At 65.5% G+C, this 114,497-nt stretch carries 97 protein-coding genes and 7 pseudogenes (1 of these 104 running past the window's edge); 55 read left to right on the top strand and 49 right to left on the bottom strand.

Going from position 1 to position 114,497, the window contains the following annotated elements; translation table 11 throughout:
* The 17 genes from MMB92_RS11800 to MMB92_RS11720 all read left to right on the top strand — a co-directional run.
* Window positions 1-598, top strand: partial view of a 2-hydroxymuconic semialdehyde dehydrogenase gene (locus MMB92_RS11800; RefSeq protein WP_062885759.1) — the end only. It extends 878 nt beyond the left edge of the window; 598 of the gene's 1,476 nt are visible here — the last part of the coding sequence; the start codon falls outside the window, past its left edge; it ends in the stop codon at window positions 596-598.
* On the top strand, window positions 591-1,376 hold the full coding sequence (locus MMB92_RS11795; protein ID WP_034184933.1) for a fumarylacetoacetate hydrolase family protein: 786 nt from the start codon (window positions 591-593) through the stop codon (window positions 1,374-1,376). Before MMB92_RS11800 ends, MMB92_RS11795 begins: the two co-directional genes overlap by 8 nt.
* A gap of 9 nt (window positions 1,377-1,385) precedes the next feature.
* A complete protein-coding gene (locus MMB92_RS11790) occupies window positions 1,386-2,156 on the top strand; it encodes a fumarylacetoacetate hydrolase family protein (protein ID WP_062885758.1) in 771 nt (256 codons plus the stop codon).
* 5 nt (window positions 2,157-2,161) lie between these two features.
* The gene (locus MMB92_RS11785; protein WP_034184931.1) at window positions 2,162-2,593 is read left to right on the top strand and encodes a RidA family protein; all 432 of its coding nucleotides are present in this window, start codon (window positions 2,162-2,164) and stop codon (window positions 2,591-2,593) included.
* An 85-nt stretch (window positions 2,594-2,678) separates the two neighbouring features.
* Window positions 2,679-3,620 carry an acetaldehyde dehydrogenase (acetylating) gene (locus MMB92_RS11780; protein WP_185733124.1) on the top strand — a complete coding sequence of 314 codons (942 nt, stop codon included), beginning with the start codon at window positions 2,679-2,681 and terminating at the stop codon, window positions 3,618-3,620.
* A gap of 10 nt (window positions 3,621-3,630) precedes the next feature.
* Window positions 3,631-4,668, top strand: a complete 1,038-nt coding sequence (gene dmpG / locus MMB92_RS11775; protein ID WP_062885757.1) for a 4-hydroxy-2-oxovalerate aldolase — start codon at window positions 3,631-3,633, stop codon at window positions 4,666-4,668.
* Between the two features lie 27 nt (window positions 4,669-4,695).
* The gene (locus tag MMB92_RS11770) at window positions 4,696-7,011 is read left to right on the top strand and encodes a molybdopterin-dependent oxidoreductase (RefSeq protein ID WP_062885756.1); all 2,316 of its coding nucleotides are present in this window, start codon (window positions 4,696-4,698) and stop codon (window positions 7,009-7,011) included.
* A 65-nt stretch (window positions 7,012-7,076) separates the two neighbouring features.
* The gene (locus MMB92_RS11765; protein WP_080465585.1) at window positions 7,077-7,292 is read left to right on the top strand and encodes a 2-hydroxymuconate tautomerase family protein; all 216 of its coding nucleotides are present in this window, start codon (window positions 7,077-7,079) and stop codon (window positions 7,290-7,292) included.
* 243 nt (window positions 7,293-7,535) lie between these two features.
* Window positions 7,536-8,612 carry an AraC family transcriptional regulator gene (locus tag MMB92_RS11760; protein ID WP_154817315.1) on the top strand — a complete coding sequence of 359 codons (1,077 nt, stop codon included), beginning with the start codon at window positions 7,536-7,538 and terminating at the stop codon, window positions 8,610-8,612.
* A gap of 58 nt (window positions 8,613-8,670) precedes the next feature.
* Complete coding sequence (locus MMB92_RS11755; protein WP_062886089.1) at window positions 8,671-9,537, top strand: arylamine N-acetyltransferase; 867 nt, start codon at window positions 8,671-8,673, stop codon at window positions 9,535-9,537.
* Between the two features lie 297 nt (window positions 9,538-9,834).
* Window positions 9,835-10,239 (top strand): heme-binding protein, encoded by a 405-nt coding sequence (locus tag MMB92_RS11750; protein ID WP_277562702.1) that lies wholly within the window; start codon window positions 9,835-9,837, stop codon window positions 10,237-10,239.
* A 118-nt stretch (window positions 10,240-10,357) separates the two neighbouring features.
* Window positions 10,358-10,972 (top strand): NAD(P)H-dependent oxidoreductase, encoded by a 615-nt coding sequence (locus MMB92_RS11745; RefSeq protein ID WP_062885753.1) that lies wholly within the window; start codon window positions 10,358-10,360, stop codon window positions 10,970-10,972.
* A 372-nt stretch (window positions 10,973-11,344) separates the two neighbouring features.
* Entirely contained in the window at window positions 11,345-12,781 is a 1,437-nt protein-coding gene (locus MMB92_RS11740; RefSeq protein WP_062885752.1) for a cytosine permease, read from the top strand.
* A gap of 192 nt (window positions 12,782-12,973) precedes the next feature.
* Window positions 12,974-13,753 (top strand): cyclase family protein, encoded by a 780-nt coding sequence (locus MMB92_RS11735; RefSeq protein WP_062885751.1) that lies wholly within the window; start codon window positions 12,974-12,976, stop codon window positions 13,751-13,753.
* 493 nt (window positions 13,754-14,246) lie between these two features.
* Window positions 14,247-15,350 carry a porin gene (locus tag MMB92_RS11730; protein ID WP_062885750.1) on the top strand — a complete coding sequence of 368 codons (1,104 nt, stop codon included), beginning with the start codon at window positions 14,247-14,249 and terminating at the stop codon, window positions 15,348-15,350.
* A gap of 99 nt (window positions 15,351-15,449) precedes the next feature.
* Window positions 15,450-16,601 carry a reverse transcriptase domain-containing protein gene (locus MMB92_RS11725; RefSeq protein WP_346828518.1) on the top strand — a complete coding sequence of 384 codons (1,152 nt, stop codon included), beginning with the start codon at window positions 15,450-15,452 and terminating at the stop codon, window positions 16,599-16,601.
* A gap of 412 nt (window positions 16,602-17,013) precedes the next feature.
* On the top strand, window positions 17,014-18,003 hold the full coding sequence (locus MMB92_RS11720) for an alpha/beta hydrolase (RefSeq protein ID WP_196217759.1): 990 nt from the start codon (window positions 17,014-17,016) through the stop codon (window positions 18,001-18,003).
* Window positions 18,004-18,269: 266 nt separating this feature from the next.
* On the opposite strand, the pseudogene MMB92_RS11715 reads toward MMB92_RS11720, so the two are convergent.
* Window positions 18,270-18,524, bottom strand: a pseudogene (locus MMB92_RS11715) (IS3 family transposase); the annotation flags it as partial.
* Between the two features lie 591 nt (window positions 18,525-19,115).
* Here MMB92_RS11715 and MMB92_RS11710 point away from each other — a divergent pair.
* Window positions 19,116-20,431, top strand: a pseudogene (locus MMB92_RS11710) (helix-turn-helix transcriptional regulator).
* Window positions 20,432-20,616: 185 nt separating this feature from the next.
* Here MMB92_RS11710 and MMB92_RS11705 read toward each other — a convergent pair.
* Both MMB92_RS11705 and MMB92_RS11700 read right to left on the bottom strand, forming a co-directional pair.
* On the bottom strand, window positions 20,617-21,318 hold the full coding sequence (locus MMB92_RS11705) for a hypothetical protein (protein ID WP_124524270.1): 702 nt from the start codon (window positions 21,316-21,318) through the stop codon (window positions 20,617-20,619).
* The gene (locus MMB92_RS11700; protein ID WP_062885747.1) at window positions 21,306-21,995 is read right to left on the bottom strand and encodes a hypothetical protein; all 690 of its coding nucleotides are present in this window, start codon (window positions 21,993-21,995) and stop codon (window positions 21,306-21,308) included. Before MMB92_RS11700 ends, MMB92_RS11705 begins: the two co-directional genes overlap by 13 nt.
* A gap of 264 nt (window positions 21,996-22,259) precedes the next feature.
* On the opposite strand from MMB92_RS11700, the gene MMB92_RS11695 reads away from it, so the two are divergent.
* Window positions 22,260-22,844, top strand: coding sequence for a fasciclin domain-containing protein (locus MMB92_RS11695; RefSeq protein ID WP_062885746.1), 585 nt, complete (start codon window positions 22,260-22,262; stop codon window positions 22,842-22,844).
* Window positions 22,845-23,008: 164 nt separating this feature from the next.
* On the opposite strand, the gene MMB92_RS11690 is transcribed toward MMB92_RS11695, so the two are convergent.
* A complete protein-coding gene (locus tag MMB92_RS11690; RefSeq protein ID WP_062885745.1) occupies window positions 23,009-24,529 on the bottom strand; it encodes a deoxyribodipyrimidine photo-lyase in 1,521 nt (506 codons plus the stop codon).
* Between the two features lie 74 nt (window positions 24,530-24,603).
* The gene (locus MMB92_RS11685) at window positions 24,604-25,164 is read right to left on the bottom strand and encodes a DUF2878 domain-containing protein (protein ID WP_063625718.1); all 561 of its coding nucleotides are present in this window, start codon (window positions 25,162-25,164) and stop codon (window positions 24,604-24,606) included.
* 412 nt (window positions 25,165-25,576) lie between these two features.
* Between MMB92_RS11685 and MMB92_RS11680 the strand changes: the two genes are divergently transcribed.
* Entirely contained in the window at window positions 25,577-26,536 is a 960-nt protein-coding gene (locus MMB92_RS11680) for an alpha/beta hydrolase (protein ID WP_042973677.1), read from the top strand.
* A gap of 85 nt (window positions 26,537-26,621) precedes the next feature.
* Here MMB92_RS11680 and MMB92_RS11675 read toward each other — a convergent pair whose 3' ends face one another.
* A complete protein-coding gene (locus MMB92_RS11675) occupies window positions 26,622-27,593 on the bottom strand; it encodes a MerR family transcriptional regulator (RefSeq protein WP_062885744.1) in 972 nt (323 codons plus the stop codon).
* A 273-nt stretch (window positions 27,594-27,866) separates the two neighbouring features.
* Here MMB92_RS11675 and MMB92_RS11670 point away from each other — a divergent pair, with 273 nt between their 5' ends.
* On the top strand, window positions 27,867-29,396 hold the full coding sequence (locus tag MMB92_RS11670; RefSeq protein WP_062885743.1) for a cryptochrome/photolyase family protein: 1,530 nt from the start codon (window positions 27,867-27,869) through the stop codon (window positions 29,394-29,396).
* A 125-nt stretch (window positions 29,397-29,521) separates the two neighbouring features.
* Here the strand turns inward: MMB92_RS11670 and MMB92_RS11665 are convergent, their stop codons facing one another.
* The 13 genes from MMB92_RS11665 to MMB92_RS11605 form a co-directional block, all read right to left on the bottom strand.
* Window positions 29,522-30,226 (bottom strand): sigma-70 family RNA polymerase sigma factor, encoded by a 705-nt coding sequence (locus MMB92_RS11665; protein WP_062886088.1) that lies wholly within the window; start codon window positions 30,224-30,226, stop codon window positions 29,522-29,524.
* Window positions 30,227-30,342: 116 nt separating this feature from the next.
* Window positions 30,343-31,074, bottom strand: a complete 732-nt coding sequence (locus MMB92_RS11660) for a GTP cyclohydrolase I (RefSeq protein ID WP_021157777.1) — start codon at window positions 31,072-31,074, stop codon at window positions 30,343-30,345.
* 99 nt (window positions 31,075-31,173) lie between these two features.
* Complete coding sequence (locus MMB92_RS11655; RefSeq protein ID WP_277562701.1) at window positions 31,174-32,274, bottom strand: hypothetical protein; 1,101 nt, start codon at window positions 32,272-32,274, stop codon at window positions 31,174-31,176.
* Window positions 32,275-32,584: 310 nt separating this feature from the next.
* Complete coding sequence (locus MMB92_RS11650) at window positions 32,585-32,755, bottom strand: DUF2256 domain-containing protein (RefSeq protein WP_080465583.1); 171 nt, start codon at window positions 32,753-32,755, stop codon at window positions 32,585-32,587.
* Window positions 32,756-32,857: 102 nt separating this feature from the next.
* Entirely contained in the window at window positions 32,858-33,391 is a 534-nt protein-coding gene (locus MMB92_RS11645) for a chalcone isomerase family protein (RefSeq protein ID WP_046546927.1), read from the bottom strand.
* Between the two features lies 1 nt (window position 33,392).
* Window positions 33,393-34,610, bottom strand: a complete 1,218-nt coding sequence (locus tag MMB92_RS11640; RefSeq protein ID WP_062885741.1) for a cyclopropane-fatty-acyl-phospholipid synthase family protein — start codon at window positions 34,608-34,610, stop codon at window positions 33,393-33,395.
* Window positions 34,607-35,461 carry a DUF1365 domain-containing protein gene (locus tag MMB92_RS11635; RefSeq protein WP_062885740.1) on the bottom strand — a complete coding sequence of 285 codons (855 nt, stop codon included), beginning with the start codon at window positions 35,459-35,461 and terminating at the stop codon, window positions 34,607-34,609. Before MMB92_RS11635 ends, MMB92_RS11640 begins: the two co-directional genes overlap by 4 nt.
* Complete coding sequence (locus tag MMB92_RS11630) at window positions 35,458-36,762, bottom strand: FAD-dependent oxidoreductase (RefSeq protein ID WP_062885739.1); 1,305 nt, start codon at window positions 36,760-36,762, stop codon at window positions 35,458-35,460. The genes MMB92_RS11635 and MMB92_RS11630 overlap by 4 nt, the downstream gene beginning before the upstream one ends.
* A 92-nt stretch (window positions 36,763-36,854) precedes the next feature.
* Entirely contained in the window at window positions 36,855-37,475 is a 621-nt protein-coding gene (locus MMB92_RS11625) for a lipocalin family protein (protein WP_154817314.1), read from the bottom strand.
* A complete protein-coding gene (locus MMB92_RS11620; protein ID WP_062885738.1) occupies window positions 37,472-38,572 on the bottom strand; it encodes a cyclopropane-fatty-acyl-phospholipid synthase family protein in 1,101 nt (366 codons plus the stop codon). Before MMB92_RS11620 ends, MMB92_RS11625 begins: the two co-directional genes overlap by 4 nt.
* Window positions 38,569-39,402: a DUF1295 domain-containing protein gene (locus MMB92_RS11615; RefSeq protein WP_062885737.1), complete on the bottom strand. Its 834-nt coding sequence runs from the start codon at window positions 39,400-39,402 to the stop codon at window positions 38,569-38,571. The genes MMB92_RS11620 and MMB92_RS11615 overlap by 4 nt, the downstream gene beginning before the upstream one ends.
* Window positions 39,403-39,556: 154 nt before the next feature.
* The gene (locus MMB92_RS11610) at window positions 39,557-40,291 is read right to left on the bottom strand and encodes an anti-sigma factor (RefSeq protein WP_062885736.1); all 735 of its coding nucleotides are present in this window, start codon (window positions 40,289-40,291) and stop codon (window positions 39,557-39,559) included.
* Window positions 40,288-40,899 (bottom strand): sigma-70 family RNA polymerase sigma factor, encoded by a 612-nt coding sequence (locus MMB92_RS11605; RefSeq protein WP_062885735.1) that lies wholly within the window; start codon window positions 40,897-40,899, stop codon window positions 40,288-40,290. The genes MMB92_RS11610 and MMB92_RS11605 overlap by 4 nt, the downstream gene beginning before the upstream one ends.
* Before the next feature lie 250 nt (window positions 40,900-41,149).
* Between MMB92_RS11605 and MMB92_RS11600 the strand changes: the two genes are divergently transcribed.
* On the top strand, window positions 41,150-41,719 hold the full coding sequence (locus tag MMB92_RS11600) for a lipocalin family protein (RefSeq protein WP_062885734.1): 570 nt from the start codon (window positions 41,150-41,152) through the stop codon (window positions 41,717-41,719).
* A gap of 290 nt (window positions 41,720-42,009) precedes the next feature.
* Here MMB92_RS11600 and MMB92_RS11595 read toward each other — a convergent pair whose 3' ends face one another.
* The 3 genes from MMB92_RS11595 to MMB92_RS11585 all read right to left on the bottom strand — a co-directional run bounded on the left by MMB92_RS11595 (window position 42,010) and on the right by MMB92_RS11585 (window position 43,859).
* Window positions 42,010-42,669: a carbonic anhydrase gene (locus MMB92_RS11595; RefSeq protein WP_062885733.1), complete on the bottom strand. Its 660-nt coding sequence runs from the start codon at window positions 42,667-42,669 to the stop codon at window positions 42,010-42,012.
* 207 nt (window positions 42,670-42,876) lie between these two features.
* Window positions 42,877-43,362 (bottom strand): hypothetical protein, encoded by a 486-nt coding sequence (locus MMB92_RS11590; protein WP_006482390.1) that lies wholly within the window; start codon window positions 43,360-43,362, stop codon window positions 42,877-42,879.
* A 122-nt stretch (window positions 43,363-43,484) separates the two neighbouring features.
* Window positions 43,485-43,859, bottom strand: a complete 375-nt coding sequence (locus MMB92_RS11585; RefSeq protein WP_125333444.1) for a hypothetical protein — start codon at window positions 43,857-43,859, stop codon at window positions 43,485-43,487.
* A 143-nt stretch (window positions 43,860-44,002) separates the two neighbouring features.
* Between MMB92_RS11585 and MMB92_RS11580 the strand changes: the two genes are divergently transcribed.
* Window positions 44,003-44,353: a helix-turn-helix transcriptional regulator gene (locus tag MMB92_RS11580; RefSeq protein ID WP_012493794.1), complete on the top strand. Its 351-nt coding sequence runs from the start codon at window positions 44,003-44,005 to the stop codon at window positions 44,351-44,353.
* Window positions 44,354-45,717: 1,364 nt separating this feature from the next.
* Here the strand turns inward: MMB92_RS11580 and MMB92_RS11575 are convergent.
* Window positions 45,718-46,572 carry a LysR family transcriptional regulator gene (locus tag MMB92_RS11575; RefSeq protein WP_230391314.1) on the bottom strand — a complete coding sequence of 285 codons (855 nt, stop codon included), beginning with the start codon at window positions 46,570-46,572 and terminating at the stop codon, window positions 45,718-45,720.
* Window positions 46,573-46,609: 37 nt separating this feature from the next.
* Window positions 46,610-47,010, bottom strand: a pseudogene (locus tag MMB92_RS11570) (3-hydroxybutyrate oligomer hydrolase family protein); the annotation flags it as partial.
* Window positions 47,011-47,317: 307 nt separating this feature from the next.
* Between MMB92_RS11570 and MMB92_RS11565 the strand changes: the two are divergent.
* A pseudogene (locus tag MMB92_RS11565) lies at window positions 47,318-49,280 on the top strand (phosphatase PAP2 family protein).
* Window positions 49,281-49,508: 228 nt separating this feature from the next.
* On the opposite strand, the gene MMB92_RS11560 reads toward MMB92_RS11565, so the two are convergent.
* Window positions 49,509-49,787, bottom strand: coding sequence for a hypothetical protein (locus MMB92_RS11560; RefSeq protein ID WP_062885731.1), 279 nt, complete (start codon window positions 49,785-49,787; stop codon window positions 49,509-49,511).
* Entirely contained in the window at window positions 49,781-50,269 is a 489-nt protein-coding gene (locus MMB92_RS11555; RefSeq protein WP_230391313.1) for a hypothetical protein, read from the bottom strand. Before MMB92_RS11555 ends, MMB92_RS11560 begins: the two co-directional genes overlap by 7 nt.
* 278 nt (window positions 50,270-50,547) lie before the next feature.
* Between MMB92_RS11555 and MMB92_RS11550 the strand changes: the two genes are divergently transcribed.
* The 3 genes from MMB92_RS11550 to MMB92_RS11540 all read left to right on the top strand — a co-directional run bounded on the left by MMB92_RS11550 (window position 50,548) and on the right by MMB92_RS11540 (window position 52,974).
* On the top strand, window positions 50,548-50,865 hold the full coding sequence (locus MMB92_RS11550) for a co-chaperone GroES (RefSeq protein WP_006482399.1): 318 nt from the start codon (window positions 50,548-50,550) through the stop codon (window positions 50,863-50,865).
* A gap of 80 nt (window positions 50,866-50,945) precedes the next feature.
* Window positions 50,946-52,568, top strand: coding sequence for a chaperonin GroEL (gene groL / locus MMB92_RS11545; RefSeq protein ID WP_006482400.1), 1,623 nt, complete (start codon window positions 50,946-50,948; stop codon window positions 52,566-52,568).
* A 118-nt stretch (window positions 52,569-52,686) separates the two neighbouring features.
* Window positions 52,687-52,974: a hypothetical protein gene (locus MMB92_RS11540; protein ID WP_043205962.1), complete on the top strand. Its 288-nt coding sequence runs from the start codon at window positions 52,687-52,689 to the stop codon at window positions 52,972-52,974.
* A gap of 94 nt (window positions 52,975-53,068) precedes the next feature.
* Here MMB92_RS11540 and MMB92_RS11535 read toward each other — a convergent pair whose 3' ends face one another.
* On the bottom strand, window positions 53,069-53,974 hold the full coding sequence (locus MMB92_RS11535) for a manganese catalase family protein (RefSeq protein WP_006491398.1): 906 nt from the start codon (window positions 53,972-53,974) through the stop codon (window positions 53,069-53,071).
* A 485-nt stretch (window positions 53,975-54,459) separates the two neighbouring features.
* Here MMB92_RS11535 and MMB92_RS11530 point away from each other — a divergent pair, with 485 nt between their 5' ends.
* The gene (locus MMB92_RS11530; RefSeq protein WP_059720908.1) at window positions 54,460-55,767 is read left to right on the top strand and encodes an Nramp family divalent metal transporter; all 1,308 of its coding nucleotides are present in this window, start codon (window positions 54,460-54,462) and stop codon (window positions 55,765-55,767) included.
* 95 nt (window positions 55,768-55,862) lie between these two features.
* Here MMB92_RS11530 and MMB92_RS35260 read toward each other — a convergent pair whose 3' ends face one another.
* Window positions 55,863-56,144, bottom strand: a complete 282-nt coding sequence (locus tag MMB92_RS35260) for a hypothetical protein (RefSeq protein ID WP_006498545.1) — start codon at window positions 56,142-56,144, stop codon at window positions 55,863-55,865.
* 629 nt (window positions 56,145-56,773) lie between these two features.
* Between MMB92_RS35260 and MMB92_RS11520 the strand changes: the two genes are divergently transcribed.
* The gene (locus MMB92_RS11520) at window positions 56,774-60,916 is read left to right on the top strand and encodes a CheR family methyltransferase (RefSeq protein WP_062885728.1); all 4,143 of its coding nucleotides are present in this window, start codon (window positions 56,774-56,776) and stop codon (window positions 60,914-60,916) included.
* A 181-nt stretch (window positions 60,917-61,097) separates the two neighbouring features.
* Window positions 61,098-62,102 (top strand): chemotaxis protein CheB, encoded by a 1,005-nt coding sequence (locus tag MMB92_RS11515; RefSeq protein WP_062885727.1) that lies wholly within the window; start codon window positions 61,098-61,100, stop codon window positions 62,100-62,102.
* Window positions 62,103-62,132: 30 nt separating this feature from the next.
* On the opposite strand, the gene MMB92_RS11510 is transcribed toward MMB92_RS11515, so the two are convergent.
* The 3 genes from MMB92_RS11510 to MMB92_RS11500 form a co-directional block, all read right to left on the bottom strand.
* Window positions 62,133-63,425: an Nramp family divalent metal transporter gene (locus MMB92_RS11510; RefSeq protein ID WP_059720910.1), complete on the bottom strand. Its 1,293-nt coding sequence runs from the start codon at window positions 63,423-63,425 to the stop codon at window positions 62,133-62,135.
* 82 nt (window positions 63,426-63,507) lie between these two features.
* Window positions 63,508-64,023 (bottom strand): hypothetical protein, encoded by a 516-nt coding sequence (locus MMB92_RS11505; RefSeq protein ID WP_062885726.1) that lies wholly within the window; start codon window positions 64,021-64,023, stop codon window positions 63,508-63,510.
* Window positions 64,024-64,084: 61 nt separating this feature from the next.
* Window positions 64,085-64,687 (bottom strand): TetR/AcrR family transcriptional regulator, encoded by a 603-nt coding sequence (locus MMB92_RS11500; RefSeq protein ID WP_006485824.1) that lies wholly within the window; start codon window positions 64,685-64,687, stop codon window positions 64,085-64,087.
* A 418-nt stretch (window positions 64,688-65,105) separates the two neighbouring features.
* Between MMB92_RS11500 and MMB92_RS11495 the strand changes: the two genes are divergently transcribed.
* The 4 genes from MMB92_RS11495 (at window position 65,106) to MMB92_RS11480 (ending at window position 68,564) form a co-directional block, all read left to right on the top strand.
* A complete protein-coding gene (locus MMB92_RS11495) occupies window positions 65,106-65,693 on the top strand; it encodes an SEL1-like repeat protein (RefSeq protein WP_062885725.1) in 588 nt (195 codons plus the stop codon).
* 122 nt (window positions 65,694-65,815) lie between these two features.
* Window positions 65,816-66,643 carry a hypothetical protein gene (locus MMB92_RS11490; protein WP_006498538.1) on the top strand — a complete coding sequence of 276 codons (828 nt, stop codon included), beginning with the start codon at window positions 65,816-65,818 and terminating at the stop codon, window positions 66,641-66,643.
* 131 nt (window positions 66,644-66,774) lie between these two features.
* Complete coding sequence (locus MMB92_RS11485) at window positions 66,775-67,578, top strand: hypothetical protein (RefSeq protein ID WP_012493790.1); 804 nt, start codon at window positions 66,775-66,777, stop codon at window positions 67,576-67,578.
* A 308-nt stretch (window positions 67,579-67,886) separates the two neighbouring features.
* Window positions 67,887-68,564: an avidin/streptavidin family protein gene (locus MMB92_RS11480; protein ID WP_230391149.1), complete on the top strand. Its 678-nt coding sequence runs from the start codon at window positions 67,887-67,889 to the stop codon at window positions 68,562-68,564.
* A 272-nt stretch (window positions 68,565-68,836) separates the two neighbouring features.
* Here the strand turns inward: MMB92_RS11480 and MMB92_RS11475 are convergent, their stop codons facing one another.
* Window positions 68,837-69,607, bottom strand: coding sequence for an NAD(P)H-dependent oxidoreductase (locus MMB92_RS11475; protein ID WP_062885724.1), 771 nt, complete (start codon window positions 69,605-69,607; stop codon window positions 68,837-68,839).
* 113 nt (window positions 69,608-69,720) lie between these two features.
* On the opposite strand from MMB92_RS11475, the gene MMB92_RS11470 reads away from it, so the two are divergent.
* From MMB92_RS11470 to MMB92_RS11455, 4 genes are all read left to right on the top strand, one after another.
* The gene (locus MMB92_RS11470) at window positions 69,721-70,608 is read left to right on the top strand and encodes a LysR family transcriptional regulator (protein WP_034203742.1); all 888 of its coding nucleotides are present in this window, start codon (window positions 69,721-69,723) and stop codon (window positions 70,606-70,608) included.
* A 286-nt stretch (window positions 70,609-70,894) separates the two neighbouring features.
* Entirely contained in the window at window positions 70,895-71,656 is a 762-nt protein-coding gene (locus tag MMB92_RS11465) for a hypothetical protein (RefSeq protein ID WP_230391151.1), read from the top strand.
* 175 nt (window positions 71,657-71,831) lie between these two features.
* Window positions 71,832-72,551 carry a response regulator transcription factor gene (locus MMB92_RS11460; RefSeq protein ID WP_006484292.1) on the top strand — a complete coding sequence of 240 codons (720 nt, stop codon included), beginning with the start codon at window positions 71,832-71,834 and terminating at the stop codon, window positions 72,549-72,551.
* Entirely contained in the window at window positions 72,551-74,062 is a 1,512-nt protein-coding gene (locus tag MMB92_RS11455; protein WP_062886086.1) for a HAMP domain-containing sensor histidine kinase, read from the top strand. Before MMB92_RS11460 ends, MMB92_RS11455 begins: the two co-directional genes overlap by 1 nt.
* Window positions 74,063-74,078: 16 nt before the next feature.
* On the opposite strand, the gene MMB92_RS11450 is transcribed toward MMB92_RS11455, so the two are convergent.
* Window positions 74,079-75,179 (bottom strand): AraC family transcriptional regulator, encoded by a 1,101-nt coding sequence (locus tag MMB92_RS11450; RefSeq protein WP_048987806.1) that lies wholly within the window; start codon window positions 75,177-75,179, stop codon window positions 74,079-74,081.
* Between the two features lie 118 nt (window positions 75,180-75,297).
* Window positions 75,298-76,085 (bottom strand): annotated as a pseudogene (locus MMB92_RS11445) (HAD-IIB family hydrolase).
* Between the two features lie 289 nt (window positions 76,086-76,374).
* On the opposite strand from MMB92_RS11445, the gene MMB92_RS11440 reads away from it, so the two are divergent.
* A complete protein-coding gene (locus MMB92_RS11440; protein ID WP_062885723.1) occupies window positions 76,375-78,009 on the top strand; it encodes an AMP-binding protein in 1,635 nt (544 codons plus the stop codon).
* An 84-nt stretch (window positions 78,010-78,093) separates the two neighbouring features.
* Window positions 78,094-79,155: an AraC family transcriptional regulator gene (locus tag MMB92_RS11435; RefSeq protein WP_059721046.1), complete on the top strand. Its 1,062-nt coding sequence runs from the start codon at window positions 78,094-78,096 to the stop codon at window positions 79,153-79,155.
* A 219-nt stretch (window positions 79,156-79,374) separates the two neighbouring features.
* On the opposite strand, the gene MMB92_RS11430 is transcribed toward MMB92_RS11435, so the two are convergent.
* A complete protein-coding gene (locus MMB92_RS11430) occupies window positions 79,375-80,616 on the bottom strand; it encodes an FAD-dependent monooxygenase (RefSeq protein ID WP_233633843.1) in 1,242 nt (413 codons plus the stop codon).
* A 69-nt stretch (window positions 80,617-80,685) separates the two neighbouring features.
* On the opposite strand from MMB92_RS11430, the gene MMB92_RS11425 reads away from it, so the two are divergent.
* From MMB92_RS11425 to MMB92_RS11405, 5 genes are all read left to right on the top strand, one after another.
* Entirely contained in the window at window positions 80,686-81,522 is an 837-nt protein-coding gene (locus MMB92_RS11425; protein ID WP_034203736.1) for a helix-turn-helix transcriptional regulator, read from the top strand.
* A gap of 205 nt (window positions 81,523-81,727) precedes the next feature.
* Window positions 81,728-83,518 carry an acyl-CoA dehydrogenase gene (locus MMB92_RS11420; RefSeq protein WP_006498525.1) on the top strand — a complete coding sequence of 597 codons (1,791 nt, stop codon included), beginning with the start codon at window positions 81,728-81,730 and terminating at the stop codon, window positions 83,516-83,518.
* A 36-nt stretch (window positions 83,519-83,554) separates the two neighbouring features.
* Window positions 83,555-85,228, top strand: a complete 1,674-nt coding sequence (locus MMB92_RS11415) for an electron transfer flavoprotein-ubiquinone oxidoreductase (protein WP_006498524.1) — start codon at window positions 83,555-83,557, stop codon at window positions 85,226-85,228.
* Between the two features lie 49 nt (window positions 85,229-85,277).
* Window positions 85,278-86,471, top strand: coding sequence for a beta-ketothiolase BktB (gene bktB, locus MMB92_RS11410; protein ID WP_034203733.1), 1,194 nt, complete (start codon window positions 85,278-85,280; stop codon window positions 86,469-86,471).
* 38 nt (window positions 86,472-86,509) lie between these two features.
* Window positions 86,510-87,364 carry a 3-hydroxybutyryl-CoA dehydrogenase gene (locus MMB92_RS11405; protein ID WP_006489742.1) on the top strand — a complete coding sequence of 285 codons (855 nt, stop codon included), beginning with the start codon at window positions 86,510-86,512 and terminating at the stop codon, window positions 87,362-87,364.
* A gap of 71 nt (window positions 87,365-87,435) precedes the next feature.
* Here the strand turns inward: MMB92_RS11405 and MMB92_RS11400 are convergent, their stop codons facing one another.
* Window positions 87,436-88,101 carry a TetR/AcrR family transcriptional regulator gene (locus MMB92_RS11400; RefSeq protein WP_006489724.1) on the bottom strand — a complete coding sequence of 222 codons (666 nt, stop codon included), beginning with the start codon at window positions 88,099-88,101 and terminating at the stop codon, window positions 87,436-87,438.
* A 94-nt stretch (window positions 88,102-88,195) separates the two neighbouring features.
* Here MMB92_RS11400 and MMB92_RS11395 point away from each other — a divergent pair, with 94 nt between their 5' ends.
* Both MMB92_RS11395 and MMB92_RS11390 read left to right on the top strand, forming a co-directional pair.
* Complete coding sequence (locus MMB92_RS11395; protein WP_062886085.1) at window positions 88,196-89,020, top strand: NmrA family transcriptional regulator; 825 nt, start codon at window positions 88,196-88,198, stop codon at window positions 89,018-89,020.
* A 2-nt stretch (window positions 89,021-89,022) separates the two neighbouring features.
* Complete coding sequence (locus tag MMB92_RS11390; protein WP_062886084.1) at window positions 89,023-89,508, top strand: anthrone oxygenase family protein; 486 nt, start codon at window positions 89,023-89,025, stop codon at window positions 89,506-89,508.
* A 14-nt stretch (window positions 89,509-89,522) separates the two neighbouring features.
* Here the strand turns inward: MMB92_RS11390 and MMB92_RS11385 are convergent, their stop codons facing one another.
* Entirely contained in the window at window positions 89,523-90,323 is an 801-nt protein-coding gene (locus MMB92_RS11385; RefSeq protein ID WP_059721730.1) for a helix-turn-helix transcriptional regulator, read from the bottom strand.
* Between the two features lie 90 nt (window positions 90,324-90,413).
* Between MMB92_RS11385 and MMB92_RS11380 the strand changes: the two genes are divergently transcribed.
* Window positions 90,414-91,322, top strand: a complete 909-nt coding sequence (locus MMB92_RS11380) for a DMT family transporter (RefSeq protein WP_006489731.1) — start codon at window positions 90,414-90,416, stop codon at window positions 91,320-91,322.
* Window positions 91,319-92,296, top strand: coding sequence for an ATP-binding protein (locus MMB92_RS11375; protein WP_080465582.1), 978 nt, complete (start codon window positions 91,319-91,321; stop codon window positions 92,294-92,296). Before MMB92_RS11380 ends, MMB92_RS11375 begins: the two co-directional genes overlap by 4 nt.
* 8 nt (window positions 92,297-92,304) lie before the next feature.
* Here MMB92_RS11375 and MMB92_RS11370 read toward each other — a convergent pair whose 3' ends face one another.
* The 3 genes from MMB92_RS11370 to deoC all read right to left on the bottom strand — a co-directional run bounded on the left by MMB92_RS11370 (window position 92,305) and on the right by deoC (window position 95,381).
* Window positions 92,305-93,162 (bottom strand): DUF2071 domain-containing protein, encoded by an 858-nt coding sequence (locus MMB92_RS11370; RefSeq protein WP_006489725.1) that lies wholly within the window; start codon window positions 93,160-93,162, stop codon window positions 92,305-92,307.
* 193 nt (window positions 93,163-93,355) lie between these two features.
* Window positions 93,356-94,267: a phytanoyl-CoA dioxygenase family protein gene (locus MMB92_RS11365; protein WP_034203727.1), complete on the bottom strand. Its 912-nt coding sequence runs from the start codon at window positions 94,265-94,267 to the stop codon at window positions 93,356-93,358.
* Between the two features lie 433 nt (window positions 94,268-94,700).
* Window positions 94,701-95,381, bottom strand: coding sequence for a deoxyribose-phosphate aldolase (gene deoC / locus MMB92_RS11360; RefSeq protein WP_034203726.1), 681 nt, complete (start codon window positions 95,379-95,381; stop codon window positions 94,701-94,703).
* Window positions 95,382-95,527: 146 nt separating this feature from the next.
* Here deoC and deoR point away from each other — a divergent pair, with 146 nt between their 5' ends.
* Window positions 95,528-96,298: a DNA-binding transcriptional repressor DeoR gene (gene deoR / locus MMB92_RS11355; protein ID WP_006491525.1), complete on the top strand. Its 771-nt coding sequence runs from the start codon at window positions 95,528-95,530 to the stop codon at window positions 96,296-96,298.
* A gap of 58 nt (window positions 96,299-96,356) precedes the next feature.
* Here the strand turns inward: deoR and MMB92_RS11350 are convergent, their stop codons facing one another.
* The 6 genes from MMB92_RS11350 to MMB92_RS11325 all read right to left on the bottom strand — a co-directional run bounded on the left by MMB92_RS11350 (window position 96,357) and on the right by MMB92_RS11325 (window position 105,990).
* Window positions 96,357-97,409 (bottom strand): aldose 1-epimerase family protein, encoded by a 1,053-nt coding sequence (locus tag MMB92_RS11350; RefSeq protein ID WP_277562700.1) that lies wholly within the window; start codon window positions 97,407-97,409, stop codon window positions 96,357-96,359.
* A 2-nt stretch (window positions 97,410-97,411) separates the two neighbouring features.
* A complete protein-coding gene (gene fucP / locus MMB92_RS11345; RefSeq protein WP_006498514.1) occupies window positions 97,412-98,785 on the bottom strand; it encodes an L-fucose:H+ symporter permease in 1,374 nt (457 codons plus the stop codon).
* A gap of 40 nt (window positions 98,786-98,825) precedes the next feature.
* Window positions 98,826-99,752 carry a ribokinase gene (gene rbsK / locus MMB92_RS11340; RefSeq protein ID WP_277562699.1) on the bottom strand — a complete coding sequence of 309 codons (927 nt, stop codon included), beginning with the start codon at window positions 99,750-99,752 and terminating at the stop codon, window positions 98,826-98,828.
* A 356-nt stretch (window positions 99,753-100,108) separates the two neighbouring features.
* Complete coding sequence (locus MMB92_RS11335; protein WP_060211421.1) at window positions 100,109-101,536, bottom strand: efflux transporter outer membrane subunit; 1,428 nt, start codon at window positions 101,534-101,536, stop codon at window positions 100,109-100,111.
* Entirely contained in the window at window positions 101,533-104,721 is a 3,189-nt protein-coding gene (locus MMB92_RS11330; protein ID WP_062885721.1) for an efflux RND transporter permease subunit, read from the bottom strand. The genes MMB92_RS11335 and MMB92_RS11330 overlap by 4 nt, the downstream gene beginning before the upstream one ends.
* 12 nt (window positions 104,722-104,733) lie before the next feature.
* The gene (locus MMB92_RS11325) at window positions 104,734-105,990 is read right to left on the bottom strand and encodes an efflux RND transporter periplasmic adaptor subunit (RefSeq protein WP_006489739.1); all 1,257 of its coding nucleotides are present in this window, start codon (window positions 105,988-105,990) and stop codon (window positions 104,734-104,736) included.
* 323 nt (window positions 105,991-106,313) lie between these two features.
* Here MMB92_RS11325 and MMB92_RS11320 point away from each other — a divergent pair, with 323 nt between their 5' ends.
* Together MMB92_RS11320 and MMB92_RS11315 are read left to right on the top strand one after the other, a co-directional pair.
* Window positions 106,314-107,063, top strand: coding sequence for a response regulator (locus MMB92_RS11320; RefSeq protein WP_102898717.1), 750 nt, complete (start codon window positions 106,314-106,316; stop codon window positions 107,061-107,063).
* Window positions 107,047-108,324 (top strand): ATP-binding protein, encoded by a 1,278-nt coding sequence (locus tag MMB92_RS11315; protein ID WP_062885720.1) that lies wholly within the window; start codon window positions 107,047-107,049, stop codon window positions 108,322-108,324. Before MMB92_RS11320 ends, MMB92_RS11315 begins: the two co-directional genes overlap by 17 nt.
* A gap of 30 nt (window positions 108,325-108,354) precedes the next feature.
* Here the strand turns inward: MMB92_RS11315 and MMB92_RS11310 are convergent.
* Window positions 108,355-108,632: pseudogene (locus MMB92_RS11310) on the bottom strand (LysE family translocator); the annotation flags it as partial.
* A 185-nt stretch (window positions 108,633-108,817) separates the two neighbouring features.
* Between MMB92_RS11310 and MMB92_RS11305 the strand changes: the two are divergent.
* The 3 genes and pseudogenes from MMB92_RS11305 to MMB92_RS11295 all read left to right on the top strand — a co-directional run.
* Window positions 108,818-109,234 (top strand): annotated as a pseudogene (locus MMB92_RS11305) (2Fe-2S ferredoxin); the annotation flags it as partial.
* Window positions 109,235-109,490: 256 nt separating this feature from the next.
* The gene (locus MMB92_RS11300; protein ID WP_006489720.1) at window positions 109,491-110,168 is read left to right on the top strand and encodes a heavy metal response regulator transcription factor; all 678 of its coding nucleotides are present in this window, start codon (window positions 109,491-109,493) and stop codon (window positions 110,166-110,168) included.
* The gene (locus tag MMB92_RS11295; RefSeq protein ID WP_062885719.1) at window positions 110,165-111,625 is read left to right on the top strand and encodes a heavy metal sensor histidine kinase; all 1,461 of its coding nucleotides are present in this window, start codon (window positions 110,165-110,167) and stop codon (window positions 111,623-111,625) included. The genes MMB92_RS11300 and MMB92_RS11295 overlap by 4 nt, the downstream gene beginning before the upstream one ends.
* Here MMB92_RS11295 and MMB92_RS11290 read toward each other — a convergent pair.
* Entirely contained in the window at window positions 111,603-113,144 is a 1,542-nt protein-coding gene (locus tag MMB92_RS11290; protein ID WP_062885718.1) for an efflux transporter outer membrane subunit, read from the bottom strand. The genes MMB92_RS11295 and MMB92_RS11290 overlap by 23 nt on opposite strands.
* 31 nt (window positions 113,145-113,175) lie before the next feature.
* Window positions 113,176-114,497 (bottom strand): efflux RND transporter periplasmic adaptor subunit (locus MMB92_RS11285; RefSeq protein WP_277562698.1); only part of this gene is annotated, 1,322 nt, incomplete at its 5' end.

The following is a 114,497-nucleotide window of genomic DNA, read 5'->3' as shown; positions in this document are numbered from 1 at the left end:
TGTCGAGCGGCCGCTCTTTGATCGATTCTGCACAGCGTTGGTCGAGCGGATCAAAGCGATGAAGATCGACTGGCCCAACGACCCGAATACGCACATGGGGCCGCTCATTTCGGCCAAGCATCGCGACAAGGTGATGAGCTACTTCGGCCTGGCGCGCGACGAAGGGGCAACCTTCCTGACCGGCGGCAAAGCGCTACGTTTCGGCGATGAGCGTGACGATGGCGCGTGGGTGGAGCCGACGGTGATCACCGGCCTGCCGGACGATGCGCGATCGGTGCGCGAGGAAATCTTCGGGCCGATCTGCCATGTTGCACCGTTCGACAGCGAGCGCGAAGTGATCGCCCGCGCCAACGATACGCGGTACGGCCTGGCCGCGACGATCTGGACGTCGAACCTGAGCCGTGCGCATCGTGTGAGCGAGTCGATGCGCGTGGGTATCAGCTGGGTCAATACCTGGTTCCTGCGCGACCTGCGCACACCGTTTGGCGGGGCGGGCCTGTCCGGTATCGGACGCGAGGGCGGGATGCATTCGCTCAATTTCTATTCGGAGTTGACCAACGTTTGCGTGCGCGTTGACGAGGAGATCGAGCATGTCTGAACGAGTCCAACACGTGGCCGACCTGCTCGACCGGGCGGCCAGAACGGGGCAGCCGATTGCGCCGGTGCGTGAGCACTTCACCGGCGGCGTCGCGGAGGCGTACGCGGCACAAGACCTGAATACGCAGCGTCAGGTACGCGAAGGGCGCCGGGTGACCGGCCGCAAGATCGGACTGACTTCGCTCGCCGTGCAGAAGCAACTGGGCGTCGATCAGCCCGACTTCGGAACGCTGTTCGACTCGATGGCGGTCAACGACAACGAGGAGATGGCCTGGTCCCGGCTGATGCAGCCGAAGTGCGAGGCCGAGGTGGCGCTGGTGCTCGAGCGCGATCTCGACGGCGAACACATCGTCATGACCGAGCTCCTGGCGGCGACCGCTTACGTGCTACCGGCCATCGAAGTGGTCGGAAGCCGCATCGCGAACTGGGACATCAATATTCTCGACACCATTGCGGACAATGCATCCGCGGGCCTCTACGTGCTGGGGCAGCGTCCGGTCAAGCTCGCCGAACTGGACCTGCGGCTGGCCGGCATGATCATGGAGCGCAAGGGGGACGCCGTGTCGCTCGGCGTGGGTGCCGCGTGTCTCGGTCATCCGCTGAACGCAGCGCTGTGGCTTGCGCGGACCCTCGTCGACATGGGGACGCCGCTACGCGCCGGCGACGTGGTGCTGACCGGCGCCCTCGGGCCGCTTGTCACGGTTTCCCCCGGTGACGTCATCGAGGCGCGCATCCAGGGTCTCGGTAGCGTACGTGCGCGCTTTGCCGAGGCCGGTTGAGGAGATTTCATGAAAATTCAACGTATTGCCAAGCGTCTCGACGATGCTGCAGTGAGCGGACAGGCCACGCCGCAATTGACCGGTGACGACGCCGTGACGCTTGAAGAAGCCTATGCCGTGCAGCGGGCGCTGACAGGCCATCGTCTGGCGCGTGGAGCGAACCAGATCGGCATGAAGATGGGGTTCACGAGCCGGGCCAAGATGGCGCAGATGGGCGTCTCCGATCTGATTTGGGGCCGGCTCACATCCGACATGTGGGTCGAGGAAGGCGGCAGCATCGCACTGTCGGACTACGTTCATCCGCGAGTCGAGCCGGAAGTGTGCTTTCTGCTGGGCAAGCGGCTCGAAGGCAAGGTTACGCCGCTGCAGGCTCTCGCCGCAGTAGAGGCGGTGGCGCCCGCGCTCGAAGTGATCGATTCGCGCTACCGCGACTTCAAGTTCTCGCTGCCCGATGTCGTGGCCGACAACGCTTCGTCGTCCGGCTTCGTGGTGGGTCAGTGGCACGCACGGGACACCGATGTGAGCAACCTGGGGCTGGTGATGTCCTTCGATGGTCGCCCCGTGGAAATGGGGACTACTGCTGCCATCCTCGGCGCGCCGATTCGTGGATTGGTCGCTGCCGCGCGCCTGGCGGCGCAGCAAGGCGAGGCGCTCGAAGCAGGAAGTCTCGTTCTGGCAGGGGCGGCAACTGCAGCTGTCGCGTTGCGCCCAGGCGTGGCGGTGAGCTGCGAGTTTCAGAACCTGGGCAAGGTGGTGTTCAACGTCCGGCGCGAGGAGTGAACCGTATGACAGAGACAGTACAAAAGCACGCGGCGGTCGTGGAGGGCAAAGCCCGGCCGCTCGGGGCGTATCCGCACATCAAGCGTGCAGGGGATTTCCTGTTCGTATCGGGCACGAGTTCCCGGCGCGCCGACAACACCATTGCCGGAGCGGAACTCGATGCGTCGGGCAGAGCACGACCGGATATCGAGGTACAGACGCGAGAGGTCATTCAGAACATTCGCGACATCCTCCACAGCGCCGGCGCCGACCTGAAGGATGTGGTCGAGGCGTGCAGCTATCTGGTCAACATGAACGACTTCCCGCTGTACAACCAGGTCTACTCGGAATTCTTCGATGTGGAAGGGCCGACGCGCACGACCGTGGCCGTGCATCAGCTGCCGCATCCTCATCTCGTCATCGAAATGAAGGTCGTGGCATACAAGCCAATCAGTTGAAGTGAAGGGGGGACTCCACGACGTGCGCGGCGGCCGGCATGGCGCCGCGTCCGTGGTACTTCCCACAAGCGAAAGGAAGAATATCGTGTCAGCGAATCGCGTTCTAGCGGCGATCATCGGGTCGGGCAACATCGGCACCGACTTGATGATCAAGATCCTGCGTCATGGCAAGTCCCTGAAAATGGGTGCCATGGTCGGCATCGATCCACAATCGGACGGCCTGGCGCGCGCGGCGCGTCTCGATGTACCGGTGACGGCCGGAGGCATCGACGGCCTCCTCGCGATGCCCAATTTCGGCGATATCCGCATCGTGTTCGACGCGACGTCGGCAGGTGCGCACAAGCGTCACAACGAACTGCTTCAGGCAAAGGGCGTTCAGGTGATCGACCTCACGCCGGCCGCGATCGGCCCGTACGTGATTCCGGCGATCAATATCGACGAGCATCTCGATTCGCCGAACATCAACATGGTGACGTGCGGCGGGCAGGCCACCATTCCGATGGTGAAGGCCGTTTCGCGCGTGGCGAAGGTGCATTACGGCGAAATCATTGCATCGATCTCGAGCAAGTCGGCCGGCCCCGGCACGCGGGCGAACATCGACGAGTTCACCGAGACCACGTCGAAGGCGATCGAGGTGATCGGCGGCGCCGCGCGCGGCAAGGCCATCATCATCCTCAACCCGGCCGAGCCGCCGCTCATCATGCGCGACACCGTGTTCACGCTGTCGGAAATGGCGGATACGAAGGCCATCGAGAAAAGCATCGCCGAGATGGTGGAATCCGTGCAGGGCTATGTGCCCGGATACCGGCTGAAGCAGCGTGTGCAGTTCGAGGAAATCTCCGCGGCGAACCCGTTGAACGTGCCGGGCCTCGGAAAGCTGTCGGGCTTGAAGACCACGGTCTTTCTGGAAGTCGAAGGCGCTGCACACTACCTTCCTGCTTATGCGGGCAATCTCGACATCATGACCTCCGCCGCGCTTGCGTGTGCCGAGCGTTTCGCGCAGACGCGCCTGGTAGAAGCCACCTGAGGACCGCATCATGAGCAAGAAGCTTTACATTTCCGACGTCACGCTGCGCGATGGCAGCCATGCCATTCGTCATCAGTACAGCATCAAGAACGTTCGAGAAATTGCGCAGGCGTTGGACGAGGCCCGCGTCGATAGTCTCGAAGTCGCCCACGGCGACGGCTTGTCCGGTTCCAGTTTCAACTACGGCTTTGGCGCACATACCGACGTCGAGTGGATCGAAGCCGTGGCCGATACGGTCAAGCACGCGAAGGTCGCGACGTTGCTGATTCCCGGTGTCGGCACCGTGCACGACTTGCGCAATGCCTATGACGCAGGCGCTCGCGTGGTACGCGTCGCCACGCACTGCACCGAAGCCGACGTCTCGAAGCAGCACATCGAATTTGCCCGCAATTTGGGGATGGACGCGGTGGGGTTCCTGATGATGAGCCACATGAACACACCGCAAAAGCTCGCGGAGCAGGCGAAGCTCATGGAGAGCTATGGCGCTTCGTGCGTGTATGTGGTCGATTCGGGCGGCGCCTTGAGCATGAACGATGTACGCGATCGCTTCCGCGCGTTCAAGGATGTGCTGAAACCGGAGACGCAAACCGGCATACACGCCCACCACAATCTCAGTCTGGGTGTAGCAAACTCCATCGTTGCCGTGGAGGAAGGGTGCGACCGTATCGATGCCAGCCTGGCGGGAATGGGCGCCGGTGCAGGTAATGCACCACTGGAGGTATTCATCGCCGCAGCGGAACGTATGGGCTGGAACCACGGTTGTGATCTGTACAAGCTCATGGACGCCGCGGACGATATCGTCCGTCCGTTGCAAGACCGGCCGGTGCGCGTCGATCGCGAAACGCTCGCGTTGGGCTATGCCGGCGTGTACTCGAGCTTTCTGCGCCACGCGGAAGCTGCCGCAGCCCGCTACGATCTGAAGACGGTGGACATTCTCGTCGAGCTCGGGCGCCGCAAGATGGTCGGCGGCCAGGAGGACATGATCGTCGACGTCGCGCTCGATCTTCAGAATGCACAATCCCATTCAGCGGCCGCAACCGATCGCTGACCCAGCCTTACTCTCGGAAGTCGGAAAATGAGCGATTCGAAGCGGATTCAGACTGCGTCGCACTGGGGCGTCTATGACGTTCACCTGAAGGACGGTGAAATCTCGGGCGTGACTGCGTTCAATGAGGATCCGGGCCCACCTGCTCTGATCCAGGCACTGCCGCAGATGGTGCGCAGCCCGCTGCGCATCGAGCAGCCATACGTCCGCGCCGGGTATTTGAAGAGCCGGGAGGCGTCTCGCGCGGGGCGTGGCGCGGAACCGTTCGTTCCGGTCACGTGGGACGTCGCGATGGATCTGGTCGAAGACGGGCTGCGCAGAGTCAAGTCCGAGTTCGGCAACGAAGCGATCTACGGCGGCTCCTACGGTTGGGCTAGCGCAGGGCGGTTGCACCATTCCCCCAGCGTTCTGAAGCGATTCCTGGGCCTGTTCGGCGGCTACGTCGACAAACGGGGCAACCACAGCTTTGGCGCGGCGATGCACATCGCGCCGTATGTGATCGGTTCGTCCGACGTCACGTCGATGGCTGTCCCGTGGGTGCATATTGCCGAACATACCGAACTCGTCGTCATGTTCGGTGGCGCCCATGTCAAGAACATGCAGATCGACGCAGGTGGTGCCGCGGTCCATGAGGCCGAGCAGTGGATCGCGCGCATCGCGCGCTCGAACGTCGGGTTCGTCAACATCAGCCCGGCCCGCGACAACGTGTCAGAACTGCTGAAGGCAGACTGGCTCCCGATCGTTCCGAACACCGATACGGCGATGATGCTGGGGCTTGCGCATGTGCTGGTGAGCGAGAATCTGCATGACAAGCGATTCCTCGATGTCTACTGCGAGGGGTTCGAACCGTTCACGCGTTATCTGCTGGGCGAAACGGACGGTGTGCCAAAGGATGCGACATGGGCATCGCGCATTTGCGGCGTGCCAGCGGACACCATTCGCGATCTTGCTCGCAGGATGGCGACGCATAAAACGCTGATTGCGACAGCTTGGTCGGTCCAGCGCGCCGATCATGGCGAGCAACCGGTATGGATGACGATCGCGCTGGCCAGTCTGCTGGGGCAGATCGGCGAGCCGGGTTGCGGATTCAGCTTCGGCATTGGCGCCGTTGCGGGGATTGCCGTGCGCCGGCCTCGGGACATTCCGCGTCCGACGTTTCCTCTTGGCCCCAATCCCGTGCGCGCTTACGTACCGGTTGGACGCGTGGCGGACATGCTGCTCGAGCCCGGCTCCGAGCTCGAATACGACGGGTCGACGATCCGGATGCCAGATATCAAGCTGATCTATTCGGTTGGCGGCAACCCGTTCCATCACAACACGAATCTCAACCGGTTCGTGCGGGCCTGGCGCCGGCCGGACTTCGTGGTCGTGCATGAACCGTGGTGGAACCCGCCGGCAAGATATGCCGATGTCGTCTTGCCGGCGACGACAACCATGGAGCGCAACGACATCCTTGCGACGGAATTGCAGCGTCACTGGATCGCGATGCATCAGGTGATTCCGCCCGTCGCACAGTCGCGGAACGATTTCGATGTATTTGCGGAGCTGTCGGAACGGATGGGCTTCGGGGACGCTTATACCGAAGGACGTAACGAGATGGAGTGGCTGCGCCACATGTATGCTCAAGCTCGCGAACGCGCGATCGGTTTGGGCTATGCGCCGCCGGATTTCGATTCGTTCTGGGAGCAAGGGTCGTATGAATTCCCATCCAGCGACGAGTATCTGGAGCCGGCGCTATTGGCCGATTTCCGCGCCGATCCCGCCGCACATCGCCTCAAGACGCCTTCCGGAAAGATCGAACTCTTTTCGCAGCGGATAGCGGAATACGGGTATGACGATTGTCCTCCGCACCCGACATGGCTGGAACCGGCCGAATGGCTCGGAGGCGAAAAGGCTGCAAGATTCCCGCTGCATCTGCTATCGAATCAGCCCGCCGGCAAGCTGCATAGCCAGCTCGATCCCAGCCCGGTCAGTGTTCAGTTCAAGCGCAATGGCAGAGAGGTGTTGAGCCTCTCGCCGCGAGACGCCGCCGAGCGGGGTATCGAAGACGGCGATATCGTCCGCGTCCATAACGATCGGGGGGCATTTCTCGCGTCGGCGCGGGTGACCGGGGATTTGATGAACGGCGTCGCTCAGATTGCGACAGGGGCATGGTTCGACCCTGAAGACCCCAGCGCCGATTGCTCTCTCGAGAAGCACGGAAATCCCAACGTAGTGACGCTCGACAAGGGTACATCCCGGTTGGGACAAGGATCGGTCGCGCAAACGGTGCTGATCGAGGTCGAGAAGTTCGCGCAGCCGCCGCGCGTCACTGCGTTCGACCTTCCCGTGTTTTCGTCGGAGTAAGCGTCGGAACGTCGTTCCTGCCGCCGCGAAGGCAAATCGAAAACCATCGAATCAAGGAGAGGGCTGTGCCTCTGATACAGGTCATGCTCATCGACGGCCGGACTACGGCAGAAAAAACAGCGTTGATCGCTGGTTTGACCGAAGCAGCTGTTACGGCGCTGGATGCGCCGAGAGAGTCGGTGCGGGTCATCCTGCAAGTGGTGCCGGCCGCACACTGGGGTGTGGGCGGTGTACCGAAGTCTTCGGTCGCCGCAACCTCGCAACCAGGGAAGGACGCATAGCGTCGACCTGGCTCCGAAAGCGTATGCGGAACGGCGCTTCAAGGGTTTCCGATAGGCTTGACACTCAAATTTTCGGTGATTAAATTCCAAGAAAAATACGACGTACACGTACTTAGTTGGGCGTACCTATGCATGCATTGATGTGGTTGTGACGGTCGGGAACTGCATTCTCTGAGCTACATCCGGGCCGGGCAGTCTCTGGAAGCGGTGCTCTCCGTCCGTCTCCGGGAAGCTGAGGATGTCATGAACACTTATCCGAGTTTGTACAACGGCACGCGGGACGCCTTCGAGCATTTTGGCGTTCATTTCGAAGGCAGGATGAATCGAGAAAGCGTGATCGATCTGGTAGGGCAAGCAATCAAGCCGCACGAGATGTCGGTTGCTGGAGGTCGCGGCGAGATCGACGCGGCGCTGCGCTCACTCAAAATCGGCAGTTTGCGCATCTTCTATCTGCAGTACGGAGCGGAAGTCCAGGTTGACTGTGACGAGCTGGAAAGCTTCACGCTGGTTCAGATGCCCGTGCGCGGCACCTCGCTCTACTCGATCGGACAGCAGCTGGTGTCGGGCGGTCCCGATGTTGCCGCCATCCTGTCGCCTCAAGAGTCGATACAGCTGCAGTGTTCGGCCGAGTTGGAACAAATCATCGTCCGTATAGAACAGAAGGCGCTGGAGCGCGCGTGCATGGAGCATATCGAATTGCTTCCCAGGCAAGGTTTGCGCTTTCAACCGAAATTGTGCCTTTTCGGGCCGGCCGGCCAGGCGTGGCTGGCTACGCTCTCTTACATTCTTCAGGTAAGTGCGGCGTGTCCCGACTTGCTCGCGCGCCCCGCCTATTGCGAACGGTGGGAACGTCTGCTGATCGATACGCTGTTGCTCGCGCAGCCGAGCAACTGGTCGGATAACCTGAATGACATGTGCGAACGGAGGACAGTCAGGCCGGCCTACGTCAAGCGCGCCGAGGACTATATGCGGGCGCATCTGGCTGAGGCGACCTCCGTGGAGCAGATTGCCCGTACCGTTGGAGTGAGTCCGAGGGCGCTTTTTTATGCGTTCCGCCAGACGCACGGTCAGTCGCCGATGTCGTTTTTGCGTGACCTGCGTCTGAAGGCCGTTCACGCCGAACTCACCGCAGGCGATCCGGCGACGACGCGTCTGACGGAAGTAGCGTTGCGTTGGGGCTTCGAGCATTACGGTCACTTTACGTCGCATTATCGCCGCCGATTCGGTGTACGCCCGCAGGATACGCTGAAGGACGCGGGTCGCTTTGAGCCTGCGGGGCACAATGCTCGGATCGAACAGATCGAGGCTTTCGCAGGCTAACGAGGGCATGCTTGTGACGCGTACGGGAACCGGTTTTTCAAGTGACATGGAGCAAGCAATGACCGAACCGCACGGGGCCCTCGATCTCGCCGGATACTTCAAGCGTATCGGCTATCAATCGGCCGAGCAGTCGGGGGGGAGCGACCTCGACGCGCTGCGTGTACTGCATCGATTGCATCCCCAGGCAATCCCTTTCGAAAATCTCGACGTATTGCTCGGCCGACCGGTGCGAATCGACCTTGCGTCGATCCAACGGAAGCTGGTGCAGGCCGGTCGGGGTGGTTACTGCTTCGAGCACAATCTGCTTTTTCGACACGTGCTCGAACTACTGGGTTATACAGTACGAAGCTACGCGGCGCGCGTGCTTTGGGGCCATGACGCGTCACTCGGCATGCCGCCGCGTACGCACATGTTCTTGCTTGTCGAGATACACGGGGAGCGCTATCTGACCGATGTCGGCTTCGGCGGGATGACGCTGTCCGCCCCGCTCTTGCTTCAGACGAATCTCGAACAGACGACACCGCACGGCGTATTCCGGATTCAGGATTCGCCCTTTGAGGCCGGAGCCGATCGTGTAGGCCTACCGGCCTTCGTGCTGCAGGTCCAGCTCGAGGATCAGTGGAAGCCGGTGTACCGCTTCGATCTCGACCCGCAGTACCCAGTCGACTACGAAATGTCGAATCACTTCGTGTCGACGTATCCGAACTCGCTGTTCGTGAGCAACCTGCTAGGCGCGCGCCTTGCACCGGGCAGGCGTATCGGGCTTTTCAACCGCACGCTGCATATACACGACCAGCAAACCGGAACGCACAAGCGGGATCTGTCGGATGTCCAGGAACTGCGCAGCGTCCTTCACGGTGAATTGGGCATCACTTTGCCCGAGGCGTCCGCCGGACTCGACGCGGCACTCGCACGCCTTCCGTGAAGGGGCGGTAACGCGACACACCATCTCGGCCAGTACGGCCGCGCCGCGAGTGCATCGTGCGCCCCGCTGGCGGGGTAAGGCCGTCAATACCCAACCAGTTGTTACTGGTAACGCGGGCTACTGAATCTCTCTTTCGCTCACGGGATTTATGTTGCCGAAACCGGATGGCGGCGCGATTTGTGTCGCCAGACGATAGGTTCAAGCGGGTCCCGTGTTCGACGCCATTTTCGCGCCTACCCACCCCATACCGTTCCACGGCGTGGTACCGCGCGCTGAAACATCTGGAGAGAAACGAAGGTGCAAAGAAAGTCTGTTTTGACCGTCGCAGAGGTTGAACGAATCATGGATGCGGCACGTGCAGAGGCCGAATCGAACCAATGGCCGGTAGCGATCGCCGTGGTCGATGACGGTGGTCATCTGCTTGGTTTGCTTCGGCTCGACGATTGCGCGCCGATCGCCGCCGAAATGGCGATTGGCAAAGCACGTACGTCGGCGCTCGGGCGCCGCGAGTCGCGGATGTACGAGGAAATGATCAACGCCGGCAGAACGGCATTTGTCACTGCGCCTCTCGTCGCGACGCTGGAGGGTGGCATTCCGGTCGTCGTCGACGGGCAGGTGGTGGGCGCCATTGGCGTCTCGGGTGTCAAGCCGGGTGAAGACGCCCGGATTGCGAAGGCGGGAGCGAATACGCTCGGCCATTGATGCAGGTTGTCGGTATCACCGTGGTACCGGCTGCCAGCGAACAGGCGAAGCTCGCCGCGTGTTTCGCCTTCAATCGCGGTGGGCCTGAAAGCCGATTTGATTCAGCATGGATTGACTGATGAACGCTACAAATTTGCTTCTGCTTGATTGCAGCCCGCGGAACGACAACTCGACAAGCCGGTACTTCACCGAGCATTTGTTGCCAACGTTGATGGCCCGCACCGGACGAAACATTCAGGTGACACGGCGCAAGATCGGCACTGAGCCGCTGCCGCCTCTTACAGCCGAATATGCCGAATCCCTGCTTTTACCTGCCGCGGGGGCAAGAGAGCGGTATGGCGCGGCGCTTGCTGTTTCCGATCAACTGATTCAGGAGCTCGACGCAGCGGACGTACTGTGGATCTCGACCCCCGTGCATAACTTCACGGTGCCAGCTGCACTCAAGACCTGGATCGACCTTGTCGTTCGCCGCGACGTAACGTTCGTGGCAACGGAAAAAGGCAAGGTGGGCTTGTTGCGCGATCGTCCTACGTATATTGCGGTTACATCCGGCGGCGCGATGTTTCACGAGCCGCCTCGCCAGCCGGATTTCTTTCGTCCTTACCTGACCACCGTGTTGGGCGTCATTGGTATCAAAGACATTACCTTCGTGCATGCCACCGGCCTTGCTTTTGTTGAAGAGCCGCTTGCTGTGCTCGAAGAAAAAGCAGCGCAATGGACTATCCGCGATTGAAGCAACCGTGATCGCATCGATGCGAGACGACGACCACGTCGACACCGCGGTTTGTGGGTCGGCACCGGGCGATGCTTTGCGATTGAAAGGCGGGACGTATTGCGTGCGGAACGCTGTTGTAATGGTTAGAAATACGAAGGATATAAGTATTAAACGGGGTCAATTTCTGCCTAGTTGAGCGACAGAGGCAGCCGATATGAGCATGATGGATTTGCCGTTTAACGTCGTTTGATCCGAATTGTGGTTTCCCCTATAGACAGCATTAAATCGGCCGACTACTTTCCATATAGTACGTACACGTACATATATGCTGGATGTGACGTTCGAGCCATCGGGCCAGCGAGTGACTAGCGGTATCAACAGGAGCGAGAAATGAAGGAAGAAAGTTTGAGCGTGAAGATGGAGGATCACGCACTGGAGCCCGTGCCGGACGATGCTCGGCAAGGATGGTTGTCTTTGACCTGGAGTACGGCGGGCATCGTCGTATCCCTGGTTCAACTATTTTTCGGTGCGTTGGTCACGTTCGTGGCCGGTATCAAGGTCGGCTTGCTTGCCGGGGTCGTTGTGACCATTGTCGGCGCGCTGCTTGGCTGGGCATGCGGCCATGTCGCGTATCGATCGGGTCTTTCCAGCACCGTCATGTCCCGTTACTTCGGGTTCGGTCGCAGAGGGTCGATCGTCTCTTCGCTGATTTTTGCGTTCATGATCATCGGGTTTCTGGCGCTCGAGAATGCGCTGTTGTACAAGGGCTTCATCTTTTATCTGGGGATCGCGGATACGCTCACTGCCCGAATCGTCATTTATGGCTTGATGACAATCCTCTGGGTGTTCCTCACGGCATATGGATTCAAGCTCGTTGCCCGGGTCTCGTCGATCGCTCTGATTCTGTCGCTGATCGTGCTGGCCTACATCATGGAAGTGGTCATTTCCAGTAGTCCGCACTCCGCAGCCGACCTGTTCTCGTTTGGATCGCAATTTCCGGTCGATACGCTCAAGGCGATGGGTGCAGGCAGCGACATGCACAAGTTCATCTTCGCGGTGAATGTCCTTATCGGGTCCGCAGGCGCGCTTGCGTTGTTCGATGCCGATCTCGGTCGATATGCTCGCCGCTCGCGAGACATCGGAATTGCTGCATTGCTGGGTAATCTGTCAATGGATGTGCTGATGCTCGTGCTCGGCGGTGTGATCATGTACGCGGGTATCCCTTCACTCGTGGATTTCTACATGCATACGGCCGGTATGACACGGGAGGCCGCGATGCACGCGTCGCTGCAAAGCCCGGACAGCATTACCGCCGCATTCGTGGTCTTCGGTGGTGTGATGGGGGCTTTGCTGATGGTCCTTGCTCAGGGCAAGACGCAGGTGCTGAACACGTACAGCGCGTCCTTGTCGCTCTCCAATCTTTTCGATGCGCTCAATTTCCGTCCCGGCCGACTGACGTTCGTGGTTCTTGCCAACATCGTTGGATTGCTGATGCTCTATGGGCAAATTCTTGCGCTGGTCAATTCCTGGATCACGATCCTCGGGGTGCTGACGACGGCGTTTGCGGGCATTGTCGTCGCTGACTTTTTCATCGTCAGGCGTGTCTCGAAGGAAGAGTTGGATTTGAAGGCGCCGGCGGAGAACGTCAATTGGGCAGGGGTCGTCACACTGATCGTCGCGGTGATCACCTCGCACTATCTGCTCGCACAGATCATTCCCGTGGAAGCAATCACGACCGTTGCGATTTGCATCGTGGTTTATCCCGCGTTGCGCCTGACGGTTCTCAAGCCGAACCGGGCGAGTCGACCAGCAGCAGCGATGCTCTGACGGGCATCGTTCACGAAGCGATATCCCGGCAAGCACATTGCCGTTGACGCGGTCACCGCGTTTCATGCTCGACGAGACCACGAGCCGACGCGCGGCATTGCGCTGCTCGATGAGGGGTTGGGTGCATCATCGGCGGCTACGTCGGAACTGATTTTCAAGCCGTAACAAAGAGAGAGTGAAGGAGTACTACGTATGAGCAAAATCCTGAAGCAGTTTTCAGAAGCGATCGCCAAGGGCACGATCGAGGTCATCGACTTGAGCCATACCTTGCAGGCGCGCACGCCGATCATCGGGCTGCCGCCTCAATACGGTCAGACGGCCCCGTTCCGCCTGGACGAGATCTCGAACTTCGACGAGCGCGGGCCGAACTGGTATTGGAACAACTTTTCGTGCGGCGAACACACCGGTACGCACTTCGATGCGCCCGTGCACTGGATCACGGGCAAGGACTATCCGGACGGTGCGACGGATACCATCTCGGTGCAGAAATTCATCGCCCCGGCGTGTGTGATCGATGTCTCGGATCGGGTCAAGGAAAACGAGGATTTTCTGTTGACCGTTGCCGACGTCGAGGCATGGGAGAAGGACTACGGGCGAATTCCTGCCGGCGCGTGGGTGTTGATGCGCACGGGCTGGTCGTCGCGCAATTTGACCGATGGCTTCTTGAATACGCGGGAGGACGGTGGTCATTCGCCGGGACCGGCGGAGGATCTGCCGGAATTTTTGGCCAAGGAGCGCGATGTGATCGGTTTTGGTACGGAACCCGTCGGCACCGACGCCGGGCAGGCCTACGCGTTCGCGAAGCCGTTCCCGTGTCACCATACGATGCACGGCAGCAACAAGTTCGGCCTGTCTAGCCTGGCCAATCTGGACCGCTTGCCGCCCACCGGATCGATGCTGATTACGCCGCCGCTGAAGATCAAGCGCGGTTCGGGTAGCCCGTGCCGGGTACTCGCGCTGGTGGAGCGTTAAGCACCAAGTTGGGTCGGGGGCACGGTTGGTTCAGTGCCCCCGAATTCTTTGCCGTGCATTTGCTCCTCGCTCCTGGGACATCTATCCCGGACTCGCCTTCCTCGGGCGCTATCGCTTCCTCGGCGTCGATTTCCGGCGCGAAGTGGAACCGCCACCGATAGCAGACATGCAGGCGCTCCATCTCGAATCCTCAGTTCGCGATCTCGAGTCAGACGACATTCCGACGTCAAGCATCTCCGATATCTCGCCATATTGCCGTCTCGCATACCGTGATCACGCTGCGTCGCACGGCGCCCCAATGCAGCGCAAAGAACATTGGGCTCGACGTCGATGATGTAGGTGTACTCATCTTCGTCATTCGGATTAATCGTGCACAAATTGGATGGCTGGACGACTTTTGGACTTTGATGATCGAGTCGTGCCCGGTCATGGATGACACCGCATCGGGTGCAGCTAGCGAAGTTCAATCTTGATCGGCGAGAGGAGAGCAGGGATGAAGGGGGAGGCAATCAAGCGCAGGACGGCCGCGTTGACCGTTGTCGTTGCAGCATCGTTTGGATGTGTGGCGGTCGCTGCACATGCGCAAAGCAGCGTCGAGATATACGGGGTACTGGATACAGGCCTCGATTACGTCAGCAACGTCGGAGGGAAGAGGCAGTTCTCTTTCGGTAGTGGTGTGATCGCGCCGAACTTGTTCGGATTTCGCGGCAAGGAGGACTTGGGGGGAGGGTTGTCGGCGACGTTCGTGATCGAAGGGCAATTTAACGAAGGGACGGGCGCATCGATCGGAAACACGTTCGGTCGACTGACGTATTTGGCGCTGGCCGACAAAAAATGGGGCCGCGTAACGTTGGGTAATCAGTATGACTTCATGTTCACGTCGCTGGCGATTCGGCGTTACGGCCCGGCGTTCCCGGTCATTACGCTTCAGAACCTCCGTCAAGGCCCCTTCAACGCGTTGAACGTTCCCAACCTGCCGGCTGGCGGATTCGATTTCGACCGCGTCTCCGGTCAACGTCTCGCCAACGCGGTCAAGTACGAGAGCCCGGATATCAAGGGATTCAGCTTTGGCGCCATGTACGGGTTCGGCGGCGTTGCAGGCGCATTCTCGCAAAATAGCTCGCAGAGCTTCGGTATCGACTATGGCAATAGTCTGTTCAATCTTGACGCTGCCTACACGTATGTCCGTTATCCGACCATGAACAACGGGAATTCTGGCATCCGGACCTTTGGCCTCGGTGGCGGTGTGTTTGTCGGGCCCGCCTATGTCGACCTTCTCTATACAAATACGAGAAATACGGCAACTAGCGGAGTCGTGAATGTGTACGAGGTCGGTGGCCTGTATCCCGTCAACCCGTTCCTGCGTATCGAAGTGGCTTATCAGTTCATGGACGGAAACGCGGTACTTAATGGAAACAAGGCGCAGCAAGTCAACACAACGTTCGACTATTCTCTTTCGAAGCGTACGGACATATACGCGACCGCCGCATTCCAACGCACGTCGGGCAACGGCGCGCAAGCGCAAATCACGCTGTTCGGTCCATCGTCCGGTCGAAACCAACTGGCGTTGCGGATCGGCATCCGGCACATCTTCTGAGTGCGCCGGGAGACCGGCAAGGAGTAGGCGGTGTAAGTCCGCCACGATGAAGGTGTAGCGAACCACATCGGCCCCGAGCCGTGCGCAGGCCACCGCGAGGTGATCGGCGAAGCGTCGGTAGGGGAACGTGTGGGCCAGCCATTGAGCCGCGATAGTTGTGTTATTCCGGGTGCCGACGCGGTTCAGAACGCGGAAGGCAAACAGCGCCCGCTGGGGATTGCTGCGCTGGAGGACAAGATCGTCCAGCGTGCAGTGGTCGAGGTGCTGAACGCGATCTACGAGGGGGACTTCCTCGGATTCTCGTACGGGTTCCGGCCCGGGCGCAGTCAGCACGATGCGTTGGATGCATTGGCGACAGCGATCACCAGTACCCCGGTGAACTGGATATTGGACGCGGATATTCGGAGCTTCTTCGACTCGGTCAGCCAGGAATGGCTGGTCCGTTTCATTGAGCACCGGATCGGCGACCAACGCATCATCCGTCTTGTGCGCAAGTGGCTCAAGGCGGGCGTGCTGGAAGACGGGGAGTTGAGCGTGAGTGAGACAGGTACCCCACAGGGATCAGTGGCTTCGCCATTGTTCGCGAACGTGTACCTGCACTACGTATTTGACCTCTGGGCCAATCGGTGGCGACGGCGCGAAGCCAAAGGCAACGTCATCATCCTGCGCTACGCGGATGATGTCGTGGTCGGCTTCGAGCACGAAGCTGACGCGCGGCGCTTCTGGGATGCGATGCGTTCGAGGCTGGAAGAGTTTGCGCTTGCGCTCCACCCGGACAAGACGAGGCTGCTGGAGTTTGGACGCTATGCGGCGGCCAACCGCCGAAGCCGCGGCCTTGGCCGGCCGGAGACCTTCGCCTTCCTGGGCTTCATCTTTATCTGCGGCAAATCGCGTCGCGGCGCCTTCCAGCTTCAGCGGAAGACCCGCAGTGATCGCATGCGGGCGAGGCTCAGGCAGATCAAGGAGGAACTACGGCGGCGCATGCACGAACCGATTCCCGTGCAGGGGAAATGGCTCGGGCAGGTGGTTCGCGGGTACTTTGCGTACCACGCGGTCCCGACGAACTCGCGAGCACTTGGCGCGTTCCGTTACCACGTCGTGGATCTCTGGCGGCGAGCGCTTCGGCGTCGCAGCCAGAAGGACCACATGACGTGGACGCGGGTCGAGCGGATCGCGGATGCGTGGCTCCCCCAACCTCGAATCCTTCATCCGTGGCCGGACCGGCGTTTCGCCGTCAAACACTCAAGGTAGGAGCCCGGTGCCCGAATTGGGCACGCCGGGATCTGTGCGGGGGGTGTCCAGTAATGGGCATTCCTACCGCGATCGATAAGCGAAGGGCGGCACGAGGCGCAGGGTGTTCAACTGGCGCTTTCCCGCGCCTTCGACGCTCGCGATCGTTACCGGCATCGCGCCCCGGACGGTTGCTAGTGCATCACGCGAGGCGCCGAACCGATGTCTTGACGCCGGAATATTCATCCACCTACACTCGCATATAGTACGTGTACGGTCAAAGCGCGAGTCTTTCACGAACGCGTGTGCCGGGAATCGTGATAGCACTCGAGTTCGTCTGCCGATTGGTGGGAACATCGACGATCGGGACCGCCGTAGGTTGAACCGAGAAGGAACGTAGTTGCCGTGCATGTTAGTCACCATGGGAAAGAAGATGAGAAAGATCATCGATGCGAGCCGCAGAAGGGTTTTATCGGGCGCGGTCGCCGCAACGGCCGCCGCACTCGCGAGTAAAGTCGGCGCCCAACAGAGCGCACAGCACGGCAAGCCCGTATGGCTGGACTTCGATCAGGAATCGTTGGACAGGGCTTATGATCAGGCGGCTTATGCACCCAACCTGGACACCGTGATCAAACGTTGGGAGACCAATAGCGAAGACGCGCGTGCCCGACTGGGCGGGCCGAGAAGACTTAAGTACGGGTCAACGTCTGTCGAAACGCTAGACTTGTATCCGACCAATGCGCAAAAGGCACCGATTCACATTTTTGTTCACGGTGGAGCTTGGCGCGCCGGTTCGGCAAGTCAGTTCGGTTTCATTGCCGAGATGTTCGTGAAGCGAGGCGTGCATTTTATTGCTCCGGATTTCATTAACGTGATCGAGGCCGGGGGAAACCTCATGCAGATGTCCGAGCAGGTCAATCGATGCCTAGAGTGGGTTTACAGGAATGCAGCATCGTTTGGCGGTGATCCTGACCGGATCTATCTATCCGGTCACTCTTCGGGGGCGCACCTGGCGGCTGTTGCGCTCACCACGAACTGGGAGAGGGACTTCCGGATGCCGGGGGATTTCATCAAGGCCGCAACGCTGGTCAGTGGGATATACGATCTGAAGCCCGTGCGCCTGTCGTCACGGAGCAAGTACGTGAAGTTCACCGACGAGGCGGAGGAGCGTCTGAGTCCTCAGCGCCATCTTGCTCAGTTGCGGGTACCGTTGGTGCTGGTGCACGGAACACTCGAGACTCCTGAGTTCGTGCGGCAAAGCGACGATTTTGCGGCGGCCGTTCGGAAAGCGGGTAAGCCTGCGAGTCTCGTCATTGGACGAGGCTATAACCACGTCGAGATACTGGAGACACTTGGCAACCCATACGGTATTGCCGGGCTCTGTGCGCTCGCCCAGGTTAACCGTGAAGCGCGCGAGCTCTGATGTAAGTAGAGGTTATCTGGAAGGAAAGGTCGAACTGTTAGCCGACGAGTCCAAATGAATCGGTGATGCGATAGCGAAAGCGTTGGCGGCGCGTGGCACTGCAGTGGTCGAGGCCGATGGATCCAATAAATCCGGCGCGGCTGCGGTGGTAGCCGAAATTACTGGACAGGACGGAAAAGCAGTAGCCGTCGCTTGGGAGGGATCCGGAGGGAGGTATCCGTAATTTCGTGTGTGAGGCCCTGGACCGGCCAGAGTTTCATAGACACTCACGAGCCGTTTAACGCGTAGCGCTGCTCAAACTCAATCGGTGAAAGATCGCCGGCGGAACCGTGCCGACGAACCGGGTTATAAAACATTTCGATGTAATCGAACAGGTCCGAGGTCGCCGTCGCCCGACTCGGATAGATGCGCCGCTTGATTCGCTCCTTTTTTAGGGCGCTGAAGAAGCTCTCGGCCACGGCATTGTCGTGGCAATTACCGCGCCGACTCATGCTTGGCACCATATGGTGCGCCTTCAGGAATGCCCCCCCCAGTAATGCCTCGCCTTGCGCCCCCAAATAAATACCTATATAAATCAAAGCGATACTGTCTACCCCTCGCTTGGAGGTCGCTGGCTGTTGTCAGCAGGTAGTGTCGGCTCGAAATTCCACTATTACCAGCTGTGCAAGCAGGCCCGAAAGGCCTGCTTGTTAGGCTCGGTGGCGAGTTGATGCGATGGCGTTGTCGGCCGCGACATTGGCAAAGTCCGCTCCGGATAGAGAGTCACTGGGAAATCGAAGATGCCGCGCACGTTGATACCACCCGTGTGAGTGGGAGGGATTCGCCGCAATCGGTCCGCTTCGACCGGTTGTCCACTACAAGCGTCGATATCGCGTTGCACGGGCGCGGTGTCCCACGCCATCAGGGGTGCCTTTGATTCCCGCGCGTTTTTCCAGTTGGACGCCTTTAAGCCTGACAAGACCTTGCCTTGCGGCCCCAAATAACTATTCATATAAAACAATGGGTTAGTATCTACCTTTCGTTGCCGAACAAAAGAGCGTCTTCTGACATGGCCACATCGAAGATGGTGGATCAAGCCATCAAGATGACGGGACGAAATAGACAAGGAACCGATGAACGAACTGGACAACGAACAGGCGCTGAAGTCGTATCCCGACCGCCGCCAGTTGCACCTGAACCGCCCTGGGAAATCCGATGGATCGCGTGATCGCGGGCGAGGAGTTCAGCGACGTGCCGGTCGAAATCGAATCGGCCTCCGACGAAAGCGTGAGCTAGGTCCACCGCATCCGCAGCCTCGTGCTGACGAACGCCGCCGGCGAACCGAACTGCCTCGCGCTCGTGGTGCACGACGCAACCGAATGGGCGAGCGCCGAGGAGCGCTTCGAGCGCATCTTCAACGCGAACCCGGCGCCGGCCGTGATCTGCCGGCTCGACGACCTGTGCTACGTGAAGGTCAACCAGGGCTTTCTCGACATGACCGGCCACATGCATGAAGACGTGCTCGGCCGCTCGGTATACGAGGTCGACGTGCTCGAACAGGCCGAGCGGCGCGAACTCGCGATCGAGCGGCTCGGCGAAGGCGCGACGATTCCGCAGATGGAGGCCGTGCTGAAGCTCGCGGACGGCAGCACGAAGGCCATGGTGGTCGCCGGGCAGCCGATCGACATGAACGACGAAGCGTGCATGCTGTTCACGTTCATGGATCTCGAGCCGCGCAAGCAGGCCGAGCGTGCACTGCGGCAGAGCGAGGAACGCTCCGCGACGGCGTTCCAGATGGCACCGGTCCCCACCGCGATCGTCACGGCCGTTGCTCGACGTGAACGGCGCGTTCGCCGCGATGACGGGCCATCCGCAGGACGACCTGCTCGGCAAATTCGCGGAGGAGATCGGGCTGTGGGCCGAACGCGCCGCGTGGCAGCGCATCGAAGACCGGCTGGCGCGCGACGGCAACGTGCGCAACGCCGATGTGCGGATCCGCACGCGTGAAGGCGACGTGCGCGATTGCGTCGTGTCGTCCGACCCCGTCGCGATTCACGGGCGCGACTGCCTGCTCGTCGCGCTGCTCGACATCAGCGACCGCAAGCGTACCGAGATGGAGCTCGTCTACGCGATCGAAACGGCGATGCAGGATGCGTTCTGGTTCAGCCGCACGCTGATCGAGAAGCTGGCGAACGTGCGGCGCGCGAATGCGCCGGATGCGGGCGCCCAGCCGTCGGACCTGACCGCGCGCGAGCGCGACGTGTTCGACCTGCTGTGCCATGGCCTGACCAACAAGGAAATCGCCGGCCGTCTCGGGCTCGCGCCGAACACCGTGCGCAATCACGTCGCGACGATCTACGCGAAGCTCGACGTGTACAGCCGCGGCGAGGCGATCGTCTGGGCGCGCGAGCGCGGGTTAGTCGGCCGAACAAGCAACCGCAGCAGTTGAGTCGTTTTGTCGTCGGGCCGCGTTTTACGCAGGCGACGTTATTGACGTTCCTAACGAGCGGATGCTGAACTAGGACGTCGTCGTAGCTGGAAAGCGGACTGATACTTTTGCCGACTCCTGGAGACCTTCATCAACGGTGCGGTTCGCGAGATGCCGGACCTCGGTCGAGCATCTCGTCCGAATGTTTACCCTTCTTGCTTGACCGCGGTAGACATATACTGTTCGCGGACTGCCAGTCCCCCGTATGGCAGGTGGGATGCGGTGACCGTCGCTACGTAATCCGAATAGGCGTAGCTCACCCGTGCAACCGCCACGGGTTTGCCTATAAGCGTTTCCAGCGTCGTATCTCCAGACACAGATGTTGGCGCTCCGAGCACATTGTGCAGATTCCGGACGGCGATCTGCCAGCTCCGTCGTGTTTCATCTGCGGACATGTCGCGACGGTACACATTGATGGCCATCAACGTGTGATCCGGCGCGAAACTGAACCATATTTCGCTCACGGGTGGTCCATTCGAGCCGAGCGTTTCTGCAGGCACGCCTCGACAGCGCAGGTAGCGCAAGCCTCGGGACAATTCGAGGCACTGCGCCTTGTATCGCGACATTCTTTCCAGCACTTCTGCTTCCGTACTGCGATCGAGCTGCAGGCCAAACGCAGGACGGTGGGCGGCCGCTGATACACCTCTCTCCTGCAAAATCGCTTTGTTGCGAATCGACAGCACCGTTCGGGAATCGACGGAATCAACTGGACACTTCACGCCAAGCTCGGTGAGGAGCCGTCGCCCTTGCGTCGTGTGCAACCAGCCGATCCCGGCAACACTCACGGAGAGTGCCGCAGCGACCCACGCGATCACGTGGGTCCTTCGCACCGCCGTCAGCCCGTACATGATGATGCAACCGTCGGGGGAAGATACACGGGGCCGCCGGGTGTGGCGCTGATGATGGTATTACGCAGGTTGAAGAGGGTGGGTACCGCACTGAACTGGAATTTTGTGCCGACCGGGATGCCGGCTGAGTTTTTCTCGGTAAGCGTGTACGTTCCATTCGTCGTCGACGTCAGTGCGGCAAAGTCCGCGGCCGAGAGCTTGCTTTGCAGCGTCGCGACGAGATCCACCATGAACTGGTCGAACACGCAGCCTGGAACGCCGACGTCGTTATGGGCAGTCGTCATGTCTTGGCACATCTCCGGTTGGGAGTCGATGTCTCCGGCGACCTTGACGGGGCCAGGGTAGGTGTACGGACCGCCGAGGAGCGATTCAAACTGCAACGTGAGACATGCTTCAAGCCGTGCGGGGGTGTCATGGGCTGCACTGCTGTGGCTCGCATTACCTGATACGGCCGCAAAATAGGGCGCTTCGACCGGGTCCGCCAAAAGGCCTGCGACAGCCGCATTGACCACGCCGGCCACTACGCCGGGGGCAGCCGAATCACCGCCGAGCGCGGTCCAGATGGCCAGATTCTCCGGATGTTGTGCTGCCACGGGAGCAATGTCATCTCCGCCTCCGCAAGCGCTGAGCGCGAACGGCGCCGCTGCGGCAACGACGATACCGATGAAAAGCTTCATGAGTTGTCTCCTCTGAATGCCATCGCGACGCCATTTCCCGAGGTGGGACACCGAGCACCTTGGCTGGATGACATACGCAGATACGGTGGCCGAGCGAGAACGGATGCAGTGGCGATTGAAGATGGGCAAGGTTTTCGACACCCTTGAGATGCCCTGGATCGCAGATCTGTCCGCGATGAAGTGTTCGACCTTGCATCCGCTGCGCGGCTCGACTCGTATCTCCGATTGCTTCCAACCACGGCGGCAATTTTGCGGAGTACTAAAATGAAATCTTTCAGCAAAGCAAAACTGGGTGGCGTGGCGCTCGCCCTTGCATTCGCAACGTGCATGTACGCGCCGGCCACCGAGGCAGGATCCATGTCGATGGAGCAGACGGTCGAGGTGGGTGGCGCCGCGATGTACCCGTCGAGGAACATCGTCGAAAACGCGATGAATTCTCATGACCACACGACGCTGGTCGCAGCGGTCAAGGCGGGCGGGCTGGTCGACACATTGTCGAGCAAGGGGCCCTTCACGGTATTTGCACCGACCAACGAAGCATTCGCCGCGTTGCCGGCCGGCACGGTGCAGACGTTATTGAAGCCGGAGAACAAGGCTGTGCTCGTCAAGGTGTTGACGTATCACGTCGTATCCGGACGACTCACGGCATTCGACCTTGCCAGGGCGGTCGAGCAAGGCGGCGGCAAGGCAACGCTGAAGACGGTCGAAGGCGATTCCCTGATCGTCAGCCATGGCCCGAACGGACTAGCCGTCACCGACGACAAGGGCAATGTCGCGCACGTCACGATCGGCGATGTCATGCAGTCCAATGGCGTGATTCACGTGGTCGACTCCGTGCTGATGCCCTGATACTTCAGCCTGTACCTGGAGGAAGGCGTGATGTGCGGAAGCAGGCCGGGCGCGCTCGCACGTCACGTCGTTCTCGGTATGTCGTCGGGGCGCCCCCGTCGCACGGTCGAGCCCGAACGTTTCAATCGGCGATTCGTGATTCGATTCCGGATGGCAATCGAGGGTCACTTCATTTGGTTCTGTGTATTCAGGATATCTACCGAACTGAGGGCTCGCGCGCGTGCATCCTGGTGATCCACGATCGGAAAGGGATAACTTGCGCCGAGCGCGATGGATGCTTCTTGCAGCGCTTCAGCGGAAGCGGTCCATGGGCTGTGGACCGTTTCGGCGGGGAGTGCAGATAGTTCGGGCACCCACCGCCGCGTGTATTCGCCTCTCGGGTCGAACTTTTTCCCCTGCAAAACAGGATTGAAGATTCGAAAATACGGGGCTGCGTCGGCGCCGCTTCCTGACACCCATTGCCACCCGGCGGGATTGCTTGCCTCGTCCGCATCAACCAGCGTATCCCAGAACCATGCTTCGCCCTCGCGCCAGTCGATCAGCAAGTGCTTGGTGAGAAATGACGCTGTCACCATGCGCACGCGGTTGTGCATCCAGCCCGTGTACCAAAGCTCGCGCATGCCGGCGTCTACCAGCGGATATCCTGTTTTCCCCGTTTGCCACGCGCGAAGCGCCTTGGCATCGGTGCGCCACGGCATGGCGTCAAACTGACGCCGAAAATTGAACTGATGAAGGGGTTTGCAGTGATAGAGCAGGTAATACGAGAATTCTCTCCATCCGAGTTCACTGAAGAACTTGCTCAACGACTCATTTTTGGCATCGTCAATGCGAACAACTCGCCTGCTTCGCAGGGTGTCTACCGCTGATAACGTTGCGTACCACACCTGCCGGGCCGAGATATTTCCAAAGCGAAGATAGGGAGAAAGCCGGCTCGTCGCTCGAGCGGCCGGAAAATCTCGAGCGCCGGCATAATCGGAAAACGAGTTTTCAATGAAGGCCTCGAGTTGATGCCCGGCCGCTTCCTCGCCGCATCGCCAGGTCGCACGCAGACCCTCCGCCCAGTCTGGCGTCGAGGGCTGCAGTGCAAGTTCAGGAAGCGTACGGACGTGTGCGCTGATGTTCTTGGAGACGGGAAAGAACGTGACCCGAGCGGGCGCCGACAGCGGGCACGGCGGGAAAAAATTGTCGCGGCGAGCGGCTTTCCAGTAAGCGCTGAATACCTGGAACGGCAAGCCTTCGCGCGTGGCCACTGTCCAGGGTTCCCGCAAAAGGTGGCCATTGAATGTCGACACGTCGATGCCGCGCGCGATCAGGTCTTTCTTGATCGATGCATCCATTTCCGTTTGCGCTTTCGAGTAGCGGCGATTCCAGCAAACCATCGCCGCCCGGGTTTCGACGGCGAGGTGCCTGATGGCTTCGTGTTCGTTACCGCGAAGCACGAGCAGCGAGCCGCCGAGAGCGGAAAGCGAGCCGTCGAGTTTTTTCAACGACTCGTGCAGCCACCACTTTTGCGCGCCTCCCATGGGACGCCCGAGCGTCGGGGCAGGGTCGTAGACGTAGACGCAAACAACAGGATGGCCGGTGCTGACCGCATGAGAGAGTGCGGGATTGTCGCTGAGTCGTTGGTCATCCCGAAACCATACGATAACGGGGCGGGATTCATAAGGCAGTTCGGAGCTTGTCATGTGTGGTGCCCGAGAAGGTACGTTGGCAATTTGAACGGGATCGGAGATAAAGCTGGCTTGCGACGCTTCCGGCTCTATCCGGCGCGGGCGTCATTCATGTCGCCTGCGCCGATTGGCGGAGGAGAAGGGGGCGTTACGCCATCCCAATGGCTTGCAATCGCAAGCGCGGCCGGCAAGATGAACGCCCAGCCGGTTGCGAGAACGGCGAGCGCTGCAGCCGGATCGGTGAAATGAACGGCCCCCAGCGCCGCACCTGCGCGAAAGGATGCGGGGCCTGCGAATGCACCGACGAGCGCCGAGATGAGCGGTCGCGCCCGAAGCCAGTGCAGCAAGGTATTGAGTTGAATCGCGAACAGCGCCCACAGCCCCGCGAGCCAGTACGGCGCTGTGCCTTTGAGAAGAACGCCGTTCGGGTACACGAGCAGGCCGGAATGTGCAACGGTGCTGTCCCATAACCATCCGGACACCGTGACCGTGATGACAATCCGCGCCTCGGATGCTGGCCGACGCGCGAAGAGAAGATGGCCGGCTGTCGCGATCAGCGCGTAGGTGACGCCCCACGCCGCGTGATGCGATGCGGCAGTCATCACGCATACCAGCCATCCTGTCTGGGTCGTCGCGAGATAGACGTACACGCGAGCGGTACCGGACTTTCGCGTGCTCGACGTCAGTTGATTCGGCGCGCTTCTCATGATCGCTCGCGCGGGATCGGTAACGGCATGCTCGCCGCGCCGCCATGTCGACGTTGCATCTCGGGGTAAGTGGCAGGTAGAACGTTCATGGCAGTCGGCTCTCACTATCGTCGACTAGCGGACTCGCCACCGGACGTTTGCTTGGCAGCGAGCGGTGGTCGGCATTCCGCGTTGTTCACAACTCCCTTCCACATACGACTCTCCGTTGCGGACGGATGCACGCGCGTACGGAAGACCTGGATGCCGTTAAGGGGGAGCGGCTGCCATGCGATGCATGCATCCGCTTGCGCGCAAGCGCCGTAAACCACATACCAGGCGGCGGATGCGGCCGGAATCGTCAGGTATGGGGATCTCCATGAACATGAAAGCCGGACTCGTCGTCCTGTCGGTGCTGCTCGCGGCCGGTCTCCTCTCCGCGTGCAGCCCGGTGCGGCTCCTGAATGCGCTGACGCCGAGCTACACGTTCAGTCTTTTCGCAGGTATCCCGTACGGATCCGGCGAACGCCAGGTGCTCGACGTCTACTTGCCCACGCGCGTCTTGCATCACTGGCCGGCCGATGCGAGCGCGGGCGCCCCTGTGGTCGTGTTCCTTTACGGCGGAAGCTGGCAGTCCGGCGAGCGCAAGGACTATCTGTTCGTGGGCGAGGCGCTCGCGTCGAGGGGTTTTGTTGCCGTCTTACCCGACTACAGGACGTATCCGGCGACTACCTTTCCCGGTTTCGTCGACGATGCGGCGCAGGCGGTCGCGTGGGCACGCGAGCACGCGGTTGCGTTCGGCGGCGATCCACGTCGCCTGTTTCTGATGGGGCATTCCGCGGGTGCGCAGATTGCCGCATTGCTTGCGACCGACGGCCGCTATCTGGCGGCACAGGCGATGCGGAAGAGCGATATCGCCGGCGTGATTGGCCTGGCCGGGGCTTATGATTTCCTGCCGCTGCGCGATACCACGCTTGAAAGGATATTCCCGCAGGAAGTGCGTGCCGTGAGCCAGCCAATTCGGTTCATTCAGGGTACGGAGCCGCCGATGTGGCTGGCCACCGCGGAGAACGACACCGTGGTCGAGCCCGGCAACACGACCCGCTTCGCGCGAGCATTGCAAGAGATGGGCGACACCGTCGTGGTCATGCGTTACGGGAACGTGAGCCATGCATCGATCGTCGGTGTTCTGGGCGCGCCGTTGCGAGGGATGGCGTCAGTGCTCGACGATCTCTCCGCGTTCGTGGATGGCGTCGCGAAGGCGTCCAATGGTGGAACCACGGGCAGGCCGCCGACGTCGCCTGCCGCAGCGCCTCGTTCTTCGGTTTCGGCTCAGTGATCGATGCAAGCCCTGCATTGCACGCGAAAGAGCATCGCCACCTGCCGTCGTGGGCAGGTCGGAACAGCCGGCGGCGTGTGCCGCGCTACAGCGCCTTCAGTTCCGGCGTCGACCCGCCCAATCCCTCTTCGCGAAGAATGACGGCAAGCGCCGTTTCGAGCAATTCGGCTGCCCGGTTCGCTGCGTCTCCAAGGTGGCGGTGCAGCAGCGCATCGGCCGGCGATCGCGACACGCATTCGTCGCTGTATCGCTCGAACGCACTGAGCTGCATGATCAATTCGGAGAGATGACGCGGACACTCGCATTTGACGGTGGTGGACAGGCCGCTGAGCGACGCGAGCGTCGCCTCGTCGAAGCGTCGCCGCGTGCGCAGCCAGAGCCCGCGATCCGCGTCATTCGATTGGCGCGACTTGACGACGGCTTGCGCCAGTTTCGAAATGATCGATATCGGGTTGGTCTGGCCTTCCGTCGACCGGAACAGCTCGAACCCCGACAGACGCGCCAGCTCGACCGCCTCTGCCGTGCCGAACCCGTATACGACGGCCACGGCGTGCGCGTTGAGCTGTTGCGCCACGGCAGCGAGCTGCGAAACGACATCCTCATGGAGCGACGTGGTCGTCGCGATGAGGGCATCGACTGACGTACCCGCATGCGCGCTCGTGTCGTCGAGCGAGTCGATTCGCGCGGCGATCCGGATTCCCATTCGCTCTATCGCGGATTCCGGAATCGAAAGCGCGCCGACGACCGCGAGGCTCACACTTGCCTCGTGAAACGCCGGGTCACGCGTATTCGTCAACGACAACGCCTCGAGTTCCTCGCGGCTCAGGCTGGCGATCGAGCCGATCGCGTGGCCCTGATTGACGAGCGTTTTCAGCAATCGAATTCGCTGGACGTCGTCGTCCGAGTACAGCCGTTGTCCGGACGGCGTTTTGGGCGGCGCAACCACGCCATAGCGCCTTTCCCAGATTCTCAGCGTGGCTGCCGGCATGCGCGCCAGGCGCGCGGCCTCGCCGCTGCGATAGCGATGGGGCGTATCGCGATACTTGCGAGGGGGCATCGTTGCTCTCCTGAAGTCGACGTACTGTTGTCTCAGGATTGTACGCAGTTTGCGTGAAATACGAAGCAGGAAAGTGATTCAACATGCGGATTTTCGTCAGGAAAGGTGGTTCGCGAAGCGCGAGCCGGCTAGAATGCTTCGAAGCGGTACCGCTCGGTGTCGCGAGGTTGGTCAGGCGTGCGCGGTGCCGCGCGTACGGAGGGGCAAGGTGTTTCGTTCGACGCGCAGGTGTCTCGACAACCCAGGCGGCGATCGTCAACCGCGAAGCGTTCCATGAAGACTTTAAGGCTTGTCCTCGGGGATCAGCTGGACCCGAATCATCATTGGTTTTCCGATGTCCGGGCCGAAACGATCTACGTGCTGATGGAAGTTCGGCAGGAAACCGACTACACGCTCCATCATGCTCAGAAGCTGATTGCGATCTTTGCGGCGATGCGTCGCTTCGCGACGCTGTTGCGCGATGCGGGCCATCGCGTGCACTACATCGAGATCGACGACCCGCTCAATCGTCAGGCCATTCCCGCCAACCTGGACAGCGTCGCCGAGCTTCACGGCGCAGCGTGCATCGAGTATCTGCTGCCGGACGAATGGCGTGTCGACCAGCAGCTGAACGCCTATGCGGCATCGGCGAGCGTGCCGGTTCGCGCGGTCGATACCGGTCATTTCCATACGACGCGAGACGAGGTCGGGCATGTGCTCGGAACGGGCCGATCATGGATCATGGATCGCTTCTACCGGAGCATGCGCGTGCGGCACCGCGTATTGCTCGACGGGGAAGGGCGGCCGGCGGGCGGGCAGTGGAACTACGATGCCGAAAACCGCCAGGCATGGTCCGGCTCGCCCGCGGAACCGGCCGACTGGCGTCCGCATCACGATCATCGCGTGCTGTGGCAACAGATCGTTGCGGCGGGCGTGCGCAGCTTCGGGGAGCCGTCGGCCGGCGACTTTCGCTGGCCCGTCGATCGAGCCGAAGCGCTCGCGTGCCTCGACGCCTTCATCCGGCACGCACTGCCGTTTTTCGGGCAGTTCCAGGACGCGATGCACGGGAGCGCGCGGCGCCTGTTCCACTCGATGCTGTCGTTCGCGCTCAATGTGAAAATGTTGAATCCGCGCGAGGTCGTCGCGCGGGCCGAGCACGCGTATCACAGCGGCGCGGCGCCGCTTGCCGCGGTCGAAGGATTCATCCGGCAGATACTGGGCTGGCGCGAGTTCGTGCGAGGCGTGTACTGGGCACGCATGCCGGGCTATGAAAACAGCAATGCGTTCGGTCATCGCCGCCCGTTGCCGCATTGGTTCTGGGATGGCCGCACGCGAATGGCCTGCATGTCGCATGCGCTGCGGCAGTCGCTCGAAGACGCGCATGCGCATCACATCCTGCGGCTGATGGTGATCGGCAACTTTGCGCTGCTGGCCGGGCTGGATCCGCACGACGTGCATGAGTGGTACCTCGGTGTCTATATCGATGCGTTCGAATGGGTCGAGATGCCGAACACGCTCGGCATGAGTCAATACGCCGACGGCGGGGCAATGGCGACCAAGCCCTACGTTTCCAGCGCCGCGTACATCCATCGGATGAGCAATTACTGCAAGGGCTGCGCGTACGACCGCAATGCTCGAACCGGCGCGCGCGCATGCCCGTTCAACGCGCTGTACTGGGACTTTTTCGACCGGCACCGCGGCGCGCTGCAGCACAACAATCGGATTGGAATGGTCTATCGGCAGCTCGCGCGCTTTGATGACGAGGCGCTCGAAGCGATTCGCATGCAGGCGGACAGCGTGGTGCGGAATATCGAATCGCTGTAGGCCGTTCCGTCATCTGCCGCCGCCGTCGAAAACGGAGCGTGCGAAGCATGCATGTGCGGTGTGGATGCACCCTTCGCTTCGGATCGCCAATGATCTCTGCTCGAACCGCGAAGCGATTCGCGTGCTCATTGCTCGAGATACATCCTGAGTCGCATCAGGCTGCGGCGAATCCAGCTCTTCATCGTGCCGAGCGGCACCTGCATGCGTTCGGCCAGCTCCGCATACGACGCGCCGCCATGAAACGCTTCCCGCAGCACATACGCCTGCCGTTCGCACAGATGCGCGAGCCCGCGCTCCAGACGCAGGCGCTCCTGGCTCGCCTGAGCGCCGAGGTCGGGTGTCGGGTTTTCGTCGGGGATCGACAGCGCCAGTTCGTCGTCGAGCGGAAGCTCGCGGTGTTGCCTGATCCGGTCGATGGTCCGATTGCGTGCGAGCGTCATCAGCCATGTCATTGCCGTGCCGCGTCCGGCGTCGAATGAATCGGCGCGACGCCACGCCGTCGTGAACACGTCCTGAAGCAGGTCTTCCGCTTCGTGGCCGTCGCGGATCATCCGGACGATCACGCCGTACAGCCGCGCCGCCGTCAATCGATACAGCTGCGCGAACGCGTGCTCGTCGCCGGCGGCGACGCGAGACAGCAATTGGTCGAGTTCCGCATGCGCGTCAGGTGCTTCGTCGGGCTGAACGACCGCATCTGCGGTGAATTCGGTTCTGCCGCCCGGGCGCGACCTCGCGCGAGACGCGTCCCGGCGTTGCTGCCTGCCTGAATGCGGCTTCGTCGATCGACCCTGGCCGGACGACGGGCGGAGCGAATCGTGCGAGCAGTTCATCGGGAACTCCGTATGGCTTTGCGCTTCCTGCTGTTGCGCGCCCGCGGTGACGAGCAGGCGCGGCTCATGGCCGGGCACGGTGCCGTCGCATTCGTCGCGAATGCCTGTCGCGCGCATTACGCATTCTTTCCGGACAACAAGGCGAGAAACTCTCGGCGAAGCGATGCGTCCGCGAGAAATTTCCCGCGCATCACGCTGTTGGTCATTCTTGCCTGGTCGTCCTTGGTGCCGCGCCAATGCATGCAGAAGTGCTCGGCCTCGAGTACGACGGCAAGCCCGTCGGGCGAGATGCGCGATTCGAGGAGATCGGCGATCTGCTTGACCGCTTCTTCCTGGATCTGCGGGCGCGTCATGACCCAGTTCACGAGCCTTCCGTACTTCGACAGGCCGATCAGATTCGACGCGGCGCTCGGCAGCACGCCGATCCAGATGCGGCCCATGATCGGGCAGAGATGATGCGAGCAGGCGCTGCGCACGCGCAGCGGCCCGACGATCAGCAGCTCGTCCAGCCGCTCGACGTTCGGAAATTCGGTGACCGACGGCGCCGCGTCGTAGCGGCCCGCGAACACCTCGCGGATGAACATCTTCGCGACGCGCCGCGAGGTTTCCCGGGTGTTGTGGTCGTTGTCGACGTCGATCACGAGCGAGCGAAGCACCGCTTCCATTCCCTGCGCAACTTCGTTCTGCAACGCCTCCAGTTCGCCGTCGCGCAGGTGCGCGGCGATGTTGTCGTTTGCATGGAAGCGCACGCCCGCGTTCTCGAGCCGACGACGGATGATGTGCGACAGAGGAATGCCCTCGTCGATCGCAGTCAAGGTGTGCTCGGGAGCGTCGATCAGATTGCCCATTTCGGTTCGTTTCTCGAGGTTAGGGGGTCATGCGATGGATCGCGACAGAGGTGATGATTTGCCTGTGTTTCCTGGATAAAAACCGGGCGAACGCCGTCGCTATTTCGATGACGCGCCGACGGGGTGGCGCTCACCTGGCGTGCGCGGGCGTGCATGGCGGCCCGGCAGCGTCACCGGAGATCCGGTCCTGATCGCGCACGACGGACCCATTGGCGTTGCCGGGGCCCAGCCGCCGACGTTCCGGCGGAACCGCAACATCGGGTCGTTCGCCGTCGGCTTCGCCGCGAGCATGACGGCGGCGGACTGTTGCAACCTGGCCAGGACGAACGCCTGGTCGACGCGGCCGCCGACCGAGTGAAACAGATGGAACCCTGCAAGGCGGATCAACGCGAGGGCCTGCACGCTGCCGTACTCATAGATGATCGCGGCCGCGCGGACACGGCGCGCCTGTGCCAGCAACACGAATTGAATCGCCAGAGCCATATGCAACGACGAGACCTCGGCGATCAGGGCGTCGACAGCCGGGCCCGGCTGTCGTAGCGCGCGCGGCACCGACTCGACGCGCTCGCTGACGTGCAGGCCGGCTTGCTCGATCGTTTCGTCGGATACAGTCAGCCAGCCCGTGACGAGTAGCGTGGGACACACGCGAGCCGCAACGGTGTTCGATCGCCGTTCGGGCAGTGCGCCGTGCAGGCTGGCGCTTGCACACCGGTCGGGCACCTGTGGTGAGCGGCGCCGGCAGCGTTGGCCGCGCTGCTGCGCGGCGACCCGCAAGCGCGATGCAATCGGCCGGTCGAGCGCCGTACCGGCGTGGTGTGACGGGCTGCGTGCCGGGGCGACGGACACGCGCGTCATCAATGAAGCCGGACACGCCGGAAACCGGCGCGGCTTGATGTCGTGATTGCGTGTTGGCACGGGGCCTCCCTCGGTCGATTCATGCGTCACAGCTGGATTGTATGCAAATTCTCCGGAAAGTGAAGCGGATAAGTGATTCATGAAATAAATTGTGCCTTGAGTTTTTGCGTCAAACATCGGGTGAGCGTCTGAAAATTGCAGTGTAAGCACGTGAATGCTCGTGTATGCAACGAAATTGCGCGTTTTCAACGCATATGAAACGATGTTTGAGGTCAATGGAATGGCAGCAAAACTGCGCCAAAATGGGCTGGAAAGTACGGTGAAAGGTTTGTGATTTCGATACATGAAGCGATCGTGTCGCACATTTGCGTGTCGATACGGCTGGCTTCGGTTCGCGACCGTTCGCGCGAACGCAAATGACCGGGCGTTCACGCAAGCGTCGTGCAGCTGAAACGAGGAGGAGTGAACCGCCTGAAGGCAGCCGCGCATGCTGCAACCCAGACGCCGGGAAGGAGGGGGGCCGCTCCGATGAGCACGCCTGCGCACACCGGTGCCGATCGATCACGATTGCCCGAAACAGGCGCGAGCACTCCGTCTCGGATCGAAGCGCTATCCGGGCACGCGCGCTGCTCGCGACCGGCTCGTCAACGCGAAGTCACCGACGTGCAGCGTTTGTTTTCATGCTGGAACGCGGCCGCCGATTCCGACGGCAACGCTCGGAGCAATATCGGACTTCGTCCCACGCGGCTTTCCATTTCTTTCTCCAGCTGAAAGGCAAGCCGCAGGTCTCGCATGTCTTCTCAGGCAAGTGCATCTTGTTGACCATGGCGAATCACGCGTCGAGAAGGATCCTGGCGAACTGTCCGGTCGAGCAGCGCTGCCGGCGTCGATACGTCGATACATCGGACCATCGCCGCTCACCGTCGAATCAGCGCGCATCGTCGCCCAGCAACTGACGGCGCAACGACTTTGCCCGCGTGCGTGGGTCGAGCCAGATCGAGAAGAATGCGCGCGCGAACGCCGGGTCGGTCACGTCGGCCGTGAGGCGGCCGTTGGTGTAGAAGCGTGCACCGCGCTCGGGCACATACACGCCGCACAGCACGTCGCCGCGTGATACGTCGGTGAAAGCCCGTTCGATATCGCGGCGCCAAGCATCGAGCGTCGTCGCCGGCAACGGCGCGGGTGCGAGTCTCTCGATTTCGTCCATGCCCGTCGAGACGAGCCGCTCGCCTTTCACGTCGTGACGGTAGGCCAGCGACAACGCAAACGGCGTGTCGAACGCGCCGGGGGGCCGGGGCGCCCACAGCTGGGCGTCGTACAGGCAGATGCCCAGTATGCAGAACCGGCCGGATCCGATTAGTCGCGCCGATGCGATGTCGTCGACACAGCTCGCGCCGGCGAACAAGGGGGCAGCCAGCGCCGCGGCCGCGACTGCGGCGAGCATCGCAAGCCGGCGCCGCATGTCAGCCGCCCGACGACACGATGAAATGCATCACGTCGGTCCGCCGCTCGGCAAATCCCGCTTCGCAATAGGCGAGATAGAGCCGCCAGGTGCGAATGAACGTCTCGTCGAACCGTTGCGCGCGCACCGAGTCGATGCGCGCCTCGAACGCGGCCCGCCAGGTGCGCAGCGTGCGCGCGTAGTCGTCGCCGAACCCGAGCACCGGTTCGGCGGCCAGGCCGGCCCGCCGCGCGGCATCGATGAAACGCTCCGGGCTCGGCAGCATCCCGCCGGGAAAGATGAACTCGCGAATGAAGTCGCTTGACGTGCGGTACGCGTCGAATAGCGACTCGATGATCGTGATCGATTGAATCAGCGCGCGAGCACCGGGCTTCAGGCGCTGCCTGAGCGTGTCGAAATACACCGGCCAGAACGTTTCGCCCACGGCCTCGAACATCTCGATCGACACGATCGCATCGTATTGGCCGTCGACGTCGCGATAGTCGCGCAATTCGAGCGTGACCCGATCGGACAGCCCGGCGCGCGCGATGCGCTCGCGGGCCAGTGTGTATTGCGCCTGCGAGATGGTGACGCCATGCACGCGTATGCCTTGCCGTGCGGCATGCACGGCGAAGCCGCCCCAGCCGCACCCGATCTCGAGCACGCGCATGCCCGCGCGCAGGCCGAGCGAATCGACGATGCGCTGATACTTCGCCGTTTGCGCGTCGGCGAGCGAACGCTGCGTGTCGCCGTCGAAGCATGCGCTCGAATACGTCCACGTGTCGTCGAGCCACAACCCGTAAAAGTCGTTGCCGAGATCGTAGTGCGCGTGGATGTTGCGGCGGCTGCCGGCCCGCGTATTCATCCTCAGCCGGTGACGCAGCGCGTACCAGACGCGTGCCAGGCGGCCGCCGGTCACCGTCTTCGCGATCACCGGCTGATTGCGGATCGCGAGGCGCAGCAGCGCGACGAGTTCGGGCGTGTCGATCCAGCCGGCGCGATACGCTTCCGCGAATCCGATGTCGCCCGCGCGCAGGATCGCACGGCACGCCCGCCAGTCGCGGACCTGCAGCGTCGCGGCCGGCTGGCAGTGCGGATCGCCGAACACATGCTGCGCGCCTTCGGGCGTTACAAGCGTCAGGTGGCCGTCGCGGATTTGTCGTAGAAGCGCGATGAACAACCGGGCCGAGAGCGGCATCGCCGGTTGCGATGCGGGAGACAGCAGGCGCAGCAAGGTCATGGACGAGCCTCGTGATCGGACATCGCCGAGCGGCCGCGTGGCGACGCGCCCGGCGAACGGGACAATGGCGAATCGGCAGCGGCAGAACGGCCGGGGGGCGTCTTGCCATAGAACGGCACGCGCGCGAGCCACAGCCGCAGCGCTTGCCAATGAATGCGAATGACGACGTTGATCGCGTTAAGCGGCTGCCGGGCCAGCGCGCGCCACGCGCGTGCCGCCGTCAGCGGCGCGGACCGCATACCGATTGCCGTGCGCAGCAGCAGACCGTCGTCGTCGCGATAGTCGATCGCCACGTTCAGATGATCGCCGCGCTGACGCACGCGAAACGCGTAATCTCCGACGACGTCGCAAAACGGCGAGACATGAAACGTCTTGCGGCAGACGAGCACGGTGTCAGCTCCGATCGGCGCGTGGCGCATCGCACTCATCAGGTAGCCGTGGTGCGCACCGAACGTGTTGCGCACATCGGCGTACAGCGCGCGAAGCCGGCCCGCGCGGTCGTAGCAGTACCAGAAGCTCACCGGATTGAACGCGTAGCCGAAGATGCGCGGAATCGTCTGCAGCCAGATCGGGCCGTCGGCTGGAATGCCGGCGTGTGCGAGGACATCGCGCATCCACGGGCCGAGCGCGCGGCCGTCGCGCGGGCCGTAGTCACGCAACGCGAGTCCGAGCGGGCGCCAGCGATCGATACCGAACCAGCTGCCATCGATTTCTCCCAGCCGTTCGACGTCGCAGCAGACCTGGAAGACCGGATACGTGAACGCATGGCGCACGGGCCGCAGCCGTTCATGCATCACGTTGCCGACGAGAAGCCGGGCGGCCGTGCCGTCGCGGGCAAAGGGTGCGCTCATGGCTTGGCCCAGGCCGGAGCGACACCGAAGTCGCGGGCGACGCGCAACGCGGACTTCAGCCCGTCCTCGTGAAAGCCGTAGCCCGTCCACGCTCCCGCAAACCAGGTATTGCGCCGCCCTTGCAGCATCGGCAGGCGATGCTGCGCATCCACGGCCGTGAGATCGAGCAGCGGATGCTCGTAATCGTAGCGGCCGAGCTGGGTGTCGGGCGCGGGCTCGTCGACCGGATTCAACGTGACGACGACCGGCGAGCGGAACGGCAGCGGCTGCAACTGGTTGAGCAGGTAGCTCACGCACACCGGCGATTCGCCGCCCGTGCGCCTCGGCCGGCCGCCCAGGTAGTTCCACGCCGACCACACGCGCCGCCGGCGCGGCAGCAACGCGGTATCGGTATGAAGCACCGCGACGTTGTGCTGGTAGCGCACGGCGCCGAGCACGTCGCGCTCGGCCTTGCTGGCATCCGCGAGCAGCCGTAGGCTGGTCGGCGCATGGCACGCGAGCACGACCGCGTCGAACCGCTCGTGACCGGCTGTATCGGTCGCCACCGTCACGCCCGCGTCGTCGCGCCGTATCGCGCGGACCGGCGTATTCACGCGCACGTCGTCGAGCGTCGCGGCGATGCGCTCGACGTACTGCCGCGCGCCGCCCGCGACGGTGCGCCAGGCCGGCCGGTTGTTGACCTGCAGTAACGCGTGATTCAGGCAGAAGCGCAGGAACGTCGCCGCCGGAAACCGCAGGATGTCGTTGGCCGCGCTCGACCAGATCGCGGCCGCCATCGGCAGCAGGTAGTGATGCTGGAATGATGCGCCGTAACCGCCGGCCGTGAGCAGTTCCCCGACCGAAAGACGCTGCCGGCTCGCCGATTCGAGGTGATCTTGCGCGGACGCGTTGAAGCGCAGGATGTCGCGCAACATCCCGAGAAAGGTCGGCGAGAACAGGTTGCGGCGTTGCGCGAACACCGTGTTCAGGTTGCTGCCGGCCCATTCGAGCCGGCCGCCGTCGACCGAAACCGAAAACGACATGTCGGTCGAATGGGCGGCCACGCCCAGTTCGTCGAACAGCGCGATCAGGTTCGGATAGGTCCGGTCGTTGAACACGAGGAATCCCGTGTCGACGGGGTAGCGTGCGCCGTCGAGTTCGACGTCGACCGTGTGCGTGTGACCGCCGAGGTAGTCGGCGGCCTCGAACAGCGTCACACGGTGACGGCGGGCCAGCAAGTACGCGCTGGCCAGGCCCGCGATGCCGGCGCCGACGACGGCAATCCGCCGGCCGGGCAGCGACATTGAAAGTTCCGGGTGCATCGCGAATGGTCTCCGTCAGTCACAAGTGCAGGTTCGGGAATCACATGTGCTCATATACGTCGCACCGCACGCGGCGGATGCAGGTGCGGTGGTCATTCGCGATCGCCGGGCGACGCGAAGCCCGGCTTGCCGATCTGGTCGGGTGTTTGCGGCACCCGCCTGAAGCGCGACGTGTCGTAACCCATCGCATCGAGCCGGGCGAGCAGCGAGCGATAGGTGGCCTCGTCCATCGTCGGCTCGCGCGAGAAGATCCAGCCGAGCGTCTTGCCCGGGTAGCCGAGGATCGTGTACCGGTAGTCGGGGTCGACGTAGAGCGTCAGTTGCGTGACATACACCGGCCAGAACAGCCGCACGCGCCATTCGCCGCCGCCGCTGCCGGGCTTGACCGCGTCGACGAACCGATAGTGCTTCTCGGGCTGGTCGAAGCCGCCTTTGCGGCCGACGAATGCGTCGTCGATCCGGCCATCGTCGCGCAGGCGCCACTCGGCCCGGCTGCCGACGAAGTGGCGTTCCGCGAAATACGGGATGTTCGCGATCACGTACCAGCGGCCCATGTAGCGCGGCAAGTCGACGGGTACGGTCGACAGCGGAACGGCGGCGCGCGGATTCGGGTTCGACGGGCTGCCCGAGCACCCGGCGGCGCCGATCGCGAGCGCCGTCACGACCGTGACGGCCGCACGGCGGAGAACCCGGTACGCGATTGCGGCCGTCATGCGAGCACCCGGCGCTTGTCGAACAGATAGTGGGCGACGCCCCATTCCTGCCCGTCGGCATAGCCGAACAGCTCGGCGACCGCCATGTAGAACATCCGCCAGCGCTGGAACCAGATGCGGGCGTCGGCGCCGTAGACCGTCTCGAAAATCGGCATGACCCGGGGGCGCGCCGCATCGAGCGACGCGAGCCACTGATTGGCCGTGCGGGCGTAGTGAGTCCCGTCGAGCCACCATTGGCGGGCGATGCGCACGTCGTCCTGGAACCGCAGCAGCAGGTCGGCCGACGGCATCGTCCCGCCCGTGAAGAAATAGCGCGACATCCAGTCGGTGTCGTCGTGCACCGCGAAGTGATAGGCGAGCAGCTTGTGCGCGAAGATGTGCACGAAGAGCTTGCCGTCGTCGTGCATCCAGCGCGCGATTTTGGCGAGCAGTTGCCCGTAGTTCTTCATGTGCTCGAACATCTCGATCGAGAGCACACGGTCGAAACCGGTATCCGCGGGATCGAAGTCGAACTCCACCACGTTGCCGGTCACGATTCGCAGATTCGTCAGCCCGCGCTGCGTCGCGCATCGCTCGATGAAGTGGCGTTGACCGTGCGAATTCGACAGGCCGACGATCTGCGCGGCCGGATACCGTTCGGCGAGCCAGAGCGACAGCGAACCCCAGCCGCATCCGAGGTCGAGAATGCGCTGGCCGTCCTCCAGCCTGGCGCGCTGCGCGTACAACGCCAGCATGGCCTCCTCGGCCTGCGACAGCGTTTCGTCGCCACGCGGGTAATAGCCGCACGAATATTTGAGCCGCGGGCCGAGATGGGCCTCGAAGAAGCTGCCGGGCACTTCGTAATGCTGCGTGTTCGCCGCGAGCGTCTCGATTGCGATCGGGCTCGCGCCCAGTTCACGCACCAGCGTGTCGTAGGCCGCCGCGCGCCGTTCGCCGTCATACGCGTGTTCGTCGCGCAGGCGTTGCCGCATCAGCGAGCGCATGCCGGCCCGGATCAGCCGGTCCGGCAGCCAGCCGCGCTCGCAGCAGCGAATCAGCCAGGCGTCGTTGGGTGCCGCCGCCGAGGCCGGCGACGGTTGCGAGGTGGTAGCGGTCATGATCGCGTACTCCGGTCTTCAGGGTGATCGGATCGGGTGGGGGAAGGGCCGGGCGCCGGCCTCGGAGGCCACGGAACGATGGCGCTGGTCGTGCGCATGTACTCGCGGTAGCCCGGCCGGCTTTGCACCAGACGCGCTTCGAGCAGCGGCAAGCCGGATACCTTGAGCAGCAGCCATGCCATCAGGAAGGGAGGCATCAGCGTCAGCCATCCCCACGGCATTCCGATTGCCAGTGCCGCGTACGCGAACCAGTGCACGCACTCGAAGAAATAGTTGGGGTGCCGCGAATAGCGCCACCAGCCGGCGCGACAGACCTGGCCGCCGTGGTCGGGATCCGCGAGAAACCGCTTGAGTTGCCGGTCGGACGCAGTCTCTCCGGCGACGGCGGCGATCCAGATCGCTACTGCCGCGGCGATCGCGGACCGGGACGGGGCTGCCGCGCTGTATGCGGGGATGAAGAACGCGATCGACAGCAGCATCGAGATCAGCGCCTGGAACTGGAACAGCCAGAACATGTTGCGCGGCGCGGCGTCGCCCCACTGCAGGCGGAACTGTCGATAGCGCGGGTCTTCCGGCTGCCCGCGATTGCGCCGCCACAGGTGTCGCGCGAGTCGCAGCCCCCAGATGCCGCCGCCGGCGGCGACGAGCGCACGATTCAATTCCGGGCCGGTAGCCAGCACGGCGACGAACACGGCTACGCCGCCGAGCGTCGCGGCCCAGACAGGATCGATCATCCCGGCGTTCCGGGAATGCAATTGGGCAATCCATACCGCCGTGAAGGACAGGATCAGTCCGACGAAGGCGAGGAGGGCAACGACGACGGCGGGCATGCGGGCTCCGAGGGCGCGATATCCCTCTATACGGAGCGGTCAACCGATCGGATGCAGACGGATGCGACGAGATGCGCGATCTCGTCGAGAGAGACGGCAGCGGGCGGCACGCCGCCTCCCTTTACGTTTGCGGGTTGAGCGCGCGTTGCGCGCGTCAAGTGGTGTGCATCGCGCCGGTGGCGAGCACCGGCCCGGTGGGTTGGCCGCTCGGCGAGCCGCCGCTAGGCTCGAGCGATACGGCGAGCACCGCGCGTGCATCGAGTCGCGCGACGATCGCTTGCGGCAGCGTCATCGACGCCGGTGCGTTCGACGCGAATACGCCGAGCGAGATCGGCTTCGCATTTGGCGGAATCAGCCAGAGCTCCGTCGAGCGGTCCGCGGCGATCGGTGGCGTGTTCGCGGGCACCACGACCATCCGGGCACGCTGCAAGTCGACCGTGGCGGTCCACCGTGCGACGCCATCCGCTTGTGCCAGCGTGGCCGCCATGTAGTGGCTGTCTTCGGCAGCGGGGCGCGGCGGCGCTTCGCCCACCCGGATCACGTTGACCGTGAGCAGTCCGAGCGCCGCAACGCTCGCGCCCATGCCGACCCAGCGCCACAGTCGCAGGCTGTTCCACCATCCGTCGGATGGCGCAGCGCTGCGTGGGCGCGGCGGCGGAATGAAGCCCAGTTGGTGCTGGATCCTCGTCCAGGTTCGCGCGGGCGGGTCGACGGGCGTGACGTCGCCCGCGAGCGGGGCGAGGTGGCGCTGCCAGCGCTCGAGCGCGGCTTGCAACGCCGGGTCGCGAGCGGCGGCCTGCTCCAGCTCGCGGCGCGAGTCTGCGTCGAGCACGCCGAGCGCGTATTCTGCGCAGCGCAATTCGCGATTGTGATCGGCCGGCGTATTCATTGCTCCAGGCACACCTTCAGCTGCATCAGGCTGCGCCGGATCCAGCTCTTCATGGTTCCGAGCGGCACACGCAGTCGCGCTGCCAGCTCACTGTAGGTCGCGCCGCTGAAGAAGGCCTCGCGCACCGCGCGGCCCTGCTGCGGATCGAGTTGCGCGAGGCATCGCTCGAGGCGCAGGCGCTCCTGCGAGGCCTCCGCCAGCGCGGCGGGCGTCGGATCTTCGGCGGGAAGCTCCAGCGCCTGTTCGTCGTCGAGTTGCGCGTCGCGATGCTGCCGCAAGCGGTCAATCGTCTTGTTGCGCGCCAGCGTGATTAGCCACGTCATCGCGCCGCCGCGCGCCGGGTCGAACGCGTCGATGCGTCGCCATGCGGTCGTGTAGACCTCCTGGAGGAGATCCTCGGCTTCCCCATGATCGTGAAGCATGCGCACGATTGTCCCGAACACCCGCGACGCGGTCAGCCGGTACAACTCCGCGAAAGCCGCCTGGTCGCCGGTTGCTGCCTGAAGCATCACCCGGTTCAGATGTTCGCGGCGCGCGACATCCGCATCGGCATCGCGCGAAGGGGCTGTCTGATCGAAGCCGCTGGCACCGCTTGGCGTGTCGCTCATGCAAAGTGGATGGCGCGGACCGCCATGATGTGAATGTCGAGCGAAATATAGCACTCTCGGATGCATGTGATTGAACGATCGGTGGCGCGCCCGCTGCACGTTGTGCAGCGCAGCGCCCGCTGTGATCTCTTCAACCAGATACGAGCGACGCGTCCGCGCGGATGCAGGCAGCCGCAACGTGCGGCGAATGCGGCCGACTACCGTCGGTTGCGTGCACAATGACCGGGTTTCGTGTCTGGAGAGTCATTCAATGAAGCGAAGTATCGTTGGCCGAACGGTGTGGGCGGCGGGAGTGATCGTGGCGGGCGCCGCCCTGGTGCTGGCGGGATGTGCAGGCCTCGCCGGCGGGCCCAGCGGGAATGCACACGTTCCGCAACCCGCGAAATCCGTCGATCTCGATCGCTACGTCGGCAGATGGTACGAGTTCGCGCGGTATGAAAACCGCTTCGAGCGCGGATGCGACGGCGTGACGGCCGAGTATGCGAAGCGGGAAGACGGTCTCATCGGCGTGCGCAATACCTGCCACGAAGGCGGGCCGGACGGCCGCGCGCGAAGCTCCGACGGGCGCGCAAAGATCGTGGCCGACAGCGGCGGCGCAAAGCTGAAAGTGTCGTTCTTCGGGCCGTTCTTCTTCGGCGATTACTGGGTGCTCGATCGCGCCGACGACTACTCATGGTCGATCGTCGGTGAACCGTCGGGTCGGTTCCTGTGGATCCTGACGCGCGATGCGAAGCCCTCCGCTGAACAGGCCGCGGCGCTTGTCGAACGGGTTCGGACGCTCGGTTACGACACGACGATGTTGCGGCGCACTGCGCATTAGGGCGACCGCACACAACACGCGTGCACGGCGCCATCGGGCCGGGAACAACGCCGAGCTCCGCGTATGCCCGCAGCCGTGGCCGATGGCGACGGCGAAAGGCGGGATATCGCCGATGGAGTACACGTGATGGTGTCGATACCCGTCAACGTGGAAGGCGTCTGCATTGACGCCGTTAGACTCGCGCGTGGGGAGGGGCGATACAAACCGGCGTGCGCGCTCCCGCTCTCGCTCCGAGAGGCGGATCGTTGTGCACGCCCGATGCCAGGCATCGGGCGCGAACAGTCGGTGGACTAGATCTGAGCGCGGTCGCGCGAGTTCACGGCGACCACCGTGGGCGATTCGGCTAGCGGGACGAAACGTCGGGCGGTGCCGTCCAGCGCATCGATGCCGCCCGTCTCGATGTCGTAGACCCAGCCGTGCAGGTTTAGGCGTCCTCGCTCCAGTGCAAGCGCGACTGAAGGGTGGGTGCGCAGGTTCGCCAGTTGCGCGATGACGTTTTCGCGCACGAGCCCGTCGAGTTTTGCGCGCGGCGTGTCGTATTCGTGCGCGGCGTTGATGACTCGCGCGGAATCGGCATGACGCAGCCAGTTCGCGACGGCCGGCAGATGGTCGAGGCAGGTGCAGCGCGAAATCGCGCCCATCGCGCCGCAATCGGAGTGGCCGCAGATCACGATATCCCGAACGCCGAGAACGGCGACCGCGTATTCCACGGTGGCGGAAACACCGCCGGGTTCCGGGCCGTACGACGGCACGATATTGCCCGCATTGCGGATCACGAACAGTTCGCCCGGCTCACGCTGAGTGAGCAGCTCAGGTACGACACGGCTGTCGGAGCACGTGACGAATAGCGCCTTGGGGTTCTGTGACGTGGCGAGTTGCTTGAAAAGCGCCTCACGTTGCGGGTAGATGTCGCGTTGAAAACGCAAAAAACCATCGATGATGTCTCGCATGCTCGCTCCAAAACTTCAGACGTATGATCAGCGCAGTTGCAAGCAGGGGTCGCCTGGTATCCGACCCAGGAGAACGAATATTCGTTCAATTTGACATAATTAACACTCTCGTCGGAAGCGCTTGTAGTGGCTAAGTTGAAACGTCCACTTCTCGTTTATCAGGGACGGACCGGCTTCGCCGCCGGCGTAGAACCGGTCCGTCACTCGTCACTCTCGTCTTTCTGTCTTAATTGAAAGGCGGCCGACCCGGTTGCCACGTTTGGTGTGATCGCCGTGGGCTGTCGCATCTAGATGGACCCAGAAAATGTAATCAAAGCCCCGTTCCTCGAGGCGCTCGAACTGTTCCTCAGCTGCGGCAAGCTTCAGCAGGCATTGGGCTTGCCAATCCAACCCGACCACGAACCATTTCCACGAATTGTTCCACCCGCGCCACAGGATGGCGCCGGCGCTGCAATGATCGTGTGCAAACTTCTGGATCCGTCTGTCGACCACTTTTGCATCGTCACGCGAAATGGAGCCAGATAGGCGGATCGAGACTGTGCTCGCCGCATCGTCACGCGCGAGATAAACGTCGGCAATGCCGCCCAAGTGCCGGCGAACGCTTTCGAGATGTTCGAGCTCCATATCTGCATCCACTGGCATCGCGCCGCACAATACATATTCGCCCTTGTCTAGGGCATCTTCGATCTCCATGATTGTCACTCCATTGATGTTTCGCCGGACAGGTCAAGCGGCTGGCTCGATGCTCCGGCGTGGGACACTCGGCCAGCGGCCACGCAACGGCGTGCTGCCGTGCTGGGCATTCGGCAGAAAAGTCAGGAGTCGCCATCCCCTGTCGATGCGCAACGTTCTAGTCTGCGTGTCCAGTTGAGCGAATCTCGGGAGAGGTCGATATGGCGGTCAAGGCCGAGCGGCAAGAATGAAACGTCGCCGGCCCAGTTCCTTGTGAAAATTGCAGCGGCGCTCGCATGTTTCTGCGCAAAGTCGGCAAGCACTTGCTCGACTGCAAACCATTCGTTCGGTAATAGTGCGCCGGCGAGGCAGATGACTAGACAGCGCGCCACGGTGTCGGTGGCAAAATAAAAGTCAGCATCAACGTGTTCGGTCAACTTGTTGGCGAGGTTCTCGGCGTGCGCATGGCGAAATTGGGCACGGACCGGTAGCGCGCCACGGAGTATGTAGTTGACCATGATTTCCTCCGGACCGATTCTCCGCTCGCGTGAGTAGAGCGCAGTGGCGCCTCGCTCGACAGCGTGCGGTAACATCGAGAAGCCAAATGGTATGACGAGATTAGTACTCGTTTGTACCTCTGTCAACCAGAAAAACATGACAAATGGATGATTTTCCGACACGCCTCAAGCAGGAACGCAAGCGCATGCGCTTGACTCAGCCCGAATTCGCAGAGCTGGGTGGGGTTCATAAGCAGGCCCAGTTTCATTACGAGCGAGGGACCCGCCGACCGAACTCCAATTACCTCGTCGGGCTGGCGTCTGCCGGCGTGGATGTGTACTACCTGCTTACTGGGCGGGTTGCGACGCTTGCATCGACCGTCGAGGAACAGCAGATCTTGTCTCGATACAGGGCTCTCGACGCAGATCAGCGCATTGCAGTGCTGGCGCTTATAGACACCATGGGTGTATCAACACACCGTACGAAACAGAACGGTGAGTCGAAGGGCGGCTAAGAGGGCCGTACGACGAGACGCGCGACCTGTAGACGAGATCGGGCCCCACGTAAGGCCGATGACTCTCCTGCTGAAGCAAGCCGCGTCAACGGTCCTCCCTAGCAACGACGACTGGCTTTTTTGACGCAACCGTCCGCCACCGCGCACCACTATGATGGTGGCGGGTCTCGTTGGATGTAGACGCCTTCGGTGGCGGTACTTCATGCGATGGCGCGGGCCCGATGTATTTCCTAATGTGTGCCGCTGGCCATTGACATACGTTATCAGAGGGGTGATCCGGCTATTGCAAGACTGAGGTACAGCCGGACGGTAGCGGAACTTCCACTGGTCGCGGTGCAGCTTTCCGTCGCTCGAACTCTTATTCCGGGCAGTTCAGACGTGCATGGTGCCCAAAACCGACGCGAACCTATCCTGCTATCACTTTTGCAATGCCGTTTTTCCAGCTATCACTTTTGCAATGCCGTTTTTCCAGTGCTTCGACCGATGCTTTCGTGAGGTCCGCGCGTGGAGTCTGCGAGGTCGTCCATGCCATTTCGTTAGCCACCGGCAGAACGTCTGCTCGCGTCTTCGGTCGGTGCAGACGCTTGGTCGAGTTAAATTTGCGAGGTCGGCACTGCTAGTTCGTTCCCTTTGGCGCTACGGTTCATGCGTTCCAGGCCACGAGTCTCAGAAGGGCGCTTCCTTGCGTCGCTTCCATCCGCAGTCACAGTTGGGCCGATCGCAGCCAGATGTCGACTCACTCCCGCACCTCGGTTTGCGATGAACGGTTGATCGGTCGGTGGTCGTAAAGTTAGCCGGTGTTAGCTGAGCAGTTGGGCGGCGCGGACCAGCGCCTGCATTGCGCACACGAGGCGGCTGGCGCCAAGGAGTAGCGAGCTTTGCCCGAAGTAGTCCTGATGCGCCACGGGACCGACGTACCGGTTGACGATCCCGTTTTGAGCGAGGAAATGCGATGTATCCAAGAGCAATCCCCAGCCGTTGCCCGTATTGCGGCCGCCCCGCATTGTGCAATGCGAGCAAAGGCATGTGACGTGGACACTGCAAGAACGGCACGGTGCGATAGAAGGGCGGACGGTGATTCTCGCGTGCGCGAAATCGGGAAGCGACATGTGGAGCAACCGTAGCCCATTGTGTCGCGAGGCGGAGGCTCAGGCTCTCGAATTAGTCTGGGCGAAGTGCCAACGCGCTGCGTCGGCGTATGTCGACGACGGTGCGATCGTTTATGACGAAGCCACTGGAACAATATTTGGCGCATGCTTGCGCCGGGGATTGGGCCGTCGAAGCTGCGTGGCAAGACGCGGCTTTGAAGGTGCCGTGTGTAGATTATTGGGGCTATCCTGACGACCATCGCGGGAGCGTCCGCGTTACGCGGCACGCGTCAACCGCAAGCAGCGGACGGCGCCTGCCATTGCCGCACATAATCGATCAACGCACGCAGCTTCGGCACCATGTTGCGCCGCTGCGGAAAGCAGAGAAAGAAGCCTGAAAACGGTGGCAGGAATGCCTCCAGCAGCGGCACGAGCGAGCCGTCGTCGAAATGTGCGCGCAGGCAATCCTCGGGCGCGAACGTGATGCCGGCGCCCGCCAGCGCAAGACGCAGCATCAGGCGCAAATCGTTCGTCGTCAGTTGCGGCTCGACCGCGACGTCGAACGGGCAGCCGTCTTCCACGAACTCCCAGCGGTAAGGCGTCAGCTCTTGACCGGGCGCGCCGTACTTTTCGACGTAACCGGGCGGCCGCCGCGCGTTCGCGTTGCTCGCCGCCCAGCGGCACGGCAATCATGTCCTTCTCGATGACCTGTCCCAACCGGATCCCAGCATCGAATCCGCGCTCGACGATATCGAATTCTTCGCCCGTGACGGTCACGTCGGGATAACGCTCCGCAAAGCTCGCCAGCAACGGGCCCAACAGGAAGGGCTCGGCAATCGACGTGGCCGTGAGCCGAAGGTGGCCGCGCGGCGCGTCGCTCGTGTCCGTTGCATCGAGCGCGCTGCTGATGTCGACGAGCGGCCCCTCCAGCGACTGCACCAACTGCGTACCCGCGTCGGTCAGTTGAACCGACCGCGTGGTGCGCACCACCAGCGCGACGCCGAGCGTGTCCTTGAGCCGCCGGATATCCTGGCTGACTGCGGAACGGGTGACGCCCATCCGGTCGGCCGCCGCGCGGAACTTCCGTTCCTTGGCGACGGCGAGGAGCAGCGGCGGAAGATTCAGGTCCATATCATTGTCCAGTGATGCTAACGAGCCCATTCAGTATTCACCATCTACAAGCGACAGAGAAGTGGCGATATCGTCCTGTCATCGAAACAGGAGGTGTCATGGACAAAGTCATTCTCATCAAGGGCGCATTCGCGGCGGGCGCGCTTGCGATCGGCGGAGGATTCGCCACGGTGAGTTGCGGCATCTGCCCGGCCACACCACCACGCGGCGCAGTCCAGACCACCTGCGACGGCGGCAACGGCTTCACGCGCGTCAGGTGATCCTCCGGTCGAGCGCCTGCAGATAGTAGTAGCGAACCGGTATGAAGCGTGTATCGAAACCGGCCACGGACAGGAATGCATCGAAGTGCTGACCATTCGTGATTTCGTAGAACGACAACTGGCTGCGTGCGCGGTCGGCGAGGCTGTTCTGCGCGAGGTAGGCGCGCGACGCACGCGAACGGAGCGAACCAGAGCATAGGAGTGAATAACGTCTTTTATTCGAACACGCTGGCGCGGACGTCGGCCCGGTATTACGTGATCGACAACTGTCCGTGATGCGGGACGGGCAGGCAGGTTTTCCGTGCCGACGAATGCGTCGGCGTCGTGTGAAGCGCCGATGCAGGACAGGACCGCATCGCGTCTCGACGAGCGGGACGGTGGCGCGACATCGCCTTCCCCCGAACTTTCTCGGCTCTTTCTCATATCTTTCACAAACTAACTATATCGTACGCGCTTTCTCGACACTCCACGGGAACCGCCCAGTCATGTCAGCGCATCGCCGGATTGCCTTGCACACCTTCGCTATCGCCGTTTCGGCAGCCTTCGTTGTCGCGGCTTGCGGCGGAGACGACGTCGACAGCAACCAGCCGCCGTCGGTTGTCGCGCAACTGCCGGCAGCACCCGCGGACCCCGATTTCGTGGACAGCGCCCCGGTTCAGGCATCGGTGCCGGCGTTCGTCGACAACACGGCGACCAACCAGCGCGGCGATGCGCGTTACGCCACAATGAGCATGAACGCCGGCGTGCGCGTCTTGAACGGCTTCCGTGCGCTGTGGCAGCCGCTGACCGACCTCGTCGATGCCGGGACGAGCGCACCTGCGGCCGGCGGTTTTCCGGCGGTGGCGCCGTCGCTGTGGACTGGTCTTCCGAACGACGGTACGCCGGGCGGGACGGCGCTGAACCAGGCCGTGCTGAACGCGAATGTCCAGTATGTGGTCGACGCGACGTCGCAGCGTACCGCCGCGCAGGCCGAGGCCGCGTACTACGACGACCGCCGCGGCAAGGGCTATAGCGTGTCGGACGGCATGGGGCCGCTCACCGACGCGTGGCGCGGCGCAGCAGACGACGAGCATCACGTCGGTGCCGGCCGACGCGACGACGAAGCTCTACAACGATACGGGCAACAACACCGGCGTCGGCGGCAGCGCGAATACCGGGTTCGGTTCCGTCGTCGATTTCATCAATACGATGGGAAACAACGGCTCGACGGAGCCGGCGAAACGCTTCTACAAATATGCGCGTCCGTATCGGTGGAGCACGAGCGTCGTCGTCGCGCCGACGCTCGTACCGGCAGAAAGCACCACGCCGGCCACGGACGGCGGTTTTCCGAGCGGGCATTCCGCGGAAGGCATGCGTGACGCGCTCGCGATGGCGTACGTGATTCCCGAGCGTTTCCAGGAAATGATCAGCCGCGGGCTCGAACTCGGCGAGAACCGCATCCTCGCCGGCATGCATTCGCCGCTCGACGTGATCGGCGGCCGGATACTTGCCCAGGCGGTGGTGGCGGCGAACCTCGTCGATCCGGCCAACGCGACGCTCAAGCAGACGGCCTTCCAGCAGGCGCATGCAACGCTGTATTCGCTGACCCGCACCACGCCGGCCACGTTCCTGGCCGCCGCGCATGCCGGTACGGCGTCGAGCGACCGCTTTGCCGACCCGGCCGCCAATCGGGCCAATTACGCGCGCCGACTCACGTTCGGCTTCGCGCCGATCGGCACCACCACCAACGGCGCAGTCGTGCCGAAGGGGGCCGAAGTGCTGCTCGAGACGCGTCTGCCGTATCTAAGCGCCGACCAGCGACGCGTCGTGCTGAAGACGACGGCGCTGGCGTCCGGTTATCCGCTGCTCGACGACGCCGAGGGATGGGGCCGGCTCAACCTGTTCGCCGCCGCGGACGGGTACGCGAATTTTGCCGGCAACGTCAGTGTGACGATGGATGCTTCGCTCGGCGGATTCAATGCAGCCGATACCTGGCGCAACGATATCGGCGGCGACGGCAAGCTGACGTTCGCCGGCACGGGCGCGCTGACGCTTGCCGGCGCGAACACCTATCGCGGCGGCACGGAAGTGCGGGGCGGAACGCTCGCGGCGGGATCGCCGCAGGCGTTCGGTGCCGGCGACGTCTATGTCGGCGGCGGCACGGTGGCGATCAAGGCCGCGGCGCGCGTGAACATCAACGGCCGCTACACGCAGTTGAAGGGCGGTACGCTGGAACTCGACCGTGGCGCCGGCGACGCCGGACGACTCGCTGTGGCAGGGATGACGACGCTTGCCGGCGGCACGCTGCACGTCCGGTTCGCCGCGGGTCTCGCGCCGCAGGTCGGTGACGTCGTTTCGCTCGTCGACAGCAGCCAACTTCAGGGGCGCTTCGATTCGGTGGTCGTGGACGGGTACAACGCCACCGCGCTTTACAGCGCATCGGGCATATCGGTTCGTATCGACAAGTAGGGGCGGGCGGCGCATCGATGCAGTGATCCGGACGGCGGTTGCCCGCCGGAGCATGCATCGCGCCTTCGTCGTTGGCCGCGGCTGTCGGCTGCGGGTTCGACGACCGCCGCCAGGGTCATCGACGAAACGCGAGCTTCAGTATTGGCGGCGCGCTTGCGCGGATACCGCGTGCATCGAGCATGATCGCGCACGCACGTCGGTAGCCGCGCCACTGATTCGAACGCCGGGTCACCCGGCGTCGTCCGACAGCGCGACGGGCGCGTCGTATGGATGGTCGCGCGCTGCCGCGGCCTCGTGACGCCCGCGGGAAGCGACGTCGGCCCCGAGCGCGTGGAGAATCGATCGGCCCTTCTTCGTCAGGTACGCGCGCTGGCGGCCGGGCGCGCGATGTTCGAGCATGACGAGTTGCCGTTCGAGCAACGCATCGAGTTCGGCGCGGTTCATGTCGAGCTGATCCGGCGCCTGGCACACCAGCATCAGCGTCGCGAATTCATGCGGGCTTAGCATGGCCGCCTCCCGTCGCGCACGAAACCGCCACCCGCGGGCGCAACGCCGAAAAATGAAATGTGGTGCAGCATCCGTCCTGGCGTGGCGACGCGGCGGCGCGGCGGCTTCGGTCGGCCGATCACGGCGGGTTGGGCCGCGCGACGCAACGCGAATGGCTTGCGCGCGCCGCGTACCCACGCGCCGATCGACGCGAAGCGACCGGTGTCGTTGCGCGCTATCCGCAGGCCGGTCGGCAAACCCTTGACGACGCGGGCGACGCGTCGTGGTCGGCGGCCGACCTCCGGCAGCCGATCGAAGATGAAGAAAGGATCGTTCATGATTCGCTCCCGGTTGGACCTCGCACGGAGGACGAACCGGACCACGCGCTCCAGTTCGTCGATCCGCGAAAGACCTCGCTGACAAACAAATCGAAACACGCAGCGCGTAAGCCGCGGCTGCTTGAGCGATACCAAAATAGGATGGGACGCGCGGATTTCAAGCATCGTTGCACGACGATTCGCGCGGCCCGGAGCGGCGGTCGTCGAGGTCGTGTTGCCGCTCGCGACGGAGCGTCGGGAGACAGCCGCCGGTCGTGCGCGCGCCGTTTTCGCGATGAAACATTTTGTTACATATTGGGCGCGCGTCACCCTCTTGAAGCGTGCCTGCCCGCCACTATTTCGCTTTTCGCCAATCGATGGCACGCCGGCGCATCGCGGTCTTTGCGCGTGCAGGCGCCGGCGGATTCCCTTTTCCAGGTGATCTCATCGCTCAGGAGATGAAAATGCAGATTCGTCCCCTCTACGACCGGGTTATCGTCAAGCGAATCGAACAGCAGCGGACGACGGCCTCCGGCATCGTGATTCCCGATTCGGCCGCCGAACGGCCCGAGCAGGGTGAAGTGATTGCAGTCGGCAGCGGCCGGCTGCTGCAGGACGGCTCGCAGCGCCCGCTGCAGCTCCAGGTCGGCGACCAGGTTCTCTTCGGCAAATATGCAGGCCAGACCGTGAAGGTGAACGGCGAGGAACTGCTCGTGATGCGCGAAGAGGACGTCATGGGCGTACTCGAACCCGAATCGCCGGCCGCCAGGAAAGCGGCCTGAATGCCGATTCGACCGCGTCGCACGGGTGTGTACCCGGTGCGCGCGGCATCCCGTTCAACGACTGTATCCGGAGCAAGAAAATGACTGCAAAAGACGTGAAATTCCGCGATGGCGCGCGCCAGCAGATCGTCAAGGGCGTGAACGTGCTGGCCGATGCGGTGAAGGTGACGCTCGGTCCGAAGGGCCGCAACGTCGTGATCGAGCGCGGCTTCGGCGCGCCCGTGATCACGAAGGACGGCGTGTCGGTCGCGAAGGAAATCGAACTGAAGGACCGCTTCGAGAACATGGGCGCGCAGATCGTCAAGCAGGTCGCGTCGAAGACGGCCGACGTGGCCGGCGACGGGACCACCACCGCCACCGTGCTCGCGCAGGCGATCGTGCAGGAAGGCATGAAGCACGTCGCGGCCGGCATGAACCCGATGGATCTGAAGCGCGGCATCGACAAGGCCGTCGGCGCGGTACTCGACGAGTTGCGCAAGCTGTCCCGACCGATTTCGACCCACAAGGAAATCGCGCAGGTCGGCGCGATTTCCGCGAACTCGGACGACGCGATCGGCAAGATCATCGCCGATGCGATGGAGAAGGTCGGCAAGGACGGCGTGATCACCGTCGAGGACGGCAAGTCGATGGAGAACGAACTCGACGTGGTCGAGGGCATGCAGTTCGATCGCGGTTACGTGAGCCCGTATTTCATCAACGATCCCGCCAAGCAGGCGGCCTATCTCGACGATGCGCTGATTCTGCTGCACGACAAGAAGATCTCCAGTGTCCGCGATCTGCTGCCGATCCTCGAAGCGGCGTCCAAGGCCGGCAAGCCGCTGCTGATCGTCGCCGAGGACGTCGAGGCCGAAGCGCTCGCGACACTCGTCGTGAATTCGATGCGCGGCATCCTGAAGGTCGCCGCCGTCAAGGCGCCGGGCTTCGGCGACCGGCGCAAGGCGATGCTGGAAGATCTCGCGATCCTGACCGGCGCGACGGTCATCTCGGAGGAAACCGGCAAGCAGCTCGACAAGGCCACGCTGGAGGATCTTGGCAGTGCGAAGCGCGTCGAGGTGCGCAAGGACGATACGATCATCATTGATGGCGCGGGCGATGCGGCGCGCATCGACGCGCGCGTGAAGGCGATTCGCGCGCAGATCGACGAAGCGACGAGCGACTACGATCGCGAGAAGCTGCAGGAGCGTGTCGCGAAGCTCGCGGGCGGCGTGGCGGTGATCAAGGTCGGCGCGGTCACCGAAGTGGAAATGAAGGAGAAGAAGGACCGCGTCGACGATGCGCTGCATGCGACGCGCGCCGCGGTCGAGGAGGGCATCGTGCCGGGCGGTGGCGTCGCGCTGCTGCGTGCGCGCGCGGCGCTGTCCGACATCCGGGGCGCGAATGCGGACCAGGATGCCGGCATCCGGATCGTGCTGCGTGCGCTGGAAGCGCCGCTGCGCGTCATCGCGGCCAACGCGGGCGACGAACCGTCGGTCGTGATCTCGAAGGTGCTCGAAGGCAAAGGGAACTTCGGCTACAACGCGGCGACCGGCGAGTACGGCGATCTGGTCGATGCGGGCGTGGTCGATCCGACCAAGGTCACGCGGACCGCGCTGCAGAACGCGGCATCGATCGCGAGCCTGGTACTGACGACCGATGCGACCGTCGCGCAAGCGCCGAAAGAGGACGGCGCCGAGCCGGCCGCCGCGCCCGACCTCGGCTACTGACCTGCGTCGCGGGCTCGCCTGCGATCGTCGAACAGCCGCTGGCCGGAGCGGCTTTGCCCGGCGCGCGCGACAGCGGGGGGCGCGTCGCGCCGCTTTTTTCGTGTTTGCGAGACCGACCATGAAACTCGAACTTTCGATCGATTCCAGGCCGCTGCACGTCGAACTCGACGACGTCATCGCCGGCCTGCTCGCCGCGCGGCTCGGCCTGCCGCTCGACGGCGACAATCGCGGCGCGATCGGCCGCTACCTCGGCGACGCGGCCGGGCCGTGGACGCTGGATGACGACCATATGCGCAAGCGCGTGATGCGCCGCCTGATCCTCGACATTGCCGATCCGACGCTGGTCATCCAGTACCTGATGGCCGATCAGAGCGACCAGACCGAGCCCGACGAAGCCGGCGCCTGACGCGCGGCCGCACGTGCGGCGATGCATCCGGCGCGCGCGTCATGTCGCTTCGCCGGCGCGCCGGAATCCCGATCGCGCGCCAGCGCGCCCCTGCTCACGCGCCGTCCGGCTTGCCCGGCTTGCGGCCCTGAGGCGCCGGCGGCCCCGCGCCGAGTTCGGCGCCCGTCACCGGGTCGCTGTTCGGATCGGAGGCGAGTCGCTGCGCCATGGCTTCGATGGCGTCCGCCTGCTGCGCGTCGAGCATGCCTTCCGGAATACCGCTGCCGCCATCGACCGCCGGCTCGCCGGGCCGGATCTCGAGTTCGCCGCCGTGGTTCCACGGTCCGACCAGCGGCGCCGCGTCCGGCTGCATCCGGAAGTACACGTGGTCATACGGCGTCTTGGGCGGCAGCTTGCCCGGCGGGAAATTCGCGGTGATCGCATACAGCGCCTTCTCGAACGACATCTGGTGTGACACCTCGCGCGTCATCAGGAAGCCGAGCGCGTCGCGAATGTCCGGATCGTCGGTGACGTTGATCAGCCGTTCATAGATGATCTTCGCGCGTGCTTCGGCCGCGATGTTCGAGCGCAGGTCGGCGGTCGGCTCGCCGATCGTGTCGATGTACGCGGCCGACCACGGCACGCCGCCCGAATTGGTCAATGGCGCGCCCGCGCCGTACAGCACCTGCGTCACGTGGCTGTCGTTGCCGGCGCCGTGCAGCTTGCGGTACAGCTCCGCCTGTTCGTCGACCGCTTCGGCCAGTTCGCCCTTGGCGCCGCGGTTGAGCATCGCGGCCATCGAGCCGATCACTTCGAGATGGCTCAGTTCCTCGGTGGCGATGTCGAGGAGCATGTCCTTGCGGCCCGGATCTTCCTCGGTGATCGCCTGCGTGAAATAGCGCATCGCGGCGGCAAGTTCGCCCTGCGGGCCGCCGAACTGCTCGAGCAGCAGGTTGGCGAGCCCGGGATTCGGCGCGCCCACGCGCACCGTGTACTGAAGCCGTGTGTTGTGGATGAACATGGCATCTCCGTGGAAAAGGGTTGCGCGACATTCGCCGGCTCGAATCAGCACGATTCGATCCCACGGCCGACGATCCCGGGCATGCGCGATGCTGTCCGGTGCGGGTTGTGCGCGAGCGGCATGCCGTGGACGACGGCATCGTTCGCTGCACGACACGCGTGCGTCGGGCAACGGGTATCGGTCTGTCCGGCATCGGCCGGCGCGGCGCGACGGAACCGCGATCGGCTCGCGGCGGGGCTGCTTTCCGCGGGCGCAGCGGCCGGCCGGCGACGCAACGGCGCGGCATGCGACAAGGGCCGAGACGGCGGCAGCGCGAGCACACGTCGCGTAGCCCGCCCCCTCGTCGCCGGATTTTCAAGCGGTTGTCATTTCGGCTGCATAGCCCGTGTCGCGCCGGCACGGAGGCGGTGCGGCACGGTGTGTCGGCGGTACGCGGGATGGATCGCGCGGGGGGCGCACGATGCCGCTTTCGTGAAGGAGTACGGATGGCGACGCTCGACAGGAACGCGGCGACGGAGCGCACCGCGACGGACATGCGCGAGGGGTTGGCCGGCCGGCGGCGCGGGCCGCTGGCGGCGCTGTCGTTCGCGGGGCCGGCGATCGTCGCGTCGGTCGCGTATATGGACCCCGGCAATTTCGCGACGAACATCCGGGCCGGCGCGCAGTTCGGGTACACGCTGCTCTGGGTCGTGCTGATGGCGAACGGCATCGCGATGTTGTTCCAGTCGCTGTCCGCGAGGCTCGGCATCGTCACCGGCCGCAATCTCGCGGAGCTCTGCCGCCTGCATTTCCCGCGGCCGGTGGTCGTCGGCATGTGGGTCGCGAGCGAACTGGCCGCGATGGCGACCGAGCTGGCCGAATTTCTCGGCGGCGCGATCGCGCTGTCGCTGCTGTTCGACCTGCCGACCTTCGCCGGAATGTTCGTGATGGCGCTCGTGACCTACGCCATCCTGCTGGCCGACCGGAACGGGTTCCGGCCGATGGAAATCGCCGTGGGCGTGTTCGTCGGCGTGACCGGTCTCTGCTATCTCGCCGAGATGTTCATTGCGCCGGTCGCGTGGGCCGAAGTCGGCTGGCATGCCGTCGTGCCGGAATGGCCGCGCGGCGACGCGTTGACGGTGTCGGTCGGCATCGTCGGCGCGACGATCATGCCGCATGCGCTGTTTCTGCACTCCGGGCTCACGCAGCGACGCGCGTCGGGGCTCGATCGCGCGCGGCGCCGGATGATGGTGCGGTTCTCGGATCGGGAGGTGGTCGTCGCGCTGTCCGTCGCCGGCGCGATCAACATGGCGATGATCGTGATGGCGAGCGCGGCGTTTCATGCCGGCCATCGCGATGTCGCGGAGATCGAAACCGCGTACCGGATGCTGACGCCGTTGCTCGGCCCGGCCGCCGCGACCTGTTTCCTCGTGTCGCTGATGAGCGCCGGCATCTCGAGTTCCGTCGTCGGCACGATGGCCGGACAGATGATCATGCAGGGCTTCGTGGGGTTCCGGATTCCGGTCTGGCTGCGCCGGCTCGTCACGATGGCGCCCGCGTTCGTCGTCGTCGGGATGGGCGTGGATTCGATGCAGGCGCTCGTGATCAGCCAGGTCGTGCTGTCCGTCGTATTGCCGGTACCGATGCTGGCGCTGGTGTACTTCTGCGGCCGACGTGACGTCATGGGCGCGTTCACGAGCGGGCGCATCGCGCGCTGCGCAGCGCGCGGCGCGACTGCGGTCGTCGTCGTGCTGAATGTCGTTCTGCTGGCGCGGCCGGTCGGCGCAATCGTTGCACGGTTGGGCGGCAACTGAACGGCCGGTGCGTTAGCGCCCGGGCGAACGTGGCGGCCCAGGTTGCCCGCGACCCCGCGCGAGCCGGATGACGGCCGGCGCGCCGGCGTGCGGGTTCAGCGCGCTTTCAGCATTTCGTCGGCGAGCCGGTAGGCGCTGACCGCGCGCTTCGATTCGTAGTCGGCGATCGACGACACGTTGCGCCCGGCGTCGCGCGACAGCAAGCCCTGCAGCGCGGCGGCGGCAAAGAAATCGCGCAGGTCCGGGGTCGTCGATTTCGGCTCGGGCGGAACGGCTTCGACGAGCGGCCCCGCCTTCCAGAAAACGGGCGATGGAGTGGCTGCCCTGGCTACGGCGGCAGTTTGCTTGATGCTCACATCCTGCGAAAACGGCGTCATTTCTTCCCCTTCGATCCAGTATCTGTTGGCGAAGCAGCGTAATGTCCCCGACTGCATGAGCGAGCATCGTGTCGTTGTGTTGTCAGCGGTACTAACCGCTTGATCGACGCGAATATTCGCTGGTAATACGGAATTCGTCAAAGAAAATAAATTGGGTCCGCGCCGTCGACGGACGAGCACGATTCGTTCCCGCTCGCGGTCGTGGAGCGGCATCGCGTCTTGCGGACCGATGGGGATGGTATGTCGGCACGAATGACGTTCCGGTGACACGCCTGCGCGCAGGCGCGGCGGTCCTGCACGGCATCCTGACGGCGGTGTTGGCGACATCGCAGGCGAGATGAAAGCGGGCGAGGCATCGCTGCGGGACGGAGCCGAGCAGGTGCAGCCGTTTCATCGTTCCGGTTCCCGCTGTCCCGCGCGCACACGCCGTCGGTGATCCGCCGCATGGGGGATCGCAAGCCCTTGGTCAGGGGCGGTCCGGCGCTTGCCGGTGCCGTACAATGCGCACGGAGGCGCAGGGGAAGCATCAAGGAGGAGCGTGGGACGCCCCGACCCGGACGAGGGCGATGCGACCCGGTATCGATCGGCAGTCGGCACACGATGCCCCACAACACCATCAGGAGAATTCAATGGCACGGCAAGCGCCTGCGCGCAAGGAGCGGCTTTCATCGCCCGCCACGTTGAAGAGCGATCTGTCGTTTCCGGTCGTGGGCATCGGCGCATCGGCAGGCGGTACGACGGCCTTGCAGACCTTTTTCGAGAGCGCGCCGACGGGCATGGACATGGCGTTCGTCGTCGTCGTCCATCTCGCGCCGGAACAGGTCAGCCACATGGACAGCGTCCTGCAGCGCACGACGGGCATGCCGGTGCATCAGGTGACGTCCACGGTGCCGATCGAAAAGAACCACATCTACGTGATCGCGCCGGGCATGCAACTCGAGATGTCGGACGGCTGCCTGCGCTGTCATAGCCGGGGCCAGTCCGATGATGCCCCATTCACGATCGACCACTTCTTTCGGACGCTGGCGGACGCGCACGACTGGCGCGCGATCGGCATCGTGATGTCGGGCACCGGCTCCGACGGCGCGGCGGGCTTGAGCCGCATCAAGGAGGCGGGCGGCATCACGCTTGCGCAGACACCGGATGACGCCGAGTATGCGGAGATGCCGCAGCACGCGATTGCCATGGCGCGCGTCGATATCGTGCTGCCGGTGGCCGACATGCCGCAACGGTTGCTCGAACTCTGGTCGAATGCGCGCCGCATCGAGCAGCAAAGCGTCGAATTCGCGCAATCGCTGCACCACGTCGATCGGCCGACGGTCAACGATCCGGAGCGGGCGCTTTCCGACATTCTGATGCACCTGCGGGTACGCACCGGCCACGATTTCCGGCTGTACAAGCGGGCGACCGTGCTGCGGCGTATCGAACGGCGCATGCAGGTCAATGGCCAGCGCGATCTCCTCGCGTACCGGGATTTCCTGCGTGCCGCGCCGGAGGAAGCAAACGCGCTGCTGGCGGACATGCTGATCGGCGTGACCCAGTTCTTCCGCGATCGCGAAGCGTTCGATTTCCTCGAACAGGAAGTGATCGGCTCGTTGTTCGCGTCGGAATCCGGCGAGGAGCAGGTGCGCGTGTGGGTAGCCGGATGCGCGACCGGGGAAGAGGCGTACTCGATCTCGCTGTTGCTGGCGCGGGCGCGCGAGGCCGCGATGTCGAGCCAGGCCATCCAGGTATTCGCGACCGATATCGATGAGGCGGCGATCGTCCGCGCGCGCACCGGCTCCTACCCGCTTTCGATCGCGAGCGACGTGCCCGCCGCGCTGCTGCAGCGGTATTTCACGCGGGACGGCGCACATTACGTGATCGCCAAGGCGGTGCGCGAGCGCATTCTGTTCGCCGCGCACAGCCTGCTGCGCGATCCGCCGTTCTCGCATCTCGACCTGATCTCGTGCCGCAACGTGCTGATCTATCTGGAGCGGGCGGTGCAGCGGCAAATCCTCGAGCTGTTTCATTTCGCGCTGCGTCCGAACGGCTACCTGTTCCTCGGCACCGCGGAATCGGCCGACGCGGCGGACGATCTGTTTGCCGTCGTGGACAAGAAGCGCCGGATTTACCGCGCCCGCGTCGTCACGCATCGCGCGAAGCCGGTCACGGGCTTTCCGCCGCTGTTCCAGGTCGAGTCCGGTGCATCCGACGAGCGGGCCGCGCCGCAGCCCCCGCTGCGGGTGCCGACCAGTCCGGCACAGCGCAATTTCTCCTATGCGGAACTGCACCAGCGCGCGCTCGAAACGTATTCGCCGCCGAGCGTCATCATCGACAAGGAATCGAACGTCGTTCATCTGTCGGATAACGCCGGCCGTTTCCTCAGGCATGTCGGCGGCGAGCTGTCCAGCAACATCATGACGCTGGTGCTGCCGGATCTGCGGCTCGATTTGCGCACCGCGATTTTCCGCGCGCTACAAACGGGTACGAGCGTGGAAGCGCGCCGGGTCAAGTGGGCGCACGACACGCGCGTATCGTGGATCAACATGACGGTTCGGCCGTTCCACGACAAGGTCGCGAATGCGGAATTCCTCCTCGTCGTGTTCGACGAGGTGGCCGGCCGCATGACCGAGGAGGATCAGGCCGAGACGAGCGGGCAGGATCCGGTGCTGGCGCAGCTCGAACAGGAGCTGCAGCACAGCCGCGAGCAACTGGCGACGATCATCGAGCAGTACGAAACGTCCGTCGAGGAACTGAAGGCGTCGAACGAGGAGCTGCAGGCGATCAACGAAGAATTGCGCTCCACGAGCGAGGAGCTCGAAAGCAGCAAGGAGGAACTGCAATCGGTCAACGAGGAGTTGACCACGGCCAACGCCGAAATGCAGGCAAGGATCGAAGACACCGCGAAGGCGAACGACGACCTCCACAACATCATCGCGTCGAGCGAGATCGCGACCGTGTTCGTCGACAAGGAAATCCGCGTCAAGCGGTTTACGCCGAACGCGACGGCCATTTTCAATCTGATCGATACGGACCTGGGCCGGTCGCTGTTCCACATTACCCACGCGTTGCGGTATCCGACGCTGGCCGACGATGTCCGGCAGTCGTTTCAGTCGCTGCGGTTGATCGAGCGCGAGATCGAGAGCGAGGCCGGCCGGTGGTATCTGATGCGGTTGCTGCCCTACCGCACGGCGGACGACCACATCGACGGCGCGGTGATCACGCTGATCGACATCACCGACCGGCATCATGCGGAAGAGGCGGCTCGCGCGGGCGAGCAGCGCCTGCGCCTGGTCGCGCAGTCGACCAAGGACTACGCGATCATCATCCAGGACGGCAACGGCGCGATCGTGAGCTGGAACGCCGGGGCGGAACGCATCTTCGGCTATACGGAAGAAGAGATGATTGGCCAGGACGTGGAGTTGATCTACGAACCCAACGATCGACAGGCGCTCGTGCCGATGCGCGAGCGCGAAGTCGCGACCCGGGAAGGCCGCGCGGACGACGAGCGCTGGCACCGGACCAAGGACGGGCGCCGGATTTTCTGCAGCGGCGTCGTTACGCCGATTTCCGATACGTCGTTCAACGGATTCGCGAAGATCGTGCGCGACATGACGCTGCGCAAGCAGCGCGACGACGCGAACCGCGAAGCGCTCGCGCGGGAGCAGGCGGCCCGCGAGCAGGCGCTCAGTTCGAATCAGCTAAAGGACGAGTTCATCGCCGTGCTGTCGCACGAGCTGCGGCATCCGCTCAACCTGATCGGCGTCAAGTCGGAAATGCTGCCGCGCCTGCCGGAGACGCGCGACATTCCCGCCGTGCGCGAAGCCGCGGATTCGATTCGGCAAGCCGTGCGCGCGCAGGCGCAGATCATCGACGACCTGCTCGATCTGTCGCGCATCCAGACCGGCAAGCTCGCGCTCGAGCTGGGCCGCGTCGACCTGACGGCGATGTTGCGCGGCATTGCCGATACCTGCGAGCGCGACGTGCACGCGCGCGGCCTGGTCCTGAAAACCGAGTTGCCGACGGAGCCGGCCATCGCGCTCGCCGATCCGGTGCGCTGCGAGCAGATCTTCTGGAACCTGATGTCCAACGCGCTCAAGTTCACGCAATCGCATGGCGAGATCGTCGTGCGTCTCGCGCATGAAGGGCGGATGCTGCGTGTCGACGTGATCGACGACGGGCAGGGGATCGACGGCGATACGCTGCCGCATGTGTTCGACATGTTCCGGCAGGCGCCGCGCGACCGGACCCGCGGCGGGCTCGGAATCGGGCTGGCGCTCGTTCGGCAACTCGTGGAAATGCACGGCGGCCGGATCGCCGCGGCATCCGACGGCCAGGGAAGGGGGACCACGATGACGGTATGGCTGCCGGCCGCATCCGACGAGCGCGTCGTGTCTTCCGGCAACGGCGCGGCGGAAGGGAGTATCGCCGGCCTTCGCGTGCTGCTGGTCGAGGACGATCAGGAGACGGCGCTGTCGCTCACGGCGCTGCTGGAACTCGCGGGGGCAACGGTCACGGCCGCGAAAAGCGGGGCCGAGGCACTGGAGAGGTTGCCGGAGACGCCTGTCGACGCCATCGTGTCCGACATCGGGCTGCCCGACATGGACGGCTATGAGTTGATTCGCCACATCAAGGCCGATCCCCGCTGGGCCACGCTCCGGACCGTTGCGCTGACGGGCCGTAATCGCCAGGACGATGTCCGGGCCGCGGCGGAGGCCGGCTTCGACACTCACCTGTCCAAACCGCTGGATTTCGGGATGTTGCTTGCCGCGCTCGGCGACACGCACTAAGCCCGCCCGGTGACGACCCGCGCGTGCGTCGCGGGTCGCTCGCGCCGCGGTTCGCGCCGCGCGTTCCCGTCGGCGGGTTGCATCGACCGCCATCCGACCCGCATTGCCTCGTCTGCTACCGCCCGTGACGGAATTTCGGCTCAGGAACCCGATTTGCGGCGCTATCCGCAAAGGGGGCGCTATGGATCGTCGAGATATCGTGGTAATTGCGTCGTCCCGAGGCGGTCTCCCGGTCCTCCGGACGTTGGTAGCCGGCATTGCCGCGGATTTTCCGGTGCCGATTTGCATCGTGCAGCACATTGGTCGACATCGGACGATCCTGCCCGAGCTGTTGTCGCGATGGGGCAGGCTCGATGCAAGCGAGGCGCTACACGGGGAATCGCCGGAGGCGGGCAGAATTTACGTGGCGCCGCCCGACCGGCACATGATCGTGCGCGGCGGCGACCTGTGGCTGCTCGATACGGCCGCCGAGAACTTCGCCCGCCCGGCCGCCGACCCGCTGTTTCGCTCCGCCGCACGCGAATATGGCGCCGGTGCGATCGGTGTGGTGCTCAGCGGCGACCTCGATGACGGCGCGGCCGGCCTGGCGGCGATTCGCGCACGGGGCGGCTACGGTATCGTTCAGGACCCCGATGAATGCGAAGCGCCGTCGATGCCGCGCAGCGCGCTGGCCGCGGCGGGAGCCGATGCGGTGGCGACGGCGGAAGAACTGCCGCGGACCCTTCATGCAGCGGTCTACGGCGCACGTGCGAAGGAGCAGCGAAAAATGGCAGATTTGCGCGACCTCGACCATGAGAGCCGGATTGCCGAGGGCGGCCTCGTCGATCCGAGACTGCTTGACAAAATCGGCACGCGTTCCGCCCTCACGTGCCCCAGTTGCAACGGCGTGCTCTGGCGCATGCGCGACGATCGTCCGTTGCGATACCGTTGCCATACCGGGCATGCGTTCTCCGCGCTTTCCCTCGACGACGCGGAAGCCCAGAAAGCGGAGGATGCGATATGGGGGGCGATCCGCGCGGTTCACGAGCGCATGATTTTTGCGCGCGAGCGCCAGGAATGGGCGCGCCGCACGGGCAACGCCGAGGACGTCGCGATCGAACAGGCCCGCATCGACGAAAACCAGCGGCTCGCGGACGTGCTGCGCCGTGCGGTCGGCGCCGCACTGAGTACGGGCGAACTGGAGTGAGCGCGAGCCGCGGCATTCGCGCTGCCGGTTTCATCCCGGCACGAACACGCCCATCGCCGCGATCGCCATCGCGAGCGTCGCGATCCATCCGCCCCATGCAAGCGCGCCTCTGACGGCAAACTCGCCCATGACGCGTTTGCTTCTCGCCATCAGCATCATCACGACCATGATCGGAACGGCGCTCACGCCGTTGATGACGGCGCTCCAGTAAAGCGCGCGGATCGGGTCGAAATGCATGAACGTGAACGCGATCCCGCCGACGATCGCCAAGACGATCACCGCATAGAACTCGGGCGCGACGCCCAACTGCAGCGCGAGGCTGTTGCGCCAGCGGAACGTGCCCGCGGCCGCATAGGCGGCCGATCCCGCGAGCACCGGCAGCGCCAGCAGGCCGGTGCCGACGATGCCGAGCGCGAACAGCACGTACGCGAAGTGACCGGCAAGCGGCTCGAGCGCCCGCGCGGCATCGGCCGACGTCTTGACGTCGATGTGATGCGCGTTGAGCGTGGCCGCCGCCGTCAGCACGATGAAGAAGGCGATCACGTTCGACACGCCCATGCCGAACCACGTGTCGAAGCTGATCCGGCGCAACTGGGCGGGCGCCTGATGCGGTACGCGCCGCAGCGGCCGCTGGTTCGGCACGGAGCGCAACTCTTCGACTTCCTGGGACGCCTGCCAGAAAAACAGATACGGGCTGATGGTCGTGCCGAGCACGGCGACGACCGTGGTCAGGTAGGCGGCGCTCAGTTGCGCATGGGGCCGCACGATCGCGCGACCGACGTCGGCCCAGTCGACCGGCACGATGACGGCGACCGCGACATAGGCGAGCAGCGTCAACGCCGTCCATTTCAGCAATCGTGAATAGCGGTCGTACGGGACGAAAACCTGCAGTACGACCGATACGCCGCCGAGGCACACGATGTAGAGCTGTTGCGGGCCGGGCAGCAGCAAATTGACGGCCGCGCCCATGGCCGACAGATCGGCCGCGATGTTGATCACGTTGGCCGTGATCAGCAGTACGACCGTTCCGTACAGCAGCCATGGCGGATAGTGCTTGCGCATGTTCGACGCGAGGCCCTTGCCCGTCACGCGGCCGATTCGCGCGCTGACCAGCTGGATCGCCGTCATCAGCGGATACGTGAGCAGCAGCGACCACAGCAGTTCGAAGCCGAATTGCGCCCCCGCCTGCGAGTATGTCCCGATGCCGGAAGGATCGTCGTCGGCGGCGCCGGTGATCAGGCCGGGGCCGAGACGCCGGACCCACGTGACCGCGTTCGGGTCCGGTTCCGTCGGCTCGGGCTGGAGCAAATCGTTGTCGTTCATGATCGCGGGCCTCCCGGGGTCCGGCAGGCGCAATGGCCGTGCCCGCCCGGGCAACCTCCCGCGCCGGCAGCCGGGGTGGGCCTCACGGTCCGGTCGGCTTCGCCCTGTCGCCCACGTCGACGTCGATCGCGTATTCCTTCGATACCAGCCGGGCCCCGACCATGCTTCCGCCGCCGATGCGCAACGTCAGGCGCGCGGGTTCGTTGGCATCGAGCCCCGACATATAGTCCAGGCCGTGCAGCCCCGCGCGATCGTGGAACGGAATGAACCAGGACGAACAGAAGTCCGACGTGGGGACCGGACACGGGGCGCGGATGGCGAGCCGCCGCGCAGCAAACGGATAGTCGTCGAGCGCGATTTCACCGGTATCGAATCGCTTGCGGATGGTGAGCGGCGTGACGGTGTAGCGGAGGTAGACGTGGTCGGCCCACAGCGTTCGGTCGAGCGATGCCAGGTCTTCCGTGGCGAACGCAACGATCGTGAGACCGTTTCGATCGCGGTTCTGGATTTCATATCGGCTGACATTCACCGATTTGCAGCCGGTACACGCGATCGCCAGACCCATCGCGAAACCGATCCAGCGCATCCGGTCATGCATGTCGTCCTCCCCGGCACCCTCCGACCTCGGTTTGCTTGCAATACGACGGCGCGACGTTGCGTTACGTCGGGCGACCGGCACCTTCGGCAGGCGAGACCGGCGCGTGCATCGCCTGTTCGAGCAGCGCATGCGCGGCTTGCCATGCGCGCTGGGCCGCCGCGGAATCGTTGAACGCCCGCGCTTCGACCGTGGCGCCGTCGAGCAGCATCATGAAGACGGTCGCCAGCCGGTTGGCGGTTTCGGCCGGCACGACGGCTTCGATCAGTTCGGCCATCCATTCGACCATCTTGCGGCGATAGCGGATCGCGACATCCGAGATCGGCGCATAAGCGGTGCCGAATTCGGCCAGCGCACGCTCGAACAGGCAGCCGGCAAATTCGGGTGTGCGGAACCACGCTTCATACCAGTCGAAGACGGTCTTGACGCGCTCGACCGGATCGACGACGTGCTGCAACTGCGCGTCGATGCTGCCGACGATCAGGTCGTAGCGCTGGACCAGCACTTCGCGGATGAGCTCGTCCTTGCTCGCAAAATGCCGGTACAGCGTCATTCGGGCGACACCGGAATCGTCGATGATCCAGTCGACGCCCACCGGGTGAAATCCGTGCCTGGAGAACAGTTCGGTCGCTTTGTCTACCACCAGCTGGCGTTTGTTGGCTCGCACGAACGGCTTCCTCCTCGATATTTCAACAGCATAGACCGATTATTCTAGCATCATGCGGGTCGATGAAATCGGCCTCCTGGCGCTGTCTGATGGCCGTTCCGCCCCGACAATCTTCGCTTGTCGAGCCGGTTATCAAGTCATCTTGACTATTAGATAGACCGATATGTATCATTTGAAGCCAGTAAGCAGCGATCGATATTGCGTGGATTAAAGAGACAGAACAAGAGCGGGTTTACCGCGTGCCGTTTTCTGCCGTGTCAGACGCTGCAACGATGTTTCAAGCCGAAAAGAGAACCTGAGAGAGCCTTGGCACGCGGGCCCGCGGACGATGTTCGCCGCGCCCCGCACCGGCCGGGGGCATGCTCGCGGGCGAGCGCGCGAAGCAATACGGCGCCAATGAAACGTGAGGAAAATACCCATGTATCGCCGTTTACTCGCACCGGGGCTGCTGTTGCTGTTGGCCGCGTGCGCGCAGGATCCGTCGGTGACTGCCGGCACGGTACGGATCTGCGACGACACAGGTTGTTCCGATCGCCCTAAAGATCAGGTCTCCTATCAAAAAAGGGACGAGGCGGAGGACCGCGAAGAGCCGAGCATCGCCGCGCTCAAGCAGACCGCGAAGACCCAGCCGAAGGCCGCCTACGACCTCGGCCTGCGCTATTTCCGCGGCGACGGCGTGCGCCAGGACAGCTACCAGGCGCTCAAGTGGATGCGCGAGGCCGCCGAACGCGGCGACCTGAACGCGCAGAAGGCGCTCGGCAGTTTCTACCTGTTCGGCCTCGAGGAAATGGGCTCGGATGCGCGCGAAGCGGAGAAGTGGCTGTCGATCGCGGCCGGCCGCGGCGACAAGGAATCGAAAAAGCTGCTCGATCTCGCGCGCAAGGCCAAGAAGGAAGACGAGGAAGACTGGAAATGGCGCACGCAATGGCGTGACGTCTATTACGGCTACTGGTACTCGGGCTATCCGTACTACGGCGTCTGGCAGCAGACGTACTGGTACTACTGACCGGGCATCGAGCAACGGGGGCAGCCGCGGGGAGACCACCATCGCGCGCCACGCCGGGGGGCTTATCGAAGTTCGCATGGACACATAAGCCGAACAACGACTCTAATCGATCGACAACGACAATGAAGACCAACCTTCTCCAACGTCTCACTCAAGGTGCGCTGGTTGCAGCGCTTGGCGCGTCCGTCGCGGGTTGCGGCGGCGTGGTGACGCCCGGCGGGCAGAACGCCGGCGTGACGGGCGCCGCGGCTGGCGGCGCGAGCGCCGGCGCCGATTCGCAACTGCAGCGCTGCACGTCGCCGCTCGGCACGATCGCGGTCGACGACGGCCGCAATGCCGACTGGTGGGGCCCGTTCGGCAGCGCGACCAAGATGACCACGATCGACCCGCTGCTGCGCCTGGCGGTGCAGCAGTCGAACTGCTTCGTGATCACGTCGATCGGCAACCAGAAGAGCGACGCGCGCCTGTCGCGCATCACGCAGCTGCAGCGCAACTCGGGCGAATACCGCGCGGGCTCGAAGCAGCAGAAGGGCCAGCGCGTCGCGGCCGACTACTACATGGAGCCGCAGATCGTGATCAACGATTCGCCGATCGGCGGGATCGGCAGCATGATCGGCGGGCTGATCGGCAACAGCGCGGTGGCGGCGGTGGCGGGCCACCTGCAGACGAAGGCGTCGGTGGTGACGCTGACGCTGTTCGACGTGCGCTCGGCGGTGCAGATCGCGGCGTCGGAAGGCAGCTCGACGGCGACGAACTACGGCGCGGCGCTGGGCGGCTTCGGCGGCGGCGTGGGCGGCGCGCTGGCGGGCTTCTCGTCGACGCCGGAAGGCAAGGCGACGGTCGTCGCGTTCATCGATGCGTACAACAAGATGGTCGTCGCGCTGCGCAGCTACAAGGCGCAGGACGTCAAGGGCGGGCTGGGCCGCGGTGGCCAGCTGCAGGTCAACTGACGTTGCCGGGCCGGCGAGGGCCGCCGGCCGATTGCCTTGATTCCTGATGTCCGATTCGTGAGGGTCGGTGCGTGCGGCACGATGCGCGCGCAGCGGCTGCGTTCGTCCTGTTCGTTCCGAAGGTGATCCCGATGAAAGCCGTTGCACTGATTGCATTGACCTGCCTGGCGCTGACCGCTTGCGGCGGTGGCGACGACAATTCCTCGCCCGCGGCGTCCGGCGGATCGGGCACGACCAACAACGGCGGCAGCGGCGGGACGGGCGGCACGCCAACGACGGGCACATCCGATGGCAATTCGGGTTCGCCGACCGCCTCGAACGTCGAGTGCGATCCGGTCTACCAGCAAGGCGATATCGTGCAACTGCACATGTACACGCAAGCGACGGCGCAGAGCCCGGCGGTCGACAACGGCGTGTACACGCGGACCTTCGCGCCGGCGACGTTCGAGGGCGTGGCGCTTACGCAGCAGGCCGAAACCACGACCGGCTCGCCGATTCAGACCAACCACTACTATCTTGTCGGCAACGGCGTGCGCACGAACTACGGCGGCGAGGTCTACAGCGGCAGCACGCTCGCGTTGCGCGATGTGAACTCGCCGCCCTATGTCGAGACGATCGGGCTCACGGGAAGCGAGACGGTGAATTATGTCGATACGCCCGTCTTTCCGTCCGGCGGCGCGCAAACGTCCGTCTCGATCCAGCGGACCTACGTCGCGCGCGAAACGGTCAGCCTCCGGAACGGCAAGGTCTTCGCGAACGCATGCCACTATCACACGACGGAGACCTTCACCAACCCGGCGTTGACCAGCAAGACGATCGCGGACGACTGGCTCGCGCCGGGTGTCGGCATGGTCAAGTCGATCGCCGATGTGGGCGGCACGCAGATCATCACGCGCGAACTGGAATCGGCGACGGTGGGCGGCAAGTCATACTGAGTATGCATGGACGGCGGGCGGGGATTGGTTGCGCGCCCGTGGTTGACGATGCTGCGTGGCGGCATGCAGCAGGTCACGTCGTCACGCGGGCGCCGGCCCGATTTTCTGACTGGCAGGAACGTGACGGCGCGCTCTGTTGTCCGCCGTCGAGATAGCCGTTGCAACGACGGGCGTTGACAGAGCGAGCCGCGTGAATTTCATCCAGAAACCCCAAGCGGTTCAGGCGAGAAAGTTGCTCGACATCTTCCCGACGCCGTCGTGGCGACCGCAGCAGCAATGGGAAAACGTGCGGGCCCCTTGATCGGCTCATGTCGACGCAGGCGAGCCTTCGTGCCGGACGGCATCGTGTGGTCAACAAAGTGGGGGAACACAAGCGTCCGTACTGGCCGGATCGCCACATGCACCGCCTCATATCATCCGACGAGCGTCTATACTTTTTGATCGTCATGCCGGCGCCGTGGGCGCTGGTGATGCATCACTATTGCTGGATTCGCGCAGGATTTCCTGTCACGACGGTGCTCGCCCATGCGCGGCGCCGGCTTTGCGAGCCCGATTGCCGCGAGAAGGCGCCGGCGCCTGGAACGCTCGGCCCATTGGCGCGTGATCGCGTGCTCCGGAGGTGCGTTATGAACTGGATCGGTACGTGGCGTAATCAATACGGCTCCACACTTTCCATCACCGACGACAAGGAGGGCGCCATTCGTGGCGTATTCAGCACCGCGTTGCAGGACAGCGCCTTCTTCGGTCACGATCTGCCTGTCTCGGGCGTCTGGTTCGGCGATTGCATCAACTTCGCTTTCGGCATATCGAATGACCGGGTTACCGTGATCTGTTCTTTCACGGGCATGCTGCGTGACGGCAAGCTGCAGACGGTATGGCATGTCGTTACCAGCCAGGCGCCTCGGCAAGGCTCGCGATCATCGGAGTCTGGATGGGCACATGCCGTCCAGACCAATGCGGATACGTTCGAGAGAGTCGCGGGGTAACGCATCTGCAAACTCGTGGTCCGGATCGATTGCAAGGTGCGATGCCCGTTGCTGACCTGAACGGCGTGGCCAGGCGGGCGGCATGCAGGTTCGTGCCGAACGTCGTCACCGGTCCCGCCGCGCCTGGGCGGTCTCGCGCATCGGCGAGCTGCCGTGCAGGGCCCCGAACGCGCTGCGCGTCGAACAGGTCGGGCCAGCCTTACCCGCAGCCTTTCCTCCCGTCCGGGCGCAAGTCAATTCGACGCAGCATCACGGAATTTCCCGTGAGGGGTTCACGCACACCCGCGCACGTACCGGTCGTACCCGACGATTCCCGGTTTGAGCGTCCCGTGCTCGTCCCAGTCATCCCAACCCGGAAATCGCAGCGGCCGGTCCGTCTGCCAGTTCGCGAGCCGGCGCGCGAGCGTGTCGCGATGCGCGGCCAGTTCGGCCGCCAGCGCCGCATCGTCCTGATACGCGTAACCGCCGTGCGCGTCCTGCACGCCATGCGCGAGCACCGGCGACAGCACGTCGTACCCCATGTAATGCAGCGAGTAATGAATCGGCCACAGCAGCAGGCTGATGTCGCCGCTGCGCCCGCCCGGGCCGAACGTCGCGGCCGGCGCACCGGTCGTGACCGAGCAGATCGCCCGCCGGCCGCGGAAGTGGCCGCGATCGTAGCGGCGGCTGCCCGTGTACAGGCCGCCGTTCACGAACACGCGATCGAACCAGCCCTTCAGCATCGCGGGCGCCGCATGCCACCAGACCGGAAACCGGAACACCACGAGGTCGGCCTGCTCGAGCCGGGCGATCTCCCGGCGCACGTCGGCGGGCAGCGTGGCATGCGTGCTCGCGTGGCGCTGTTCGACCAGCGCCGAGAACACGTCGGCGTTCGCGCGACACGGGTAGTGGCGCGGCGCCTCGACCGGATCGAACCCGTCCGCGTAGAGATCCGACACCTCGACGTCATGGCCGAGCGCGCGCATCGTCCGCGCGGCGGTGTCGCGTAGCGCGGCGTTGAACGAGCGGGGTTCGGGATGGCAATGAACGATCAGCGTGTGCATGGGCGGCGTTCCTCATGGTGTGCCGGTGAAGGCGGCTTGCGCCGGGATTTGCCTGATACGGTACGCGTTGCGAAAATGAACGGGAATTGGCCAGTTTCGCAAACGAGGTTTGCATGAATGAACAGCGGCTGTCATGGGACGACCTGCGGCTCGTGCTGGCGGTGGCGCAGGCCGGTTCGCTCGCGGGCGCGGCGCGGCGGCTCGGCATCAGCCACGCGACGGTGTTTCGCCGCCTCGCGGCAATCGAGGCCGAACTGGGCGTCAAGTTGTTCGAGCGGACCCGCGCCGGTTATGCGCCGACGCCGGCCGGCGAGGACGCCGCCGCTGCCGCCGAACGGATCCAGGACGAGGTGCATGGCGTCGAGCGGCGCGTGGCCGGTCGCGACGTGCGGCCATCGGGCACCGTGCGCGTGACGACGACCGATACGCTGCTGTCGGGCTTGCTGTCGCCGGTGTTCGCCGCGTTCCGGCATGCCTGCCCGGAGATCACGCTGGAAGTGTCCGTGTCGAACGCGGTCTTCGATCTTTCGAAGCGCGAGGCCGATGTCGCGATCCGCCCGTCGTCGTCGCCGCCTGAGGTGCTGATCGGCCGCCGGGTCGGTACGATCGCACAGGCCGTCTATGCGGCACCCGGGTGGCGCGAGCGCGCCGACGATCTCGCGTGGGTCGGGCCGGACCGGCGGATGGGTTACCGGCCGCTCGAGCGATGGATGCATGCCCAAGGCGCCGATGCGCGTTGCGGGTATCGGGTCGATACGCTGCTCGGCCTGTTCGCCGCGGCACGCGCCGGCATCGGTGCAGCCGTGTTGCCGTGCTACCTGGCCGACGACGAGCGCGATCTGGTGCGGCTGGGCGGCCGGATCGACGAACTGGCGACCGACCTGTGGCTGCTGACTCATCCGGACCTGCGCGACACCGCGCGGATTCGCGCGTTCTCGTCGTTCGTCGCAACGTCGATCGAGGCCTTGCACGCGCGGCTCGCAGGTGACGCGCATCGCTGACGGCCCCGCGGGCCGGATGCTTCGGCCTGCGAAGCGTTACGGCCGCGTCGTCCTTGGCGGTGCGGCCGGCCGCATTTCCCCGAGCCTCGCGCTCATCGCATCGACGCACGCATGCACCTTCGGCGACGGCAGCGCCTGTGTCGCGCCGACCGCTGACGTTGGCAGCGTCCTTCGACGGCGGGCACGGACATGACTCGAAGACGGTTTGACCGAACTGGACCCGCGCCTGATCGCGGCCCCGGAAACGCCCGGCAACGACACCTGCCGCTAGCGCGTCCGACGAACGATGAAGCAGACGGTCCTTGCCATCCTGGTCGGCGCGTGCGCCGGTCTGCTGGCGTTCGTGGCGGCAGTGAACAACAGCAGGCAAAAGCAGGCGGCACCACGCGTACCGCGGCCGGACGCATCGCCATCGCTGGATTTTCAGTACTTTCCCGGCGAGCCGAAAGGCTATGCGGGATACACCGACCACATCTCGATGCAGCAGACCGTCAACGATGACCTTGTCGAGCATGATGCCGACTGGCAATTCAGCCGCATAGGATTCGCGAAGGGATTCCTGCGTACGGTGCTGCGCCGAGCCGATCGCTCGCCAAGTGCGCCCGGCATTTTTCGCATGGAAGGCGTGAGCGAAGACGATGCGATGACGATCGAGTGGATCGCACGGATGCAAACGGACGGCATCGACAACGCTTCTCCTTCGACATCGAATTTGAAGTCGATCGTGGATGGGATGGCGTCCGACATTGCGTCGACCGGACCGCGTCGCTCGACGTTCGGGAGTCGCGCCGGGGTGGACGGCCGCGAAGGGATGGAACGCGACGAAATTTCTTCCGAGCGATTGCGCGAACTCACGAAGCTCATGCGCGACGCGGAACGCAGGCGCGTCGCGGGCGGCCCATGCCCGGATCGTGCCGCGGGAATCGAGAGGTCGAGGGACGGGCGGCGCCGATCCGTCGGCTGGCGAACCTTTCGCTGTCGATCGAGCGTGCCGCCCGGCGTGTCCGACATCGCGTTTCAGGGGCCAGATTGCCGCGCCCGCCCTTGACGGCGTGGGCTGACGGCGCACGCGCGGCGCAAACATAAACGAAATGTGATCCCTTGCCGCCGCAAAATTTTGCACAATGACGGCAGCGCGGCCTTCCGCCGTGCTTCGCGCCGGCTCCGATCGCCGCCCGACAACCGTGACCGAGCCCCGCTCCGACGTGCCGCCGCCCACCGCCATGGACCAACCGAAACGTATCCTGATCGTCGAGGACGACGCCGACATCGCCGACGTGCTCAGCCTGCACCTGCGCGACGAGCGCTACGAAGTCGTGCACAGCGCGGACGGCGCCGAAGGGCTGCGCCTGCTCGAACAGGGCGGCTGGGACGCGCTGATCCTGGACCTGATGCTGCCGGGCGTCGACGGCCTCGAGATCTGCCGGCGGGCGCGCGCGATGACGCGCTACACGCCGATCATCATCACGAGCGCGCGATCGAGCGAGGTGCACCGGATCCTCGGCCTCGAACTCGGGGCCGACGACTACCTCGCGAAGCCGTTCTCGGTGCTCGAACTCGTCGCGCGCGTGAAGGCGCTGCTGCGGCGCGTCGATGCGCTCGCGCGCGATTCGCGGCTCGACGCGGGCACGCTCGACGTCGCCGGGCTGGCGATCGACCCGATCGCGCGCGAAGCGAGCGTCGACGGCGCACGCATCGACCTCACGCCGCGCGAATTCGACCTGCTGTATTTCTTCGCGCGGCATCCGGGCAAGGTGTTCTCGCGGATGGACCTGCTCAATGCGGTGTGGGGCTATCAGCACGAAGGCTACGAACATACGGTCAACACCCACATCAACCGGCTGCGCGCGAAGATCGAGGCCGATCCGGCCGAGCCCGTGCGAATCCTCACCGTGTGGGGGCGCGGCTACAAGCTCGCCGCGCCGGGTCAGCGGGACGCATGATGAAGCTCACGCTCACCCGGCGGCTGTCGCTCGTGTTCTCGATCCTGCTGCTCGCGTGCTCGGGTGCGTCGGCATGGCTGCAGATCCGCGCGAACGACATGCGCGAGAAGGAAGTCGTGCAGGCGCTGTCGCGCGACCTGGCCACCAACATCGCCGGCAGCGCGCCGCTGATGGACGCGAACGGATTGCGCTCCGACGCCGTGCGCACGTTGTTCGGCCAGTTGATGGGCGTGAACCCGAGCGTCGAGGTGTACCTGCTCGACAACGCGGGGCGCATCAAGGGCGACGATGCGCCACCCGGCCACGTGAAGCGCGACCGCGTCGATCTCGCGCCCGTGCAGCGCTTCATCGCGGGCCAGCCGCTGCCGATCCTCGGCGACGATCCGCGCAGCCCGGACGCGCGCAAGGTGTTCAGCGCCGCGCCGCTGCAGCGGCCCGGGCAGCCGCCGTCGGGCTACATCTACGTGGTGCTGCTCGGCGAGGCGCACGACCGGCTCGCCGCGCGCGTCGACGCCGGCAACGTGCTGCGCACGACGCTGTGGTCGATGGCGATCGTCGCGCTGCTCGGTCTGCTCGCGGGCCTTACCGCATTCAGCTTCATCACGCGCCCGCTGCGCCGGCTGACGGCCGCGATGCGCGACTTCGACGCGAACGGTGCGCCCGGCGCGCCGGGCGCGGCTGATGTGCAGCCGCCGGTGCTGCGTTTGCCGCCGGGCCGTCGTGGCGACGACATCGCGGTGCTCGAATCCGCGTTCGCGCAGATGGCCGACCGGATCGGCGACCAGTGGCGCGCATTGACGCGCCAGGACCAGCAGCGGCGCGAACTGATCACGAACATCTCGCACGACCTGCGCACGCCGCTCACGTCGCTGCACGGCTATCTGGAGACGCTGTCGCTGAAGGCCGACACGCTGGCCGAGCCCGAACGGCGGCGCTACCTGTCGATCGCGCTCGCGCAGAGCGCGAAGGTCGGGCGGCTCGCGCAGGCGCTGTTCGAGCTCGCGCGGCTCGAATCGGGCGGCGTGCAGGCCGAGCGCGAGCCGTTCTCGCTGGTCGATCTCGTGCAGGACGTATTCCAGAAGTTCGAGCTGAGCGCGCAATCGCGCGGCGTCGCGCTGCATGCGCGGATTCCGCCGCGCGTGCCGGTCGTGTCGGCCGATCTCGGGATGATCGAGCGCGTGCTGACCAACCTGCTCGACAACGCGCTGCGGCACACGCCCGCGCACGGCGAGGTCGAGATCGCGCTGGCGCCGCACGGCGACCGCGTGGTCGTGACCGTGTCGGATACCGGGGCAGGGATTCCGGCGGCGCGGCGCGAAGGGCTGTTCCAGCGGCCGCAGCGGCCGATGAGCGGCGGCACCGCGACGAGCGGCGGGCTCGGCCTGTTGATCGTGCACCGGATGCTGGCGCTCAACGGCAGCGACATCCGGCTCGTCGACCGGGCCGGGCGCGGCGCGGTGTTCGAGTTCGCGCTGGCGGTCGCGTCGTCGGCGGCGGGCGACGCACGCTGAGCTTCGATCGGCGGCGTCAGCCGCCGCGCTTGCGTCGCACGTCGCTCGGCGTCGTGCCGGTCCAGCGCTTGAACGCGTGGCGAAATCCCACCGCATCGCTGAAGCCGAGCGTCAGCGCGATGTCCTCGGTGCTGAGCGTGGTCGTGCTGAGGTAGTCGATCGCGAGCGCCTTGCGCACGCTCGTCAGCAGTTCGCTGTACGACGTGCCTTCGGCTTCGAGCTTGCGGCGCAGCGTGCGCGAGGTCATGCACAGGATCTCGGCGATCGCGTCGATGTCCGGAAACTGCCCGGGCGTGCGCGTGAGTTCCTGGTATACGCGCCGCGTGACGCCGGCCTGGCTGCGCATTTCGTCGAGCAGGCTCGCGCAGTGCGACGACACCTGCGCGGCGGTGATCGGATTCGCGAGCTGCGGCGCGCGCGTGAGCCAGGCCGCCGGATAGCTGAGCACGTGGTGCGGCTGGTCGAACGCGATCGGGCATTCGAGCGCGTCGGCCAGCAGCGCACAGTGCGGCGGCTGCGGCTGCGCGAACTGCGCGCGCGCCGGCACGCACCATCCGCCCATCACGTCCTTGATGATCGTCACGTGCAGTGCGAACTGCATGTCGATCAGGAAACGGTACAGCGGCTCGTCGAGATCGGGCAGCGCGACTTCGTGGCGGTCCGGAAACAGCCACGACGCGGTATCGCCTTGTTCGACCCAGCGGATCGGCAGCATGCCGTTCGCGAGCCGGTGATATTTGACGGCGGAATCGAACGCGTGCGCGAGCGATTCCGAGCACAGCATCGCGTAGCCGTACATCCCGTAGCTCGACGCGCGCAGCCGGCGGCCGACGCGCACGCCGAGGTCGGGGCCGTCGTAGCGGGCGACCGCGTTGCGCGCGGCCGTCAGGAACTGCAGCGGCGACGTGAGCGTGAACGGGTCCGCGACGTCGGCCGGCGCGAGGCCGGTGCCGGCGAGCACGGCGGCCGGATCGAGGCCGGCTTGCGCGGCCACGTCGACCAGCACGGCCAGCTTGGCCGGCGTGAAGCGCTGCTCGCGCAACGCGTGCGCGGAAGCGGCGTCCGGCAGCCGGGCGGGACGGGCGTCGGTCGGTTTCAAGAGCGCACTGCGCAGCATGACGGGATCCTGCGTCCGAATCGATATCGTTGACGGCACGCAATTCTGCGCGGGAACGATCCCATCCGCCACCGGGTTCACCCTGATATACGCCGGCGCCACCCCGCCGCGCGGGTAGTCAGCCCCGATCGCCGGGCTGCGCGCGCAGGATCGCGTCGACGAACTCGACGAAGCCGAGGCCGCCCGGGCCTTGCGTGATCCATCGCGGCAGCGCGGGCAACTGCGGCAGATACTCGATAACGGTGCTCATGCCGGCCGTATGTGTGAAATAGCCGAACATCGGCGCGTCGTTCGTGGAATCGCCCGAATAGGCGACGCACCCGGGCGCGGCGCCGGCATCGACGCCGAACGTATCCGCCAGCACGCGCAGCGACATCGACAGCTTGTCGTACCCGCCGACCCAGCCGATCACCCACAGATTGTTGATGGTTGCGTCGGCACCGGCCTCGATCAGCGCGTCGAGTATCCGGTCGTCCTGGTCGCCGCCGGTGCGTGCGTACGCGAGCGACGTCAGCCGGAAGTCCTGGTCGTCCGCGCGGCGGGCGGGACCGCCGTCGCGACATGCTGCGCGATGCGCCGGAGCGCGTCGCGTGCGCCGTCGAGCGCATCGTCCGCATGCCAATAGCGGCGTTCGGCGCCGTGCCCGTCCGGGCTGCGCCGGATGAAGAGTCCGCCGTTCTCCGCGATCACGCCGTCGACCGGCCACATCCGCGCCATCTGGTCACACCAGCCGGCCGGCGCGGCGGTGACCGGGATCACGCGGATGCCGCGCGCTTGCAGCCGCTCGAGCGCCGCATAGGTCTGTGCGGCGAGGCGGCCGCGATGCGTGAGGGTCTCGTCCATGTCGGTCAGCAGGAAGCGAACGGACGAGAAGGTGTCGGCGGGGGCCAGGGTGAGCGGCTGCATGGTCTCGGCGGATGAGGGACGGTCGTCGATTATGAAGAACGGCGACACGCCGCGCCATGCCGCTTGCTGCTTTGCAATTCGCGCCGGGGAATATGCGCGCGGCCGAGTTGCCTGGACAGGGAGCGAGCACGCATGTCCGTTTCGATCATGTTTTCGGCCGCCCGGATCATTTGCAAAGCGCGTCGCGCGGGCGATAGTCGCCGGTCAGGCGGCGGCCCGCGTCCCTCCGGCGTGCAGGCCCCGTGCGAACGGTACGCATGCTGGCGTGCCGTCCAAAGAGGAGTGAGACATGACGAAGAGACACTGGACCGGGTCGTATGGCTCGATCCCCGCCGAGATCGACGCCGATCGCCATCCTTCCGTCAGCGCGCTGCTGGACGACGCGATGCGCCGCTTCGCCGACCGTCCGGCGTTCCATGCGTTCGGCCGCACGCTCACCTATGCCGACGTCGAGCGCCTGTCGACCGCGCTGGCCGCGTATCTGCAGCAGGTCGTCGGCGTGCGCAAGGGCGATCGCGTGGCGGTGATGCTGCCCAACGTGCTCGCGTTCCCGGTCGTGTTCGTCGCCGTCGCGAGGATCGGCGCGATCCAGGTCAACGTGAATCCGCACTACACCGCGCGCGAACTCGAGCATCAGCTCAACGACGCGGGAGTCGAGGTGGCGATCGTCTGCGGCGGGTCGATAGGCACGTTCGCGGACGTGGTCGGCGGCACGCGCGTGCGCACCGTGCTGAGCGTGGGGCGCGAGGATCTCGGCGTCGTCGATGCGCCGGCCGGCACCTGCGACGCGCTGCCGCCCGGTTCGACCGCGCTCGCGCAGGCGATCGCCGCCGGCGAATCGCTCGCGTGCGAGCCGGTGGCGCTGAGCGGCGCGGACCTGTTGCTGCTGCAATACACGGGCGGCACGACCGGCCTGTCGAAGGGCGCGGCGCTGTCGCATCGCAACCTCGTCGCGAACATCGCGCAGTTCGCGGCGATCGTGCCGGATGCGCGCCGGCCGGGCGAGGAAGTCGTCGTCACGGCGATCCCGCTGTATCACATCTTCGCGCTGACGGTGAACTTCCTGTCCTACTTCGCGATCGGCGCGCAGAACTGGCTGATCGCGAACCCGCGCGACATGGACGGGTTCATCGACGTGCTGAAGACCGCGCGGCCGACGGTGTTCGTCGGCGTGAACACGCTGTACGCGGGGCTCGCCGGCCATCCGCGCCTGAAGGAGGTCGACTGGTCGCGGCTGAAGCTGTCGGCCGGCGGCGGGGCGGCGGTGATCGACGTGATCTCGTCGCGCTGGAAGGCGGTGACGGGCAATTTCATCCGCGAAGGCTACGGGCTGTCGGAAACGTCGCCGGTCGTGTCGTTCAACCCGCAGTCGATCGATCGGTTCACGGGCACCACCGGCCTGCCGCTGCCGTCGACCGACGTGAAGCTGCTCGACGACCAGGATCGCGAGGTGGCGATCGGCGAGGCGGGCGAGATCTGCGTGAAGGGGCCGCAGGTGATGAGCGGCTACTGGCAGAAGCCGGACGCGAACGCGGCCGCGTTCACCGCGGACGGCTATTTCCGTACCGGCGACGTCGGCGTGTTCGACGCGGCCGGCTTCCTGCGGATCGTCGACCGCAAGAAGGACATGATCATCGTGTCCGGTTTCAACGTGTACCCGAACGAGGTGGAAGCGGTCGCGACCGCGCTGCCGGGCGTCGCCGAATGCGCGTGCATCGGCGTGCCGGACCCGCGCACGGGCGAGGCCGTCAAGCTGTTCGTGGTGCTCGCGGCGGACGCCGACGTGACGGAGGCGCAACTCGTCGCGCATTGCCGCGCGAGCCTGGCCGCGTACAAGGTGCCGAAGCTCGTCCGTTTCGTCGAGCGGCTGCCGAAGTCGACGGTCGGCAAGATCCTGCGCCGGGAACTCAGCCGCACCGACTGATGGGCACGACGCGCCGCGCGGCCCGGTGCGCCGGCCACGCCGAAGGGCGCGCGCGGGCCGCTCAAGTACAATGCGGTCGGTTCGATCGACGGGGACGCGATGACCGGCTCAGATTCACTTTCCGCCCGGCCCGGGCGTGCGCTGCCGTCGCCGAGCGCGACGGTGCCGATCTCGCTCGTCAACGGCTTTCTCGCGAGCGCGGGCGTGCAGCGCGACGTGGTCGAGCGCTACCTGCGCGGCGCCGGTATTCCGATCGAGCTGCTCGGCGAGCCGCACGCGCGCGTGACGGAGGAGCAGTTCTCGACGCTGTACCGCACGCTCGCGATCGACCTCGACGACGAGATGCCCGGCATCTTCTCGCGCCCGTTGCGCGGCGGCACGCTGAAGTACCTGTGCCTGAGCCTGCTCGACGCGCGCAATCTCGAAACGGCGCTGCACCGTTTCGGCCAATTTTTCCATATCCTGCTCGACGACTTCTTCGTCGAATCGAAGCGCGACGATCTCGTCGCGCAGGTGCTGCTGCGTCCGAACGACGCCATCGGGCCGATCGGCGCGCTCGGCCAGGAGCTGATGCTCAAGCTCGTGCACGGCGTGTGCTCGTGGCTGATCGGGCAGAAGATTCCGCTGCTGCAGATCGAGTTCGCGTGCCCGCGGCCGCGCCATGCGGTCGATCACCTGTACTTCTTCACCGGCGCCGTGCAGTTCGACTGCGAGCGCACGCTGATGCGCTTCAGCGCCGACTACCTCGACGCGCCGATCCGGCAGAGCAAGCGCAACCTGCGCAAGTTCCTCGCGCGCGCGCCCGGCGACTGGATCTTCGAATCGTTCAGCGAACAGCTCGTGTGCCATCGCGTGCGGCAATACCTGTCGGCGGCGCTGCCGGATCTGCCCGTGATCGACCAGGCGGCCGAGCATCTGCATTGTTCGGTGCGGACGCTGAGCCGTCACCTGGCGGCGGAAGGGACGACGTTCCAGGTGCTGAAGGACGAGCTGCGGCGCGATATCGCGATCCAGCGGCTGACCGATACGCCCGACACGATCGCGGCGATCGGCGCCGATATCGGCTTCGACGATCCGAGCGCGTTTCATCGCGCGTTCCGGCACTGGACCGGGAGTACGCCGGGGACGTATCGGCGGCGGGCGTGACGCGGGCGCGACGCTGAGTGGCGCGGATGCGCGGGTTCGCGGATTGAATCCCATAACCGGCTCCTTTTGCGGTTTCCACGGCCGGTTTTCGGCAGACATTCCCATAACCGGCGACCTTCACCGCTCGGGCCGTGCAGGCGCGCACTCGGCCGATCGTTTCCTTCGGCGTGCGTCGCCGCAATCGGCGATCTGGATTTCCGATCGACGGACACATTCCGCTCAATTCCCGGCAAACAGCCGCGCGGCCGCGCGATCGGACGCGATCACCGCGTCGGTCGCCCACACGCGCATGTCTTCCGCATATCGCGTCAGCGCGTGCCGGATATCGCCATCGTTGGCGGTCTGCCCGGCCAGCCGCGCCGCCAGCGCGGCGGCATCCCTGAGCGCCGTATTGGCGCCCGCGCCGCCGGCGGGACTCATGGCATGGATCGCGTCGCCCAGTAGCGTGACCGGGCCGGCCGGCAGCGCTACGTCGGGGCGTCCGCGACGCACGGGCAGCGCGGTGACGGCGTCGGACGGTGTGTCGAGCAGCAAACGGCGCAGCACCGGGTGCCAGTCCCGCACGACATGCCGGAGCGCGGCCGGGATTCGCGCCGCGAGCGCAGCCGTCGGGTCGGCGTCATCCAGCCCGAAGCGGCTCGACGGTCCGATCGCGGCCCAGTAGAAATAGTCGTCCGGCGGCGTGAACCGGCTGCACGGCAGCGCATGGGCCGCGAGCGCCCGCAGGTCGGTGCGGAACCGCATGTCCTCGAGGACCGCCGCGCACCCGTCGGCCACGATCACCGTGGTGGCGGCGCGCAACCCGGCGGCTTCGGGGAACGCGGGATCGTCGGTCGGCAGCCGGGTCCTGCCGTAGACGCACAGGGCGCCGGTCCTGACCGGCGCGGCCGCCGGAACGAGCTGCGCGCGGAGGGTCGAATGGATGCCGTCCGCGCCGACCAGCACGTCGCACGTGACGGACCCCGACGTGCCGCTCGCGAACGTCACGTGTGCGCGGCCGTCGGGCAGTACTCGATAGCGGTCGACCGCGTGGCCGACATGCACGCGATCCTCGATGCCGGCCATCAGGATCTCCCGCAGGGTCAGCCGGTTCACGCTCAGGTCCGCCGTGTCCGGTGCGGTGTGCCAGCCGGCGGGCGCATGTCCGTGGGCGGGCGTGAGCCGGGGCGTCGCGAGCCGCACGGCGCCGGTGCCCTGCGACGCCGATGCCCGGAACAATGCCGCCGGCCCGGCCGGCAGGCAGGCCGCCAGCGCGCGCTGGCCGGTCGCGTCGATCCGGATGCGGTAGCCCTGCCTCCGGCTGTCGATGGCCGCGTCGCGCTCGTAGACATCGAACGCGATGCCGGCCTGTTTCAAGGCCTGGGCGAGGGCCAGGCCGCCGAGACCTGCACCGACGATGGCGACGTGAATGTCGTGCATGGAACGCTCTCCGTTAGCCGCGCGGGGTGCGCGGTCCGGCATGCATTGTTCCGTGCGTCACGGGTGGGCGGATAACGGCATCTGGCCGTTCAATGCCGTAGACTGGCCAATATGGATAACCGTACCGCCGCCGACCTGGCGCTTCCCGACTACAGCGAATGGCTGGACGGCCCCGCGCTGATCGCGCTGCGCGGCAATGACGATCCGGCCAGCGCGTATCGGCTCGGCACACGCGACTATGACTGGCACGCGCATGCGCGCGGTCAGGTGCTGTGTGTCGAGGCGGGGTTGATCCACGTTCATACGCCGCGCGGTGCGTGGCTGCTGCCGCCGCATCGTGCGGGCTGGGTGCCGCCCGGCATGCCGCACAAGGTGCGGGTGAGCGGCGCGCCCGGCGGCTGGGTGCTGCTGGCCGCGCCGCCGTTCTGCGCGGGCCTGCCGGACGAACCGTGCGTGATCGGCATCAGCGCGGTGCTGCGCTCGCTCGCGCATCGTGCGATCGAATGGGACAAGCACGCGCCGCTGGCGCCGGAGCACGCGAGGATGGCTGCGGTCATCCACGACGAAATCCGTCGCACGCCGCGCGAGGCGTTGCACGTGCCGATGCCCGCCGATCCGCGGCTCGCGCGGGTGGCACGGGCGCTTCTCGACGATCCCGGCAGCCGGCGCACGCTCGACGCATGGGCGGCGTTCGGTGCGATGTCGCCGCGCACGTTGCGGCGGCTCATGTCGGCCGAAACCGGGTTGAGCTTCGCGCAATGGCGCCAGCAGGCCCGGCTCGCGCGCGGCCTCGACCTGCTCGCCCGCGGCTGTCCGGTGGCCGAGGTGTCGGACCTGCTGGGTTACGCATCGCCCAGCAACTTCATCGCGATGTTCCGAAAGGCGCTCGGCGATTCGCCCGCGCACTATTTCGCCACCCGGCCGGAACGGCAGCCGGACGGGCGCTGACGCCCGCCAGACGGGCTTTCGCGGCCAGATGCGACGGCCGCCGCCGGCGCGCGACGTGGCCGGTTTTGTCACCATGTGGGCCGGATATGACAATCGGAATCGGGAGTCCCGGCGTTAGGATGGCCCATCACGTCGCGGCGCTGGCCGGTTTTGCCGTACCGGGCCCGCGTCGCGCCCTATTCACCGCCTGATTGGAACATCGACCATGAGCTATAACGCCCCCGTCAAGGACATGCTGTTCGTGCTGAAGGAACTCGCGGGCATCGACGCCGTCGCGCAGTTGCCGGGCTTCGAGGATGCGGGTTACGACACGGCGCAGGCCGTGCTCGACGAGTCCGCGAAATTCTGCGGCGAGGTACTGGCGCCGCTGAACGTCGAAGGCGACCGCAATCCGAGCAGCTGGAAGGACGGTGTCGTGACCGCGACGCCGGGCTTCGGCGAAGCGTTCCGCCAGTTCGTCGAAGGCGGCTGGCAGGGGCTGCAGCATCCGGCCGAGTACGACGGCCAGGGGCTGCCGAAGCTGATCGCGACGCCGTGCATCGAGATGCTGAACGCGTCGAACCTGTCGTTCGCGCTGTGTCCGCTGCTCACCGACGGCGCGATCGAGGCGCTGCTGACGGCCGGCACCGACGAGCAGAAGCAGCGCTACGTGCCGAAGCTGATCTCGGGCGAATGGACCGGCACGATGAACCTGACCGAGCCGCAGGCGGGCTCCGACCTCGCGCTGGTGCGCTCGCGCGCCGAGCCGCAGGGCGACGGCACCTACAAGGTGTTCGGCACCAAGATCTTCATCACGTGGGGCGAGCACGACATGGCGGACAACATCGTCCACCTGGTGCTCGCGCGCACGCCGAACGCGCCGGAAGGCGTGAAGGGCATCTCGCTGTTCATCGTGCCGAAGTTCATGGTCAACGACGACGGCTCGCTCGGTGCGCGCAACGACGTGCACTGCGTGTCGATCGAGCACAAGCTCGGGATCAAGGCGAGCCCGACGGCGGTGCTGCAGTATGGCGATCACGGCGGCGCGATCGGCTATCTGGTGGGCGAGGAGAACCGCGGCCTCGAATACATGTTCATCATGATGAACGCGGCGCGCTTCGGGGTCGGGATGCAGGGGATCGGCGTGGCCGACCGCGCGTACCAGAAGGCGGCCGAATTCGCGAAGGAACGCGTGCAAAGCCGCCCGGTGGACGGCTCGGCCAGGCAGTCGGTGACGATCATCCATCACCCGGACGTGCGCCGGATGCTGGGCACGATGCGTGCGCTGACCGAAGGCGCGCGGGCGCTGGCCTATGTGGCTGCCGCGCACAGCGACATTGCCCACCGCCATTCGGACGAGGCGACGCGCGCGCGTCATCAGGCAATCTACGAGTATCTGGTGCCGGTCGTGAAGGGCTGGAGCACGGAGATGGTGAACGACGTCGCGAGCCTGGGCGTGCAGGTGCACGGCGGGATGGGTTTCATCGAGGAGACGGGCGCGGCGCAGTACTACCGCGATGCGCGGATCCTGGCGATCTACGAAGGGACGACGGCGATCCAGGCGAACGACCTGGTGGGCCGCAAGACGCTGCGCGACGGCGGCGCGGTGGCGAAGGCGCTGCTCGCGGAAATCGGCGACACGGTGACGGCGCTCGGCAAGCTGGACGGTGCGGCGGCCGCGTCGATGAAGGCGCAGCTGGAGAAGGGCGCGCGCTCGCTGGCGGCGGTGGTGGACTACGTGCTCGCGAACGTGAAGCAGGACCCGAACGCGGTGTTCGCGGGCAGCGTGCCGTACCTGAAGCTGGCGGGTGTGGTGCTGTGCGGCTGGCAGATGGCGCGCGCGCTGGTGGCTGCGCACGCGAACCGTGCGAGCGACCCGGCGTTCTTCGACGCGAAGATCGCGATCGCGCAATGCTATGCGGAGCACGTGCTGGTACAGGCGGGTGCGCTCGAAGCGTCGATCGTCGGCGCGAAGGGCAACGAGAGCGTGCTCGCGTTGACGGAAGACCAGTTCTGACCCACTGACGGTCGGGACGCAGCAGGAGACAGGATTTTGACCACACAGGACTTGCTCGCGCAATACGGCCCGCGCGAATCGATGGAATACGACGTCGTGATCGTCGGCGGCGGCCCCGCCGGGCTGTCGGCGGCGATCCGGCTCAAGCAGCTGGCCGCCGAGAAAGGCGCCGAGATCGGCGTGTGCGTGCTCGAGAAGGGTTCCGAGATCGGCGCGCACATCCTGTCGGGCGCGGTGATGGACCCGCGCGCGATCACCGAGCTGTTTCCCGACTGGAAGGAGCGCGGCGCGCCGCTCGACGTCGAGGTGACGGAAGACCGCTTCCTGTTCCTGTCCGAGAAGAGCGCGGTCACGACGCCGAACTGGGCGCTGCCCGACAACTTCAAGAATCACGGCAACTACGTGATTTCGCTGGGCAACGTCACGCGCTGGCTGGGCCAGCAGGCGGAAGCCTTGGGCGTCGAGATTTTCCCCGGCTTCCCCGCCGCGGAGATTCTCTACAACGACGACGGCTCGGTCAAAGGCGTCGCGACCGGCAACATGGGCGTGGGCAAGGACGGCGAACCGACCGAGAACTTCCAGCTCGGCATGGAGCTGCACGCGAAGTACACGCTGTTCGCCGAAGGCTGCCGCGGCCATCTCGGCCGGCAGCTGATCTCGAAATTCAAGCTCGACGCGAACGCAGATCCGCAGGCGTACGGGATCGGCATCAAGGAACTGTGGGAAATCGATCCGGCCAAGCACAAGCCGGGCCTCGTGATCCACACGGCCGGCTGGCCGCTGAAGTCCGATACGTACGGCGGCTCGTTCCTGTATCACATGGACAACAACCAGGTCGTGGTCGGCTTCGTGGTGGGCCTGGGCTACACGAACCCGTACCTGTCGCCGTTCGAGGAATTCCAGCGCTACAAGACGCACCCGTCGATCCGCGCATTCCTCGAGGGCGGCAAGCGCGTGTCGTACGGCGCGCGGGCGATCACGGCCGGCGGCCTGCTGTCGCTGCCGAAGACGGTGTTCCCGGGCGGCGCGCTGATCGGCGACGACGCGGGTTTCCTGAACGCGTCGCGGATCAAGGGCAGCCACGCGGCGATCAAGACCGGCATGCTGGCGGCCGATGCGGCATTCGACGCGGTGCAAGCCGGCCGTCAGTCGGACGAGCTCACCGCGTACCCGGATGCGTTCAAGCAATCGTGGCTGTACACGGAGCTGTACCGCGCGCGCAACTTCAAGCAGTGGATGGCCAAGGGCCTGTATCTGGGCACGCTGATGGTCGGGCTCGAGCAGAAGGTGATGGGCGGCAACGTGCCGTGGACGCTGCATCACCAGCATGCGGACCACGAGATGCTGAAGCCGGCGTCGCAGTGCGAGCCGATCGCGTATCCGAAGCCGGACGGCAAGCTGACGTTCGATCGGCTGTCGTCGGTGTTCATCTCGAACACGAACCACGAGGAGAACCAGCCGGCGCACCTGACGCTGAAGGATGCGAGCGTGCCGGTGAACGTGAACCTGCGTACCTACGCGGGGCCGGAGGCACGCTTTTGCCCGGCGGCGGTGTACGAGTTCGTGAAGAACGACGACGGCAGCGAGCGCCTCGTGATCAACGCGCAGAACTGCGTGCACTGCAAGACCTGCGACATCAAGGACCCGACGCAGAACATCGTGTGGGTCACGCCGGAAGGCGGCGGTGGGCCGAATTACCCGAACATGTAACGCAACGCATCCCCGCGCCCCGCGGGCGCGAACGAACCGGAGTGAGACGATGAGCAATGCAGCGAAGGAAGTCGTGGTGGTGAGCGGTGTCCGTACCGCGATCGGTGATTTCGGCGGCAGCCTGAAGGATTTCTCGCCGACCGACCTCGGCGCGAAGGTGGTCGCCGAAGTGCTGTCGCGCGCGAACGTGCCGGGCGACGCGGTCGGGCACGTCGTGTTCGGCCACGTCGTGAACACCGAGCCGAAGGACATGTATCTCGCGCGCGTCGCGGCGATCAACGGCGGCGTCGCGCAGCACACGCCGGCGTTGACCGTGAACCGCCTGTGCGGCTCGGGCCTGCAGGCGATCGTGTCGGCCGCGCAGACGATCATGCTCGGCGATGCCGACGTCGCGATCGGCGGCGGCTCGGAGAGCATGAGCCGCGCGCCGTACACCGTGCCGGCCGCGCGCTTCGGCCAGCGCATGGGCGACGGCAAGCTCGTCGACATGATGCTCGGCGCGCTGCACGACCCGTTCCAGACGATCCACATGGGCGTGACGGCCGAGAACGTCGCGAAGAAATACGACATCTCGCGTGAAGCGCAGGACGCGCTGGCGCTCGAATCGCATCGTCGCGCGGCGCGCGCGATCGCGGAAGGGCGCTTCAAGGACCAGATCCTGCCGATCTCGATCCGCACCAAGAAGGGCGAAGTCGCGTTCGACACCGACGAGCACGTGCGTCACGACGCGAGCGCGGACGATTTCACGAAGCTCAAGCCGGTGTTCGCGAAGGAGAACGGCACCGTGACGGCCGGCAACGCGTCGGGCATCAACGATGCCGCGGCCGCCGTGCTGATGATGAGCGCGGACGCCGCGCGCGCGCAGGGCGTGAAGCCGCTCGCGCGCCTCGTCGCGTATGCGCACGCGGGCGTCGATCCGGCGTACATGGGTATCGGCCCGGTGCCGGCCACGCAGAAGGCGCTCGAACGCGCGGGCCTGAAGATCAGCGATCTCGACGTGATCGAAGCCAACGAGGCATTCGCGGCCCAGGCGTGCGCGGTCACGCAGGCGCTCGGCCTCGATCCGGCCAAGGTCAACCCGAACGGCTCGGGCATCTCGCTCGGTCACCCGATCGGTGCGACCGGCGCGCTGATCACGGTGAAGGCGCTGTACGAGCTGAAGCGCATCGGCGGGCGTTACGCGCTCGTGACGATGTGCATCGGCGGCGGCCAGGGGATTGCGGCGATCTTCGAGAACATCTGATAATCGACCGCTCAGCATCCGAACACACAGGACATTTCATGGCCATCGAAACCGTCGGCGTCGTGGGCGCCGGAACCATGGGTAACGGCATTGCGCAAACGGCGGCCGTTGCAGGACTGAACGTCGTGATGATCGACGTCAGCGACGCCGCGCTCGACAAGGGCCTCGCGACGCTGAAGGGCAGCCTCGAGCGGCTCGTGTCGAAGGACAAGCTCGACGCGGCCGCACGCGATGCGGCGCTCGCGCGCATCACGACGTCGACCGACTACGCGAAGCTCGCCGCGGTCGACATCGTGATCGAAGCCGCGACCGAGAACGTCGAGCTGAAAGGCCGCATCCTGAAGCAGATCGAGGCCGTCGCACGCCCGGACGCGATCATCGCGACCAACACGTCGTCGATCTCGATCACCGCGCTCGCGGCGCCGCTCGCCGATCCGTCGCGTTTTCTCGGCATGCATTTCTTCAACCCGGTGCCGCTGATGCCGCTCGTCGAGATCATCCGCGGGCTGCAGACGAGCGATGCGACCGCGTCGGCCGTGCGTGCGCTGACCGAGCGTTTCGACAAGTCGCCGATCGGCGTGCGCAATTCGCCGGGCTTCGTCGTGAACCGGATCCTGGTGCCGATGATCAACGAAGCGTTCTTCGTGCTGGCCGAAGGCATCGCGTCGGCCGAGGAGATCGACGCGGGGATGAAGCTCGGCGCGAACCACCCGATCGGGCCGCTCGCGCTGGCCGACCTCGTGGGCCTCGACGTGTGCCTCGCGGTGATGGACGTGTTCGTGAAGGACTTCGGCGATCCGAAGTATCGCGCGTGCCCGCTGCTGCGCGAGATGGTGTCGGCCGGGCGGCTCGGGCGCAAGACCGGGCGCGGCGTGTACGACTACAGCAAGTAAGCGGCGCGTCATGCCACTTCGCGCGGCCGCCTTCGGGCGGCCGCGTGCATGGTGCGGCGCGCGCGGCGCGATTACGCGTCGAGTACCGACAGGTCGCGCGGCAGCGCGCGCTTGAACATCGCCAGCATGTGCCGCGCCGCCTTCGGCGGCAGCGTGATCGCATGGCGTACGGCCGCCGCGATCTGGATCATCATCAGTTCCGCGAATGCGCTGCGCTGTGCGCGCGTCGTGTCGGGCGCGACTTCCGCCAGCGCATCCGCGAACAGTCCGGCCAGGAATTCGCCGTCCGCGCGATCCAGTGCCTGCAGCGCGCGATCGGCCTGCGTCGCGCGCCAGATGTCGCGCATCAGCGGCTCGTCGACGAACATCCGGTAGTAGCTGTCCGTGATGCGCGCGAGCGTGGCGTGCAGATCGTCGATCGTCTTCATTCCCGCGAGGTCGCGCCGCACGCAGTCGTGGCCGACGGCGTTGTAGCGCTCCGCGAGCGTGCCGATCACCGCGGCCTTGTCCGGAAAGTACTGGTACAGCGAACCGAACGAGATGCCCGTGCGTTCGACGATGTCGCTCATCCGGAACGCGTCGCAGCCTTTCTCGATCATCACTTCCGACGCGCACGCGAGGATGCGCTCGAACCGCTCGCGGCTGCGCTGCTGCGTCGGTACCAGCCGCGCGCGCGCCGGCGCGTCCGCTGCCGCCGCGTCGGGCTCGTCGCTCTGCCCCGATTTTTGTCGGCCCATGCCGCCTCCCGAAAAGCTTGACGTTGCTAATGCGAGAGTCTATCGTGTTTTTGAAACGCGAGAGATTCTCGTGTTTTTCCAAAAGGAGACGCACATGTCGGCACTTCCCCTCCTCATCGTCGGCGGTTCGGGCAAGACGGGCGCCCGCGTCGATGCCCGGCTGCGTGCGCGCGGCCATGCGACACGGCCGGTATCGCGCACGTCGGCCGTCCGCTTCGACTGGACGGCGCCCGAAACGTGGCCGGCCGCGCTCGATGGGGTGTCGGCCGCCTATGTGACCTACCAGCCCGATCTGGCCGTCGAAGGCGCGGTGGACGCGATCGCCCGATTCGCGCGGCTCGCGCGGGACCGCGGCGTCGAGCGCGTGGTGCTGCTGTCCGGGCGCGGCGAGCCGCGCGCACAGGCCGCCGAGGCTGCGTTGCAGGCGTCGGGCGTGGGCTGGGGTGTCGTGCGGGCAAGCTGGTTCAACCAGAACTTCTCCGAAGGCTATCTGCTCGACGGCGTGCTGGCCGGCGAAGTCGCGCTGCCCGCCTGCGCGGTGCGCGAGCCGTTCGTCGATGCGGACGACATCGCGGACGTTGCCGTGGCCGCGCTCACCGATGCGCGCTTCGCGAGCCGCGTGATCGAGGTCACCGGCCCGCGTGCACTGACGTTCGCCGAAGCGGTCGGCGAAATCGCGCGGGCCGCCGGGCGGCCGATCGCCTACCGCGAGATTCCGCACGATGCGTTCGTCGCGGGGCTGCGCGAGGTCGGCGTGCCGGAGCCGGTCGTCGCGTTGCTCGACGACCTGTTCGACGGGGTGCTCGACGGGCGCAACAGCGCGGTGACGCACGGCGTCGACGCCACGCTCGGGCGCCCGGCGCGCGATTTCGCCGACTATGCGCGCGCGGTCGCCGCGACCGGCGTATGGAGCGCCTGACCATGATCGCGTTCGTGACGTCAGCGTTGCTGTGGGGTTCCGCCATCGGCTGCGGGCTGATGGCCGGCGTGTACTTCGCGTTCTCGACGTTCGTGATGACGTCGCTCGGACGGCTCGCGCCGCCGGCCGGCGCGGCCGCGATGAACGCGATCAACGTCGACATCGTGCGTTCGCCGTTCATGCCGCTGTTTCTCGTCACGACGCTGATGGCGCTCGCGCTCGTCGTGATCGCGCTGTTCGATCGCGACTCGCCGGGCGCGATGGCGGCGCTCGCCGGCGGCGTGCTGTACGTGTTCGGCATGTTCGCGGTGACGCTGGCCGTCAACGTGCCGCTCAACGATGCGCTCGCCGCGGCCGATCCGGCCACGGCGCAAGGCGCGGCGCTGTGGACGCGCTACCTGCACGACTGGACGAGGTGGAATCACGTGCGCACGGTGGCATCGGCCGCCGCATGCGCATGCTTCATCGCGGCACTCGCGGCGCGCTAGCGGCAGCGCCGCCGTTACGCGTAAAACGCCGACGGCGACATCCCGAAGTGCCGCTTGAACATCGCGGAGAACGCGCTCTGGCTGCTGTAGCCGTGATCCATCGCGACGGTCAGCACTTTTTCGCCGTGCGCCAGACGCTTGAGTGCGAGCAGCAGCCGCGCCTGCTCGCGCCAGCGGCGGAAGCTGAGCCCCGTCTCGCGCCGGAACGCGCGATGCAGCGTGCGGACCGACAGGCCGAGCAGGTCGGCCCACTCGGCGATCGTGCGCAGGTCGTCGGGCGTGGCGACCAGCGTGTCGCAGATCGTCCGCAGGCGCGCGTCGTGCGGCCACGGCAGGTACAGCGGCAGCAGCGGCGCGACGGTCACTTCCGCAAGCAGCAGGTGCATCAGGTGATCGTGGCGCGAGCCCGGCGCGTAATCGAGCGGCACGTCGACCGCGGCGAGAATCAGCTCGCGCAGCAGCGGATGCACTTCGACGACGCAACTGCGCGCGGGCAGGTGCTCGACCGCGCCCGGCTCGACGAACACCGTGCGCATCTGCACGTCGCCGCTCATCTGCACCGTATGGTCGAGCCCGGCTTCGAGCCATACGCCGCGCGTCGGCGGCACGACCCACGATGCACCTTCGGATTCGACGTGCATCACGCCCTCGATCGCATAGAGCAGTTGCGCGCGCCGATGGCGGTGCGGCGCGATCGACGTGCCGTGCACGTAGGTGGCCGCCATCGCCGACACGGGCATCGGCGTCGATTCGTAGCGCAGGTGCGCAAACGGCGGGGTGGACTCGAGTGTCCGATTGGCGACAAGTCGTGACATTTTGGCGTGAGACAGGCAGTGGGCGGGCGGGCACGATGGCGTTCCGATTCACGCCAGCCTCCCTGTCACGATATTAATCCGTCCAACGCGATGAACAAGTCTCCTTTTCTGCTCCCCTTCTGCGCGATCGCGCTGTGGGCCGGCAACGTCGTCGTCTCGAAGCTGTCCGCGTCGACGATCGACCCGTCGGCCATCACGTTCTACCGGTTGCTGCTCGCCGTCGCGCTGATGAGCGTCTTCACGCTGCGCCCCGCGTGGCGCAATCGCGCGGTGCTCGTCGCGCACCTGCCGAAGCTCGCGGTGCTCGGCTTTCTCGCGATGGCGCTGTTCCAGAGCCTGTCCTACGAGGCCGCGAAAACGACCAGCGCGACCAACATGGCGATCATCACCGCGCTCGTGCCGCTGATGACGATGCTGCTGAGCTCGCTGCTGCTCGGCGATCCGCCGGGCGCCGGCATGATCGGCGGCGGCGTGCTGTCGCTCGCGGGCGTCGTCTACCTGATCGCCGAAGGGCACCCGACGGCGATCGCCGCGCGCGGCGTGCAACTGGGCGACCTGCTGATGCTGGCCGCGTCGGCCGCGTACGCGCTGTACGGCGTGCTGCTCAAGCGCTGGCGCATCGGCGCGCTGCCCGCGTGGCAGTCGACTTACGTGCAGGCGCTGGCCGCACTCGTGTTCATGGCGCCGATGCTGCTGCGGCTGCCCGCGCAGGCCGCATGGCCGACGCGCGCGAGCGTGCCGCTGATCCTGTATGCCGGCGTGCTGGCGTCGGTGGTGCTCCCGTATCTGTGGATGCAGGGCGTGCGGCTGCTCGGCCCGAGCCGCTGCGCGATGTTCATGAACCTGCTGCCCGTGATGACGGCCGGCGGCGCGATCGTGCTGCTCGGAGAATCGCTGCGGCTGTATCACCTGATCGGCGGCGGTGTCGCGCTGCTCGGCGTCGCGCTCGCGCAGCGGTTTCCGTTTCAAGCCGGTGCATCGCAAGGAGCCCGCCAATGAGCGCGCATGCGGACCTCCAGGATCTGATGGCCATGCTGCCGGACGAACGCGCGCCCGGTGCCGCGCCGGCGCTCGCGCGCCAGCTCGAACGGATCGCGACCGCGCTCGAGGCGTTGGCGGGCATCCGCCAGCCGGCCGCGATCGATTTCGATGCGGCCATTGCGTTTCGCTGGTGCGGTGTCGGCGGCGGCCATCGAACGGCGCCGCTCGAACCGATCGCCACGCCCGCGCTCGTCGGGTTCGACGCGCTGCGCAACGTCGGCCGGCAGGCGGCGATCGTCGAGCGGAACACGCGCCAGTTCGTGCACGGGTTCGCGGCCAATCACGTGTTGCTGACCGGCGCACGCGGTACCGGCAAGTCGTCGATCGTGAAGGCGTGCCTGCATGCGTTCGCGGCGCACGGCCTGCGGTTGATCGAGGTCAGCAAGGAAGGGCTGAACGATCTGCCGGCGATCGTCGAGCTGGTGCGCGCGCGGCCCGAGCGCTACCTCGTGTTTTGCGACGACCTGTCGTTCGAGGCCGGCGAGACCGGCTACAAGGGGCTCAAGACGGTGCTCGACGGCTCGGTGGCGAGCGACCTGTCGAACGTGCTCGTGTACGCGACGTCGAATCGCCGCCACCTGATGCCCGAGCAGGCGAGCGACAACGCGAACGTGACGCGTGCGGAGAACGGCGAGCTGCACCCGGGCGACGCGGTCGAGGAGCGGATTTCGCTGTCCGAGCGCTTCGGGATCTGGGTCACGTTCTACGGCTTCACGCAGGACGAGTACCTGGCCGTCGTCGAGAGCCGGCTCGGCGTGGCCGGTTTCGATGACGCGCAGATTCGCGCCGCCCGCGAGCCCGCGCTGCAGTGGGCGCTCGAACGCGGCGCGCGTTCGGGCCGCATCGCGGTGCAGTTCGCGCGCGATTACGCGGGACGGCTCGCGGACGAAAGCGGTGCGGACGAACGCCCGCCGGGGCGCCGGCGCGCCTGAGCCGCGCGCTACAGCAGCCGCTCGGACAGGACGCGGAATGCGACGTCCGGCACGACGAAGCACAGCGGCTCGCCGGTCGCGCCGATGCGGGCGAGGAAGTCGCCGCCGCCTGCGGGGCCGATCGTCTTGAGCGGCCGCACCGCGTCGACGTCGATCGGCAGGTCGATCGACGCATGCGCGAGGCGATCGCAGTCTGCCACATGGGCGACGGCCGCGTGCTGCAGCGACAGCGCGGCGACCGCCGCGCGCCAGTCGTCGAAGAACGGCGCGAAGGCGTCGGGCAGCGTGCGGTCGTGCGACGCTTCGGCCGTGCAGCGGAAGTCGGGTGCGCTGCCGCCGCTCGCGGCCAGCAGCGTGTCGTAGCGTCCGTCGCGCGCCGCATGCGTGAAGGGCCGCGCGAGATGCGACGGCAGCGCGTCGCTGAACAGCCGGCTGCCGAGCGCATAGAGCGGGTGGTCGAACACGTTCTTCACGAACAGCACGGTGCGCCCGGCCGGCGCGCCGTCCGGCAGCGCGTCGACGTAGAGCCGCCAGTTGCTTTGCAGCGGCGACGGAAACACGCGCCGCAGCGGGCCGGCGAGCCGCGGGCCGAAGTGGCGGTGCCGGTAGGTGAGCGTCGTGAACAGCGTGCGGCCGCCACGGCTCGCGAGCGTGACGCCGCGCGGCACGAGCGGCGCGACGGCCGCGACATCGACGACCCACGTGCAATACACGACGTGCTCGACGTCGCTCGCGAGCTGCAGGAACGGCAGCCGCGACAGCAGCGCGCGGCGTGCGCGCAGCAGCGGGCCGCTCGCGACGATCCGGTTGGCGAGCCGGCCGGCGAAGCCGGAGGACGGGTAGACGAAGGTATTGTCGTAGCGCATGGGCGGCATTGTGCCGGGGTTGTCATGTGTGCGGAAGAGGCGAGCCAGCGTCCTTGGCCGAACGCCGTGCATTTGCCGGACGCCGCCCGCATGATGCACGCTCGTGCGACGGATCGCGCCGGAATCGATGGAAAATTTCCGCCGACCCGCGCGTACGGGAGATGGGGCAGCGCTCCACCGATCCCGCCGCGATTCATTCCGGCTCGGGTTCGCGCATCGGTTGCCGCGGCGCGTTCAGCCAACGCGCGATCCTGCCGCCCGCGAGTCGCCACTCGAACGGATTGCGAAAATCGAACGTGTACAGTTCGTGCAGAAGGGACGGCCAGCACCCACGTAGATTCCGGGACGCCTGGGAGCGCTCGATGCGCGAGGGGCGCCACGTGTCGTGCCAGGGAAAGTTCGTCGTCGTACTCGAGCACCGTCGTGGTAACCGGAAATTGAGCGCATACGCGTACCGCGGCCGATCCGAGAAGTTTGCCCCCGCGGCGTGCAGCGTGCGCCCCGCATGCACGGTGCAGTCTCCCGGCATCAACGGACACGTCACGGCGCGCGCCGGATCGAATCCGCCGACACACTCGAGTCCATGGGCGGTCACGTCGCCCCCGAGCGGTACGTGCGGAAGGACGTCGTACAGATGAGACCCGGGGATGAACCGCATGCACCCGTTGTCGACCGACACGGCTTGCAACGGAATCCAGAAGTTGACTTCGCGATGGTCGATGCGCGCGTCGGTAAACGCGTCGTCCTGATGCCATGGCGTCACGGTGTCCGTACGCGACTGCTTCAGGAAAAAGCTGTCGCCGGCAAAACGAACATTCGGGCCGAGCAGCGCCTTGGCGATATCGAACGCGGCGCAGCGGATACGGAGTTTCGCCAGCCGACGCTCGAAATAGGACGCCCAGTGAAGTTGGAGAAGTTGAGGCCCGGAATCGCCCCCGTTCGACTCGGGATAGAAATCGAACATCAGGCCCTGGGCGTAGCCCGTGCGACTGCCGAGCAGACGATGGCCGATTTCGCGCAAGTCCTCGATCTCCGCGGTGTCGATCAGCCCGTTGATGACCGCAAAGCCGTCGTGATGGAACCGGGACCGAAGATTGGCTTGCATTGGAACCTTGACGATGAGTTCACGGATCGCGAAGCGATGCAGACGGCCTCTGATCTTTCGATTTTCGTATTTTCGCGAAGGACGCTTCTGTTCGATACCTTACGTTGGTTGCCGACGGCCGAGCAGCCCGACGCGTTCTGCGACAAGGGCTATCGGGTCGTGAATGGCGCGGGCGGGGCAACGTGGACGTCGCGATGCCGCCACGTGCCGGGCGAGCGCAGTACCCGGCCGGCGCCGCCGTAGCGGTGGTGCAGCCGATGTGTGCACCACCGATCGCAGCATCGCCGTGCTGGCCGTCGATGGCGTGTGCCGCACCGAGCGTCGCCTGGCGTGCGTCCGACGTCGGACCGGGTCCGGCCGGAACCTGCGCGAGGCGTTTCGACGGTCAGTCTTGACGCGTGATGCACGCGTGCGAAGGCCGGCCGTTCGCGCGTCAGTACCCCGATCCGCCGCCCGCCTGATCGCTGACGATCGCCACTCCCGAGCTCGTACCGAGCCGCGTCGCGCCGGCTTCGAGCATCGCGAGCGCGGCCGCGCGGTCGCGCACGCCGCCCGACGCCTTCACGCCGAGCGTCGGTCCGACCGTGCGGCGCATCAGCGCGACGTCGGCGAGCGTCGCGCCGCCGTGGCCGAACCCGGTCGACGTCTTCACGAACGCGACGCCGAGATCGCGGCACATCTCGCACACGCGCACCTTCTCGTCGTCGGTCAGCAACCCCGTTTCGAGGATCACCTTGAGCGGCACCGTGCCGCACGCGCGATGCACGGCGTCGATGTCGGCCTTCACGTCGTCGGCGCGGCCGCTTTTCAGCGCGCCGATGTTGATCACCATGTCGATCTCGCCGGCGCCCGCCGCGATCGCGGCGGTGGCTTCGAATGCCTTCGCGGCGGACAGCCCCGCGCCGAGCGGAAAGCCGACCACGGCACACACGAGCACGCCGGTATCGGCCAGCTCGCGCGCGGCGAGCGGCACGTTCGCCGAATTCACGCAGACCGAGTAAAAGCGATGCTCGGCCGCCTGGCGGCAGAGTTCGCGGATCTGCGCGTCGCTCGCGTCGGGCGCGAGCAGCGTGTGATCGATGGTTTGGGCGAGTTGGGCGTTGGAAAGCGGCATGTGTCAGGACTCCACGGATCGTGTGCGGAAAGGGCACACGGAAAGTTGATGTTTTCACATCGGTTTGTTACAAATACGACATTCCGGCCGGGCCCGCGCGCCCGGCACGACGAGCGACTCACGCGGCGGGCACGCAGGATACAGGCATGGAAACAAAGAAGGGCGAGCGGATCAAGACATTGATGAACGTGCTGCAAGGGCAGAACGCGATTCATCTGAAGGAAGTCGCCGAGTTGTTCGGCGTGTCCGAAATGACGATCCGCCGCGATCTCGCGGACAACCCGCACGGCCTCAGCCTGATCGGCGGCTACGTGACGCGCCATTTCGCCGCGCAGCGCAGCGACATCGGCGAATACCTGATCAGCGCCGAGAACAACCGGCAGACCGAGGAAAAGCGCCGCATCGGCAAGCTGGCCGCGCAATTCGTGACGACCGGCGACACGATCTTCGTCGACTGCGGGTCGACCACGCCGTTCATCGTCGATTTCATTGCCGACGACCTCGAATTCACGGCGGTCTGCAATTCGCTGAACGTGTTCGCGAAGCTGCAGCAGAAGCCGCATTGCAACGTGATCCTGTGCGGCGGCGCGTATCACCGCCAGAACATGGTGTTCGAATCGGTTGCCGAAACGGGCATCCTCGATTCGGTGCGCGTGTCGAAGGCGTTCATCTCGGCCGCTGGCGTGAGCGACCGCTGCGGCGTCACGTGCTTCAACTTCCACGAAGTCGACGCGAAGAAGAAGGTGATGGCGCGCGCGCAGAACCGCTTCCTGCTGGTCGACCACACGAAGTTCGACGAAGTGCGCGCGGCCTATTTCGCGGAACTGACCGATTTCAACTACGTGATCTCCGACGGGCAACTGAGCCGTCGCTACGAAACCGCGATCCGCGAGCACGGGATCGCGCTCGTGACGTGAGGCGGCGCGGGCGTGCGTCGCGCTTTTCGTCGCGGTTTTCATCACGTTTTCCATCACATCACGCATCGCGCGCTTCCGCCGCGCTCAGGTAGCCGGTGACCACGTCGAAGCGGCGCGACGCGCCCGGCGCCAGCGCCGCGACGTGGCCCTTGCGGCGTTCGGCTTCGTAACCTTCGGGCTCGCAGGTCGACGGCAACGCGCACGCGGCGACCTGCTGGTCCGCGTTGTGCAGGATCCAGCGCGTCGCATGTGGGAATTGCGCGGGGCGGTACGCGGTGTGGAACGCGCCGCCGTCCGGATGCGCGAGCCGGAAATGCGCGACGCCGTCGCCGTCCGTTTCAACCTCGTTCATGAAGAACACGATCTCGGGGTCGTACAGCGCGGGCGCATCGAGCGTCGCGAGCCGCGCCGGATCGCGCGCGAGCGTGGCCGTGTAGTCGCGCCACGCGGCGGTCGGCTTCACGTGCGCGGGCACGCTGTCGCGCAGCCGCATGCCGCCAGGCGGGAGCGACTGCTCGAAGCGGCCGCCCGGCACGTACGCGTAGTTCAGGTGGGCCATGTACATCAGGTCCATCGGCGCGCCGCCGAGGTTCGTCACGTCCATCGCGATCGTCATCCGCGCATCGTGCTCGGCCAGCCGCACCGACGGACGAGCGACGTAGTGGCTGCCGAAGCCCTGCACGTATTCGTACTCGCCGGTCACCTCGACCGTCGCGCCGCGCGCATCCGCGCCGACGACGAGGCTCGCGCGGTCCATCGGCGCGCACGGCATCTCGCCGTGCAGCGCGTGCGTGTCGTCCGGCCCCGGGCAGCCGTTGCGCAGCAGTCCGCTGTGGAACATGAAGCAGCCGTAGGTGTCGATGATCGACGCCACGCGCTTCGGCTGCCGGAACATGTGCTTCATCGTCAGGTCGCGGCCGTCGAATTCGGCCGCCCAGATCATCTGGCCGAGATACGGCAGCACGACGAGATGGCCGCGACGGTTCTCGAGCTTCAGCGCCTCGACGCCGGACGGATACGCGAACGCGGTCACGGTGAGGCCGTCGGTGCGGTACAGCGTGCGCGGTGTTTCGCGGAAGTCGTCGCGCCGCAGTTCGATCTCGCCCCGCATCGTCAGGCTCCCGACGTGTTGCGCGTCGCGGCGTAGCGCGTGGACGCGTGGCCGTCGGCCGCCGCGTCGGGCGTCGCCGCCGGCAGGTGACGCAGGCAGTAGAAGCCGTAGTAGACGATCACGACGAAGCAGACGAGCGGCACGACGAACGCGAGCTGCATGTTGCCGCCGGTGTGATCCGAGATCAGCCCCTGGATCAGCGGCACGACCGCGCCGCCGACGATGCTCATCACGAGGATCGAGCCGCCGTATTCGGTGTCCTTGCCGAGGCCGTCGATCGTCAGCCCGTAGATCGTCGGCCAGCACGGGCCGAGGAAGACGCTCACGCACACGGCCGCATAGACGGCGGTGATGTTGTGTACGCTGATCGTGTACGCGAGCAGCGCGATGCACAGGATGCCGTAGACGATCAGCACCTTGGCCGGCCCGACGCGTTTCATCACGAGCGTCGCGACCAGCTTGCCGACGAAGAACGCGAAGAAGGTTGCGAGCAGGTAGCGCGATGCGCCGCGCTCGGTGAGGCCGCCGATCTGCATCGCGAGCCGGATCGTGAAGCTCCATACGCCGACCTGCGCGCCGACGTACAGGAACTGCGCGACGACTCCCGCGACGAAGCGCCGGTTGCCGAACAGCCGCGCGAGCGTGCCGCGCGCGTCGATCCGGTGCGTGACCGCGCCCGTGCCGTTGCCCTTGCAGGCCGGGTACGGCGTGAGCGCAAACACGATGAACACCGCGACGAGCACGACGATCAGCCACTTGTACGGCTCGAGCGTCGCCTGGATCATCGCGAGCTGATGCGTGTGCGCGTCGGCGGCCGACATCGCCGCGAGCTGCGCATGCGACGCGTCGCCTTCCTTGAAGATCAGGAAGCTGCCCATGTAGACGCCGGCCATCGCGCCGAACGGATAGAACGTCTGCGAGATGTTCAGGCGCCGGGTGCTGGTGCCGCGCGGGCCCATCAGCGTCGAATACGAGTTCGACGCCGTTTCGAGGAACGACAGGCCCGCGGCGATCACGAACAGCGCGACGAGGAACATCCCGTACTTCGCCATCGACGCGGCCGGGAAGAACAGCAGGCAGCCGGTCGTGTAGAGCAGCAGGCCGACGAGGATCGTCGTCTTGTAGCTGAACTTCTTCACGACGGTCGCGGCCGGAATCGCAAGGAAGAAGTAGCCGAGATAGAACGCGGACTGCACGAACGCCGATTCGAAATCGGACAGGAAGAACGATTTCTTGAACTGCGCGATCAGCACGTCGTTCAGGTTCGCGGCGGTGCCCCACAGCGCGAACAGGCAGCACAGCAGCGTGAACGCGAAGAGCGGCGTGCGATTCAGGTAATAGCCGTCGGGGGCGTGTTCGATCCGGGTTCGGCTCATGGGTGTCTCCTTCCCAATGTCTCGTCGATGAAGGCGCCGGTCAGAAGCCGGCGTCGCGGAGAAAGCGTTCGAACGTCGCGGCGTCGGCGTACGACTTCTGCGTGCCGAGGCCCGTGACCGAATGCGCGGCGTACGCGGATGCGTAACGCATCGCATCGATCGCGTCGCGCGACGCCGCATAGCAGCGTGCGAAGCAACCGATATAGGCATCGCCCGCGCCCGTCGTGTCGCGCGCGTCGACCGGCACGCCCGGCACGTGCCGCACGCCGTCGCGCGATACCAGCAGCGAACCGTTGCTGCCGAGCGTGACGAGCACGTGCTTGAGCCCGCGCGCGACCAGCGCTTCGGCGGCGCGGGTCGCACTTTCGCGCGAATCGACCGGCATACCCGACACGATCGCGAGCTCGGTTTCGTTCGGCACGAAGAATTCGACGGAGCGGATGCGTTCGAAATCGAGGTCGGCGACCGCCGGTGCGGGATTCAGCAACACCGGAATGCCGTGCCGCGCGCCGAATTCGATCGCGTGATAGACGGTGTCGAGCTCGATCTCGAGCTGTAGCACGATCAGCGCGCATTCGGCGAGCATCGGCGCGGCCGCGTCGATGTCGGCCGGCCGCAGGTGGCGGTTCGCGCCCTTGACGATCAGGATGCTGTTGCTCGAATCGGGTTCGACGAAGATCGGCGCGACGCCGCTCGGCACGCCGGCGACCTTGCGCACGTGCGTGGTGTCGATGCCTTCGCGCTCGAAGTTGCGGATCGTGTTGTCGGCGAACACGTCGTCGCCGACTTTCGTGACCATCACGACGCGCGCGCCGAGGCGCGCGGCCGCGACGGCCTGGTTCGCGCCCTTGCCGCCGCAGCCGAGCTCGAAGTTCGGGGCCTCCAGCGTCTCGCCCCGGGCGGGCATGCGCGCGACATAGGTCACGAGGTCGACCATGTTGCTGCCGATGACGGCGATTGTCTGCATCTGCGTCTCTTCCTTGGTATGGGATGCGCCGCGGCGCGCGCATGGTCGGCGGCCGCTCGCGACAGGTGATAATAAAATCACATTAAATGTGAAAATGCAATCCTATGATGTTAGGAGGGTCACTTTTCGGTCGCTGGCCAGGCGGACGAGACGCCCGCATGCCGCTGTCGGCATGCAAAAAGATTGCACGTGGGAGGGCCGGCGAGGATGGCCAGAAAGACGGGCTTTCGCGAGAACCGCGCGCGATCCGTCGTGCGCATCGCTGTTTTTAGCAGTCCGTTCCTGCGGGGGAACGAGGCATCGATGGCAAGACGCCCGTGATGTGCGAAAGCGCGTCGGTCACGGGCGTACGGAGGCTACCGCTGCGCCACCGCGCTCGTTTCCCGCCAGCCGCCGCCCAGCACCTTGTACAGCGTGATGAGATTGGACTGCTTGGCGAGCATGTCCGTGACCAGTTGCTGTTGGGCGGCGTAGAGCGTGCGCTGCGCGTCGAGCAGGGTCAGGAAGCTGTCGGTGCCGCTGCGGTAGCGTGCCTGCGCGAGGTCGTAGTATTGCCGCGCGGACTCGACGTAGTCGCGATCCGCGGCGACCTGGGTGACGTACGTGGTGCGTCCCGCGAGTGCATTCGACACCTCCTTGAACGCCGTCTGGATGGCCTTTTCATAGTTGGCGACGTCGATGTCCTTCTCGACTTTCGCCACGTCCAGCGTGGCGCGGTTGTAGCCGAAATCGAAGAGCGGCACCGAGAGGGTCGGCGCAAACGTCCACGCCCCCGTGCCCGCCTTGAACAGGTTCGAGAGGCTGCCGCTCGTGGTGCCCGCGGAAGCCGTCAGCTCGATCTTCGGAAAGAACGCGGCGCGCGCCGCACCGATGTTGGCGTTGGCGGCCTTCAGCGTGTGCTCGGCTTCGACGATGTCGGGCCGGCGCGCGAGCAGATCCGACGGCACGCCTTCGCCAATGTCCGCGAACGTGTGCTCGCTTTCCATCAGCGAAGGGCCCTGCGGCAGATCGTCGGGCAGCGGCGCACCGATTTCGGCCACCAGGTTGTTGCGGTCCTGCGCGACCGCACGCGTGTACGAGGCGAGACTCGACCGCGCGCTCGCCAGCGAATTTTCGGCCTGGCGCACGTCCTGCAGCGACGCGCTGCCCATTTTCATCATGTTCACCGTGAGATCGTAGGTGTGCTGGTCCGCATCCACGGTGTTCTGCGCGATCTGCAACGACGTCTCGTCGGAGCGCAGTTGCAGATAGTCGGTGGCGACGGTCGCGATCAGGCTGATCTGCGTGCTGGTGCGCGCGGCGTCCGTGGCGAGGTACTGCTCCAGCGCCTGGCGCTTGAGGCTGCGCAGGCGGCCGAAGAAGTCGATTTCCCACGATGTGAGGCCCACGCTCGCGCTGCTCGAACCGTATGCGCCCGTGGAGCCGGCCACGCGTTCGCGCGTGATCGAGCCGGATGCGTTGATGGCCGGTCCGACGTTGGCGCGCGCAATGCGGTACTGCGCTTCGTACTGCGCCACGTTGAGCGCGGCCACGCGCATGTCGCGGTTGTTCGCGAGCGCGAGTTCGATCAGCTTTTGCAGTCGCGGATCCTTGAAGAAGTCGCGCCAGCCGAGGTCGGCTCCCAGCGGTGCCGCAGCCGTGCTCTGCGCGGCCTTCGGCTGCGGCCGCGAGGGCACGGTGGACCAGGTATTGTCGACCGGTGCGGCCGGCCTTTGGTACGTCGGGTCCAGCGTGCAGCCTGCCAGCATGCCCGTGCAGACAAGGGCGATCAGTGTGCGTTTCATGCGTTGCCCTCGTTGATGCCGGCGGAGTCCGTCGTGTGACCGTGTTCGTTGAACAGTCTGCGCACCACGACGAAGAAGACCGGTACGAAGAAGATGGCGAGCACCGTGGCCGCGATCATGCCGCCCGTCACGCCCGTGCCGATGGCGTGGCGTGCGCCGGCGCCGGCACCCGTACTGATGACGAGCGGCAGCACGCCGAACACGAACGCGAGCGAAGTCATGAGAATGGGGCGCAGCCGCATGTGGGCGGCTTCGAGTACGGCGTCCACGAGGCTGCGTCCCTGCGCTTGCAGATCCTTCGCGAACTCGACGATCAAGATGGCGTTCTTCGTGGACAGACCGATAGTGGCCAGCAGCCCCACCTTGAAATAGATGTCGTTCGAAAGCCCGCGCCCATGAGCGGCAAGTAACGCGCCCAGCACACCGAGCGGCACGACGAGCAGCACCGCAAGCGGAATCGACCAGCTTTCGTAGAGGCCCGCCAGGCACAGGAACACGACGACGAGCGAGATCGCGTAGAGCACCGTGGCTTGCGAGCCGGCCTGCTTCTCCTGATACGACTGGCCCGTCCATTCCACGGCGAAGCCGGGCGGCAGTTTGCGTGCAAGCTGTTCGACTGCCGTCATTGCCTCGCCGGTGCTCACGCCGGGCCGCGTGGCGGCCGAAATGCCGGTGGCGAGCTGCCGGTTGTAGCGTTCGATCTGTGGCGGCCCGAACGTCCAGTGGCTCTTTGCGAACGACGAGAAGGGCACCATCGTGGAGTCGTAGCCGGTCGTGCTCGTGGTGGTGCTCGAGGACGACGAACTCGACGCACTGCTGCTTGCCTTCACATACCAGTCGCCAAGGTCGGCAGGCATCATGCGATACGGGGCGTCCGACTGCACGTAGACTTTCTGCACGCGCCCCGTGTCGATGTAGTTGTTCACGTAGGACGAACCGAACGCGGTCTGCAGCGTCGCGTTGACGTCGGAGATGGAAAGCCCCAGCGCGTTGGCTTTTTCGCGGTCGATGTCCACCTGCAGCTGCGGCGTGTCTTCAAGGCCGGACGGACGCACCATCGCGAGCGTCGGCTCCTTCGACGCCATGCCGAGAAACTGGTTGCGCACCGCGAGCAGCTTGTCGTGGCCTGCGCCGCCGCGATCTTCTATCTCGAAGTCGAGGCCGCTTTGCGTACCCAGTTCCTGAATGGCGGGCGGGTTCAGCACGAAGATGCGCGCGTCGCGATTGCCGGCGAAATGCTGGTTGGCGCGCGCGATGATGGCCGACACGCTGTCGCGCGAACCGCGCAGGCTCCAGTCCTTGAGCGTCACGAACGCGATGGCGTTGTTCTGCCCCTGGCCGTTGAAGCTGAAGCCGTTGATGGCGATGACCTGCTTGACGCCCGGCTCGTCCTTCAGCACGTACTGCTCCACGGCCTCCACCGTCTTCAGCGTACGCGAGGCCGGCGTGCCCGCGGGCGCGCTGATCGACACGATGAAGTAGCCCTGGTCTTCGTCAGGCAGGAACGAGGAGGGCAACGTGACGTAGAGCAACGCCACGACGCCGGCGATCGCGCCGTAGAGCAGCATGTAACGCGCGGGTCGCGCGACCACGCGTGCGAGCGAGGAACTGTAGCCCGCGTTGCGCTTGGCGAACCACCGGTTGAACCAGCCGAAGAAGCCGCGCTTGTCGTGGTGCTCCACGTCGGCGCGCTTGAGCAGCGTGGCGCACAGCGCCGGCGTGAGCGTAAGCGCGAGCATGACCGACAGCAGCATCGCCGAGACGATGGTGATGGAGAACTGCCGGTAGATCGCGCCCGTGGAGCCCGCGAAGAACGCCATCGGAATGAAGACGGCGGTGAGCACGGTGGTCACGCCGACCAGGGCGCCGGTAATCTGCCCCATCGCCTTGTGCGTGGCTTCCTTCGGGCCGAGCTTCTCCTCGCTCATGATGCGCTCGACGTTTTCCACCACCACGATGGCGTCGTCCACGAGCAGGCCGATGGCGAGCACCATCGCGAACATCGAGAGTACGTTGATCGAAAAACCGATCATCGACATCACGCCGAACGTGCCGAGCAGCGCAACGGGCACCACGAGGGTCGGAATCAGCGTGGCGCGCACGTTCTGCAGGAACAGGTACATCACGAGGAAGACCAGTACGACCGCTTCGAACAGCGTCTTCACGACCTCTTCGATCGAGATGCGAACGAACGGCGTGGTGTCGTACGGGTAACTGATCGCGACGTCCTTCGGCAATTGCAGCTGGATCTCGGCGAGCTTCGCGCGCACGGCGTTGGCCGCGTCCAGCGCGTTGGCGCCGGTGGCGAGCTTGATGGCGAGCGCGGATGCCGGCTTGCCGTTCAGACGAGACGCGGTGTCGTAGCTGTCGCCGCCCACCTCGACGCGCGCCACGTCCTTCAGCAGCACGCGCGAGCCGTCGCTGTTCACGCGCAGCAGGATGCTGGCGAACTGGTCGGCGCTCGTCAGCAGACTCGACGAGCGGATGGTCGCGTTGATGGCCTGCGAATCCGTTGCCGGCGAGCCGCCGACCTGCCCTGTGGAAAGCTCGACGTTCTGGTTCGTGATGGCCGTGGTCACGTCGGAGGGCGCGAGTCCGAAACTGCGCAGCTTCACCGGGTTGAGCCAGATGCGCATCGCGTGCTGCGCGCCGAACAGCGTCACGTCGCCCACGCCGTTCAACTGCGCGAGCGGATCTTCGATCCGGGTCGCGATGATGTTGCCGAGATCCACCGAATTCCAGGTGCCGCCCGGCGACGAGAGCGCGACGATCATGAGGAAGCTCGTCGACGCCTTCGCGACCTGCACACCTTGCTCCTGCACCGTTTGGGGCAGGGTAGGCGTGGCCTGCGTCACCTTGTTCTGCACCTGTACCTGCGCGATGTCGGGATTCGTTCCGGGATTGAACGTCAGCGTGATGGTGGCCTGCCCGGCGGAACTGCTCGTGGACGACATGTACAGCACGTTGTCGATGCCGCTCAGCTTCTGCTCGATCACCTGGGTCACGGTTGTCGCGACGGTGTCGGCGGAGGCGCCGGGGTAAGTGGCCATCACCTGCACCGAGGGCGGCGCGATGGTGGGGTACTGCGCGACGGGAAGACTCGTGACCGCCGCCGCGCCCACCAGCATGATGACGATGGCCATGACCCACGCGAGAATGGGGCGCTTGATGAAGAACTCTGCCATGCCGTTCTCCGCCTAGCGTCGTGCCGACACGGTCGAGGCCGTGTCCGTCGCGGGTGCCGCGGATGCCGCGTTCGCCTGCGTCTGCGGCGTATCGGCCGCCACCTTGACCGGCGCGCCCGCATGCACGCTCTGCAGGCCGCTCACGATCACGCGGTCGCCGGCGTGCAGGCCCGAGGTCACGATCCATTGGTCCCGGAATGCGTTGTCGGCCGTGACTTGCACCTGCCGCGCGTTGCCGGCCGCATCCACGACGTAGACGCTCGCCTTGCCGTCCGACGCGCGCGTCACGGCCATCTGCGGCACGAGTATCGCGTTGTCGTTCTCGCCTTCTTCCAGGCGGGCGCGCACGAACATGCCGGGCAGCAATTCGCGTTCGGGGTTCGGGAACGTGCTGCGCAGCGTGACCGACCCGGTGGTGGCGTCCACCGTGACGCCGGAGAACTGCAGCGCGCCGGGGTGGGCGTATTCGGTGCCGTCTTCCATCACGAGCGTGACGGCGGCGCTGTCGCTGCCCGTTTTCTTCAGGCGCCCGGAAGCGAAGGCCTTGCGAAGCCTCAGCCATTCCGTGCTGGGGCGCGTGACGTCGAGGTACATCCGGTCGAACGCCTGGATGGTGGCGAGCGCGGTGGTCTGGTTCGAGGTCACGAGCGCGCCTTCCGTCACGGTCGATGCGCCGATGCGTCCGGAGATGGGCGCACGCACGTGCGTGTATTCGAGGTTCACGCGCGCGGATTCGAGCGCTGCCTCGTCGGCCGTGACGCTCGCGGCGTCTGCGCGAACCGCGGCGACGGCGTCGTCGTAGTCCTGCTTGCTCACGGCGTTGATCTTCACGAGTTCGGTGAAGCGGTCCGCTTTCGTCTTCGCCGAAGCCAGCGTGGCGCGGGCGTTTTCCAGCGTGCCGCGTGCCTGGTCGTAGGCAGCCTGGTAGGTGGCCGGATCGATCTGGTAGAGCACCTGGCCCGCCTTCACGTCACTGCCTTCCACGAACAAGCGCTTGAGGATGATGCCGCTCACCTGCGGTCGTACGTCGGAGACCTTCTGCGCGGAAAGGCGGCCGGAAAGTTCGGTCGTTTCGACGATCCGCTGCGGCGCGAGCGAGAGCACGCCCACCTGGGCGGTCTGCGTGGCGAAGCCGCCGGGCGGTGCGCCGGTTTGCCTGTTGCAGCCGGCGGTTCCGACTATCGCAAGGATCGAGAGTGCGGCAAACAGCTGGCGCGGCCTGTACGTCATGGGGTGGTGCGCGTGGTTCGCGAGAATGGGCGTCTTCATCTTTGACCTGTTTGGACATCGCGATGTCGCGCGATGCGAGAACGGGACGGCTCCGGACGCTTCAGGGGACCTGGCGGTGCCGGTGCTGGACAAGGCGTAACGCTACCGACGGCGCATTTTTTTGTGCTTACGGAAACTTACTGTCCAGTGACGCGCCTGGAGAGGGGGAAGAGAATCGGGATTTCGGCATACGTAATACCCTCGCGGCCCGGCCCTTGTGCTGGTTCCGTTAGGAATCGCAAATCACAGTAATATTTCGAAAGCCAGTCAGATCGTATCCGGGCTACCATCATTTCGTCCTCACGCCGCCCTGAATACCTGAAATGCACCCACCTTCCATCCCCGGCTCCGCGCCGCAAGTCCTGCTCGTCGACGACGATGCGGAACTGCGCGACCTGCTGCGCAGGTTCTTCCAGCAGCGCGGCATCGAGTTCTCCGTTCTGCACGATGCAACGAATCTCGCGCGGCGGCTGGAGCGCGAACGGCCGGCCATCATCGTGCTGGACCTCATGATGCCGGGCGTGGATGGCCTCACCGCGCTCAAGCAGCTGCGCGCGAGCGGCGACACGATTCCCGTCATCATGCTGACCGCGCGCGCCGACGGCATTGACCGCGTGCTCGGGCTCGAACTCGGGGCGGACGACTATCTGGGCAAGCCGTTCATGCCCCAGGAACTGCTCGCGCGCATCCAGGCAGTGCTGCGCCGCCAAGGGCCACCGCGGACGACAGCGGTGCAGGAGAAGCCCGCCCCGTGCCGGTTCGGCCGCTTCGAACTGGATTTCGCGACGCGCACGCTGCTGTGCGAAGGCACGCCCGTGAAGCTCACCGGCGGCGAGTACGCGCTGCTCGAGGTGCTGGCCTCGCACCCCATGGAAACGCTTTCGCGTACGCGGCTCATCGAATTGCTCCACGGTCCGGATGCCGAAGTGACCGAGCGCGGCATCGACGTGCCGGTATGGCGCCTGCGCCGCCTGATCGAGGACGACCCGTCCAATCCCCGACGGCTGCAAACCGTGCGCGGGATCGGCTACATGTTCATTCCCGACAACCCGGCCGATGAAGAATCCACTTGATACGATGTTCGGCCGGCTCGTCATCACCACGGTGGGCCTGCTGATGCTGGTTCATCTCACGTCGCTGCTGTTGATCGAGCGAACGCGCGCGAGCCTCGCCGCCTTCCATATTTCGCGCGTCGTGGAGGTTGCCGCCGGCATGGACGGGCGGGGCGGCGACGGCGAGCGGTCCGGGGCGGACATCCTCGGTATTTCGTTCGTGGACCTGAAGCAACTGCCGGCCGCCGACGCGCGGCGCTTTCGCGACGACACGAACGGGCCCATCGAACGGCAATTGCGGCACGTGCTGCCGCCGGGCACTCACGTGGCAATGGACGACGACGGCACGCTGCACGTGCTCCCCGCGGGCAGCACGCGTGGCATCGTGCTGCCGCAAGCCGAGGTGCCGCTGAGCCGTTTCACCGGGGCGCTGGCGTTGACGCTGATGTTCGCCATCGTGGTTGCCGTCGTGCTTGCGTGGCAATTGAATCGCCCCATTCGCGATCTTGCCGCAGCCGCGCGCGAACATCGCACCGGCCACCAGCTGAACATGGTGCGCAAGCGCGGGCCGCGCGAATTGCGCGAGCTGATCGGCGACTTCAACGACATGACCGGCGAGCTGGCCGTGGCCGAGCGCGAGCGCGCCGTGATGCTGGCGAGTATCGCGCACGACCTGCGCACACCGATCACACGCATGCAGGTGCGGGCAGACCTGCTGACCGATCGTGGCGATCGCGAGGGCTTTCTGCGCGATACCGAATCCATGTCGCGTGTCATCACGCAGTTTCTCGACTTTGCGCGCGAGATCCCCGAAGGTTCGCCGCGGATCAGCGTGGACACGCATTGCCGTCGCGATTACACCGACGCACCGAGTCCGAGCGGCGAGGCGCACCGGGATGCGCTCGTCACGCTCGATCTTCACGCGGGGCCCGACTTCATGCTACCTGCGGTCGACATCGACCGCATGCTCTCGAACCTCGTCGAAAATGCGCTGACCTACGGCGAGCCGCCCGTGGAGATCACCACGCGAGCGCATGGCGAGCACTACGAACTCGTGGTGCGAGACCACGGGCCCGGCGTATCCGAGCCTGATCTGGATCGCGTGCTGCGTCCGTTTGTCCGGCTCGATCCCGCTCGCGGCGGCACCTCGCACAGCGGTTTGGGCCTGGCCATCGTTCACCGCCTCGTTCGCCATCACGGCGGCACGCTGCAAATTGCCAACGCGGCCGACGGCGGGCTCGTCATAGCGATGCGGTTTCCGAAGCGCGGCGTCGCGCAATGAAGCGCCGCGCGCCGCCCAGCTTGCTTTATGCGTCCATATCTTCAGCGCGAGGAAAAAGATGTAGATGGAACTCGCGAGCTTGACCGCGTCATAAAGCCAGGGCCGGCCCGCAGCGAGCGCGGACAGGAAGAACCCCATCCGGCAATCGCGATCGCGTAGCCGAGCGCCTCGGCGACGATCAGCGGCCAGGTGCCACGCAAGCGGACCTTCAACCCGGACGACAGCAGCAGCGTATTGGTCGGCCCCGGCACGATCGGCACCAGCGACACGTACATCGACATCTTCAGCAAGGCTTCCTGGATGGGCACGCGGCCTCCTCGATTCGTCAGTGTCGCGGTTCGCGGCCGGCCAGCGCTGGCACGCCGTTGAAATGTTTCAGCGCGAATGCGATTCGCGCTTCCGCGAATGTGCTCGCCTTCATGACCTTTCTGTTCTCCCGCGGGCTCGAGAACACCGCGGTGACGATCCACGCGCTCGCGGCGCGCCTGATCTCTTCGGGCCGTTCGGCATGCTGTCGCGCGCGCTTGGCATGAACATGTCGCAGATGAACCTGCACTTCGACGGCTACCCGGGCGGATGCGTGACGACCGTCGCGCTGGACGCAGACGTCAAATACAAGCTGCTCCAGTGCGTGACGCCGGTGAGCGACGGCAAGAACGTCATGCACATGCTGATCTCGATCAGGAAGGCGCGCGGCGTGCCGCGGCGCGCGATCGACTACCTGCTGTTCGGGCTCCAGACCCGACAGGCGGCGGGGTACGACGTCAGGATCTGGAACGGGATGAAGCCGGACGGCGGCGGTGCGTACAGCCGGTATGACAAGCTCGTGCTGAAGTACCGTGCGTTCTACCGCGGCTGGGTCGACCGCGTCGGGGTGAGCGAGCCGCCCTGCGCGAGCCGGCGGCGTTAGCCTGACCGGCGCCGGCCGCGCCGTTCCGTCCGGCGCGCGCGAACAGCGGTGAACCGCATGGACGGCCGGCGTTGGCGCGCGCGGCCGAACCGCCCCGCGATGTCAATGTGTCCCTGTTTTCGTGCAACCGCACGCCAGGCTGACCGGCTGATTACGGTTTTGTCATCTACGCCATTCGCGCTTGCACGCAGCGGCGCCGCGTCGCCGTTTCCCGGTAACATCGCCGCATGTCCCCACGAATGCGACGGAGCCGGCGATGCGCATCCTGATAGTCGAAGACGAACCGAAGACGGGCGCGTACCTGAAGAAGGGGCTCGAGGAATCGGGTTTCAGCGTCGATCTCGCGAAGGACGGCGGCGAAGGGCTGATGCTCGCGCAGGAAGAGCGTTACGACGTGATCGTGCTCGACGTGATGCTGCCCGTGCTCGACGGCTGGGGCGTGCTCAAGCGGCTGCGCGACACGCACACGACGCCGGTGCTGTTCCTGACCGCGCGCGACGACGTGCAGGACCGCGTGCACGGCCTCGAGCTCGGCGCCGACGACTACCTCGTGAAGCCGTTCGCGTTCGTCGAGCTGCTCGCCCGGATCCGCACGCTCGCGCGTCGCGGGCCGCCGCGCGAGACCGAGCACCTGGCGGTCGGCGATCTGGACATCGACGTGGTGCGCCGCCGCGTGAAGCGCGGCGCGACGCGGATCGACCTGACGCCGCGGGAATTCTCGCTGCTGCAGCTGCTCGCGCGCCGCCAGGGCGAGGTGCTGAGCCGCACGCAGATCGCGTCGTACGTGTGGGACATGAATTTCGACAGCGACACCAATGTCGTCGAAGTCGCAATCCGGCGCCTGCGCGCGAAGATCGACGACGCGTTCCCGGTCAAGCTGATCCATACCGTGCGCGGCGTCGGCTACGTGCTCGAACCGAAGGACGACGCATGACGCGGCCGCGCTCGCTGGCCGCGACGCTCGCGCTCGCGTTCGCCGCGACCACGCTGGCCGCGTTCGCGCTCGTCGGCGCGTACGTGTATGCGGGCCTCGAGCGGCAGGTGAACACCCAGGACGATCTCGACATCGTGCTGGCCGCGCGCCACACGCGCCGGCTCGCGGGCGAACTCGAGTCGCTCGACGCGGTTCGCTCGCACGCGGAGCGGCTGACGAGCCAGGTGCTGGGCAACGAGGCGCTGTCGATGGTCGTCGTCGATGCGGGGGGCGACGTGCTCGCGCGCCACAACGTCCGGCTCGCCGCACTCGACGACGCGCCGGCAGCCGCCTCGGCGCCGCTGGCCGACGCGCAGCTCTTTGCGCCACGCGCGGTGCCGGTTCCGGCGAACGACCGGATCACGGACGACCGGCTCGTCACGTGGACCGCCGACGGCGGCACGCCGATGCGCGGCGTCGTGATCGAGGCCGCGCTCGGCGACCGTACGCCGATCCGCATCGCGATCGCGCGCAACATGCGCGACCGGGCCGATCTGCTCGACGGCTACCGCGACCGGCTCAAGCTCGCCGGCGGGCTCGGCGCGCTGTTCGCGCTGCTGCTCGGCTATTGGCTGATCCGCACGGCGCTCGCGCCGTTGCGCGAGATCGTCGACAACACCGGCCGGATCACGGTCGACAAGCTCGACACGCGGCTCGACGCGTCGCGCGCGCCGCCCGAGCTGCGCGCGCTGGTCGACGCGCAGAACGCGATGCTCGGCCGCCTGCAGCAGGCGTTCGCGCATCTGTCGCAATTCAGCGCCGATCTCGCGCATGACCTGCGCACGCCGCTGAACAACATGCGCGGCGCCACCGAAGTCGCGCTCGCGCGGCCGCGTTCGGTCGACGAGTACCAGACGCTGCTCGAATCGAATCTCGAGGAATACGACCGTCTCGCGCGGATGATCGAGAACGTCCTGTTTCTCGCGCGCGCCGAGCATCCGAGCTTCGTCACGCGGCAGCGCGCGTTCGACGTGCGCGACGAACTCGAGCGCATCGCCGAGTATTTCGAGGGGCTCGCCGACGAAGCGGGCTCGACGTTGCGCGTCGACGGGCAGGGGCAGCTGACGGCCGATGTCGAACTGTTTCGTCGGGCCGTGGGCAACCTGCTCGCGAACGCGCTGCGTTACACGCCTGCCGGCGGCGTCATCACGCTGAGCGTCGATGAAACGGCCGATGCGGTGCGCGTCGTCGTCGCGAATTCGGGCGAGCCGATCGATCCCGCGCTGCTGCCGCGGATCTTCGACCGGTTCGTGCGCGGCGACCCCGCGCGCAGCGGCGGTGCGCCGGGCGGCACGGCCGGGCTCGGCCTCGCGATCGTGCGCTCGGTGATGGAGCTGCACGGCGGCAGCGCGCAGGTCGAAAGCGATGCGCGCGGCACGCGGTTCGTGCTCGTGTTCAACCGGCCGCCTGTTGCGTGACGGCGGGTTCGTGGCGCGCGGCGGCCGCGTGTTCGTGCGTGTCGGTGTTCGATTCCGCGTCTGAGCTGGCGCTTACGCCCGCCTGCCAGCCACCACCCAGCGCCTTCAGCAACCCGACTTCGGCCTCGATCCGGCGCGCGTCGATCTGATCGGCCGTGCGCCGGTTCGTCAGCGCGATCGTCTGCGCGGTCACCACGTCCAGATAGCTGACGGCGCCCGCGTTGAAGCGATTCGTCGTCAGCCGCAGCGACAGGTCGGCCGCGTCGGTCGCGCGCTGCTGGCTGACGGCTTCGGACGCGAGCGCATCGAGCGCGGACAACTGATCCTCGACCTGCTGGAACGCGACGAGCACGGTTTGCCGGTAGTCGGCGACCGCACCGTCGTATTGCGCATGCGCGCCGCGCAGCGACGCGCTGCGGCGGCCGCCGTCGAACAGCGTGCCGGCGAGTTGCGGGCCGAGCGACCAGAACAGGCTCGGCGCGGCGAGCCACGGCGCGAAGAACGAACTTTCGAGGCCGGCGCTCGCCGACAGCACGAGATCCGGGAAGAACGCGGCCCGCGCCTCGCCGATCTGCGCGTTCGCGGCCGCGACGCGACGCTCGGCCGCCGCGATGTCGGGCCGCCGCTCCAGCAGTTGCGACGGCACGCCGGCCGGAATGGCCGGCACGTGGAACGGCTGTACGTGCGGCGGCAGCGCGAACGTCGACGCGCTTTCGCCGACGAGCGTCGCGATCGCGTGCTGCAACTGCGCACGCGACGCATCGATGTCGGTGTCCTGCGTGCGGGTCGATTCGAGCTGCGTCTCGGCTTGCGCGACCGCCGACGCGTCGATCGCACCGGCCGCGAGTTGCTGCTTGAGCAGCGTCAGCGCGTCCGCGTACGCATGCACCGTGTCGTCGAGCAGTTGCTTCTGCGTGTCGAGCGAGCGCAGCGCGAAATAGTCGGTCGCGAGTTCGGCCGTGACCGACAGCTTCACGGCCTGCAGGTCGGCCGCGCTCGCGGCGGCGTTCGCCTGCGCGCCGGTCACCGCGTCGCGCACGCGGCCGAACAGGTCGGGCTCCCAGCTCGCGGCCACGCCGACCTGGTAGTCGGGCGTCGTCTTGCCGGCGAGCGACGAGCCGAGCCGGTTCTGCGACACGCGCGCGCGGCTCTGCGCGGCACCGGCCGTGATCGTCGGCAGGAACCCGGCGTGCTGATAGTCGACCATCGCGCGGGCTTGCTGCAGATCGGCGACGGCTTTCTTCACCGTCTGGTTCGACACGTCGACGCGCGCTTCGAGCGCGTTCAGATCGGCATCGTCGAAGACGGTCCACCAGGGGCCGCGTGCGACGGCGTCGGCCGGCATCGCGACGTGCCAGCCGGTTTGTTCGGCAGGTGCTGCCGGTGCGCCTGCATAGTGCACGGGCACCGCGACGGCGGGCGGCGAATAGCGCGGCAGCGTCGAGCAGGCGGTCAGTGCGGCGACGGCGCCGAGCGCGACGATGCGGCGAGCGAACGGGAGCGGATGAGGAAGACGCATGGCAGGCATCTCGTGGGTGGTCGTCGATGGGTCAGCCGTGGGCGGGCGCGGGAGCGAGTGTCGACGCAGCCGGCGCGGCACCGGCCGCGTGCAGCGGCGGCACGTCGCGTGCACTGACCGCGGAAGCCGGTTGCGCGGGCAGAGCAGACGAAGCAGACGAAGCCGCAACCGGCGCCGCATCGTGCGAAGTCGACACGACCTTCACGGCTTCCCCGACCGTGATCGCATCGCCCGGGTTGTCGATCACGCGATCGGCCGCCGCGAGCCCCGCGACGATCTCCACGCGCGTGCCGAAATCCCGCCCGATCTGCACGGTCTTCAGCGCCGTACGTCCGTTCGCACCGACGGTGGCGACCTGCACGCCGTTCGGGCGGAACAGCAGCGCGCTGACCGGCAGTTCAAGCGCCGGCGCCGCGCTCGGCACGACGAGATGCGCCTGCGCATACGCGCCGGGCATCAGCGCGCCGTCGCGGTTGTCGACGTCGATCTCGACACGCAGCGTGCGCGTGACGGGATCGATCGCGCCCGCGCTGCGCGCGACCTGCGCGGCAAAGTGCCGGCCCGGATACTGCGGCGTCGTCAGGTAGACGGACGTGCCGGCCGACACGCCGGTCGCGCTGTCCTGTGGCACGTCGACGAACACGCGCAGCGTGTTCGTCTGTTCGAGATGGAACAGTTCGCCGGACAGGCCCGGGCTGCCCGGCGTGCCGCCCGCGGTCACGAGCGTGCCGACGTCGACGTTGCGTGCGGTGATCACGCCGTCGAACGGCGCGGTGACCGACTCGTACGACACGAGTTCGGCAAGATGCGCGACGTTCGCCTGCGCGGACGCGAGCATCGCGCGCTTCGCGTTCATGTCCGCGACCTTCGTGTCGGTGTCCTGCTGCGACACCGATTGCGTTTTCAGCATGTCCTGCCAGCGCTGCGCGGTCGATTTCGCATAGTCGTAGTTCGCCTGCGCGCTCGCTTCGTCCGCACGCGCCTGGCGCAGCTGCGCATCGAGATCGGGCGCCGAGATCTGCGCGAGCGTCTGGCCGGCCTTCACGCGCGCGCCGAGATCGGCGCTCCAGTGCGCGATATAGCCGCTCGTGCGCGCATAGATCGACGCGTCCGCATACGGCATCACCGAGCCGGGCAACGTCAGTGTCTGGTCGGCCGGCGCCGCGCCGGGCATGACGACCGACACCGGCAGCGCCTGCTGCGCGGCGACCTGCGCGCGCTGCGCGGCGCGTGCGTCGATACGCGGCACGATGCCGAGCGCGAGCAGCGCGGCGGCGAGCGCGACGGCCGCGAGCGGCACGGCCAGCTTGCGGCCGCGGCGGGGCGGCGGCGTATCGGAGGCGGCGCCGCGCG

The sequence above is a fragment of the Burkholderia sp. IO2 genome, from assembly GCF_029522185.1.
GTDB classification, from domain to species: Bacteria; Pseudomonadota; Gammaproteobacteria; order Burkholderiales; family Burkholderiaceae; genus Burkholderia; species Burkholderia cenocepacia.
Note: the sequence above shows the minus strand (reverse complement) of the source record. Positions and strands in the feature narration are given on the sequence as shown.

What these genes read in the sequence shown, in the direction of transcription:
- MMB92_RS11795 (WP_034184933.1), top strand. Translation starts at nt 591, where the DNA reads ATGTCTGAACGAGTCCAACACGTGGCCGACCTGCTCGACCGGGCGGCC.
- MMB92_RS11790 (WP_062885758.1), top strand. Translation starts at nt 1,386, where the DNA reads ATGAAAATTCAACGTATTGCCAAGCGTCTCGACGATGCTGCAGTGAGC.
- MMB92_RS11785 (WP_034184931.1), top strand. Translation starts at nt 2,162, where the DNA reads ATGACAGAGACAGTACAAAAGCACGCGGCGGTCGTGGAGGGCAAAGCC.
- dmpG (WP_062885757.1), top strand. Translation starts at nt 3,631, where the DNA reads ATGAGCAAGAAGCTTTACATTTCCGACGTCACGCTGCGCGATGGCAGC.
- MMB92_RS11770 (WP_062885756.1), top strand. Translation starts at nt 4,696, where the DNA reads ATGAGCGATTCGAAGCGGATTCAGACTGCGTCGCACTGGGGCGTCTAT.
- MMB92_RS11760 (WP_154817315.1), top strand. Translation starts at nt 7,536, where the DNA reads ATGAACACTTATCCGAGTTTGTACAACGGCACGCGGGACGCCTTCGAG.
- MMB92_RS11755 (WP_062886089.1), top strand. Translation starts at nt 8,671, where the DNA reads ATGACCGAACCGCACGGGGCCCTCGATCTCGCCGGATACTTCAAGCGT.
- MMB92_RS11745 (WP_062885753.1), top strand. Translation starts at nt 10,358, where the DNA reads ATGAACGCTACAAATTTGCTTCTGCTTGATTGCAGCCCGCGGAACGAC.
- MMB92_RS11740 (WP_062885752.1), top strand. Translation starts at nt 11,345, where the DNA reads ATGAAGGAAGAAAGTTTGAGCGTGAAGATGGAGGATCACGCACTGGAG.
- MMB92_RS11735 (WP_062885751.1), top strand. Translation starts at nt 12,974, where the DNA reads ATGAGCAAAATCCTGAAGCAGTTTTCAGAAGCGATCGCCAAGGGCACG.
- MMB92_RS11730 (WP_062885750.1), top strand. Translation starts at nt 14,247, where the DNA reads ATGAAGGGGGAGGCAATCAAGCGCAGGACGGCCGCGTTGACCGTTGTC.
- MMB92_RS11720 (WP_196217759.1), top strand. Translation starts at nt 17,014, where the DNA reads ATGAGAAAGATCATCGATGCGAGCCGCAGAAGGGTTTTATCGGGCGCG.
- MMB92_RS11705 (WP_124524270.1), bottom strand. Translation starts at nt 21,318, where the DNA reads ATGTACGGGCTGACGGCGGTGCGAAGGACCCACGTGATCGCGTGGGTC.
- MMB92_RS11700 (WP_062885747.1), bottom strand. Translation starts at nt 21,995, where the DNA reads ATGAAGCTTTTCATCGGTATCGTCGTTGCCGCAGCGGCGCCGTTCGCG.
- MMB92_RS11695 (WP_062885746.1), top strand. Translation starts at nt 22,260, where the DNA reads ATGAAATCTTTCAGCAAAGCAAAACTGGGTGGCGTGGCGCTCGCCCTT.
- MMB92_RS11690 (WP_062885745.1), bottom strand. Translation starts at nt 24,529, where the DNA reads ATGACAAGCTCCGAACTGCCTTATGAATCCCGCCCCGTTATCGTATGG.
- MMB92_RS11680 (WP_042973677.1), top strand. Translation starts at nt 25,577, where the DNA reads ATGAACATGAAAGCCGGACTCGTCGTCCTGTCGGTGCTGCTCGCGGCC.
- MMB92_RS11675 (WP_062885744.1), bottom strand. Translation starts at nt 27,593, where the DNA reads ATGCCCCCTCGCAAGTATCGCGATACGCCCCATCGCTATCGCAGCGGC.
- MMB92_RS11670 (WP_062885743.1), top strand. Translation starts at nt 27,867, where the DNA reads ATGAAGACTTTAAGGCTTGTCCTCGGGGATCAGCTGGACCCGAATCAT.
- MMB92_RS11665 (WP_062886088.1), bottom strand. Translation starts at nt 30,226, where the DNA reads ATGAACTGCTCGCACGATTCGCTCCGCCCGTCGTCCGGCCAGGGTCGA.
- MMB92_RS11660 (WP_021157777.1), bottom strand. Translation starts at nt 31,074, where the DNA reads ATGGGCAATCTGATCGACGCTCCCGAGCACACCTTGACTGCGATCGAC.
- MMB92_RS11655 (WP_277562701.1), bottom strand. Translation starts at nt 32,274, where the DNA reads ATGTATCGAAATCACAAACCTTTCACCGTACTTTCCAGCCCATTTTGG.
- MMB92_RS11650 (WP_080465583.1), bottom strand. Translation starts at nt 32,755, where the DNA reads ATGGTCAACAAGATGCACTTGCCTGAGAAGACATGCGAGACCTGCGGC.
- MMB92_RS11645 (WP_046546927.1), bottom strand. Translation starts at nt 33,391, where the DNA reads ATGCGGCGCCGGCTTGCGATGCTCGCCGCAGTCGCGGCCGCGGCGCTG.
- MMB92_RS11640 (WP_062885741.1), bottom strand. Translation starts at nt 34,610, where the DNA reads ATGACCTTGCTGCGCCTGCTGTCTCCCGCATCGCAACCGGCGATGCCG.
- MMB92_RS11635 (WP_062885740.1), bottom strand. Translation starts at nt 35,461, where the DNA reads ATGAGCGCACCCTTTGCCCGCGACGGCACGGCCGCCCGGCTTCTCGTC.
- MMB92_RS11630 (WP_062885739.1), bottom strand. Translation starts at nt 36,762, where the DNA reads ATGCACCCGGAACTTTCAATGTCGCTGCCCGGCCGGCGGATTGCCGTC.
- MMB92_RS11625 (WP_154817314.1), bottom strand. Translation starts at nt 37,475, where the DNA reads ATGACGGCCGCAATCGCGTACCGGGTTCTCCGCCGTGCGGCCGTCACG.
- MMB92_RS11620 (WP_062885738.1), bottom strand. Translation starts at nt 38,572, where the DNA reads ATGACCGCTACCACCTCGCAACCGTCGCCGGCCTCGGCGGCGGCACCC.
- MMB92_RS11615 (WP_062885737.1), bottom strand. Translation starts at nt 39,402, where the DNA reads ATGCCCGCCGTCGTCGTTGCCCTCCTCGCCTTCGTCGGACTGATCCTG.
- MMB92_RS11610 (WP_062885736.1), bottom strand. Translation starts at nt 40,291, where the DNA reads ATGAATACGCCGGCCGATCACAATCGCGAATTGCGCTGCGCAGAATAC.
- MMB92_RS11605 (WP_062885735.1), bottom strand. Translation starts at nt 40,899, where the DNA reads ATGAGCGACACGCCAAGCGGTGCCAGCGGCTTCGATCAGACAGCCCCT.
- MMB92_RS11600 (WP_062885734.1), top strand. Translation starts at nt 41,150, where the DNA reads ATGAAGCGAAGTATCGTTGGCCGAACGGTGTGGGCGGCGGGAGTGATC.
- MMB92_RS11595 (WP_062885733.1), bottom strand. Translation starts at nt 42,669, where the DNA reads ATGCGAGACATCATCGATGGTTTTTTGCGTTTTCAACGCGACATCTAC.
- MMB92_RS11590 (WP_006482390.1), bottom strand. Translation starts at nt 43,362, where the DNA reads ATGGAGATCGAAGATGCCCTAGACAAGGGCGAATATGTATTGTGCGGC.
- MMB92_RS11585 (WP_125333444.1), bottom strand. Translation starts at nt 43,859, where the DNA reads ATGGTCAACTACATACTCCGTGGCGCGCTACCGGTCCGTGCCCAATTT.
- MMB92_RS11580 (WP_012493794.1), top strand. Translation starts at nt 44,003, where the DNA reads ATGGATGATTTTCCGACACGCCTCAAGCAGGAACGCAAGCGCATGCGC.
- MMB92_RS11575 (WP_230391314.1), bottom strand. Translation starts at nt 46,572, where the DNA reads ATGGACCTGAATCTTCCGCCGCTGCTCCTCGCCGTCGCCAAGGAACGG.
- MMB92_RS11560 (WP_062885731.1), bottom strand. Translation starts at nt 49,787, where the DNA reads ATGCTAAGCCCGCATGAATTCGCGACGCTGATGCTGGTGTGCCAGGCG.
- MMB92_RS11555 (WP_230391313.1), bottom strand. Translation starts at nt 50,269, where the DNA reads ATGCTTGAAATCCGCGCGTCCCATCCTATTTTGGTATCGCTCAAGCAG.
- MMB92_RS11550 (WP_006482399.1), top strand. Translation starts at nt 50,548, where the DNA reads ATGCAGATTCGTCCCCTCTACGACCGGGTTATCGTCAAGCGAATCGAA.
- groL (WP_006482400.1), top strand. Translation starts at nt 50,946, where the DNA reads ATGACTGCAAAAGACGTGAAATTCCGCGATGGCGCGCGCCAGCAGATC.
- MMB92_RS11540 (WP_043205962.1), top strand. Translation starts at nt 52,687, where the DNA reads ATGAAACTCGAACTTTCGATCGATTCCAGGCCGCTGCACGTCGAACTC.
- MMB92_RS11535 (WP_006491398.1), bottom strand. Translation starts at nt 53,974, where the DNA reads ATGTTCATCCACAACACACGGCTTCAGTACACGGTGCGCGTGGGCGCG.
- MMB92_RS11530 (WP_059720908.1), top strand. Translation starts at nt 54,460, where the DNA reads ATGGCGACGCTCGACAGGAACGCGGCGACGGAGCGCACCGCGACGGAC.
- MMB92_RS35260 (WP_006498545.1), bottom strand. Translation starts at nt 56,144, where the DNA reads ATGACGCCGTTTTCGCAGGATGTGAGCATCAAGCAAACTGCCGCCGTA.
- MMB92_RS11520 (WP_062885728.1), top strand. Translation starts at nt 56,774, where the DNA reads ATGGCACGGCAAGCGCCTGCGCGCAAGGAGCGGCTTTCATCGCCCGCC.
- MMB92_RS11515 (WP_062885727.1), top strand. Translation starts at nt 61,098, where the DNA reads ATGGATCGTCGAGATATCGTGGTAATTGCGTCGTCCCGAGGCGGTCTC.
- MMB92_RS11510 (WP_059720910.1), bottom strand. Translation starts at nt 63,425, where the DNA reads ATGAACGACAACGATTTGCTCCAGCCCGAGCCGACGGAACCGGACCCG.
- MMB92_RS11505 (WP_062885726.1), bottom strand. Translation starts at nt 64,023, where the DNA reads ATGCATGACCGGATGCGCTGGATCGGTTTCGCGATGGGTCTGGCGATC.
- MMB92_RS11495 (WP_062885725.1), top strand. Translation starts at nt 65,106, where the DNA reads ATGTATCGCCGTTTACTCGCACCGGGGCTGCTGTTGCTGTTGGCCGCG.
- MMB92_RS11490 (WP_006498538.1), top strand. Translation starts at nt 65,816, where the DNA reads ATGAAGACCAACCTTCTCCAACGTCTCACTCAAGGTGCGCTGGTTGCA.
- MMB92_RS11485 (WP_012493790.1), top strand. Translation starts at nt 66,775, where the DNA reads ATGAAAGCCGTTGCACTGATTGCATTGACCTGCCTGGCGCTGACCGCT.
- MMB92_RS11480 (WP_230391149.1), top strand. Translation starts at nt 67,887, where the DNA reads ATGTCGACGCAGGCGAGCCTTCGTGCCGGACGGCATCGTGTGGTCAAC.
- MMB92_RS11475 (WP_062885724.1), bottom strand. Translation starts at nt 69,607, where the DNA reads ATGCACACGCTGATCGTTCATTGCCATCCCGAACCCCGCTCGTTCAAC.
- MMB92_RS11470 (WP_034203742.1), top strand. Translation starts at nt 69,721, where the DNA reads ATGAATGAACAGCGGCTGTCATGGGACGACCTGCGGCTCGTGCTGGCG.
- MMB92_RS11465 (WP_230391151.1), top strand. Translation starts at nt 70,895, where the DNA reads ATGAAGCAGACGGTCCTTGCCATCCTGGTCGGCGCGTGCGCCGGTCTG.
- MMB92_RS11460 (WP_006484292.1), top strand. Translation starts at nt 71,832, where the DNA reads ATGGACCAACCGAAACGTATCCTGATCGTCGAGGACGACGCCGACATC.
- MMB92_RS11455 (WP_062886086.1), top strand. Translation starts at nt 72,551, where the DNA reads ATGAAGCTCACGCTCACCCGGCGGCTGTCGCTCGTGTTCTCGATCCTG.
- MMB92_RS11450 (WP_048987806.1), bottom strand. Translation starts at nt 75,179, where the DNA reads ATGCTGCGCAGTGCGCTCTTGAAACCGACCGACGCCCGTCCCGCCCGG.
- MMB92_RS11440 (WP_062885723.1), top strand. Translation starts at nt 76,375, where the DNA reads ATGACGAAGAGACACTGGACCGGGTCGTATGGCTCGATCCCCGCCGAG.
- MMB92_RS11430 (WP_233633843.1), bottom strand. Translation starts at nt 80,616, where the DNA reads ATGCCGGACCGCGCACCCCGCGCGGCTAACGGAGAGCGTTCCATGCAC.
- MMB92_RS11425 (WP_034203736.1), top strand. Translation starts at nt 80,686, where the DNA reads ATGGATAACCGTACCGCCGCCGACCTGGCGCTTCCCGACTACAGCGAA.
- MMB92_RS11420 (WP_006498525.1), top strand. Translation starts at nt 81,728, where the DNA reads ATGAGCTATAACGCCCCCGTCAAGGACATGCTGTTCGTGCTGAAGGAA.
- bktB (WP_034203733.1), top strand. Translation starts at nt 85,278, where the DNA reads ATGAGCAATGCAGCGAAGGAAGTCGTGGTGGTGAGCGGTGTCCGTACC.
- MMB92_RS11405 (WP_006489742.1), top strand. Translation starts at nt 86,510, where the DNA reads ATGGCCATCGAAACCGTCGGCGTCGTGGGCGCCGGAACCATGGGTAAC.
- MMB92_RS11400 (WP_006489724.1), bottom strand. Translation starts at nt 88,101, where the DNA reads ATGGGCCGACAAAAATCGGGGCAGAGCGACGAGCCCGACGCGGCGGCA.
- MMB92_RS11395 (WP_062886085.1), top strand. Translation starts at nt 88,196, where the DNA reads ATGTCGGCACTTCCCCTCCTCATCGTCGGCGGTTCGGGCAAGACGGGC.
- MMB92_RS11390 (WP_062886084.1), top strand. Translation starts at nt 89,023, where the DNA reads ATGATCGCGTTCGTGACGTCAGCGTTGCTGTGGGGTTCCGCCATCGGC.
- MMB92_RS11385 (WP_059721730.1), bottom strand. Translation starts at nt 90,323, where the DNA reads ATGTCACGACTTGTCGCCAATCGGACACTCGAGTCCACCCCGCCGTTT.
- MMB92_RS11380 (WP_006489731.1), top strand. Translation starts at nt 90,414, where the DNA reads ATGAACAAGTCTCCTTTTCTGCTCCCCTTCTGCGCGATCGCGCTGTGG.
- MMB92_RS11375 (WP_080465582.1), top strand. Translation starts at nt 91,319, where the DNA reads ATGAGCGCGCATGCGGACCTCCAGGATCTGATGGCCATGCTGCCGGAC.
- MMB92_RS11370 (WP_006489725.1), bottom strand. Translation starts at nt 93,162, where the DNA reads ATGCGCTACGACAATACCTTCGTCTACCCGTCCTCCGGCTTCGCCGGC.
- MMB92_RS11365 (WP_034203727.1), bottom strand. Translation starts at nt 94,267, where the DNA reads ATGCAAGCCAATCTTCGGTCCCGGTTCCATCACGACGGCTTTGCGGTC.
- deoC (WP_034203726.1), bottom strand. Translation starts at nt 95,381, where the DNA reads ATGCCGCTTTCCAACGCCCAACTCGCCCAAACCATCGATCACACGCTG.
- deoR (WP_006491525.1), top strand. Translation starts at nt 95,528, where the DNA reads ATGGAAACAAAGAAGGGCGAGCGGATCAAGACATTGATGAACGTGCTG.
- MMB92_RS11350 (WP_277562700.1), bottom strand. Translation starts at nt 97,409, where the DNA reads ATGCGGGGCGAGATCGAACTGCGGCGCGACGACTTCCGCGAAACACCG.
- fucP (WP_006498514.1), bottom strand. Translation starts at nt 98,785, where the DNA reads ATGAGCCGAACCCGGATCGAACACGCCCCCGACGGCTATTACCTGAAT.
- rbsK (WP_277562699.1), bottom strand. Translation starts at nt 99,752, where the DNA reads ATGCAGACAATCGCCGTCATCGGCAGCAACATGGTCGACCTCGTGACC.
- MMB92_RS11335 (WP_060211421.1), bottom strand. Translation starts at nt 101,536, where the DNA reads ATGAAACGCACACTGATCGCCCTTGTCTGCACGGGCATGCTGGCAGGC.
- MMB92_RS11330 (WP_062885721.1), bottom strand. Translation starts at nt 104,721, where the DNA reads ATGGCAGAGTTCTTCATCAAGCGCCCCATTCTCGCGTGGGTCATGGCC.
- MMB92_RS11325 (WP_006489739.1), bottom strand. Translation starts at nt 105,990, where the DNA reads ATGAAGACGCCCATTCTCGCGAACCACGCGCACCACCCCATGACGTAC.
- MMB92_RS11320 (WP_102898717.1), top strand. Translation starts at nt 106,314, where the DNA reads ATGCACCCACCTTCCATCCCCGGCTCCGCGCCGCAAGTCCTGCTCGTC.
- MMB92_RS11315 (WP_062885720.1), top strand. Translation starts at nt 107,047, where the DNA reads ATGAAGAATCCACTTGATACGATGTTCGGCCGGCTCGTCATCACCACG.
- MMB92_RS11300 (WP_006489720.1), top strand. Translation starts at nt 109,491, where the DNA reads ATGCGCATCCTGATAGTCGAAGACGAACCGAAGACGGGCGCGTACCTG.
- MMB92_RS11295 (WP_062885719.1), top strand. Translation starts at nt 110,165, where the DNA reads ATGACGCGGCCGCGCTCGCTGGCCGCGACGCTCGCGCTCGCGTTCGCC.
- MMB92_RS11290 (WP_062885718.1), bottom strand. Translation starts at nt 113,144, where the DNA reads ATGCGTCTTCCTCATCCGCTCCCGTTCGCTCGCCGCATCGTCGCGCTC.